This window comes from Nocardia sp. NPDC006044, from assembly GCF_042871115.1.
Lineage (GTDB): Bacteria > Actinomycetota > Actinomycetes > Mycobacteriales > Mycobacteriaceae > Nocardia.
The window spans coordinates 112,600-212,143 of sequence record NZ_JBIAID010000008.1; the positions used below are offsets into that span (position 1 = coordinate 112,600).

The window sequence follows — 99,544 nt, forward strand, 5'->3', positions numbered from 1 at the left end:
GAGGTCGAAGTGCACGCCGTTGTCGAAACGGTTGACCACCACCACGAACGGCGTCTGCTTCTCCTCGAAGTAGTCCAGCACCGGGTAGCAGTCGCCGATCCGGCTGGTGTCCACCATGATCACCGCGCCGAGCGCGCCGTCCACCAGGTCGTCCCAGAGGAAGACGAAGCGGTCCTGGCCGGGCGTGCCGAACAGGTACAGAATCAGCGAGCGGTCCAACGTGATTCGGCCGAAATCGAGCGCGACCGTGGTCTGGGTCTTGTCCGCGCGCCGGCCCGGATCGTCGACGCCGAGCGACACCTCGGTCATCGCCGCCTCGGTGACCAGCGGCTCGATCTCGGAGATCGCCCCGATGAATGTTGTTTTGCCGACACCGAATCCGCCGCTGATCACGATCTTCACCGACGACGGCATCGTCGGCGGTGGCGGCGCAGTGTTCATGTCAGAGTGCCCGTACAAGGTCCCTGATCCTCTCGATGGCAGCGGTGGACAGTTGATCGGCCTCGCGCACGGTCGCGTACCCACCGGCGACGAGATCGCTCACGACGACCTTCGCTACACCGACCGGAACGCGCAGCGCGGTACCGATTTCGGCGATGGAGTGGGGCTGCTGGCACAGCTGCACCACGGTGCGCTGTTCGAATTGCAGCGGTGCGGACAACGCCGAGGGCGGCGCCTGCACCAGGGTCTCGATGCGCAAACCGTCCATCAACGGCGTAGTGCGCCCCGCGGTGACGACAAAGGGACGCACAAACTGTTCATCACTGTCGACAAGTTCTTCGGCCGGTGGTTGTTGCTGGCCTGGGCGGTCCGGATCGAACCACCCGAACATCTGATTCATCGGGATCATCCGCGGGTCCGGCAGCCTCGGCCGGTCAGGATCTCTCATCTTCGCAACGTCTCTCGCAACTCGGATATCAACGCCGGGTCAAGGAGCGACCCGGCGCGTTCGGCCAGCACGGCCATTTCGTAGCCGACAAGGCCGACATCGCAACTGCCGTCGGCGATCACGCCGAGGCAGCTGCCGTCACCCATGGCCGAGACGAGCAGGAAGCCCCGCTTCATCTCGATCATGATCAGTTTGAGTCCGTCGAAGGAGTAACTGCGTGACGCGCTCTTGGCGAGGCTGGCCAGCCCCGAAACCATGGCCGAGAGGCGGTCCGCCGAGGTGCGGTCCAGGCCGTCCGACATTGCGATGAGCAAACCGTCCGAGGAGACCGCGACGGTATCGCGGACACCGTCGGTTTCCCGGACGAAGTTCGCGAGCATCCAGTTGAACGTGTGCGGGTCGGCGCTCGGCAAGTGAGTGGTCACCGGTTCTCCTCTGCGATGGTCTGAGCCTGATCGTCGGCGCGGGTGTCGTGGTCGCGGGCACCGACATACGGACGGGTGGTCGACGGCGGCGGCGGGGCGCCGCGCTCGTGTCCGGCCCGGAACGACGAAAGCATGCTACGGGTTTCCTCCGGCGAACGTTCCGGAATCGGCGCCCGATCCGGACGTTCGGCCGCGCCGTTGGCGTCGCGGCGCGGATCCGTGCCCGGCGCGGTGCCCGCGGTGCGAGACTTCTTGTTGCGCTTGACAAGCCCGTTACGCGTGGTGCGCTGGCCGGGACTGGCGGTAGCCGATCCGTTGCCGCTGTACAGGCTTTCGGCGACACCGTAGTGACCGTCCGGCGAATCGGGCAGTCGCCAGGTTCCGGTATCGGTGAGGTTGCTCGACTGTGCGGGCACCGCCGACGGCGGCGTGGAAACCGATGGCGGAGAAACGAATTGGGAGTACGCGGAGGGCGCGGGGGCGCTCGGCGCGGCATGCTGCGGACCGTTGTACTGATCCTCGCGCGGTACCGCCCGCTGCGCCGCGGTCCACGGACCCTCGGCCCGGCGTTCCGCCCCGTTGTGCTCGTCCGACGAGACGGCCGGTGCCGCGTGGGCGGGACCGCGCGGGGCCGGCGGAATCGGTTCGGGCGCGGTGTTGCCCCGGATCACCGCCGGAGAGGTCATGGCGCCGTTGCCATTCGGCGCCTGCTCCAGCTCGGGCTGGCCGCTCGACTCCGAATCGGCGCCCCAGGAGCGCTCCAAACCGGTGCCGGAGATCTTCGCCTGCACCGCGGCAGGCCGCCGATCTTGTTCCTGCACAAGGATTTCCAGCGGCAGCGACATCCGGGCAACGATGCCGCTGACCGGCGAGACATTGAGCTCGACGTCGATGCCGAGCCGCTCGGCCAGGCGACCGACCACGTAGTGGCCGAGGTAGCGGGTCGGCGCGACGATGAAGTCCTGCTCGCCGCGCAGCCTGGCGTTGGACTGGGCCAGCTGGTCCATCGGCATGCCGACGCCGTGGTCGACCACGGCCAGCAGGTACCCGTGCGGCACCCGGCGGCCGTAGATCTCGACCTCGAGATCCGGTGGGGAGAAGGCGAGTCCGTTCTCGATCAGCTCGGCCAGCATGTGCGCCAGCTCGCTGACCACCGCGCCGGTGATCATCACATCGTCCACCCGGCGCAGCACCACCCGGCGGTAGTCGTCGACCTCGGACAGACCGGCCCGGATGACGTCGCTCAGCGCGATCGGCTGCGCCCAGCGGCGCGGGCTCGCCTCGCCGACGAGCACCAGCAGGCTTTCGGCGTTGCGGCGCATGCGGGTGGCGAGGTGGTCGAGCTCGAACAGGTTGGACAGACCCTTGGGATCGAGTTCCTCGCGTTCGAACTCGCTGATCAGGCCCAGCTGGCGGCGCACCAGGTTCTGGTTGCGCCGGGCCAGGTTGGCCATCGACTCCGTGGTGTTGCGGCGCACCAGCGCCTGCTGCGAGGCCAGCTCGAAGGCGGTGGTCTGCACGCGGTTGAGCGCGCCTGCCAGAGCGGCGATTTCGGTACTCGCACCGGCGGGCGCCAGCACCGGCATCGGCGCCTCCGGCCTGCTGTCGTCGGCCCGCGACCAGGCCTCGATGACCTGGGGTAGCCGGCGCGAGGCCACGTCGTCGGCCTCGCCGGCCAGCGCGGCCAGCGGGCGCACGATGGCCCGCACCGAGGTGATCACCAGCGCGATCATCGCGGCGATGGCGATGGCCGAGGCGACGAGGAAGCCGATCAGCTTGGTGGCCGCGGCGGCGCGCAGGCTGTCCGCGCGAGCCTGCACGTCGTCGCCGACGGCCTGCTGCACGGCGCGCTGCTCGTCGAGAACGCTGGACATCTGCGTCCACCACGTCATCGGGTCGACCTCGCGGACCAGCGGCCCGTCGCTGGAGGCGATCGCGATGCTCTCGGATTGGTCTGCCTTGATGGCGTTCTCGCTCAGCATGGCCGCGTCCAGCTTGGACTGCTGGCCCTTGGTCGCGTAGCGGGAGAACGCGGTGAAGCCCGCGAGCTTGGTCGAGCGGATCTCCATGAACTGCACGTACTCGCCGCCGTTGAACCGGCCCGCGGTGAAGACGCCGTTGAGGAAGCCTCGCTCCTTGTCGACCTCCTCCTTGGCCGCGCCGAGCGCGTACAGCGCCTGCAGACCGCGCTGGATCTGCGGGTCGCGGGCCTGGTCGAGGCCGAGCGCGAGCCGGTTCAGCGCGGTGACGGCGTCGGTGTAGAACTGGAACACCACCTGGCGGCTGACCCGGCGCGAGTCGATCTGCGTGCGCGTGTTCGCCAGCAGATTCAGCTGGCCGAGCGCGGCCCGAACCTGGTCCGCGCCAGGGGCATCCCCGGCCGCGGCGCTGGTGAGCGAGCCGAGCGCGGCGTCGACCTTGCCGCGCTGATCGAGCAGCGGTTGCTGCAGGCGGTTGTCGCCGCCGAGCAGGCCGTTGCTCAGACCGAGCTCACGCTGGATCTGGTTGGTGAGGTCCTGCACGTTCAGCGCCAGCGAGACGGCCTTCACCGTGTCGTTGGACTCGCGGTAGTCCGAGAGTTCGCGGTAGACAGTCACTCCCAGCAACGCGAGCACCAGAATCAGCGCGAGCGCCAGAATTCGGGTCAGCTGACCGCCGATGGTGCGCGGCCGCGCGATGGCCGCAATTCTCCCGCTTGGCAACGCGGAGGGAACCGCAATAGTGAGATCCGGTGTGTCCCCGGGCTTTGGTTGCCGTAGACGTGAACGCACCAACCTGCTACTCCTCCGAAAAGCCGGCCGTGACAGCTCCACGACGAGCGCACGGAAAGTCTCCGAGCAAAATCCCATATGCCCGGTCCGGCGTCAACTCGAGAACCCCGAATAGGGAACTTTGTTCATACTTTTCAACCTGCGCTGCAACCTGTTGCCACCCGCTGTCCAGTCCAGGACAGAAAGGTCGTACAACGTTGAAGCAGAACTTAATAACCCGACCTGGTCGGCCGGGACATCAGGAGATCAGTCGGCATCCGGGCGCCGGCCCGAAATGCCTACGGATCGTAGCCGAGTCGGCGTCGTTCGCGCATCTCGTGCGGCGACCGTGCCCGCGCCGCCGCGCGCAATGACCTGCGCACGGTCGGCAACCACTCAGCTAGCGAAGGGTGGGGGGTTACGCGCCGCCGAGAATGGCGAGTACCTTCTCCGAGGTGTAGAACGGCTCGAGCCGCTCCCGAATCAACGCGGACAGCACGCCGTTTCGCTTGGCGCCCTCGATGACCGCCGGGCCGTAGCGCAAGATTTCGGTGCTGATGTCGGCGGCGGACAGTCCCAGCTCCGGCAACATGGCCGCCAGCGTGTAATCGCCGTACTTCGTGAAGAACACCTCGACGCATTCGTCGACGAGCAGCCCGAAGTATTCCTTCTCCCTAGTGGTGACCGCGATTTCGTAGCAGATCAGCACCAGCTCGTTCAGGTCCTTCTGCGACAGATAATCGCGCAGGCCGCTGACCGGCTCGTCGGCGTGCAGATCCCAGAATTCCATGGCGGCGTCGTGAACCGGTGCGTCCCGCAGCATTTCGCGGATCGCGTTGTTGGTCCGCTTGAGCGCGAACACCGCGCCCTTGCCCGCCATGTCGCCGATGAAGGTGCTCTCCGTGGCCTTCTTCGCGGTCTTGGCCGCGGACTGGCCCATGGAGATCAGCGAGGAGACGCCGGGGATCTTGCCCGCGATCTGCTTGTTCGCCTCCATGAAGTCGGAGATCAGCTTGTCCACGAACTTCGACGCGACGGTGGCGACCAGCGGGCTCTCGGTGAGCCGGTCCAGGATGCGCTCCTGCGCCTGGTGCATGCCGAAGATCTTCTCCAGCAGCGCCTCGACCGGTTCGCGGTCGACCACCTGGCCGAGGGTGTAGTCGTTGTTGGCGGCGATGTTGTCATAGATCGAATCGGCGAAAACCCCGACCATGTCGGCGATCACCGGGCTGCCGCCGATCAGATCGATGATGGTCGCGACGGTCTGCTTGGCCTGATCGACCTCGACGATGTCGCGGAAGACCAGTGTGTCCGCGACGCCGAGCACCGAATCGACGTCGCGAGCAACAACTTCCGCGAAGCGTTCGCCGGTGACCTCGGCAAGCAGGAATTCCACCTGGGCATCGAGTAGCCGTTCGGCGATCTCGCGCGGCTCCGTCATCGTGTTCCACCCATCACAGTCGTAGTACGGTGCGCCAGGTCAGGTTACGGTCCGTGTGTTTCGGTATCGTTGCCGCGCAACGACTTCCGTATCTGATCCAGGCGTTCACGCGCCGCCCGCTCGCGCGCGTCCCATTGTTCGTCGACGCTGCGGCCCGCCGGGGTCTGCTGATCCAGCTCGCCCATGCCCTGCGCGGTGCCGAAGCGCTGCTCGACCTTATCGCGAACTGACCCCCAAGTAGGGACACCGGAGGGCGAATATCCACCTGTCTCAGTCGGTGCCGGGATACCGGTCGGCGGTACCGGTACCGCGGGTACCGCAGAACCGCCTCCGACCTGGCCGGATACGTCGTGCAGCGGCGGCGCGTCATGCACCGACGCGGGCAGCGTGGTAGGAGTCACACTTCCAGCGGTTATCGTATCACCGGTTTCCAGGAGGCCGAGCAGGGCAGCGTGCACGACCTCGAAGCCGGGCCGTTCCGCCGTGGCGACCAGCAGGAGACCGGCCAATTCGCGGTCGGACAACGCGGCCAAACGGGCCGCGATCTCGCTGTTTTCAGTCATGACACCAGGCTACGCAGGCGCGGACCTCACGCCCGGACGATGGCGCCGGCCCAGTCACGCACCAGCTCGAACCAGGCGGAGCCGCCCACCATGAGCAGATCGTTGTGGCCCGCACCGGGAAAGACCTTCAGTTTCTTCGGTTCGCGGGCGGCGGCGTAGAGGCGTTCGGCGTGCCGCAACGGGAGGAGTTCGTCCTGGTCGCCGTGCATGATCAGGACCGGCGCACGCAGCGAGCGGATGCGTTTTTCGTTCGGATACGCGTCGGGGACGAGCGGGCCCGGCAGGAAGGGATAGACGGATCTGGCGGCGTCGCGCAGGCCGGAGAAGGTGGACATCAGCATCAGCCCGGCGGGCGGATGCGCGAGCGCGAGTTCCGTCATGACCCCGCCGCCGAGCGACTTGCCAAGGTAGAGAACGTGATTCGGATCGACGCCGGGTTGTTCGAGCAGCACCCGCCGAGCCGCCCGCGCGTCCAGGTAGGTGCCGTGTTCGGTCGGGCGGCCGGTGCTCTGCCCATAGCCGCGATAGTCGAACGCGAGCACGTCGAATCCCGCCTCGACCAGCAGCGCGAACAGGGCGATCCGATCGCCGACATTGCCCGCGTTGCCGTGCGCGAACAGGATGTGCCCGATCGACTTCGGCGCGGGCACCCACCAGCCGTGCAGCGTCTCGCCGTCGGCCGTGTCGATCGACAGGTCGGTGTACCGAAGGCCGAGGACGGCGGGCGTCTGCACAATCCGCCGATCGGGCAGGTACGTCAGCGCGTTCAGGATCGGACTGGCCGGGTGTCGCATGATGTCGTTCTTACCCCTTTCCGGCCGGATTCGGTCACTCGACCCGCATGGCCTTCGGGTCCTGCGCTCCGGTGGCGTAGCTGGAGCCCGCACCGCCGATGATCCGCAGCAGCGTGCCGCGCAGGCGTGCGACCTCGTCGGCGCCGACGATCGCGTCGAGGTGGCGGTCGAACCGCTCGACCACCGCGACGCCCGCGTCGACCACGGCCCAGCCGCGCTTGGTCAGGCGGACCAGCCGGGCCCGGCGGTCGGCTGGGTCGATGTCGACCTCGACATAGCCGTGCCCCTCGAGGTGGCGGACGAGTTCACCCATCGCCTGTTTGGTCATGCCGGCTCGATCCGCCAGCGAGGTGAGCCGGGTGCCGTCCGGTTCGATCAGCTGGAAGACCGGAGCGTGCGCCGCGCGGACGTGATCGAAACCGGCCGCGGCGATGCCCGCGTCGAGTTCGGCGGCCAGGGTGCGCGCAGCGGCGGAGAGCAGGTTGCCCAGTGGTGCCGCATTGGGTTTTGCCTGCGCCGCACTGGTCACCGAACTGGCCTGGCTGTTGTTCTTCGACGGATCGCTCGGCTGGATCACCGCGACGGCCGTCGCGATCGTCGCGCTTCAAGCCGGGACGCTCGGACGCATTCGCGTGGTGAGCGTCGTCGCGCGGGTGGCGCTCGGGTTGCTGCTGCTCGGCTCGGTGGCCGATCGCTTCGGACTGCTCGGCGCGCCCGGAGACGCCGGCGTTTCCTGGGGGTCGTTCGACTCCTTTGCCGACTACACGCGAACGTTGTTGCCCGGCTTCGCCGGTGGACTGGCCGCCCCGGCCGCCGTCGCGGCGACAATCCTCGAATTCGGGCTCGGGCTCGCGCTGGTCGTCGGACTGCTCCCCCGGATCACCGCGGCCGCTACCGCCGGATTGCTCGCGGTGTTCATGCTGGCCATGTGGACATCGCTGGGATTCGCCGCAATGTCGGCGTACGCGGTCGCGGTCCTCGCCGGCGGCGCCGCGCTGCTTGCCACCGCGAAGAAACCAGTGGTCGAGCGCATTTCGGTCGGCGAGCGGCGGGCAGTGCCCGAGCCGGCCTGACCGATCTGCACGACCGTGCAGCTCTGCGACTCGCCGGAATCGGGCCGCTTCGGACGGCGCCGGAGCGGGTATACAGGGCGGGGATTGTCAACCGACGAAAGGGAACGTCTTTTATGCGGACAACGATTCTCGCGACTGTGACTCTCGTGACGGCGCTCGCCGGCTTCACCGCCGCAGCCGGGCCCGCGGGTGCCGTGAGCGATGCGGACACGTGCGCGTCCGTCAGCGCGACGGCCAACGAGCTGACCACCGGGATCAATGCGTCCAAGGCGAACGGCGGCGGGTCCGCGGCAGAGGTGAAGGCGGCCTTCGGCAGCGCGGCGGGCAAGTTGGACGCGGCCGCGGCCAACGCCGACGAGGGCCCGGTGAAGACCGCCATCGCGGGCGCCGTGCCGTACATGAACAAGGCGGCCACGGTATCGGACGACCAGCTCGGCGCCGTGCTGCAGGACCAGGAATTGCAGAACGCCATGTCGGCGCTCGACCAGGCGTGCCGCACCAGCTGACCCGCGCCGCATGAATCAGGCCCGGAAGCTTCGGCTTCCGGGCCTGATCGCGTATCGGGCTAGCCGCGCAGGACCGCGCCGACGGCATCCGCCGCGGCGGATACTGCGGCGTCGCGGGCCGCGCTTGCTTCGTCCTCCGTCAGCGTGCGGTCGGTGGCGCGGAAGCGGAGCGCGTAGGTGAGGGACTTGCGACCCTCGCCGGCCTGGGTGCCCTCGTAGACGTCGAACAGGGTGATGTCCTCGAGGAGTTCACCGCCGCCGGAGCGCAGGGCCGATTCCACCGACGCCGCGGGCGTGGTCTTCTCGACGCTGACCGAGACGTCCTGCAACACCGCCGGGAACGGGGAAATCGTTGGGGCGGGGCGGGACTCGCGCAGCGGCAGGGCGTCGAGGTCGAGTTCGACGGCGCAGGTGCGCGGCGGCAGGCCGGAGCGTTCCAGCACCGCGGGGTGCAGTTCGCCGGCGTGGCCGACGATCTTTCCGTCGACGACGAGTTCGGCGCACCGCCCCGGATGCCAAGGCAGGTACGCGGCCGGGCGGCGTTCGATCGTGACGCCCGCCGCGTCCGCGACCGCGTCGGCGAGGGCGAACGCGTCGGCGGCCTCCGCCTGGCGACCCGGACCCCACGGCCCCCGCGGTTCGCGACGACCGGTGAGAACGGCCGCGACGTGCACCGGCTGCGCGGGCAGCGAGCCGAGCAGGTCGGCGATCTGATCGTCGGTGGGACGACGGTCGACCGGCAACGCCTCGACCGGATGCACGTTGTCACCGGGCAGCACCACCTGCGCGATGCCGTAGATGGTGAGGTCGCGCGCGCCGCGAGAGATGTTGCGGGAAGCCACGTCCAGCAGCGCGGGCAGCAGGGTGGTGGCCAGCTCGGCGCGCTCGGCGTCGAGCGGGTTCAGCACCCGGGTGGTCGTCCGGCGCGGGTCGTCGGCGTCCAGCCCCCAGGTGTCGAAGACGCTGCCGGACATGAAGATCGACGCGGGCACCTCGACGGCGCCGGCCAGGGCCAGCGCCCGGCCGACCGCGCGGCGACGACGCTGGGTGGCGGTGAGGCCACGCCCGGCGGGCGCGGTGGGCAGCACGGACGGGATCTGCTCGAGCCCCTCCAGCCGCAGCACCTCTTCGACCAGGTCGGCCGGCTGGGCCAGGTCGGGCCGCCAGCTCGGCGGAGTGACCTCGAGCTGACCGTGCCCGGTGGTCTCGTCCACGGCGACCTCGACGGTGCAGCCGATCTGGGCGAGGCGGCGCGCGGAGGTGCCGGTCGGGTAGACGACGCCGGCCACGCGGTCGGCCAGGTCGATGTCCATCCGGATCGGCGGCGCGGACGGCACCGGGACGCGGACGTCGGTGAGCGCGGATTCGACCGTGCCACCGGCGATTTCGGCCAGCAGGGTGGCGGCGCGATCGAGCGCGGCGACATTGATCTCCGGATCGACCACGCGCTCGTAGCGCTTGCCCGCCTCGGACACCAGCTTGTGCCTGCGCGAGGTGCGATAGACCAGCAGCGGGTTCCAGGTGGCGGCTTCGAGCAGGATATCCGTCGTGTCGGCGCCGACCTCGGTGGTCGCCCCGCCCATCACACCGGCCAGCGAGACCACGCCGGAATCGTCGGCGATCACCACGTCCTCGGCGTCGAGGGTGCGCTCGACCTCGTCGAGGGTGCGCAGCGTCTCACCCTTGTTCGCGGTGCGCACGACCAGGCCGCCGGACAGCTTGGCGGCGTCGAACGCGTGCAGCGGCTGGCCGAGTTCGAGCATCACGTAGTTGGTGACGTCGACGGCCGGGGAGATCGGGCGCACCCCGGACAGCAGCAGCCTGCGCTGTAACCACCAGGGGCTCACCGCCTTCGGGTCTATGCCGGTGACCCGGCGGGCGGCGAAGCGGGTGCATTTGGAGTCGGGTTCGAGGGTGATGGACCAGGCGTCTGCCTCGTCGTCCGGCACACGGGGATGGACGGCGGCGGAGCCGACGGGGTGGGTAGGCACAGTGCGCACTGCCGGATCGGCGTAGTCGAGGTCGAAACCGCAGGCGAGTTCGCGGGCCAGGCCGCGCACCGAGAAGCAGTAGCCGCGGTCCGGGGTGATGTTCAGCTCGATGACCGTATCGTCCAGGCCAAGCAGCTCGTTCGCGTCCGCGCCCGGCTCGGCGGTGCCCGGCTCCAGCACCAGGATGCCCGCGTGATCCTTGCCGATACCGAGTTCGGCGACCGAGCAGATCATGCCGTTGGACACGTGGCCGTAGGTCTTGCGCGAGGAGATGGCGAAACCGCCGGGCAGCACGCCGCCGGGCAGCACCACAACGACCAAGTCGCCAACGGCGAAGTTGGTTGCGCCGCAGACGATTTCCTGAAGGTCGGGGTTGCCGACGTCGACCTTGCAGAAGCGGATCGGCTTCTTGAACTCGGTCAGCTCGGTGATCTCGGCGACCCGGCCGACGACCAGCGGCTTGTCGATGTCACCGGAGATCCGCTCCAGCTTGTCGACCTCTTCGACCTCCAGACCCACACGGACGAACCCCGCGTCGAGTTCCTCCGGCGTCACCGACCAGTCGGGGTTGGTGCGCTGGATGATGTCGGTCAGCCAGGATTGCGCTACTCGCACTTGACGTTTCGCTCTCTCGATCGAAGGGTGAGGTCAGGACCGGATGCCGAAGGGCAGGGTGAAACGCACGTCGCCCTCGACGATGTCGCGCATGTCCGGGATGCCGTTGCGGAACTGCAGGGTCCGCTCCAGGCCCATGCCGAACGCGAACCCGCTGTACACCTCGGGATCGATCCCGCTGGCGATCAGCACCTTCGGGTTCACCATGCCGCAGCCGCCCCACTCGACCCAGCCCGCGCCGCCCTTCTTGTCGGCGAACCAGACGTCCACCTCGGCGGACGGTTCGGTGAACGGAAAGTAATTGGGGCGCATGCGGGTTCGCGTCTCCGGGCCGAACAGCGCCCGGGCGAACGCGTCCAGCGTGCCGCGCAGGTGCGCCATGGTCAGGCCCTTGTCCACGGCCAGGCCCTCGACCTGGGAGAACACCGGAGTATGCGTGGCGTCGAGCTCGTCGGTGCGGAAGGTGCGGCCGGGGCACACGACGTAGATCGGCAAGTCGCGTTCCAGCAGCGAGCGCACCTGCACCGGGGAGGTGTGCGTGCGCAGCACCTGGCGCGAGCCCTCGGGGGCGATGTGGAAGGTGTCCTGCATGGTGCGGGCCGGGTGGTCGGGCAGGAAGTTGAGCGCGTCGAAGTTGAAGTGCTCGGTCTCCACCTCGGGGCCCTCGGCCACCTCCCAGCCCATCGCGACGAACACGTCGGCGACCTGCTCGGAGATGGCGGTGATCGGATGCCGGGCGCCGAACGGGTGCCTGCGCGCGGGCAGCGTCACGTCGATCGCCTCGGCGACCAGCACCGCCGCGTCCCGCTCGGCGAGCAGCGCCGCGCGCCGCGCCTCGAACGCCTCCGACACCCGGCCGCGCGCGACATTGACCCGCTTGCCCGCGTCGGCCTTCTCCGTCTTCGGGAGGCTGCCCAGTGCGCGCTGCGCCAGTGCGAGCGGCGCCTTGCCGCCGAGGTGCTCGGTTTTCGCGACCGCGAGCGCATCCAGGTCGGCCGCAGCGGCAAACGCCTTCTCGGCGGCCGCCGCCGCGGCGGCCAGTGCCTCCTCGGTCAGCGTCGCGTTCTGCTCGACTGCGTCGTTGTCGTCGGCCACGATGGTTCGACTCTCCCCTGGGGATCGGTTCGCGGGTACGGCTCGTTCCCTACCCACATTGCTGCTGGTGGAATCCTATTGGATGCGTCATCTCCGATTCACCCGGATTCCCCACTGCCGGGTGCGGCGCTGTTGCGGCGCTGGTCGGCCTTGTCTGCGGCGGGTTGCCGTGCAGACCGCGCCGTGCCGACTCACTGACAGGTCGGGACGCCCTTTGCCGACTGTCGTGGGCGGCCGGGCGGGCTTCGGTCCAACTGGCCGGCTTGGCGCAGACACAACGTGAAGGTGTTACACATTGCACCGATACTGAGTGCCTTCGGGTGCTGCACGAATTACGTGGGGCCGTCCGCGCCTCCCGCTGCACCGGTGCGACATCGATGAGAAATCCTCCGGGCACATTCGCAATGGGTTCCGAGCGCCCGGTTCCAGGCCGCCGAGCTCGCCAGCCCAACGACCTGCGGCCGACACCGCCGAAGCCGACCAACTGCTCGAGTCGGTCAGCCTCGGGACGCATGCCCGGACACATTCGCAGCCTGTTTCCGAACGCCTGGGTCCAGGCCTCCGAACTCGCCAGCCCAGCGACCTGCGGCCGACACGCCGAGGCCGACCGGCTGCTGGAGTCGGTCGGCCTCGGTGCGCACTCCCCCGGTGCGCGTTCGGGACGGGATCAGGCTTGGGTGATCTTGGCGGGAAGCAGGAGGGAGAGGACCGCACCGACGGCGACTATGGCGGCGCCGACCCAGATCGCCGGGACGAGGCCGTCGACGTAGGACTGCGGGTTCAGATATGAACCGTGCGAAGCAAATACCGAGGCGAGCACGGCGATGCCGAGCGCGACGCCGACTTCACGCAGGGTGCTGTTCGTCCCGGACGCCATGGCCCGGTCGTCCGCGGCGGCGCTGCCCATGACGACCGACGCGCTCGGCGGCAGGGTGAGCCCCATGCCGATCCCGGCGAGCAGGAACGGTCCGACGAACGCGCCGTAGCCGATGTCGACGGTGGTGATCGCCGCCATCCAGCCGAGCGCGACCGCCAGCAGCAGCTGACCGGACGCGAGCAGCGTGCGCGCGCCGATCCGGTCGACGAGCAGACCCGAGATCGGTGCGACCACCATCGGCACCAGCGTCCACGGCATGGTCCGGACGCCCGATTCCAGCGGGCTGAAGCCCTGCACCACCTGGAAGTACTGCGCCAGCAAGAAGATCGACCCGAAGACACCCATGGCGAAGGTGAAGCTCGTCGCGTTGCTGATCCGGTAGGCCCGCGAGCGGAACAACCGCAGCGGCAGCATCGGATCGGGTGTCCGCAGCTCCCACGCGATCAATCCGGCCAGCAGCACCGCGCCGCCGACCAGGCTGGCGAGCACGGTGCCCGAGGTCCAGCCGTCCTCGGCGCCGTGGATCACGCCCCACACCACCGCGAGCACACCGCTCGCCGACAACGCCAGGCCGACCAGGTCGAGCCGCCTGGTGCCGCCGTACGACTCGCGCAACGCTCGGGCCGCGAACGGCACGACGGCGAGTCCGATGGGCACATTCAGCCAGAAGATCCACTGCCAGCTCAGCCCGTCGACCACCGCGCCGCCGACCAGCGGCCCGACCGCGACGCCGAGTCCGGCGATGCCACCCCAGATGCCGATGGCGGCGCTGCGCATCCGCTCCGGCACGGCCGCCGACAGCAGGGTCAGCGACAGCGGCATGACCGCGGCGCCGCCGAAGCCCTGCACCACCCTGGCGGCGATCAACATCCACGGCTCGGTGGCCAGCGCGCACGCGGCCGACGCGGCCGTGAACAGCACGATGCCGGCCAGGAAGATCCGGCGGCGGCCGAGCCGATCACCGATCGCCGAGACGGTGAGCAGCAGCGAGGCGAAGGACAGCGTGTAGGCGTTTATGAACCACTGCAGGTCCGACAGCGAGGCGCCCAGTTCGGTGCGAATGACCGGGAGTGCGTTGGTCACCACCAGGTTGTCCAGCGTGACCATGAACATCGGGATGCCGACGGCCGCGAGCACGGCCGCGATCGCGCGACCGCTCATCGGCGTGGTGGGCTCGACGGTCGCCGGCGAGGCGGCGGGTTCGAGAGTTTCGGTCATGACCGGCCCTTAGTTGTAATCGACTGATAACTAGTGATCGAAGAGTATGCATCGACTGATAACATGTCAATGCCGAACGGGGCGGGGCGAACGGAATGGAGCACGATGTCGAGTCCGACCAGAGTCCGGATGACCGCCTCCGAGCGGGGCGAGCAGGTGTTGCGAGCGGCCGTCTCCGCCTTCGCCGAATCCGGCTATGCCGCCACTCGCACCGACGAAATCGCCAGGCGCGCAGGGGTTTCCCAGCCATATGTGATCCGGCTGTTCGGCACCAAGCAGAACCTGTTCATCAGCGCGCTGCATCGGGTGTGCGATCGGATCGAAGAGGTGTTCCGGGAGGCACGCGGCGAGGCGCCCGCCGACGCGGCACCCGAGGTAGCGCTACCCGCCCTCGGCCACGGTTTCAGCACCTTCCTGGCCGACAAGGAACTGCTCCAACTATTCCTGCACGGCTTCGCGGCAAGCGGAGAACCGGCCATCGGCAACGAGGTCCGCACCCGCTTCGGCCAGATCTACCACCTGGTACGCGACCTGACCGGCGCCGAGATCCACGAAACCCGGGAATTCATGGCCACCGGCATGCTCCTCACCGTCCTGAGCGCCATCCAAGTAGCCGGCCCCGACGCCGTCCCACCCCCCTGGGCAATCGAAATGCTGAACGACTGCACCGAAGGGTAAGACCGCAGCGCGGGTGATCACGCCGCGCCCCGCGTGGGCGACATGGCACCAGTAGCCGAGTTCGATTGCTCCGCAAACGATCCGGTCGCGCAGATCAATGCCGCCGGGCACGGTGCTATCGCCGCCGAAGATACCATAGCGGAAGGATCCGCGCTCGGTCGGCCAGCCCAGGGAGTTTTCGCCGTAAGCGCACTGCCCGTCGAGTGATGTCAGACGGGTACTTTCGCTTCGGTCGGGGAGAACAGGACCTGCAAGTCTGATATCACGAGGTAGGCCGGATCGGCATCGACGGGGATGTCGAATACGATCTGGTGCGTAACGGACTCACCGGGGTCCAGGCTCCACCCGTAGTCCGCTGCCGTGCCCGCACCCAGGCGGAAGGTGGCTTCCGAATCCTCCTCGAAGGCATGACCTTGGATGTCCAACAATCGCCTCGAGCCGAAGAGCCCTTGCCGTTTGGCGCCGATGTTGGTGATCGTCACCGTCACCACCTCGAAGGTTCCGTCGGCTCTGCGCCATCCCCGGTCGGTGTCGATGCGCGAGCCGATGTTCTTCGCTTCGGTGACCGTGTATTCGAATTTGCTGTCGCGCACCGGTGTTCCCGCCGTGGCGGTAGCAGGGACGAGAACGACAGTGGCGGCGATCGCCGTGAACAACGCGAATCTCGAAGCGAACGTGATCATCGTTGGAGTGTCCCCTACGCGAGGTGCCGGGTATTGGACAAGGCTCGATAAAGACACCCCCGCTGATGTCCCCATGATCGGATCATGACGTTCGGCGGCGGCAGAATAATCCGCCATTTGCGTACGTTCAGCAGAGCACATCCCGAAGTACGCTGCTGGACAACTGATCACGAGGAACTGGTGTAGGTGACCTCTCGACGGATGCCTACACCAGTTCCTCGTGATCAATCGACCAGCAACCGAGCCGACGGCGGCCGGGCCGAACGCCGCATCGCGGCATGTGCGCGGGTCGTCAAGCCTGAGACGGTCTCCGCACGGTGACCTTCGGGGACGCCTCGCTGCTCATACGAGCACACGCCGAACACGGCAGCAGAGGACTGCTTGACGAGCTTCGGCCACAACCGCACAAGGTTTGACACACGCGCGCGTGTCAGTAGGGCGAGTCGGTGTGCGGGAGATCAGAAGCCATGCGTCTGCCCCTGTCTGGCGCTAGCTCGCACAGAGCGCAGTTGACCGGCACCGCCGCAGCCGCACCACTTCTGACGCACGCGCGCATGCCAGTGCGGCCAGTCGCGGCGCGGAAATCACAAGCCATGCGCTCGTCGGGCACCCGTACGCCCGGCGGGCGATTCCACCACAGCCGCACCACTTTTGACAGACGCACGCGTGTCAGTGCGGCGATTCCTGGTGCGGGAAATCAGAAGTGGTGCGGCTGTATGCCGCGGGCCAGTACAGGCAGCGCACGATTGATCGGATTCCGCTGTGGCCGAGCCACTTCTGACACCCCGCACGCGCGGCTGGGTACGGGGAATCGGGGTGGGCGGGTGGTTAGTTTGCGTAGCGGACGCGGGAGTTCGCGTATAGGCAGATGGCGGCGGCGGTGGCCAGGTTGAGGCTTTCCGCTCGGCCGCGGATGGGGATGCGGATGCGGTGGTCGGCGCGGTGGGTGACGGCGGGGTTCAGTCCGTGCGCCTCGTTGCCGAACAGCCAGGCGACCGGCCTGGTGAAGAGTTCGTCGGCGTCGTCCAGGTCGATTTCGCCGTTCGCGGCGGTCGCCAGGATGGTGATGCCTGCCGCCGCAAGGGAATCCAGCGTTTCACCGATGTCGCGGTGGCGCGCGATCGGGACGTGGAACAGGCTGCCCGCGCTGGCGCGCACGCACTTTCCGTTGTGCGGGTCGACCGAGTCACCGGCCAGCACCACCCCGTCGGCACCGACGGAATCGGCGACCCGGATGAGGGTTCCGGCATTGCCGGGTTCGGCCATCTCGACGGGCACGGCGAGCATCCGCGGTTGCGTCGCGAGCACCTCCGCCAACGGCACGTCGATCAGCGCGCACACCGCGACAAGTCCTGGCGCGGTGACGGTTTCGCCGAGCTGCTGGGCGGCTCGATCGCTGACCAGCGTGGTGCGCACGCCCATCCCCGCGGCGCTGGAGACCAGCTCGTGCTCCCGCGCGGCGGCGCCCGCGGAGTAGAACAGCTCCTGTATCCGCCCCGTATCCAGCGCGGCGGCAACCGAATTGGCGCCCTCGGCGAGAAACAGCCCGGCTTTGCGGCGCTGCGCGCCGCGTTGCAGCTTGACAGCCGAAACGACCCGCGGATTGCGCTCGGAGAGCGCGTCCACGGGTCGTTCGGAAAGGTATTCGCTTGTCACCCGGTGACTTACGCGGCGGGCGCGTTGACGTCCTGGGGCAGGGCGGCCTTGGCGATCGCGACGAGACCGGCGAACGCCTCGGCGTCGGACACCGCGAGCTCGGCGAGGATCTTGCGGTCCACCTCGACACCCGCGGCCTTGAGGCCCTGGATGAAGCGGTTGTAGGTGATGTCGTTCAGGCGCGCCGCGGCGTTGATGCGGGCGATCCAGAGCTTGCGGAAGTCACCCTTGCGCGCCCGGCGGTCCCGGTAGGCGTAGGTGAGCGAGTGCAGCTGCTGTTCCTTGGCCTTGCGGTACAGGCGCGAGCGCTGGCCGCGGTAGCCCTTGGAGGCCTCGAGGATGGAACGACGCTTCTTCTGAGCGTTGACGGCCCTTTTGACGCGTGCCATGGGTCAGTCCTTTGTCGATCTAGGGGGCGCATGCGGCACCCGGAGGTTGGTCAGTTGGTCGGCGTCCGGAATCCGGAACGCGGTTCGCTCGCGGGCTCTTTCGAGCGACCGGCAAGCAGTGCTGCCGGTCTCTCAGAGACCGAGCAGCCTCTTCACGCGCGGGACGTCGACGGACGCGACGGCCTCCGTGCCATCCAGACGACGAGTCCGGCGGGTCGACTTGTGCTCGAGCAGGTGGCGACGGTTCGCCTGCTGGCGAAGCAGCTTGCCTCGGCCCGACACCTTGAATCGCTTCGAGGCGCCGCTGTGGCTCTTCATCTTCGGCATGGATTCCTCTAATCTGTCTCGTCCCGGCGGTCCTTGCGGACCGCCGGCTCTTATCGGTATTACTGCGGCGGGTCGGCCTGCTCGGCCGGAGCCGCGGCGGGCGTCGTGTCTGCGGCGACGGCGTCAGCGGGCGCGGGGCTCGGCTGCGCAGCGGGCTGCTGCTGCCGCGGAGCTGCGGACTCCTGCTGTGCCTTCACTCGCGTCTTCGCACCCTTGTGGGGCGCGAGGACCATGGTCATGTTGCGACCGTCCTGCTTGGCCGAGGTCTCGACGAACCCCAAGTCAGCCACGTCCGCCGCGAGGCGCTGCAGCAGCCGGTAGCCCAGTTCGGGCCTGGACTGCTCACGTCCACGGAACATGATGGTGACCTTGACCTTCGACCCGGCCTCGAGGAAGCGCATGACATGGCCCCTCTTGGTCGCGTAGTCGTGGTCGTCGATCTTCGGGCGGAGCTTCTGCTCCTTGATCACGGTTTGCACCTGGTTCTTCCGAGACTCGCGCGCCTTCTGCGCCGTCTCGTACTTGAACTTGCCGTAGTCCATGATCTTGCAGACCGGCGGACGTGCATCCGGAGCGACCTCGACGAGATCGAGATCTGCCTCCATGGCGACGCGTAGTGCATCTTCAACACGCACGATCCCAACCTGCTCGCCGCTGGGTCCGATGAGCCGGACCTCGGGAACACGGATGCGATCGTTGATGCGGGTCTCAGTGCTGATGGGGCCTCCTAGGTCAAGCGGTGTCGTCAGGACGACCGCGCGCAATAACTGCAACCCCTTTTCAACACAAAAGCCCCGGAGCGGTATTCCGCTACGGGGCCCGAGTCGACCGGTCGGCGCACGCCAAAGCCTGGCATGCGATCTCGTGCGCGGCTCTCGCGAGAGAACCCCGGCACAAGAAACCCGCCTCCGAGAAGGCGGGTGACCGGACCGTTTGACCTGACGATCGCTCGTCGGCAACGGTGGGAGTCGGGCTCCACTTATCAGCCCCGGGCTCGAAATCTTGGAAGAAGACACAACCTGGGGCGGTCGTCAGCGGAAAGTCTAACATTGCCTACGGCTATCGCCGAATCGGCCCGGCGTCCGCGCGTCGAACTCGGCCGATTCCCGAGGCTGCGGGTCGCGTCGCTAGCCTGATGAGCATGACAGAAGAGCTCGACAACTCCGTGCGCGAACTGGCCGACATCCCCGCGGTCGAGGTGATCAGCCGGGCCGCGGTGATGCTGATGAGTTCGGCCGCGGAGAAGCTCGGGCTCGCGGACGAGGATCCGGAGACCAGCTCGCGGCGCGATCTGGACGAGGCGCGCCGGGTGATCACGGCGCTGGCCGGGCTGGTCACCGCGTCGGTGGAGTACCTCGGCCCGCACGCCGGGCCGATCCGCGACGGGTTGCAGTCGCTGCAGCGGGCGTTCCGGGAGGCGTCGGCGCATCCGGACGAGCCGGGCAAGGGACCGGGCGAGAAGTACACCGGGCCGGTCCACTGACCCGCAGAACGCCGCACGACAGCGCTGACCTGGCTTTCGCCGGTCGCGCTGCCGTTATTTTTTCCCGGTAGGAAATTTTGCCCACCGGGCACGTTTTTTCGGTAGGCTGTTGTCATGCCGGAGGAAGAAGTGCTCGGTCTGCGTGAACGCAAGAAGCTCGACACCCGTATGGCGTTGAGTACCGCCGCGCTGGAACTGGCTTTCGAGCGCGGGATGGAGAACGTCACCCGCGAGGACATCGCGGCGCGGGCCGGGGTGTCGGTGCGGACGTTCAACAACTACTTCACCGGTAAGCACGACGCGATCGTCTACCGGCAGACCATGCGAATGCGGCGCAGCCTCACGATATTGCGGGAGCGTCCGGCGGACGAACCGCTCTGGACCGCGATCACCGCCGCGATGCTCGAGCCGCTGGAGGCCGACCGCACCCAGTTCACGCTGCCCAGTCCCGCGCAACTGGCCGAGATCCGGAAGCTGTTCAACGTGCCGGAACTGCGGCACGCCTTGTTCCGGGAGATCTCCGAGGATTGGCTCGAGCTGATCGCCGAACGCACCGGCACCGACCCGCTGCGTGACATCTACCCGCGCCTGGTCGCCGGCACCGTTGCCACCATCGCCGAAGCGGTCATGGTGGCGTACGCCAATGCCGATCCGCCGGTCCACATCACCACGCTGCTCCGTCAGGCCCTCGCCGAGGTGGCTGCCGGACTACCCGAACCTCCGCGCTGACCTGACCGCGCTTACGCCGCACTGACCCACCATCGAACAAGAGGTGTATCTGTCATGCCCGAAAACTCTGTCGACGTAGTCATTTCCGGTGCCGGACCCAACGGGTTGATGCTGGCCGGCGAACTCGCACTGGGCGGAGTGCACGCCATCGTGCTCGACGAACTACCCGAGCCCAGCGACCAGCCGAAGGCGAACGGCCTTGTCGGGCAGGTGGTTCGGCTGCTGGACATGCGTGGGCTCTACCACGAGTTCGGCGGCGCGCCCGGTGCGCCGCAGCCGCTGCCCGCCTATTTCTTCAGCGGGCTGCCGCTGTCCTTCGCCGAGCTGGCGGACAATCCGATGACCCTGCTCGGCATTCCGCAGCCGAAACTCGTTCGGCTGCTGGAGAAGTGGGCAGCCGGGCTGGGTGTGGACATCAGATGGGGAAACCGCCTCGACGAGCTGACCCAGCGCGACGACGGTGTCGACATCACGGTCGCTGGACCCGACGGTGACTATCGCCTCGGGGCTCGATACCTCATCGGCGCCGACGGCGGCAGGAGTTCCGTCCGCAAACAGGTCGGCATCGAATTCCCCGGATACACCGCGACCGACAGCGTGACGCGGATCGGACACGTCTGGCTGCCGGATGAATTGCGGACCAGTGACGGCGGTATCGAAATTCTCGGGTTCGGGCGACTTCCCTTCGGGCACAACCGACTAGAACGCGGCGGGTTCGTCTTCGCGGAGCTGGATCCCGGTCGGCCGCTCATCGCGAGCATGGAATTCGGCGTCGAACCGGTGCCTGAGGGCACGCCGATGACCATTGAGGAACTGCGCGACAGTGTGCGCCGGGTGCTCGGCGTCGACCTCCCGCTGGAAGCCCCGCGCGGGCCGGGCCCACACGCGTTGCGCCGCATCGAGAATCAGAACACCCGGCAGGCCGACCGGTACCGGGAGGGCAATGTGTTCCTGCTCGGCGACGCCGCGCACGTACATTCCGGGATGGGTGGCCCCGGCCTCAACCTCGGCCTGCAAGACGCGGCCAATCTGGGTTGGAAGCTCGCCGCGGAGATCAACGGCTGGGCGCCGGCCGGATTGCTGGACACCTACCATTCCGAGCGGCACCCGGTCGGCGTCCGGGTAATGATGAGCTCTCTGGCCCAAACCGCCCTCTTCGCACCCGGACCCGAAGTCACGGCGCTGCGCACCCTGCTCGGCGAGCTATTGGAGCGACCGGAAAACACCGAATACATCGCCCGATTGATGTCAGGTTCCGACACTCGCTACGAGACCGGAGACCCGCACCCGCTCGCCGGACGCATGGTTCCCGACCTGACCCTCGAAACCCCGGACGGCACAAAACGAGTCGCCGAACTCATGCGCAAGGCACGACCCGTCTTGCTCATGCTCGCCGACGCCTCAACCTTCCCCGATATCACGGAGGCATGGCGCGACCGAGTAGATATCGTCACCGCAACCAGCATCGACGCGCCTGCTACAGCACTACTGATCAGACCGGACGGCTATGTCGCCTGGGCCGCCGACGACACCGACCAGTCCACGTCAGACCGCCTGCACGCAGCACTGACCCACTGGTTCGGCACACCAATGTCTGTCCCCGCCAACGGATAGCGCAATCCCGCCGCGGCGCAGCCGGTCGTGTCCACAGAACAGGCTTCGAGCCGAAGTCGATCACTCCGATCGCCTCGTGCAGCGCTGGCCCACCGACTCGCCCCTGACCACATCACCCCCGCATTGCACCTACCACGCGCATCACGTAGCAGTGCATAAGGCCCATACGCTGAGGCAGACGTAGCTGCCCCGGATGCCCGCAGGATCGAGGCCAAGCGAGTAACCCAGCTCCACAGCGATCAACCTGCCACACGGATCACACATATCGTGCCCACCCACCCGCCGCGCACGAATCAGGCCGCCGCGCACGAAATCACTCGCCACCCATGGAACCACTCGGTGCGAACGGAAGTGCCGACGAATTGTGTGCAGTTGGACGAGGGGGCGCGGCGTTGCGCGGGTTACCGGCCCTACTGCTCGTCGAGGAGGAAATTGGCGACGGTGTCGGTTTGGCCGAGGATTGCGTGACCGACGTCTGGGAGCACGTGCACCGTGGCTTGCGGGACACAGCGGCGGACGCGTTCGGCGGTGGCGGCGGAGTCGAGCATGACGTCGCGGGCACCGACGATGACCAGCGTCGGCATGGCCAGGGTGCGCAAGGCGTCGTCGGGGAATACGGGGAGGCGCTCGGTGCGGGGTTTGAACTCGGTGAAGGTCAGGACCACGTCATCGAGGGCCGCCTGGTACCTCGGGGCGTCCAGGCCGGTGACGATGGCGGCGGTGCGGCGGACGCCGCGATGTCCGAAGAGGCGCAGGAACAACGCTTTCGGCAGCCAGCCCATCGTCTGCGCGCCGATGCCGCCCGGGCAGAGCAGGGCGAGCCGAGTGATCCGGCCCGGCCTGCGGATGGCGTAGTCCAACGCGACCCAACCGCCGAGCGAGGCGGCGACGATCGAGATGTCTTCGAGGCCAAGGCTTTCCAGCACATCGTCGAGCCACAGCGCGAGCCGGTCGGAAGCCAGGGGCGGCCGGGATGGCGCGCTGGCGCCGGGTTCACCGACGATGTCGACGGCGTAGGTGCGGAAATGTGTTGCCCAGGAACCGATGTCACCGCGCCACATCGATGTGTTCGCGCCCGAACCGTGCAGCAGCACCAGCGGCGGCGCGTCTTCCGGGCCGGAGACCAGAACGAAAGTCTCACCCTCGCGGGTCGGCACGCGCCGATGCTCGGCGGGCACCGGCCATTCCGTCAGCAACTCCGCGTAGCGCTGCCGAACCTTGCCGGCACCGCGCTCCGACCTGTAGATCGCGGTCACGTCGCCTCCTCCCCCACGCCCGGAATCCGTCGTGACGATGTCTCGCTCGCTCACGGCGCGAGCACCCCCTCCATGTAGTCGAACAATCGAGCCGTATCCGCGAGACCGCCCAGGACAATGACTTTCAGGCGCGCCCGCTCCGCGTCGTACTGCGTCTCGATCCGCAACGGATCGCCCTCGCCGGAGCGGGTGTTGGCCGCCGCCATCAGCAACGTGGTCACCCGCTCGGCCAGCTCACGACTGATCGCCTCGACCTGAACGATGCTCGTCACCTCGGTATGCCGCCGCCGCCCCACCGTCTCGCGTACCGGCGCGGGCACCGGCAACCCGGTGAACGCCTCGAGGTCGGCCTCCGCGATCCGATACTGCTTCCCGATCCGCACCGCATTGAGCCGCCCGTCCCGCACATAGTTGCGGATCGTGCGCACATGCAGGCCCAGGCGCTCAGCCACCTGCTCCACAGAGTAGACCCTATCAGTCATCAAACTACCTTAAACTTCCCCACTGAGGTGCGCAATAGGGAAGTTTTCAGCACTCAGGAGCCTAGCTGTCATCGCCGAGCCGCTCGACCCGGCCACCTGCCGTTGGGCCGTACACCTGCTGATTTCCAGCACACCGACTCGCCGAGCCGACTCACGCTCGGAAATCAGCAGGTGTGCGGCTGCCGGAATGCCGCAACGTCAGTCCGTGCTCCGCGGTGGGTTCACGGTGACGGTGTCGATGTGGCAGCGGCGGCCGTCGGTGGTGGTGGGTGGGGTGAGGGTGCCGCCGGTGCCGGTGTAGGTGAGTTCGGGGGTGAGGCAGGCCTGCTGGGCCGCGTCACGGAAGGTGATGGTGGTGTCGGTGAAGACGAGGCGGTTGGGGATTCTGGCGTTGTCCCACGGTTCGATGGCGAAGAGAGCCATGTTCTGGGCCTGGGCGCGCAGGTTGATCGAATAGCGGACCGTTCCCGATGCGCCGGTGATGGTTTGGGTCCAAACACCGGTCGACTGGTCGAGCGCGATATCCATGTCGAGGGCCTCGCCCACCTTCACCGACATCGCACGACCGGAGTGACAGTCGGCATAACGCGGGTCCTTCGAGTACACGTTGACGTACTGTCCGGAAATCCACCAGGTCGAATAGGTCGGCGGTTGCTGGACCGGGGCGCACGCATCACCCCAGGTCAGCACTGGTTGCAGAACACCGAGCCCGATCGGATAGTAGTTCCGGCCGCCCTCCCGCGGCTCGAGACCGGGCCAGAGAAACATCGTCCCCACCCGCGCCGGCTTCGCCGGAACAACGAAATGCGTTTGCATCCGCACCATTTCGTTGGCCGCCGGAATCTTGAAATAGATCCGCGACTGCTGATCCGGCTGCAGCGGAACCGGTTCCGTATGCGGCGCCATCGCCCCCGGCGGCGCCGGAACGGTAGGCGGCTCCGCGAACGAACTGGGCAAGACAACGAAACCCACTGCCACCATTGCGATTACGACCGTGACAAGCCGACGAGCCGCAGCTCTACATTTAAAGTTCATACCTACAAATGGAATCACACCCTATTGCCACCGAACCCACCCCCGACTGGGGAAACACAAACCCCCAGGCCCACCCCTCCCCAATTGCCCTACCACGAAATCAATCACCGCCAAACCAAACCGAACTCACCCCAAAGTCCTTCGCGCACTTTATTGATCCTTCGAATACCTCTCGCCATATGTACACACAGCACAAAGAATATGTGCACTTCGAACACACCCAAAGCCAAGCCCCGGTATGGACAGGACCGGCGGTGCACAGCCGAGGCACCCATGGTGACGTATCAGCTCGGGGGAGCGTCTGAACCGCGGACACATATGTCCGACAAACACCGAGATTCCTGGGGGGGGGAATCTTGCGAAAAGTGATCAATCGCCTGTTCTTCGTGCTCGCCGCCGTCGTGGCCGCGTTCATGGTCGCCATCGGTCCGGCCGAAGCGGTCACCATTCAACAGTGCGAAGAAGCAGGCGGGGTGGTCATCCGATGCGCGGAGCAGCCGGTAACCAACAATGACAAGGTGACATGCCCCGCACCTGGCCGGACGACGCGGCTGTGGTGCGTCGGAACGGTGTTTTATGCCATGCCCGACGGCTCTCCGATGGAGGTGTTCGATACGGGTGGCGACAGCAAATATGGACGATAGCGTGGTGACCATGACGAATGAAGTCAGTGCCACGATCCATGGGGCCAGCCCGGCAATCGTCCATCTGCTGCGCCGCGCGGCGGCGGTGGCCGCCGCCAACGGCCGGAATGTGCTCAGCCCCGAAGATGTGCAGAGTGCGCTGCTCGATGGGCAACCGTCGGTGCTGGAGGTGCATTGGCCGCGGGTCGGCGGACAACCGTTGCGGCGCGGTCGGATCAACGATTTCGATCCGACGGCTCCGCAGGAGGCGTTGGCCTATCCGGAATTCGTCGAGTTGGTGCGGTCGATCGTGCCGGGGCCGGTGCACGAGAAGTTCAATTCGGCGCAACCGGTCAGGATCACCTACAGCGTGTCCGGTCCTGATGCCGACGAGTTCCGGGCGGTGATCGATCGGGCTGAATGAACGCAAACGCGCCCCGGGTTTCCCCGGGGCGCGTTTGCTGTCGCTGCGGGTCAGCGCAACGCGGCTGCTTTGCGGGACAGCCGCTTCGCTGCGGTCTTCGCGGCTGCCTGTGCCTCGGTCGGCTTGTCGGCCGGGGTCTTGGCTGCCGCCTTCTTCGCGGGTGCCTTCTTGGCCGGGGCCTTGGTGGCGGTTGTCTTGGCCGCGGTCTTCTTGGCGGGTGTCTTCTTGGCGGAGGGTGCGTCGGCCTGCTCCAGCGCCTCGCGCAGGAACTGGCCCGTGTAGCTTTCCGCCACGGCGGCAACGTCTTCCGGGGTGCCTTCGGCGATCACCATGCCGCCACCGGAGCCGCCTTCGGGGCCCATGTCGATGACCCAGTCGGCCGTCTTGATGACGTCCAGGTTGTGTTCGATGACGATCACCGTGTTGCCCTTGTCGACCAGGCCGTTGATCACCTTGAGCAGCTTGCGGATGTCCTCGAAGTGCAGGCCGGTGGTCGGCTCGTCGAGGATGTAGACGGTGCGGCCGGTGGAACGCTTCTGGAGTTCCGCGGACAGCTTGACGCGCTGAGCCTCACCGCCGGACAGGGTGGGCGCACTCTGGCCGAGGCGGACGTAGCCCAGCCCGACCTCCACCAGCGTCTTGAGGTAGCGGTGAATCGAGCTGATCGGCTCGAAGAACTCGGCCCCCTCCTCGATGGACATGTCGAGGACCTCGGCGATGGTCTTGCCCTTGTAGTGCACCTCGAGGGTTTCCCGGTTGTAGCGCGCACCGTGGCAGACCTCGCACGGGACGTACACGTCAGGCAGGAAGTTCATCTCGATCTTCAGCGTGCCGTCACCGGAGCACGCCTCGCAGCGACCGCCCTTGACGTTGAACGAGAACCGGCCCGGCTGGTAGCCGCGCACCTTCGCCTCGGTGGTCGACGCGAACAGCGTGCGGATCTTGTCGAACACGCCGGTGTAGGTGGCGGGGTTCGAACGCGGGGTGCGGCCGATCGGCGACTGATCCACCTGGACCAGCTTGTCCAGATCGTCGAGTCCCTTGATCCTGGTGTGCCGGCCGGGAACCTGCCGGGCACCGTTCAGCTTGTTCGCCAGCACGGTCGCCAGGATGTCGTTGACCAGCGTCGACTTACCGGAACCGGAGACGCCGGTGACCGCGGTGAGCACGCCGAGCGGGAAGTTGACCTCGATGTCGCGCAGGTTGTGCTCGGTCGCGCCGACCACGGTGAGCTGGCGCTTCTTGTCGATCGGGCGGCGAACCAGCGGCAAATCGATCCGCTCCCGGCCGGAAAGGTAGGCGCCGGTGAGGGATTCGGGTTCGGCGAGCAGTTCCTGGTAGGTGCCGCTGTGCACCACGCGACCACCGTGTTCGCCGGCCAGCGGGCCGATGTCGACCACCCAGTCCGAGGCGCGGATGGTGTCTTCGTCGTGCTCGACCACGATCAGCGTGTTGCCGAGATTGCGCAGCCGGGTGAGGGTTTCGATGAGCCGCCGGTTGTCCCGCTGGTGCAGGCCGATGGACGGTTCGTCCAGCACGTAGAGCACGCCGACCAGGCCGGAACCGATCTGGGTGGCGAGCCGGATGCGCTGCGCCTCACCACCGGACAGCGTCGCCGCCGCCCGGGACAGCGACAGATACTCCAGCCCGACGTCGAGCAGGAACCCGAGCCGCGCCTGCACCTCCTTGAGCACCTGCCCGGCGATCGCGGCCTCCCGCTCCCCCAGCGTGAGCGAGTTCAGGAACTTGGAGCACTCCCCGATGGACAGATCGCTGACCTCGGCGATCGACTTGTGGTCGCCGCCGGCGTCGATGGTGACCGCGAGGATCTCCGGCCGCAGCCGCGCACCGTTGCACACCGGGCATGGCACGTCGCGCATGTACCCGTCGTAGTGCTCCTTCATCTGCTCGGACTCGGTGCTCTCCATCCGCCGCTGCAGGAACGGCATCACGCCCTCGAAATCGGCGTAGTACGAACGCTTCCGCCCGTACCGGTTGGTGTAGGAGATGTGCACCTGATCGGAACTGCCCTCCAGCACGGCCTTACGTGCCTTGAGCGGCAGCCGCTCCCACGGCGTGTCCATGGAGAAGCCGATGGACGACGCGAGCCCCGACAACAGCCGGGTGAAGTACTCCGCGGTCTGCCCGCGCGACCACGGCGCGATCGCCCCGTCGTTCAGGCTGAGCGCCGGATCGGGCACCACCAGATCCGGGTCGACCTCTTTACGGATACCGAGACCGGAGCAATCCGGGCAGGCGCCGTAGGGCGAGTTGAACGAGAACGACCGGGGTTCCAGGTCCTCGATGTCGAGCGGGTGCCCGTTCGGGCAGGCCAGGCGCTCGGAGAAGCGGCGCTCGCGGTCGTGCGCGTGCTCGTCGCGATCGACGAAGTCGAGCACCACGATGCCGTCTGCCAGCCGCAGCGCGGTCTCGATCGAATCGGTGAGGCGCTGTTTGGAATTCGGTTTGACGGCCAGGCGGTCGACCACCACCTCGACGTCGTGCTTCTCCTGCTTCTTCAGCTTCGGCGGGTCGGTCAGCGGATAGACCACGCCGTCGACCCGGACCCTGGAGTAGCCCTGCGTATTCAATTGCTCGAAGAGATCGACGAATTCACCCTTGCGGGTGCGCACCACCGGCGCGAGCACCTGGAACTTGATGCCCTCCTCCATGGCGAGCACCTGGTCGACGATCTGCTGCGGCGTCTGCCGCTCGATCAGCTCGCCGCACACCGGGCAGTGCGGGGTGCCCGCCCGCGCGTAGAGCAGCCGCAGGTAGTCGTAGACCTCGGTGATGGTGCCGACGGTCGAGCGCGGGTTGCGGTTGGTCGACTTCTGATCGATCGACACCGCGGGCGAGAGCCCCTCGATGAAGTCGACGTCCGGCTTGTCCATCTGCCCGAGGAATTGCCGCGCGTAGGCCGAGAGCGACTCCACGTACCGTCGCTGTCCCTCGGCGAAGATCGTGTCGAACGCCAGGCTCGACTTGCCCGAGCCGGAGAGTCCGGTGAACACGATGAGACTGTCGCGAGGCAGGTCCAGGTCGACCCCCTTCAGGTTGTGTTCCCGAGCACCGCGCACAGTCAGGCGTTCCGCCACCAGGTGATTCCCTTCTCATCGTGTTCGAGTGAACCGACTAAACGGCTTCCAGACGTATCCGGCCGTCATGCTAAACGCGCCCACCGACAAGTTTCGCTCGCGCGACACGTACCAGCTGCAACAGCGCAGGCGCCGGCAATATTGCGGAGGTTGCCGACCGAGTGGGTGCTAGCTCCGTCGCAGGTCACCGGACAAGCCGCGGACTTGCCAGCCCTCCGCGTCGACGGTGACCGACAGCACGTCCGAGCCGACCCGCAGCCCGCCGACCCGCAGCGGGAGATAACGAGCGGGGACCACCGGCGCGACCGACAGCACCCCCTCCGGAACGCTCGGTTCCAGTCTCAACAGCGTACGCAAAAACAACAGCGGCGCGGCAGCGGCCCAGGCCTGCGGCGAGCAGGACGTCGGATACGGGACGGGGACATCGAATTCGGCGCGGTCGAAGCCGCTGAAGAGTTCGGGCAGCCGGTGGCCGAAGCGGGTCGAGGCGTCGAGCATGGCGGATACCACCTGGTTCGCGTGCTCGGTGAACCCGTAGCGCATCAGTCCCGCGGCGCAGATCGCGTTGTCGTGCGGCCAGACCGAGCCGTTGTGATAACTGACCGGGTTGTAAGCACCCATTGACGTGGCCAGCGTGCGGATCCCCCAGCCGCTGAACATTTCCGGCGAGAGCAGATGATCGGCGACCCGCTTCGCCTTATCGTCGTCGATGATCCCGGTCCACAGACAGTGCCCGATATTCGAGGTGAGCGCGTCGATCGGCCGCTTGTCCCGGTCGAGGCCGATCGCGTACCACCCGCGATCGGGCAACCAGAACGCCTCGTTGAACGCGGTTTTCAGCTGCGCGGCCTTGGCCCGCCAGCGTTCCGCGGCCGAGTGATCGCCGGCACCGGCGGCCAGCATGGCGCGCGCGAGGTACGCCGCGTACGTGTAGCCCTGCACCTCGGCGAGCGCGATCGGCGCCTCGGGCAGCGTGCCGTCGGCGAAGTTGACCCCGTCCCAGGAGTCCTTCCACCCTTGATTGGCCAGGCCGTGATCGGCGGCACACTGGTATTCGACGAATCCGTCGCCGTCCGCGTCGCCGTATCGTTCGATCCAGTCCAGCGCGCGATCCGCGTGCGGCAGCAGGTCGTCGCGGATCTTCGGGTCCAGTCCCCAGCGGTAGAGCTCGCCGAGCAGCATCACGAACAGCGGGGTGGCGTCGGCGGTGCCGTAATAGGCGGTGCCGCCGCCGAGCAGTAGCGTCGCCGCCCGGCCGAACCGCACCTCGTGCGGGATCCGGCCCGGCTGCTGTTCGGTCGCGGCCTGCACCTCGGTGCCTTGCAGATCGGCCAGGCTCTGCAAGGTGCCGACCGCGAGCCTGCGGTCCAGCGGCAGCACCATCCACGAGGTGAGCAACGAGTCCCGGCCGAACAGCGCCATGAACCAGGGCGCCCCGGCCGCGACCACCGCGCGCTCGGGATGGTCGGGGTCGAAGATGCGCAGCGCGCCGAGATCGGTGAGGGTGCGTTGCAGGACCGCGGCGAGGGTTTCGTCGTCGGTCTGCACGGTCGGTGAGTTCGCGTACCACTCGCGCAGGCGTTGCGCGGGCGTGCTGCGGCTCACGGGTACCCCGCACGGATAACGCGGTGGCGTGTCGCCGGTGCCGAGCGCAGGCAGATACTCGATGCAGGCGGTCCATTCCCCGCGGCCGGGAAGGCTGACCTCCCAGCACAATTCGCGACCCTCCGCCGTGGCTCCGCTGCCGCTGACGGTGACCGCCACGTCCAGCTCCGCCCGGCTGATCCGCACCGTGTTGTCCAGGGCGCGCGCCGCGGTGACCACGTCGTGGCCGGTGCGTCCCTCCTTGACCTCGAAGAGATCGGCGAAGTCGGCGTCCAGCTCCAGCTTGATCGCGCATTCGAGCGGCGCGCCGGACAGGTTGCGCACCACCAGGTCCTCGCGCATCCCGTCGCCGACGTGCCTGCCTATGATCACCAGCGCGGTGCTGTCCGCGGTGCCCGCCCGCGGCGCGGTCCTGGCCAGCAGCGTGGCGCTGTACGGCTCGTCGTAGCGCACGGTCAGCGGCTGCGGTTCCATGCCGTCGACGGTCAGCCGCCAATGCGACAACACCCTGGTGTCCCGGACGAACAAGCCCGCCGGGCGATTCGGCGTGATCGCACCGCTGGTGTCGCTGATGCAGAACGTCGAGCCCTCGACGAGGGTCACCCCGGCGTTGATCGCCGTCGGCGCCTCCGTGTCCGAGCCGTCGCCCCAGGGATGGGTCACGCCGCAGGCCCCGGCAAGCTCACGCCACCGTGCTGGGCATCATGACCCGGGTCGTCCGCTCGGCCAGGATGCGGCGATACAGCCGCTCGTGATCGCGGGCCATGCGCAGGCGGCCGAACCGCTGCTCGGCCGCCGCGCGGCAGTCGCGTCGATCGATGGTGTGCACCCGGTCGAGCGCGTCCACCATCTCGTTCGCGTCGCGGCACAGGAAGCCGGTCTTGCCGTGCTCGACGATCTCCGGTGCGGCGCCGTTGGGGAATGCGAGAACCGGTGTGCCGCAGGCCAACGCCTCGGCCATGACCAGGCCGAACGGCTCGGGCCATTCGATGGGGTTGATCAACGCGTCGGCGTGGCGCACCAGGTCGACCCGGCGCGCGGTGGGTTCCTCGCGCGGTTCGGGATCGTCGGGGCCCATCAGTGGACGCACCCGCTCAGTGTAGTAGCGACGTTCCTCCGGTTCGCGCATCTTGGTGATCATGAGCAGCTTGCGCCGGGCCAGCCGCGCGATCTGCACGGCGCGATGCACACCCTTCGTCTCGTTCATCCGGCCGACGAACACCACGTAACCGCCACCGCCAGGGCCGAATCGGTGCGCGTCGAGGTCGATGCCGTGGTGGATCACCTCGGCGATCGGCACGCTGCCCGCCATCCGGCGTTGCGCCTCGGAGATGGCGACGATGGCGGCATGGCGCGCCATCGACCGGAACAGTTCCTGGCGCATCTCGGAGAACGGTCCGTGGTTGGTGACCACGACCGGCGGTGAGTTCTCCAGCGCGCCGACGAACGGGCCGAGCGAGGTGTGGTCGTGAATGATGTCGACGTCGGCCAGGGTCTCGTAGGCGGCCAGCACGTGCATCAGTTCGGCTTCCCCGACGCCGATCTGCTCGGTCGGATGCTCGTAGAGCGAGTATCGGCGCACCGGGCAGGTGGATTCGCCCACCGTGAACAGGTGCACGTCGTGGCCGAGCTGGTCGAGCCCGACGGCCAGGTTGCCGACCACCGCTTCGGTGCCGCCGTAGGCCGGCGGCGGCACCGGGACCCAGGGCGGGACGATCTGCCCGATTCTCATGGGCGCCTGCGTTCTTCGGCGCCACGCCCTTCCTCGGGCGGGCCCAGACGGGTGCCGCAGCCGGCGCAATGCGTCCCGGCCTCGGGTCGTCGGTCGAAGGTGTCGGCGCCGCAGCCAGGACAGGCGCGCGGTGATCCGAAGATCGCACTGAAATCTAGTGTCGCTGAATATGTCATCGCTCGGGTTCCCACCCTTATATGAGCCTTATGGCTCCGCTGCCGACGGCTCCTCTGGTTGACTTCATCGCAGGCTTACCCGGAACCTCGTTATCTACTCGTGGCATTCGTGGGGGCTGCTTTCGTCCGGTAGGCGACGACAAGGAGGCCGACTTGCTCCAGGTGTTTCTGGTCGACGACCACGAGATCGTCCGGCGCGGTCTGATCGATCTGCTGGAGGGTGATCCCGAGCTGACCGTGATCGGCGAGGCGGGTGACGTGGCCCAGGCGATGGCCCGAATCCCGATGCTGCGTCCCGATGTCGCGGTGCTCGACGTGCGGCTGCCCGACGGCAACGGCATCGAACTGTGCCGCGACCTGCTCGCCGAGGTGGAGGGCCTGCGCTGCCTGATCCTCACCTCCTACACCGACGAGCAGGCGATGCTCGACGCGATCCTGGCCGGGGCCAGCGGCTACGTGGTGAAGAACATCAAGGGGATGGAACTGGCCGCCGCGATCAAGACGGTCGGCGCGGGCCGTTCGCTGCTGGACAACCGGGCCGCGGCGGCGCTGCGGGCTCGGCTGCGCGACGGCGTGCCGGACGACGACGGCCCGCTGGCCGGGCTCACCGACCAGGAACGCAAGCTGCTCGCGCTGCTCGGCGAGGGCTTGACCAACCGGCAGATCGCGGCCCGGATGTTCCTGGCGGAGAAGACGGTCAAGAACTACGTGTCCCGGCTGCTGGCCAAGCTCGGCATGGAGCGGCGCACCCAGGCGGCGGTGCTGGCCAGCAAGCTCGGCGAGCGCTGACTCCGCGCATGACGGACGTGCCGCACAGCGTGTTCGACACGTTGCGCACCATCGTCGACACGGCGACCAGGATCGCCGACGACAACGCGCGGCTCTATGAATGGGCGCGCACCCGGCAGGCCTGGATCGAGGCGAACCGGGACATCGCCACCGAGTTCCTGGCCGGCACCGAGCCGCACCGGGTGCTCGCGCAGGTGGTCGAGCACGCGCGCACGCTGACCAGGTCGGAGCAGGCGATCCTCGCGGTGGTCGAGCCGGGCATCCCGCCCGAGGAGGCCACGGAACTCGTTGTGGCGCAATGGTCCAGAGCGGCGGAGCCGGACGAGGGACAGGTCGTGCGGCTCGTCGGCACCGCCGCGGGCAAGGCCTTCGCCGAGCGCGCGTCCGTCCGGCTGGCCGACGCGCGTGGCGTCGATCTCGGCGCACCGATCGAGGCCACCGGGCCCGCGCTGATCCTGCCGTTGCAGACCGCGGGGGTCGTGCTCGGCGTGCTGATCGTGGTGCGCGCGGTAGCCGCGGAACCGTACTCCGACGAGCTCAGCGCGCTGGCCGCCGCGTTCACCGATCAGGCCGCGCTGGCCATGCAGCTGGCCGAGGCGCAGCGCCGGGCGCGGGAACTCGACGTGCTGGCCGATCGCGACCGGATCGCGCGCGATCTGCACGATCACGTCATCCAGCGGGTGTTCGCGGTCGGGCTCGGCTTGCAGGGCATGGCCGCGCGGGTCGACGATCCACAAGTCCAGCAACGACTTTCGGACGAGATCGATCGGCTGCAGGAGATCGTGCACGAGATCCGCACAACGATCTTCGATCTGCACGGCGGGGCGGGCGCCTCGCTGCGCCGTCGCCTGGAGGACGCGGTCCGGCAGCAGACCGCGGCGGCACCGATCCGGGCGCGGCTGCGGGTCGACGGGCCGCTGTCGGTGGTCGGTCCCGCGCTGGCCGATCACGCGGAAGCCGTTGTGCGCGAATCGGTCAGCAACGCGGTGCGGCACTCCGGGGGCGACGCGGTGACGATCGAGATCACCGTGGCCGACGAGCTCACCATCCTGGTGCAGGACAACGGCTCCGGCCTGCCGGAGGACGTAACCGCCAGCGGCCTGGCCAATCTCGCGCAGCGGGCGGCCGAATCCGAGGGCCGGTGCAGCATCGAGCGGGTCCCGGCCGGCGGCACGCGGGTGCACTGGTCAGTGCCGCTGAGCTGAGGTTCAGGCCGGTTCGACGAGCGAGAGGTCGCCGTCGTAGCGGCGGTACAGCAGCCGGCCGCGACCGCTGTGCGGCTCGGTGAAGAACAGGAACGGCAGTCCGTGATGGCACAGGACCTGCGCGGCCCGGTCCTCGTCGAGAACCGGGGCAGGCTCCGAATCCGCGGTCAGCGGAAGCAGATTCACCGTCGGTGGGATGCGCACCGCCGCGTCCTGGCGGATCAGCCGCACGCCGAGCGGATCGCCCCAGGCCACCACCGCCTCGGTGCCGGACTCGGCGTCGGTGAACAGGTAGGCGTCGTAGTCCATCGCGTCCATCACCGCCGTCGCCTCCGCGGGCGAACCGGTGAGCAGCTCGACCCGCTTGCGGCGCACGATCGGCCGCGGCTCGGTGACCTCGGCCAGCGGTGGGCGCGCGGGATCGGGCCAGTCCCTGGACCGGGTCGTCGCGAGCCGGGCCAGCTGGCGGTCCAGGCGTTCGGCGGCGAAGGTGACCGCGAATCCGCCCGGCCCTGTCACCTGGACGCGCGTGGCGATAGTGCGACAGCGAATGTTGGCCTGCACCACGGTCGCCTCGCCCGCCTCGGCCGGCGCGGTGACCCGCACCCTGGTCGCCGCGTCTAGGTGGTGCCTGCGCAAAACTCTGCCGATCGCCCGGACTGCCCTCGTCACGTCCACGTCCGGCACCGCGCCGGAGGTGGTCACCGCCAAATCGAGATCGCTTGCGGTGAGCCAATGTTGTGCTGACGAAGAACTCAACAGTCCCGACGACTTCATGCGACACGCCCTGCCTTCGATATTCAGATCCCGTAGCCCCATGTCACCATCGCAATGCGGTGGCGAACAGGGCCGAAAGTCCCCGAAGGGCGAACTAGACTGGCGCAAGGCGCAGTTCGCGCGCCCACCACAGGGGGAACCCGATATGACCGAGGACCGCGGCAACGACCCCTACTCCGTCCGCGACACCCTCTCGCAACTGCGGTTGCGCGAATTGCTGAGCGAGGTCAAGGAGCGCGTCGAGCTCATCCTCGACTCCCGCGACCGGATGGACGGTCTGGTCGAGGCGATGCTGGCCGTCACCTCCGGCCTCGACCTGGACGAGACCCTGCGCACCATCGTGCGCACCGCGATCAGCCTGGTCGACGCCGGCTACGGCGCGCTCGCCGTGCGCGGTCACGACCAGCAGGTGGTGCAGTTCATCGACGAGGGGATCGACGACGAAACCCGCAGGGCCATCGGGCGATTGCCGGAGGGGCACGGCGTGCTCGGCGTGGTGTTCAACCAGTCCAAGCCGCTGCGGCTGGAGGAGATCTCGAAACACCCTGACTCTGTGGGCCTTCCACCCAACCATCCGCCGATGCACACCTTCCTGGGGGTGCCGGTGCGGATCCGCGGCGAGGTGTTCGGCAGCCTCTACCTGACCGAAAAGGCGGGCGGGCAACCGTTTACCGACGATGACGACGTCCTGGTCCAGGCGCTCGCGGCCGCGGCGGGCATCGCGGTGGACAACGCGCGACTCTACGAATCGGCCCGCACCCGGCAGGCCTGGATCGCGGCGACCCGCGACATCGCCACCGAGTTCCTGGCCGGCACCGAGTCCGGCCGGGTGCTCGCGCACGTGGTCGAGCACGCGCGCACGCTCACCGGCTCGCATCAGTCCTTCCTGACCGGCCCGGATGACGCGGATGAGCCGGCCGCCCTCTCGGCCGCCCTCTCGGTCACCCAGTGGTGCGGGCCGGGCGAGGGCTACGAGGGCAAGGTGGTGAACACCGAGGGAACCGCGCTGGGCGAGGCGTTCACCCGCCGCACTCCCCTGCGCTTCGACGACGCGGACGCGGTGAGCGTCGGCCTCGCGCTGCCCGACGCGGGACCGCTGCTGATCCTGCCGCTGTGCACGCCGGACAGCACGCTCGGCGTGCTGACCACGGTGCGGCCGGTCGGCGCCGCCCCGTACTCCGATGAACTGGTCGAGCTGACCGCCGCGTTCACCGACCAGGCGGCGCTGGCCATGCAGCTGGCCGACGCGCAGCAGCGGATGCGCGACATCGACATCCTGGCCGATCGCGACCGGATCGCGCGGGACCTGCACGATCACGTCATCCAGCGCCTGTTCGCGGTCGGCATCACGCTCCAGGGCGCGGTCGCGAAGGCCACCGTTCCCGAAGTGCGGCAACGACTTTCGACCGTGGTCAACGACCTGCAAGAGGTGGTGCAGGAGATCCGCACCTCGATCTTCGACCTGCACGGCGGCAACGGCAACCCGCTGCAACAGCGGATCGAGCACGCGATCCGGCAGCAGACCGCCGAAACCACACTGCGGTCGACGTTTTCGGTGGCCGGTCCGCTCTCGGTGCTGGAGGCCGAGCTGGCCGATCACGCGGAGGCCGTGGTGCGCGAGGCGGTCAGCAATGCGGTCCGGCACTCCGGGGCGGATACTGTCGCGGTGGAGATCAGCGTCGACGACGATCTGACCATCGTGGTGACCGACAACGGCTGGGGCATCCCGAATCACGTGGTGCGCAGCGGACTACGCAATCTGGAACAGCGCGCGCAGAAGGCGGACGGGCAGTTCGTCATCGGCGCGGCCGGGAAGCCGGCCGGCGACGGCGCCGCCCTGCCGGGCACCCGGCTGTGCTGGTCGGTGCCGCTGCCGTGAGGACCGAGTCAGCCGGCCGGGCCGAGCAGCACCATGGAGTTGTTGCCGCCCATGCCCAGCGACAACTTCGCGGTGACGCCGCCCTCGAACGGCTGCGGGCCGTCCAGCAGGCGCGGATGCGGCGACGCGACGATCGGTGCGGCGGGAACGATGCCCCGGTCGTAGCCGATCGCGGCCGCGGCGACCTCCACCCCGGCGGCGGCGCCCTGGCAGTGACCGGCCAGCGGCTTGAGCGCGTAGACGTGGGGTTGATCGCCGAACATGTTGGTCAGCAGATCGCGTTCCGCATCGTCGCATTGCCGGGTGCCGGTGCCGTGGGCGTTGAAATAGCGCACATCGTCGGCGACCACCCCGGCGTTGTCGAGCGCGCGACGCGTGCACTCGAAGATCTGCTCGTGTGTCGGGTCGACCGACACCACGTGATACGCGTCGTTGGTCATGCCACCGCCGAGCACCGCCGCGTACGGGCGTTGCACCGAACGGCTCAGCACGAATGCCACCGACGCCTCACCGATGCCGAAGCCGCGGCTGCCCTCCTGGAACGGCCGGCACGCGTCGAGCGGTTCGGTGTCGGCCACCGAGGCGCCGAGCCGGACGAAGTGATCGACCATGTCGGGCGTGGCGGACATATCGGTGGCGACGCACACCACGTCGTCGGCGATGCCCGCGTCCAGCCACAGCTGCGCGGTGATCAACGCGACGTTCGCCGAACTGCACGCCGCGGACACGTTCATCGCGGGACCGTGGAAGCCGAATTCCTGCATGAGCACCGAGACCGGCGTGGACGGGATCAACCGCAGGTAGTCGCGTGGCCTGCGGCGGCCGTGATCGACGAGGTAGAAGTCGCGCCAATTGACCACGTCGCCGAGCACGATCGCGTGCAGCAGGCCGACGGTCCGGCCCGGTTGCCAGCCGCGCCCGAGCGCGTCGGTGATCGCCTCTCTGACCGATTCGTGCATGGCTCGCCCGTAACGGCTGGTGCTGACCGTGTGGTCGCCGCCGTCGGGGACCAGTGCCACCCAGGCATCCTCGTCGCGGCCGGGTCCGTAACCCGGCTGGACAGAAGCGGCGGACTTCCCGCTGAGCAGTCCCTGCCACAGCGCATCGCGTCCCCAGCCGTACGCACTGACGGCGCCGATCCCGGCGAACGTCATATGATCTTGATGCTGTTGTCGGCTGTTCGGGTTGGCGCCCGGCATAGCATCGCTCCTTCACCGATTCCTCGGCCGAACCACCATCGGCCAGATAATAAACAGAAAACCGGTTCTGTAATGATCACCAGACAGTGCCCGATTAAGTGCCCGAACTGTGATCGAAGCAATAGCCTCGACGCTGTGATCTTCTGCACGTCGATACCAGAATAATCCCATGTTCCAATGGCCATAATCGGGTCGACGATCGGGGGTTCGAGTGGGTGAGGACAAGGTAGCCGCTGCGGTCGACGCCGCCGAGCAGCTGGCTGAGCGCTACCGTTCTCTGGTCGAGCACACGCCCGACGGCATCTGTGTGCACGAGCGCGGCATCGTGGTCTACGTCAATCCGGCGACCGTGCGCCTGGTGGCCGCCGAGAGCGCCGACGAGCTGATCGGCAAGCCGCTCACCCAATTCGTCCATCCCAGCTCCATCCCGGGGATGCTGGAGCGCATCAGCCACCTCACCACCAAGGGCGCCGCCTCCGACCCGACCGAGATGCTGTTGATCCGGATGGACGGCGAGGTGGTGCCGGTGACCACCGTGTCGGTGCTCACCGCCTGGCACGACCACCTCGCGTATCAGGTGGTCATCCACGACCTCACCGCCCAGCGGCACGCCGAGGCCGCGCAGCACCTGGCCGAGCAGCACTTCACCACGGTCGTCTCGCAGCTGGAGGAGGGCGTGGTGGTCATCGATCCGAGCGGCCGCATCGAGTCGGCGAACCCGGCGGCGATGCGGATCTTCGGCAACGAGGACGCCGAGGACGCGCTCATCGGCAAGACCATCCAGTCGCTGCCGCTGACCCTGCTCGACGCGAATGCCCAGCCGCTGCCGCCGACCCGGCACCCGATCGCCCGCACCCTCGCGACCGGCGAGACCATCACCGGCTACGTCTTCGGCGTCGACCGCGCCGACGGGCAGCGCCGCTGGCTCTCCGGCAGCAGTCGCCTGCTCAACCCCGGCGACCGGCGCTCGTCGGCGGTCTCCTCGTTCGCCGACATCACCGAGTTCCGGGCCAGCCGACGGCAATTGGAATACCAGGCCACGCACGACTCGCTGACCGGGCTGGCGAATCGTTCGCTGATCCTCTCGCAACTGGCCAGTGCCCTGGCCACCAGCGAGAACCTGCCGGTGTCCACGGTGCTGTTCATCGATCTGGACGGATTCAAGGCGATCAACGACACGCTCGGGCACGCAATCGGCGACACGGTGTTGCAGATCGTCGCGCAACGATTGCAGCGCGCGTTGCGCGGCGACGACATCGTGGGCCGGCTCGGCGGCGACGAATTCCTGGTGCTGCTCTCCGGCGGCACCCGGCGGGTGGACATCGACGCGCTGGTCGCCCGGCTGCGCTCGACCATGGCCGAGCCGATCATCGCGCGCGGGCACCGGATCGAGGTGAACGCCTCGATCGGCGTCACACCGCTCACCGTCGGCGACCGCCGCACCCCCGAGGCCGTGCTGCACGACGCGGACCTGGCCATGTACCGGGCCAAGCCGTCCGGGCACCGGGACGGCTCGGCCGGCTTGGGACGCAGGCCGAACAGCACACACGCGTCCTGACGGCCGGATCCATGATTGTTCGAGGTTTTCCCGGATCATCGGAATACCCGCGGTGCGCCGAACTGTTGCACCACTTCTATGACCTGTTCCCGATGGTCGAGTACTGCACGCCGGTAACCGACGACCACCGGTGGGCGTCACGACACCGGGTACACCTGCGGATACGGCGACCCCGCCGCAATCGCAGTAGACTCGACAACCTTGTTTTCCGAACGTTCGCGCGGCTATTGCCCCGCGTGTGTAGCGTTCGCTCGGCTCATCGCGGTGAAGGAGTTCAGTTTGCCCGACCTCACTCAGGACCGTGCCGCCGATGCCGGTACGCCCGAGCTGACCCGCGAGACCGAACAGGAACAGAAATACCTGTCGGTGCTGTACGACCGGCTCGACGAAATGCGCGACTACGCGCGCAACCGATTGCGCACCGTGCTGCTGGAATCCGGCGGCACCCCGCAGGCGCGCAGCGAACGCGAGTCGTTCAGCCAGCTCTATAACGAGGATCTGGCCAAATACGATGCGGCAGAACACGGTCTGTGTTTCGGCCGGATCGATCTGGCCGACGAATATCGCTATATCGGCAGGCTCGGCATTCTCGACGAGAAGGACGACTACGAGACGCTGCTGCTGGATTGGCGCGCCTCGCTGGCCCGCCCGTTCTACCTGGCCACCACCGCCGCACCGGACGGCGTCACCCGGCGCAGGCACATCCGTTCGCGCAACCGCAAGGTCACCGCGATCAACGACGAATACCTCGATCTGGACGCCGCCCGGCAGGCCGGCGCGGCCGACGGCGACGCGGGCGTCGGCGCCGAGAGCGCGCTGCTGGCCGCGCTGAACGCGGCCCGCACCGGGCACATGAACGACATCGTCGAGACCATTCAGCACGAGCAGGACGCGATCATCCGTTCCGAGCACAAGAGCGTGCTCGTGGTGCAGGGCGGCCCGGGCACCGGCAAGACGGCCGTCGCGCTGCATCGCGCCGCGTATCTGCTCTACACCTACCGTCAGCAGCTGGCCAAGAGCGGCGTGCTGATCATCGGTCCGAACGCCACCTTCCTCGACTACATCGGCCAGGTGCTCCCGTCGCTCGGCGAGACCGGCGTGCTGCTGTCCACCATCGGTGACCTGTACCCGGGGGTGAAGGCGACGCGCGAGGATTCGTTGCGGTCGGGCGAGATCAAGGGCTCCCTGGAGATTCTGGAGGTGCTCAAGCAGGCCGTGCGCGACCGGCAGGAGGTGCCGGCGGAACCGGTCCGGCTCAGCTTCGACGGCTACCAGGTGACCCTCGATCGCAAGATCGCCACCCGGGCGCGCGGCCGGGCCCGGTCCTCGCGGCGTCCACACAACCTGGCCAAGCCGATCTTCACCAGCGCGGTCATCGACGCGCTCACCGAACAGCTGGCCGAGACGATGGGTAAGGATCTCTCCGGTGGGCCGAGCCTGCTGAGCCGCACCGACATCGCCGAGATCCGCGACGAGATGCGGGCCGACCAGGAGATCCAGCAGGCCATCGGCAAGCTGTGGCCGCTGCTGTCCCCGCAGGACGTGCTCGCCGATCTGCTCGCCGACCCCAAGCGCCTCGACCGCGCCGCGGGCACCCTCTCCGCCGAGGATCGCGCCGAACTGGTCCGCCCGGACAACGGCGAGTTCAGCGCGGCCGACGCACCACTGCTCGACGAGCTGGCCGAACTGCTCGGCGTGGACGACTCCGAGGAACGCGAACGCTCCCGGCGGCGCTGGCGGGCCCAGCTGGCCGAGGCGCAGGACGCGCTGGACATCCTGACCGGTTCCGCGCCACAGGATCTCGAAGACGAGCTCGACCCGGAAATCCTGATGGCCTACGACCTGATCGACGCGAGCCAGCTCGCCGAACGCCAGGACGTGCGCACCCGGCAGACCACCGCCGAGCGCGCCGCGGGCGACCGCACCTGGACCTACGGGCACGTCATCGTGGACGAGGCGCAGGAGTTGTCGGAGATGGCCTGGCGAATGGTGATGCGGCGCATCCCGAATCGCTGGATCACCGTGGTCGGCGACGTCGCGCAGACCGGCGACCCCGCGGGCGCCTCGTCCTGGCAGCGGGTGCTGGAACCGTATGTGGCCAAGCGATGGAAGCTCACCGAGCTGACCGTGAACTACCGGACGCCGGCCGAGATCATGGACGTCGCCGCGGACGTGCTCGCCGCGATCGACCCGTCGGCGTCGGCGCCCCGCTCGGTCCGCGACAGCGGGAACCCGCCGCGCGGATACCGCGTCGCCGCGGACGAAGTGCACGATCAGGTCGGGAAACTGGTGGCCGGCGAGACCGGTCCGGGCACCACCGCGGTAATCGCGCCGCACTCCTTGCTCGGCGAACTGGCCGACCTGGCCGGCGAATCGGTGCGAGTGCTGACCGTGCACGACGTGAAGGGCCTGGAGTTCGACGCGGTGTATCTGGTAGAGCCGCAAGCGATCCTGGACGAATCACCGCGCGGTCTGAACGACCTGTACGTCGCGCTGACCCGCGCCACGCAACGCCTCGGGGTCATCCACAGCGAGGACCTTCCCGAGGTATTGAGCGCGCTGGCCTGACCTCGGTCGAAGGCGCTTCCGGCGCTTACATAAGCCAAAGGCGCCCTTCGGTCGAGTACACAACCTCGACCGAAGGGCGCCTCTCGTCTGTTGTGCTGAGAGAGGCCTTTTAGCGGACGGTGTGCACGATCAGGACGTCCGAACCGGACTTGCGCGCGACGTCCGACGGCACCGAGCCGAGCAGGCGGCCGGTGAGGGTGTTCAGGCCGCGGTTGCCGACCACGAGCAGGTCGGCGTCGACATCCTTGATCAGGGTGAGCAGCGACTCGACCGGCTCGCCGACCACGGCGCGCTCGACGATGTCCTTCGCGCCCGCGGCGACGGCCTTGTCCCGTGCGGTGCGCAGGATCTCGTTGGTGGGGGCGGACCCGCGCACCTGGTATGCCTCGTCCTTGAGCACGTCCGCGGCGGCGGCCACGTCGCGATCGTCGGTCGGGTAGTAAGCACACGCGATGACCAGGGTCGCGGCGGACACTCCAGCCAGTGCGGCGGCCTTCTCGACGGCGACGTACGACGAGTCCGAGCCATCGGTACCGACAACAATGGTCCGGTAGGCGGTCATTCTGTCCTCCAACTGTGTCAGGGTGCCTACGCCCGGGTGCACCACCAAGACGTGCCCCGGCGCAGCGACTTGGGTCGACCCTAGCGGCAAACAGACCGGAATTAACAGATATCGCAGCACATCACATTCCCGGTGTCCGGCCATTGGCGCCACACGTTCGCCAGGAATTGCGGGAAGGGCATCGACAAGCTGGGCAGACACAATTGCCGGGCCCGGAAACTGTGATCGAGCACAACCGCGCCGAACGGTCTTGTCCCCCTGGGATATTCGTCACACACCAGGCTGGATCGGACAGACATCAGCCCGCCTCGGCGCGTAAATCACGCACCGTGACGGGCCGCTGGAGCCTGGGACTACCGTGCCATTACGGCCACTGCCGGTAGTTCGCCCAGAATAAGCCCAGAATCGCTCCGATGATGTCCATGCCTTCCTCTCCCTGCAAGTAAAAGAACGCGCAATATTAGCGCGGCGAGCGGGGTCAGAGGTCGAAAAGCGGTCCGGTGATGGTCAATCCGAGGTCGTCGACGTGGGCGAAGAAGGCGAACAGCATCAACGCGGCGCCGGCCAGCGCCAGATTCTTGTTGAAGTTGACCATTTCGCCCTGTTTGGCCTGCGGATCCGTTTCCTTCCAGAACTGATGCATCAGTCCCGCGGTCGCCACCAGCACCACCGCCAGCAGCAGCGAACCGAGATCGGCCCACACGCCGAGCAGCACGCTCAACCCGCCGAGACCGAACAGTGCGCCCGAGCCGAGCACCGATAGCTTCGCCATCGGCACACCCTTGCTCGCGGCGTAACCCGCCATCTGCTCGGTCTGCATGAAGTGCCCGAGCGCGGAACTCAGGAACAGCACCGAGAACAACACCCGTCCGATCAACACCACGACATCCATGTCCAGCTCCTTTTTCGGCTGACAGTAGGTAGTGCAACATTCAACTAGGAACCCGGGAGCTATCCCCCGGGCCGTTGTCGAATGGTCGAATACGATCGGCTCCGCAACTACATCCTGGTCGGGATGACCTTCGCCGTGACCTCGTTGCGCGAGCGTAGCGAATTCTTGGCGTATTCCAGTGGAGCCATTCCGACTTCCGCGGTGAACTCTCGCGAGAAGTGCGCCTGATCGAAGTATCCCAGCTCCGCGGCCAATGTGGCGAGATCTTCGGTGCGGCCGCGGGCGAGCAGCTCGGCGCCGTCTTGCAGGCGATAGCGGCGCAGCACCCATTTCGGGCCGGCCCCGACGTAGCGGCGGAACATCCGTTGCAGTGTGCGGGTCGGGACGCCGAACCGGTCGGTGATCTGATCGACCCTGGTCAGCTCCGGGTCCTGGGCCATCGCGTCGATGATGCGCAGCACCAGGTGGTAGGTCGGATCGTCGGCGGCGGGACGGGCGGCGAGGAAGTCCTCGACGATGGCGCGGCGCTGCTCGTCGGTGGCGACGGCGAGGACGCGGTCGGCCAGGCCGTGCGCGTCCGGCATGACGTCGGTCAAGGCGACCGTGGCGTCCCGGAACGATCCGACGTCGAGCCCGGTGCAGGCGCCGAAGCCGCCCGCGCGGAACCGGACGCCGAACACCTCGCCCTCGCCGCTGAGTTCCCGGATGAACTTCGTGGTGCACACGCCGTTGACGAAACTGCCGGTGCCGGAGGCGGTTCGCTCGAAGGTGACGTTCACGCTCGGGTAGGACAGCACCTCGGCCCGATACGGCGGCCGGCCGCGCAGGTCCCAGCGCACCGACCAGTACCACTCGACGAATCGGTCGACGGCGGGTCCGGCGGGCAGCCGGGCCAGCGTGCGGTACTTGGCCTGCTCGTCCGGGTGCAGGATGCCGGTGGTGTCGGCGGGGGCGGCCGGATTGCGGGCCAGCTCGGAATCAGCGCTGCCGGGCATGGTTTCGCTTCCGCCGGGCACCGTGTCGCTTTCTTACAAGACCGGCGGCACCCGCCCGACCAGGATTGATGACATGACGAACACCGTGAATCCCATTGCCGAGGGCTACCACTCCATCACCTGTTTCCTCGCGGTCGGCGACGGCAACAAGGCCATCGACTTCTACACCGCCGTCCTGGGCGCCGAGGTGATCACCCGCAACGATCTGCCGGACGGTCAGCCGGCGCACGCCGAGCTGAAGATCGGCGACTCGACCTTGCAGCTGGGCATGCCCATGCCGGACAACAATGTGCTCGCCCCGAACGGCGAGTGGGTGCACACCTCGATCGTGCACTACTGCCCCGATGTCGACGGCGTCATCAAACGGGCGCTCGAACACGGGGCGCGCAGTGCCGAGGAGCCACAGACCTTCGTCACCGGTGACCGGTTCGGCGTCATGATCGATCCGTTCGGCCATCGCTGGGCGATCATGACCAAGGTCGAAGACGTCTCCCCGGAAGAGGCGAAGCGCCGTGTCGACGAGTGGATGGCCACCCAGAGCTGACGTGCGACGGACGCTGCCGCTCAACTCAATCCGGCGGCGTCCATGCCGCGCAGCTCCTTCTTGAGATCGGCGATCTCGTCCCGCAACCGGCCGGCGAGCTCGAACTGGAGCTCGCGGGCCGCGTTCATCATCTGCGCGGTGAGTTCCTTGACCAGGTCCGCGAGTTCGGCGCGCGGCATCGACTTGATATCGCGGCCCTCGTAGACGCCGGCGCTGACCGCGCGGCCGGGTTCACCCTGCGCGCGGCGGCCGCGGCTGGAGTTGCGGCCGGAGCCGCCGACCTCGACCTCGGTCTCGTCGGCCTCCCGGTACACCTGATCGAGGATGTCGGCGATCTTCTTGCGCAACGGTTTCGGGTCGATGCCCATCTCCGTGTTGTAGGCGACCTGCTTGGCCCGGCGACGATCGGTCTCGTCGATCGCGTGCCGCATCGAGTCGGTGATCTTGTCCGCGTACATGTGCACCTCGCCGGACACGTTGCGCGCCGCGCGGCCGATGGTCTGGATCAGGCTGGTGCTGCTGCGCAGGAAGCCTTCCTTGTCCGCGTCGAGGATCGCGACCAGCGACACCTCGGGCAGGTCGAGACCCTCACGCAGCAGGTTGATGCCGACCAGGACGTCGTACTCGCCGAGGCGCAGCTGCCGCAGCAGTTCGACGCGGCGCAACGTGTCGATCTCCGAGTGCAGGTAGCGCACCCGCACGCCGAGCCCGAGCAGATAGTCGGTGAGGTCCTCGGCCATCTTCTTGGTCAGCGTGGTGACCAGCACCCGCTCGTCCTTGTCGGTGCGCTGGCGGATCTCGTGCACCAGATCGTCGATCTGGCCCTTGGTCGGCTTCACCACGACCTGCGGGTCGACCAGGCCGGTCGGCCGGATGACCTGCTCGACCACCTCGCCGCCGACCTGGCCCAGTTCGTACGGTCCGGGGGTGGCCGACAGATACACCGCCTGGCCGATCCGCTCGGCGAATTCTTCCCAGGTGAGCGGCCGGTTGTCCACCGCGGACGGCAGCCGGAAGCCGAACTCGACCAGGTTGCGCTTGCGCGACATGTCGCCCTCGTACATACCGCCGATCTGCGGCACGGTCACGTGCGACTCGTCGACGACGAGCAGGAAGTCGTCGGGGAAGTAGTCGAGCAGCGTGGCCGGCGCCGATCCGGCCGGACGGCCGTCGATGTGCCGCGAGTAGTTCTCGATGCCGGAGCAGAACCCGACCTGCCGGATCATCTCCAGGTCGTACTGGGTGCGCATGCGCAGCCGCTGGGCCTCCAGCAGCTTGCCCTGGCGTTCCAGCTCGGCCAGCCGCTGTTCCAGCTCGGCCTCGATGTCGCGCACCGCGCGTTCCATCCGTTCCGGGCCCGCGACGTAGTGGGTGGCCGGGAAGATGCGCAGCATGTCGACCTGCCGGACCACGTCGCCGGTCAGCGGGTGCAGGTAGTACAGCGCCTCGATCTCGTCGCCGAAGAACTCGATGCGGACCGCGAGCTCCTCGTAGGACGGGATGATCTCCACGGTGTCGCCGCGCACCCGGAACGAGCCTCGGGTGAACGCCATGTCGTTGCGGGTGTACTGCACGTCGACCAGCAGCCGCAGCAGCGCGTCGCGGTCGACCTCGGTGCCGACCTCGAGCTGCACCGACCGGTCGAGGTAGGACTGCGGGGTGCCGAGGCCGTAGATGCACGACACCGACGCGACCACCACCACGTCGCGCCGGGACAGCAGGCTCGACGTGGCCGAGTGCCGCAGCCGCTCGACGTCGTCGTTGATCGAGCTGTCCTTCTCGATGTAGGTGTCGGTCTGGGCGATGTACGCCTCGGGTTGGTAGTAGTCGTAGTACGAGACGAAGTACTCGACGGCGTTGTTCGGCAGCATCTCGCGCAGTTCGTTGGCCAGCTGCGCGGCCAGGGTCTTGTTCGGGGCCATCACCAGCGTCGGGCGTTGCAGCCGTTCGATCAGCCAGGCGGTGGTCGCCGACTTGCCGGTGCCGGTGGCACCCAGCAGCACGACGTCGCGCTCCCCCGCCTTGATCCGGCGTTCCAGCTCCTCGATGGCGGCCGGCTGGTCACCCGCGGGGACGTGCTCGCTGACCACCTCGAAGCGCGCGTCGCTGCGCTCGATCTCGCCGACCGGCCGATGCTCGGAGTGGGCGAGCGGGGTCTCGGCCGCGATCCTCTCCGCGTAGCCTTCCGTCGGAATCTCGGTTGCGAATGCCATGCTCACCAGCCTAAGCCCACCCACCGACAAGTTTCTCCGGTCGTGCGGGCGGTGGTCACCGCACCCCGGTCGAGGAGATATCGGGCCGACGTCGACATCGGCGCCCCGAGGTTTAAAACCGCGTACGACCACGCGACATTCCCGGAAGATAATCCGCGCTTTACCGGATCAATACCGTTTCACTCTCAGGCGCCGTTACGTGTCCGAAATGTCCCTTGCGGCAACACATTTCGTATCCAAAAACATATCGCGTCATTCCGCCCAACTACCAATACCCGGGTGTACTCTGACTTGGTTGTTCGGACAACATGTTCGGATGTGGCGAAGGACTAAAGAGCCATGAGAGGTCTGATTCCATTGCTCAATACCGTGCCGACCACCGGCTTCACAGGATCAATAGCCCGACACCTCCGCGCAGCGGTGCCGGGCCTGAACAACAACGCCGCCGCCCCGCCGAACACCGCCTTACCGCCCGGTCACCCGCCGCATCGGCCGCACGTCGAGTTCTTCAACCTCGCCGAACTCACCAGCACCGACAGCAAGGGTTTCGTCCGCCAGGTCGAGCGCTACCAACACGAACCGTGGGGCGTCTATATGGCGCGCATCGTCCCGGTGCCGCACCATCACTACCTGGAGTCCTGGCTGCTGCCCGACCTCTCGCTGCGGGTCACCTGCGCCCGGCGCAACCCGGCCCACCACATCGACCACGACTTCCACCTGGATATCGGCGAGTTCACCGAGGTGGCGCCGAAACGCTGGAAGGCCGTCGACCACTACCTCGACATCGAGGTGCACCGCGGTCACCGGGTCGAACTGCTCGGCGTCGACGACCTGCTGGCCGCGCACGCGGCCGGAATGGTGGACACCGCGCAGGCGCACCGGGCCTTCGAGTGCGCGACCGCGGCCCTGGACGGACTCGCCGCCAACGACCACTGTGTCGAGGACTGGCTGGCCACCCAGGGCATCACGCTCACCTGGATGTAACCGTCAGGCCACTCGACTGCGGCGTCGCGGCGGTAGATTCTGAATGCATGACCCAGGCATCCTCCGTTGACGTGCATCGACCCAAGGTCGAGTACTTCGATCTAGCGGACCTGACGAATACGGATCCGAAGGGATTCGTGCGGCCGGTCGAGCAGTACCACGTCGAACCGTGGGGCCTGTACATGGCGCGTACCTCCGACCATGAACAGTTCCATTACATCGAATCGTGGCTACTGCCCGACCTGGCGCTGCGGGCCACCGTCTTCCACTACCACCCCGAGCACCAGCGGGACCAGGACTTCTACCTCGATCTCGGCGAGTTCGGTCAGGTAGCGCCCGAACGGTGGAAGTCGGTGGACCATTATCTGGACATCATCGTGCGCTCCGGGCGCGGCACCGAACTGCTCGACGTCGACGAGCTGCTGGCCGCGCTCGGCGCCGGGCTGGTCACCGCCGCCCAAGCGCAGGCGGCCATCGAGACCGCTACCGGGGCGATCGACGGCATCGCCGCGCACGACTACGACCTCGGGCGCTGGCTCGACTCGCTCGGCGTCACCCTTACCTGGAGATAGCGCCGCAAAGCGGTTGCGCCGCTAGCGATCCCGCCAGGCGAGCATGCGCGGATAAGCGGCGGCGAACCACGGCTCCTTGACGTCGATATAAACGCTCATCGCCTCCGGGCCGACCAGCCCGGCGGCCTTCGCCTCCGCCGCGCGCTTCACCTCGAGGTATTCGGCCCGCGCCCGCGCGTCCGCGCGCAGCCAATCCCGGAACAGCAGCGCGTACTCCTGGCCCGGCGAACCGGCCACGCGCACATGGATATTGGCGAGCCGGCCGGGATCGGCGTTCTGGTGATAGCGCTTGGTCCACAGCGACACGTCCGTGCCCGCCGGATCCTGCGGCGTCGGCCGCGGGCAGTCCTCGGTGATCTCCGGCCGGACCGGAAAACCCGCCGCGCCCAACGCATCTCGCAGGCCGTCGGCGGCGGCGAGGTCGGCGACGGTGATCTGCAGATCGATCACGTCCTTGGCCGGCAGATCCGGCACCGACGTCGACCCGATGTGATCGATGCGGGACGCGGACGCGCCGCAGGCCACCCACAGCCGGGCGATCAGCCGCTGCGCCTGCGCCGGCCACTCCGGATTCGCGGGCACGACGCGTATTTCCTTGCGGCGCGCGGGAGTTCCGGTGCGCAAGTTCTGTTCGAACGGCACCAGCCGCTCCTGCCACAGTTGCCGCACCGCCTTGTCGACCGCGTCGGGCGCCCCGCGATTGTCGAGCAAGACATCGGCGACGGCCCGGCGCTGTTCATCGGTGGCCTGCGCGGCAATCCGCGCCCGCGCGTCGGCCTCGGCGACGCCGCGCAATTCGACCAGGCGGTGTAACCGAGTTTCGGCGTCGACATCGACGACAACGACCAAATTCATCAATGGCGCCAGACCATTTTCGACCAGCAGCGGAATATCTTGCACCACAATGGCGTCGCCGGGCGCCGCGGAAATGAGTTCGGTGGTGCGCTTACCGACCAGCGGGTGGGTGATCGAATTCAAGGTCGCGCGCGATTCGTCGTCGGCGAACGCCTTCGCCGCCAAGGCGGGCCGGTCCAAGCTGCCGTCCGCCGCGAGGATCTCCGGGCCGAACGCCTCGACGAGCGCCGCGAGGCCCTCGGTACCCGGCGCGACGACCTCCCTGGCGATCACGTCGGAATCGATGATGACCGCGCCGAGGTCGGCCAGGATCCGCGCCACCGTCGACTTGCCCGCTCCCATGCCTCCGGTGAGGCCGATCCGCAACATTCGACAAGTCTCGCATCCCGGCGCCGATGGCGGACCCACCGCCCACTTACCACCGCCGCTGTGCGTCGGTGCCGCCGACATCGCCGTTCGACTACGGCGACACAATCAACCCGATTACCCAACCGGGCCGCGCTTTCCACCTCACGCCGCCGCAATTTCCCGATCCGTGACGAGGCCGAGACCGATTCGCAACAATTCCGGCCGGACCGGGTACGGCGTCGACAACTTTCCGACACGCCGAGGCAATTACTTGCGCAAAATACTCTGCGCGGCACTTTCGTTCGGCTAATCTTCGCCCTGGCGATCGAGGCGCCAGTACCAGCAAGCAAAGGAACACCATTGGGCACCAGAACTAACCAGACGGCTCGCCACCGCCTGGGCATGGCGGGCGGCGTGCACTGCGTCCACATCCCCGCCGTCGCGGCAGCATTGGCCGAACACCGCCGTACCTGGTTCACCGCGTTGATCAGCCCGGCCCGGCACAGCTTCGCGGCGATGCGAAAACGCTCCGTCGTCCCGTCGGTCCGGTGGGTGCCCGCCACCGCAAGCTGACCTCATCCGTTCGAGAAGTGGCCCAGCCCCCGCCAGGGCTGGGCCACTCTCATGCCCGAACCAACCCGCTCGGCTTGCGCCGGCTTCCGGGTTGCTGTGCCGGCATCGAATTCGGCGGCACCGGATAGGGAATCCCGGTGGTCGCCGTACCCAACGCGATATTCGGGCCGCATTGCGCGACCGCGGCATCCATTTTCGGTTTCGGATCCGGCAGCACCGGTTTCGCGATATCCGGGGCCGTGCCGAAATCGAACGTGGAGGTCATGTCGCCGGTGACCCCGCGTCGCCACGCGGTCACGTTCGGCACCTCCACGCCGAACCTGGTTTCCAGCAGTCGCAGCTGTGAGGTGTGGTCGAAGGTCTCAGAGGCGACCAGTCCGCCTCGGGTGTAGGGCGAAATCACCAGCGCGGGAACGCGATAGCCCAAACCTATCGGACCCGCGATGCCCTTCGCGGCGGACACGCGGTCCAGCGGCACGGTGAGGAACTCGCCCGGGGTGCCCGGCGGCGGAGTCGGCGGGGTGACGTGGTCGAAGAAGCCGCCGTTCTCGTCGTAGCTGATGATCAGCGCGGTTTTCTCCCATACCTTCGGGTTCGAGGTGAGGATGTCCAGCAGCTGCACGATCCCGAAGGCGCCGAAAGCCGCTGGCAGCGCCGGATGTTCACAGTTCAGCAGCGACGGGATGACCCAGGAGACCGCGGGCAGCGTGTCGTTGGCGACGTCGGCCTGAAAGTCGTTGGGGTACACCGGGGCCAGGCCGCGGCGCGCCAATTCCGAGTTGGGATCGGCGGATTGGGTGAAGCAGCCGAGCATGCCGTCGAGAATCACCGAGGACAGCGGACCGACGTCCCGGTTGTTGTAGACCTTCCAGCTGACCCCGGCCTCGGACAGGTTCTCCGGGTAGGTGCGCCAGCTGTAGACGTGCTGCGGGATCATCGACGGGGTCTCCACCAGCGGACCGCCGGCCAGTCCATCCGGGTCGATGGTGCCGCTGATCCAGTACAGGCGGTTCGGGTCGGTGGGGCCGAGCACCGAGCAGTGGTAGTTGTCGCAGAGGGTGAAGGCGTCGGCGAGCGCGGTGTGGATCGGAATGTCCTCGGGCAGGTAGTAACCCATCGCGGCGGGGGCGTTCGCCGGGCCGACGCTGGCCACCGACATCGGCATCCACCGGTCGTTGCGGCCGCCGTTCCAGGCGTGGTGCATGCCGGCCCAGGAGTGGTCCGGGTCGTTGATGCATTCGCCGTCGAGGCTGGCGCCGCGGGTGGTGTCGAGCCGGAACGGATTCACGAAACCGTCGGGGCCGGGCCCGGCGCCCGGCGCCCAGCCGTACTGCCGCCAGGCCGGTGACGCCTCGTCGAAGCCGCGGACGCCGGACAGGGTGCCGAAGTAGTGGTCGAAGGAGCGGTTCTCCTGCATCAGCAGGACGAAGTGCTCGATATCGCCCAGCCCGCCCATCCCGGCGGGGTCGGCGGCGTAGGCGCGTTCGATGATCGGGTTGGCCCAGGAGGCCAACGCGCCCACCGCACCGGCCGCTGCCGCCTTCGCTAGGAATTGTCTGCGATTGAGTCCGCTGAACGGCCCCGCTGCGCACATTTCTTCGGCCGACCTTTCCGCCAGGGCTGTCGAGCACCGTTTGACGATCCGCGCCGACCATACCCGACGTGCTGCGACGCCGCAGAGAAAGATCGTTTAGCCGAGTCGCGAAGTGAGCGGAACCACGATATGGGCGGCGATTCCTGAATAGTTGCCAACCGAAATGTCGCGCCGTTCTGAGTGTTTCACCCCTTTTGCCCGCTTTCACCGAATCGATGGCACGGATTCCGTACTGGGCGTGGCGATGCCGGAGACGCCGCGCTGAAACCTGCGCCACACCAGCAACGCCGTGACGCCGAAACCCAGGCACAGGCCGAGCCAGATACCCGGTGCGCCCCAACCCAGTCCGAACCCGAAGCCGGCCATGGCGGGCACGCCGATGGCGAAATAGCCGATCAGCGTGCTCTGCATCCCCGCCTTGGTGTTTCCGATGCCGCGCAGCAGGCCGATGGACAGGTTCTGCGAACCCTTGCAGTACTGCTGAATGATCGCGAACCACAACAGGGTCGAGGCCGCGGCGATGGCGGCGGCGTCGTCGTGATGCGAGCCGAGGAACGGCGCGAGCACCGCCGCCGGGAACAGCACGTAGCCGAGTCCGACCACGGTCATGAAGGCGAAGCCGAGGGTGAACGTGCGGCGGGCGATGCCCGCCACCGCCTTTCGGTCGTCCTGGCCGATGGTGCGGCTCACCAGAATCGAAGAGCCTTGGGAGAGACCGATATTGACCTGATAGACGATGTAGGCGAGCTGGTTGACGATATTGCTCGCGGCCAGCGCGACCGGCCCGAAGCTACCCATGAGTACCGCGGCGACGGAGGTGATCGCCGCCTCGGCTCCGTAGGTCAGCGAGATCGGGGTACCCATCCGGACGATGCGGGCGACCGTCGCCCGGTCGGCCCGCCAGGCCCGCAGGGACAGCAGGTCGCCGAGCAGCGGGTCGCGGGTAACGGTACGCAGGTAGAGGCCGAAGGTCCAGAGCTGAACGAGCGTGGTGGCCAAACCGATTCCGGCCAGGCCGAGTTTCGGCACACCGAGCCAGCCGAAGATGAACAGCGCGTTGAGCAGTGCGTTTATCCCGATCGAGAGCAGCGTCACGCGCAGCAGGGAGCCGGCCCGGCGCAGGCCGACGGCGAACTGCCGCAATACGTTCAGCCAGAGCATGGGGATCAGGCCGGGGGCGAGCGTCCACATGATCGGACGGGCCAGCCGGAGCACCTCGGGGTCCTGGCCGAGCCAGCGCAGCGCGTACCCGAGGGTGATCAGGATGAGCGCACCTGCCGTCGCGGTCACGGTGGCCACGAGCGCGGCGGCGCGGACCAGCCCGCGGATCTCGGCGCGCGCCTGCTCGTCGAAATCGGCACGGCCGGTGCGCTTTTCGCTGCTTCCCACCGCCTGGGCGATCATGTTTCCGACGCCGGTGATCATGCCGACGCACATGGTGCGCAGCTGGTTGTAGAGCAGCAGCGCGAGGCCGCCCGCGGCCACGGCGGCGATGCCGAGCAGGCCCATCATGGCCATGTCGACGGTGGTCAATGCCACCTGTGCGAGCTGGATGCCGGCGATCGGGGCGGCCAGCACGACGATGGTTCGATACTGTCGCAACTCCATCTACGCTCCCGCCCGCTCGACGGCCGCCAGCCGTACCGATTCGTCATAGGCCCGGCAGAGTCGCATGATTCGCTGCTGGGCTGCTTCGTCATAGAGGCCGCGCTCGCGCAGCCAGTCGTCGTCGTACACGGTGTCGAGGTACTTCTCCCCCGCGTCGCACACCAGCACGACGACCGTGCTGCCCGCGGGCAGGTGCACGAGGCGGCGCAGCGCCACCTGGATCGCGGCGCCGCCGGTTCCGCCGACCAGGATGCCGGTCCGGCGCGCGACCACCCGCGCGGTGGCGAACGCGTCGAGGTCACCGACGCGGCAGTCCTCGTCGATGGCGTCGTATTTCACGTTGCCGCCCACCGGGAATCCGGCGGGACTGCCCGCGCCGGTCTGCCAGTAGCTGCCGCTCGCGCCGCCGAAGATGATGGAGCCGGTGGGTTCGACACCCAGCGCGCGCACACGGGAACCGAGCCGGCGCAGCTCTTCGACTGTGCCGCAGAGGGATCCGCCGGTGCCGACGGCACCGACCAGATAGTCGACGTCGGTGTTGAGGTCGGACAGCAGTTCTCCGGCCAGGTCGTGATAGCCCGCGTTGTTGTGCGGGTTGTTGTGCTGGTCCGGGCGATAGGCGCCGGTGCGGGCCGCGATTTCGGCGGCGATGCGCCGCCGTTCGACGGTGCTCGGTCCACCGGTGCCACTGCTGTCGACCGAAACCAGGTGGGCGCCCATCGCTTTCATGGCGCGCAGCTTGTCCTCGGCGGCATGATCGTCGACGACGGCGGTGAACGTGTAGCCACGTTCGAGGGCCATCAGGGCCAGTCCGGTGCCGGTGTTGCCGGAGGTCGGTTCGACGATGTGGCCGCCGGGGCGCAATTCGCCGCTGCGTTCGGCCTGCAGCACCATTTCCCTGGCCATCCGGACCTTCGCGGAGCCGGTCGGGTTGAACTGCTCCAGCTTGAGCAGCAGGCGGGTGCCGCTGCCGGTCCGGATCAGTTCGAGCAGCGGGGTGGAGCCGATCAGCTCGGAGGCCGTGCGGACGACGTTTTCCCGCAGCCGCGGCCGTTGGGTGGGCAGTGTGTGCGCGGTCATTTGTCCAAGCGCCACCGGAACCGGCCCTCCTCGTGGGTGATGACTACCTTCGGCGGTAGCGGGAGCTGGTGGAATTCGCTTTCGTTCTTGTCCATCTGATAGCCGGCGGTATTCGGGTACAGCAGCAGATCGCCGTGCGCCGGGCATTGCGGGAGCGGGACTTTGCGCCAGGTGAGGACGTCGTATTCCATGCAGCTGGCGCCGCCGACGCAGCTGGCGATCGGCGCTGCCGCGGGATTCGGGTTGCGGGGCACCAGGATCGGGTCCGGGAGGAACTCGCTGCCCTTCCACTGCTCGGAGACGCTCATGCTGAGTCCGTGCACGGTGGTGATGCCGTGGTCGGCGTTCTGTTTGTAGCCGAGCACCGGGAAGACGGTGAAGCCGGCGTCGATGAGCAGCGCGCGGCCGGGTTCGAGGAACAGCCGGAGATTGTTGGTGCGCAGATGATCAGCGAGGGTCTTCCGGTCGAAGGTGGTCGTGAGGATCGCGTCGAGCATGTCCGCGCCGGTGGGGCCTTGCGCGTACGGATAGAACTTTTCGAAACGCTTTCCCGCGTGGAACCACTCTTCGTTCTGGTGCGCGAGGAAGTCGTTCCAGTCGCCGTCCCGGAGATACCGGCAGGCGAAGCCGCCGCCGATCGAGATCGTGGTGATCGGTAGTCCTCGCGCTCTGGCCTTGGCGCACAACTGGATCAGGTCGTAGGCGAGTTCGGCACGCGGCGCGACCGCGTAGCCGTCCAGGTGGAACGAGAACCCGATCAACTCGATCTGCGGACGCGATCGCGCGCACAGTTCGATCGCCGTGTCGAGATCCGTTGCCGAGAAACCGAACCGGCTGTGCGGGGCATCCGGAGGTAACCGGCGCAGCAGAATCCGTGCCGGGCCCGCGTCGCGCGCGATCTCGGCGAGCCGCGTCAGCTCGTCGAGGGCGTCGATGGCGATCACGCAGTCGTGCCTGGCGGCAAGCCGCAGCAGCGTATCGGTTTTGGCCGCTCCGGTGACGCCGATGTCGCGACCACGGATGCCGTTGGCCAACGCGTGCACGAGTTCGGGCTCGCTGGCCACATCCACGGCCCCGTCGAGGTCGGCGATCGCCGGCAACCAGCAGCCCGCCTTGTTCGCCTTCTTGCCGTAGTAGATCTGCCCGCTCACCCCGTGTCCGGCAAGCGTGCTCTGGAACGACCGGAGGTTCTCGGCGAACTGTTCCGGATAGACGACGTGGAACGGCCCGCCGACCGCGTGCTGGATGTCGAAGAGCAGCTGCCGGTCCGCGCGCACCCGGCGCTGCCATTCCTGTTCCAGCGCGGGCAGTTCGATCAGTGCGGTGTTCAGGACCACAGTTCCACCCGCTGTCCGCGTCCGGCCGCCACCGCGCGGGTCGCCAGCGCGTGGGCGACCGGGATATCGGTGATGATCATGCCGCTGGCGAACGCGAATACCCGATCACCGGCGCCGGCTCGCCCTGCGGCCGTGCCCGCCACGATGTCCGGCAGTTCGGCGTCGATCACCGGCGAACCGTCCGGTCCCGCCAATCGGGTGCCGGTGACGCCGAGTTGTCCTGCGCTGGTGGCGATCGCGTAGTCGGCCGCGCGCAAGGCTCCGCTCTCGACGCCCTTGCTGGCCACCGAGATCAGCAGTCCGCCCGGCTGGAGCCATTCGGTGCGTACCTTGGGATGCGCGGCCCGGCCGGAGGCGACGACGACGATGTCGGACTCGGCGACCGCGGCCGGCACGTCCTCGACCAACTCGATGTCCCGGTCCGGGAACCAGCGGTGCAGCGCGGCAATGCTTTCCGCGATGCCCCCGGGATGGGTACCGAACAACCTCAGCCGCTCGAGCTGCGGCAGCGCGGTCAGCAAGTACGGCAACGTGTTTCGGCCCTGAATTCCGGTGCCGAGCATGAGCGCGCTCCGCGCACCCTCGCCGGCACAGTGTTTCGCGATGATCGCGGTGGTGGCCGGCGTCCGGGCGGCACCGACCCGCTGGCAATCCATGAACGCGAACGGCAATCCGGTGGTGTCGTCGTACAGGCTGATCGTCGTGTAGTACTTGTCCGCGCTCGCGCTGCCCTGCCGGTAGGACGTCTTGAACCCGAGGTGCTCGAGCGAACTGTCGTAGCCGAGCATCGAATACGACACCGCGTCGCGTTCGGGCTTCGGTATCGGCAGCATCAGCTTCACCGGGCAGCGGGACTCACCGCGCGCGAACGCCAGGTAGCCGTCCTCGACCAGGTCGATCACCTCGGCGGGTGGCAGGTCGATGTCGGCCAGATCGGTGCGGGTGAGGATGTGCAGTGCGTGACTCATAGAACTCCGATGTCGGTTGGCGAATCGTGCGAAGAGTTGTCGCCCAGATGCACGATTCGATCCGTGCACACGGCGAGCAGGGACAGGTCGTGACTGATGAACAGCACGCCGACGCCGGTGGCGGCCAACCGGGTCACGGTGCGGGCGACGGTGGCCGTGGTGGCCGGGTCGAGCATCGAGGTCATCTCGTCACAGAGCAGGTAGTCGGGTTTCGAGGCGAGGACGCGGGCGAGCGCCGCCCGCTGCAACTGCCCCTCGGAGACCTGCGCGGGATAGCGGTCGAGCAGATCCGTTGTCATGCCGACGGATTCGGCGACGGTGTCCCAATCCACCGGTCCGCGCGCCAGTTCGGCGATGGATTGGCGCAGCTTCAGCCGCGGATCGCAGGAACGGCGGGGTGACTGGAACAGCATCGCGACCCGGCCGGTCCGCCGCCGAGGAAGCGGCGCGCCGTCGACGGTGACTCTGCCACGATCTGGCCTGCGCAACCCCGAGAGGACATGGGCCAGGGTCGTTTTGCCGGTGCCCGACGGCCCCGCCAGCCCGACCACCTCGCCGTGACCGATCTCGATGGACACGTCGGTGAGCACTCGGCGTCCGCCGAGCCGGACCGAGACATTCTGTGCGGCAAGTGATCCTTGGTTCATGGCAGGCCATATCGGTAGTCGGCGGGCAGATTCACCAGTTCCGGCGTCCTGAACGGCAGCGGGGACAACCCGTTCTCCGGCAGCGCGGCGAGCAGGTCTTTCGTGTACCGCTCGCTCGGGCTGTCGAGAACCGCTGCGGCGCTGCCGGATTCCACGATCCGGGAGGCATGCATCACCGAGAGGTCGGCGCATACCCCGGACGCCCGCAGCGCGGTGAGGTCGTGGGTGACCAGCAGGACGCTGCCGCCGTCCGCGGCGAAGTCGCCGAGCAGCCGCAGGATCGCCGCCGCCCGCTCGGCGTCGAGCGCCGAGGTCGGTTCGTCGGCGATGATGAACGCGGGATCGCCCGCCAGGGCGAACGCCATCGCCGCGCGCTGCGCCATGCCGCCGGAGAGTTCGTGTGGATACTGCCGCAACGCGGCGGCCGCCAATCCCACGCGGGTGACGAGTTCGACCGGATCGTGCGCGGTGCCGAGATACCGGATCGTCTCGGCCAGCTGCGGTCCGATCCGCCGGACCGGGGTGAAGTAGGTCATCGCCGACGGCGGCACCCAGGCCACGGTGTGGCCGCGCGACCCCCAGATCTCCCGGGTGGTCAGCGTCCGATCGCCGAGTTCCAGCGACACCTCGCCGGTCATGTGCGCCCGCTTCGGCAGCAGGCCGGTGACCGTCGCGGCCAACATCGACTTACCGGAACCGGATTCGCCGATCAGCCCGTGCACCGTACCGCGCCGCACCACCAGATCTGCCGCGGTCACGGCGTGCACCGCACGACCGGGCGCCAGCGGAATGCGCACCGTGACCTGCCGGAGGGTGAGCGTCATGGTGAAACCTCCTGCCGGACAGCGCATACCGGACTCATGCGGCTACCTCCTGGAGCGCTCGCACCTGCTGCTGCCAATGCCGGCCGAGCAGCGACACCGCGAGGGTGACGAGCACCAGCACACCGGCCGGAAAGACCAGCAACCACCAGTCGCCCAGCAGGATCGAGGCCTGCGCGTCGGACAGCAGCGTGCCGAGCGACGCGCGATGCGGCGGCAACCCGACCCCGAGGAAGGACAATGTCGACTCGTGCCAGATGGCATGCGGAATCAGCAGCACCACCCCGATCAGCGCCTGCCCCATCGCCACCGGAACGAAGTGCCGCCGGACGATCCGCCGGCGCGGCAGGCCGCGCAGCTGCGCCGCCTGCACGAATTCGGCGTGCCGCAGCGCGAGCACCTCGCCGCGCACCACCCGGGCGATCGAGGTCCAGTGCGTGAGCACCAGGGAGACCACGATGGCGAGCACCGAGCCGCGATACATGGCCACGATCAGCAGCGTGAGCAACAGGCTCGGCAGCGAGTTCACCGCGTCGACCAGCCGCATCGCGATCCGGTCCCACCAGCCGCCGAAGGCACCGGCGCTCACCCCGATCAGCACGCCGAGGATCGCCGAGCAGAGCGCCGTGGTCGCCGCGATGAGCAGCGAGATCCGCATGCCCTGTGCCACCCGCACGAACACGTCGCGCCCGGCACTGTCGGTCCCGAACGGGAATTCGAGGCTCGGCGGCCGTCTGCTGATGGAGAAGTCCACCAGCACGTCGTCGACCGGCCGCAGCAGCGGTACCACCGTGGCATACAGCACCGCGATCAGCAGCACCCCGGCCGCGAGCGCGAGCACCGGCCGCGCCCTACCCATCGGCGTCGATCCGCGGATCGATGAGCACCGCGGCCGCGTCGGCGGCCAGGTTGCCCAGCAGCACCAGACCCGTGATCAGCACGGTCAGAATGGCCAGCAGCGGAAAGTCCACGCTGCGCGCGGCTTCCACGGTCGCCGAGCCCAATCCCGGCCAGCTGAAGAGGGTTTCGACCACGGTGGCGCCGACCACGAGTTCCGGTAGCCGCGCCCCGCACAGTGCCAGGAACGGCACGACCGCAACCGGCAGGACATGCCGGAAAGCGATGACGCGCCACGGCAATCCGCGTGCCTTCGCGCCCTTGACCGCGTCGCTGTCCAGGGTGCGGGCCACCGTCTCGCGCAAGCCGAGCACCAGCCACGGCAGTTGCGTCACCCCGAGCAGCACCGCGGGCAACACCAGGTGCCGGGCCGTCGAGCCTGCGGTGACGCCACCGCCCGGATCGGTCAACCCGGCGGCCGGGAACCAGCGCAGCGTCGAGGCGAACAGCAGGACCGCGCCGAGCGCCAGCACGAACGGCGGAACCGCTTGCAGCACAACCGCGGCCGCGCTGATCGTCCGATCGATGAACCCGCCGCGCCGCAGCCCCGCCCAGGCGCCGAGGATCGCCGCGAGCACCAGGGCCACGACCCCGCCGAGCACGCCGAGCAGCAGGCTCCACGGCAGCCGCTCGGCCAGCACCTGCGTGACCGGCTGCCGATAGGACCGTGATTCACCCAGCCGACCGTGCACGAGGTCACCGATCCACGACCACCAGGCGTCGAACCAGTTGCGCTGCAACCCCAGTCGGTCCCGCAGCGCTGCCCGCTGCGCCTCGGTGAACCCGTCGCCGTGTGCGCCGAGGTATCCGTCCAGCGGGTCGAACGGGCTGGCCGCGGCGAGCGCGAACACCGCCAGCGACACCAGCCCGGCCAGCGGAACCGCGACGGCGAGCCGGCGAACGATCAACCTGCCTGCCCTGCCGCGCATCACCGGGTCCAGCGGGCGAGCCCGTACCACGGCCCCCACGCGACACCGTGCGAGTGCGGTTCGAGCGCGGTCGGGGTGACCCGCCAGCCGTTGTCCCGCATGACATACACGTGGTTCGTGGTGACCAGCGCGAGCATCGCCGGGTCGCGGTGGTATTCGGCCTGCACCTGCCGGTACAACTCGGTCCGCCGCTGCGGATTCGCCTCTCCACGTGCGGCATCCAGGAGTTGGTCGATCTTCGGGTTCACGTAGTCGGAGGCGTTGTCCCACTTGGAGCCGACGCCCGGCACGGCGTAGCGGGAGTGCAGTTTGGTGTAGAGCTGGCTGTCCACCGTGTACGGCTGGCCGCCGCCACCGAGCAGGAACGCGGTCTGCGCCAAGTACTCCGGGGTCATCCGCTTCTTGTCCACGGCCACCGGCGTGATCTCGAGGCCCACCTTCTTCGCATCGGACACCACCGCCATGGTCAGATCGCGGCGCAGCACTTCCGTGGGGTAGTAGGCGATCTCGAAGCTCGCCCGGCGGCCGTCGCGCTCCCGGATGCCGTCCGCGCCGATCCGCCAGCCCGCCGCGTCGAGCACGCGCGCGGCCTCGGCCCGGTCGTAGCCGAAATCCTGGGCCGGATCATAGATATCGCCATACACCCGGTTGATCAGGGTGGACATGGCCGCGCCGTGACCGCCCAGGATGTGCTCGACCATCCCCTGCCGGTCCACCGCGAGGTTCAACGCCTTGCGGACCGCCGGATCGCCGGCCACCGGGTTCCCGGACGGCAAAGTGATTGCGCGCCAATCGTTCGCCACCGCGGGGACGACCCGATAGCCGTCCTTGGCCGCGGCGTCCGCCAACTCCGGCGGCAGCACGGTCCCGTCGGCGCCGTCGCGCAACTGACTCGCTCGGGCATTGTCGTCATCGCTGCGCCGGATGACGAACTTGCGCACCCGCGCCCGCTCACCCCAGTAGTCGTCGCGCGCGGTGAGCACCACCTGGTCAGGCCGGGATTCGGTGAGCACGTACGGCCCCGTCCCGATCGGATGCCGATTGAGTTCGGCCCGATCGGCGGGGCCCGGCTGCGCGAAGGCCTCCGCGGGCGCGATCGCCAGGAACAACCGATGATCGAAATCGGCGTACGCGCCGGTCAATTCGAACTCGACGGTGTCCGGGCCGGTCTGCTCGGCGCGGCGAAGGAAGTCGTAGTCCGCGGCGATCGGCGCGGCGAATGCCGGGTCGATGAGCGAGTTATAGGTCGCCACAACGTCTTCCGGGCCGAACGCGCTGCCGTCGGAAAAGGTCACGCCGGTCCGGGTATGGACCCGCCAGCGCGACAGATCCCCGTTCACCGGCTCGGGCGCCCCCACCGCGAGCACCGGCACGGCCGCCGGTATCCGGTCGGTTACCCCTTCTTCCACCCGATACAGGCTCTCGAAGATCTTCGATTCCCCGTTCTTCCCCTGCCCGAGCAGCGGACTGAAATCGCCCAGCTCCTCGGTATCGATCACGACGAACTGCTCGGGATCCCCTGATGTCTGCCCCGGCGCCGAGCACGCCGTCAACCCCACTACGAATGCCGTTGCGGCAGCACACATCCCGATCCGAAATAAAGCCATGCTCAGCATCGTAGACTACTGGTAATGATTTTCATTAGCATTATCAGTGAAATCGGACACATGCACCGAGCCGGGCGCGACATACCCATCGATCGGGCGGCTACCGATCTTGCGGCTAACCTCGAGCTAATCTCCTGGCTGTGCCGATCCGGGATGCGGTCTCACGTGTGGTGCCGAGAGGGAAGCTGCTGCTGTGGCTGACCGCCATTGCCGTGTCCCTGCTGCTCGCCGCGGGCACCGTGCACTCCTGGACGCACGCGGGCAGCAGGCACGCGCCGGTCGCGGAGGTCGGCACGACGATCTCCAGCTATGCCGAGGCGGAAACGGTGGTGGCACCGCACCTCCCGAAGGATCAGGCGGTCCCCCGGCTGTCCACCGGCGTGCTGCTGACCTCACTGCAATTCGTCAACGCGCACAACGTCAAGGCCACCGGGCACATCTGGCAGCACATTCCGCGCGACTTCCCGGCCGAGATCGAGATCGGCGTCCAGCTGCTCGAGGCCGAGGATCCGCACTGCCCCAAGCAGGTCTTCGAGTACCCGCTCGGGGATTGGCGGGTGGTCGTCTGGTCGTTCTCGACGGTCATCCGCCAGCAGTTCAACTACGAGGACTATCCGCTCGATCACCAGGACATCTGGCTGCGCATGCGCCCGGTCGACATGATCCATCAGGTCCAGCTGGTGCCGTCGTTCGAGTCCTTCCCGCCGTGGGACGCGCGGGCGCTCAACGGCCTGGACCCCGGTCTGGTGTTCGGCGACTGGGAACCCGATTACACGGTGTGGAGCCTGAATCGCCAGGAATACAGCATGCTGTCCCATCCCGGCCTGGCCAATACCGACGAGCTGTATTTCAATGTCGGCGTCAGCCGCGGCCTGCTCGGACCGCTGCTCGGGCGGATCGTGCCGGTGCTGTTGCTCGCCGTGCTGATGTTCCTGTCGCTGTTCGTGATCACCACCGATCCGGATCGGCGACCGATCTCGGGCTTCACCGCGTTCGCGATCATCACCTTCTCCGTGTCCACCGTGCTCGTAGTCGCGGTCAACGACAACGCGGCCCGCTCGGAGATCGGCGCCTCCGGCATCTCTTACATCGAGTACTGGTATTTCACGCTGTATGTGATGACGCTGCTGGTCGCGCTCAACGCGACGATGCTGCTGCACGGCGCCTTCGGCAAGGCGATCGCGTGGCGGGACAACCTGCTGCCGAAGATTCTGTTCTGGCCGTTCTTCACCGGGATCATGTTCGCGGCGACGGTCGGTTACCTCGGGCTCTGAACTCGGCTAGCGGGCAACCAGCAACCACACAGGCAACAGGACGAGCGCCAGCAGCGAGGTCTTGGCGACGACCGACGCGGCGAGGTCGACATCGGTGTCGTAGCGCTGGGCGAAGATGAACAGGTTCTGCGGCGCGGGCATCGCGGCGATCAGCACCAGATACGTCAGCCAGGTTCCGTGGATATCGAACAGGTACTTGCAGATCAGCAGGGCGAGCAGCGGAAAGGCCAGGCATTTGAACGCGATCAGCGCGTATTCGTCGCGCAGGGCGCCGCGCAGCCGCAGTCCGGTTCCGCCGAGGTGCAGGCCGAGGGCGAACAGCGCCACGGGCGCGGCGGCGTTGCCCGCGAACGACAGCGCGTCCAGCAGCCAGCGCGGCACCGGCACCTTCGCGACGTTCGCGCCGATGCCGAGGTAGCAGGCCACCACGATCGGGGTCGCCAAGGCGGAGAGCACCCCGCGCAGCACCGCACCGCCGGGCGGCTTGTCCGGATCGGCTTGTCCCGCACCGAATTCCATCACCGCGATGACGACGACGGTGAGCACGCAGACCTGCAGCAGAATGATCGGGAAGATCGGCGAGACGTCGCCGAAGAGCAGCACGAACACCGGAATCGCGAAGTAGGTCGTGTTGACCTGCACGCCCGCCATGATTCGCAGCGCGACGCCGCGCGCATCGGCCCCGGTCACCCGGCGCGACCACCACCCGACGGCCACCATGCCGAGCAGCGCGGTGGCGAGATACGCGGCGATGGCGCGCGGATCGAACAGCCGGCCGAGATCGCTCGAATAGAGCGAGCCGACCAGGTAGCACGGGATCGCGAACAGAAAGGCGAACTCGGAGAACGCCTTCGACGCCTCCGCGCCGATGATCTTGCGCCGGGCGAAGACCACGCCGGCGCCGAATACCAGTGCCACCGGCGCCAGTTTCCCGGCGGTGGCGACGAGATCGCTCACCGGCTACAGCCCGAGAGAGCGGACCAGGTCCAGCATCTCGGTGTGGAAAAGCTTTGCGGGGTAACGGGATTGGGGTACCAGGTGGCCGTAGACCTCGAGCGCGATCAAGCCGTGCATGCGGCCCCAGATGCGCAGCGCGAGGCCGAGCGCAGCGGGCGGCAGGTCGGGAAAGTCGCCGCGGATGTGTTCGACGAGACCGGGGTCGAACTCGGACCATGTTGTGTCGCCGATGGTTTGGTGTTCTTTCGCGTGCGGCCAGGCGGCGGCGGTCAGGCCGACCAGTCCGGTGCAGGCGCGCAGTTCGGCGGTGACGGCGGGACCGCCCGGCGGCGCCTGGTAGCCGGGTACCGGGTCGCCGTAGACGAGCCGGAACTCGGCGGGATGGGCGATGGCCCAGTCGCGCACGGCCTCGCCCCAGGCGACGATGCGGCCGGCCGGGTCATCCGCGGGGATCGCGTCGCGGGCCGCCTCGACCTGGTCGATCAGGGCGTTGTAGACGTCGGAGATCAGGGTGCTGATCAGGTCGTCGCGGGTGGCGTAGTAGCCGTAGATCGCGCCGGCGGTCATGCCCATGTCGCGGGCGATGGCGCGCAACGAGATCGCGTCCGGGCCGCCCTCGGCCAGCAATCGCAGCGCAATGTCCTTGATCTCTCCGGACGCCTGCTCACGCATGCGTGCCCTGCGACTCCGCGCCACCTCCACCACGGTTGACACTCTACAGCGTTTGACTACTATCTCCCGTGTTCTTACTGAACGGCGTGTAGTAAATGAACAATGTTTAGGGAGTGGATCGTGGAGATCGGGATTTTCGGGGCGACGGGTGTCATCGGCGGTCGTACCGTCGTGGAGGCGACGCGGCGCGGGCATCGGGTGACGGCGTTCAGCAGGGATGCCTCGCGGTTCCCCGAAGAGCGAGGGGATGCGTCCTGGAAGGTCGCGGACTGGCTCGACGCGGACAGCATCGCGGACGCGATCGGTGGTCTCGATGTGGTGATCAGCGCGGTCAACGCCGGGCACGGCATCGCCGAAACCATCGCCAACGCACACCATTTCGTCGCCGGGGCCGAGGCGATGGTCAGCGCGCTCGAGCGGCATCCGCGGACCCGGGTGATCGCCGTCGGTGGCGCGGGCAGCCTGGAGATCTCCCCCGGACTGCAACTGGTCGACACCGGTGAGGCGTTCATCCGCACTCTCACCGAGGATCTCGGGGTTCCCGCCGAGTATGTCGAGGTGGTGCGCGCACTGCGCTCGGCCTTGAACGTGTATCGGCTGTCCGATCGCCACTGGACCTACCTCAGTCCGTCTTCGGGGCGGATCGAGCCCGGTGAGCGCACGGGTCGATTCCGGGTCGGCGGGGACCAGTTACTCATGGGTGGGGCGGGCGATCTGTCCGCCGAAGATCTGGCCGTCGCGCTGCTCGACGAGGTCGAGCAGCCGCGCTTCATCCAGCGGCGGTTCACCGTCGGCTACTGAAACCTGTCGTACCCCTCTGCCACAATAGATAAAGGTCGGACGTCGATCGAGTTGTTGCCCAACGTAATTGGCAACTCGACCGAGGAGGCGCAATGCCTGACGTTCCAGCTTCGATGCCCGACCCGCGTGACCCGATGCACATCGACGTCGACCGGCTGGTCGAGCTGGCGGCTGAGATCGAGCGGCATCGGCACCTGCTGCGCTCCGCCGCCGGCGACTACCGGCGGCGGGTCGCCGAGCGGGTCGAATACCTGGATCCGCCGGACCGCGACATGCGCCTCGCGCATGCCGAACGGCTGATCGACGCTCTGATGATCGACCCGATCCGGCACATCGACCTGGACCTCGACGCCTACCGCGCGGTCCGCGACGGCGCCCCGATCGAATTCGACCCCGAGCACCGCACCTACGTACTACGCCGACCAGGCCGACCCTCACTCCCGATCCGCCCCGGCCTGCCCGAGCACCGCCTCGGCGTAATCGCCCGCCTCGCCGCCCTAGGCCTTCGCCTGGAACAAATCCAGGTGGTCGCCCTCACCACCGCCCAGGTCAAGGCCCCGAACGAGCAGGCAGACCCACCGACCACCACCCCGGTAGTCCAGCGCGGAACCACCAAACCCTCCCGCACCGGAATCCACCGCCCCCACCGCCGGAGGGCCCAGCGCGGAAGGTAACCCCACCCCGCCCACACCTTCTGACATCAGCCCGCGTGGTCAGCCCGGCAAGCCGGCGTGCGAAGGATCAGAAGGCGTGTGGCCAGCTCTGGTGCCGACGAAGCACATCGGAGCGGTCGGCGGTGATCTTCGGTGGGGTCGGGAGTCCTGGTGTCGTGCTGGGCTGGATGGGTCCGTAAGTGACAGTCTCTTGCTAATTTTCCCTCGGTGTTCGTATGCTGGCCCACGGAACCTGATAGTGACTGTCAGGTAGTGAATTATGGAGGGGCGATGGCGACGATCCTCGAGCGGGAGGAACGGTCGACGGGGCGGTGGGGGGTGGCCGGGCGGTGGGGTGTGGCGATGGCGAGACGTCGCAAGATCGTGCTCGGGGTGTGGTTGTTGCTGGTGGTGGTATGCGGGGCGGCTTATCCGGCGCTGCACTCGCGGCTCGGGACGCCCGATTACTCTGTGCCGGGGTCGGATTCGGTGGCGGTGGATCGGGTTGTCGCGGAGCATTTTTCGCGGTTCGGGATCGAGCAGGATCTGATCGTTTTTCACTCGGACGCGGGCACCGTCGATGGGCCGGAATTCCACGCCGCGATCGATCGGGTTGTCGGTATCGCCCGGCAGACGTCGGGGGTCGCGAGGGCGATCGGGCCGTTCGACGGGAATGCCGCGCAGATATCCGCTGATCGGCGTACGGCTTTCGGCATTGTCGGCGTCGACGGGGACATCGCAGAGCGGGTACGGATCGTGCAAGGTTTGCGATCCACGGTGGAGACCGGGCCGGGGGCCGAGGTGCAGGTCATGCTCACCGGGTATGCGCCGATTCAGGACGAGCTGATGCAGATCGAGACGCGCGATCTCCAGCGCGCCGAAACTCTCGGCATTCCGGTCGCGACGGTGCTGCTGGTGCTGGCGCTCGGTGCGCTGACAGCCGCGCTGCTGCCGATCACGGTGACCGCGGCGGGGATCGCGGTCGCCATCGGCGTGCTCTTCGGACTGACGACCTTCCTCGCCTTCGACTCCCTGGTGCTTTCGGTGGCGACGATGATCGCCACCGGCACCGCGATCGACTACGCGATGTTCATCGTCAGCCGGTTCAACGAGGAACTGACTCGCCGCGGTGTGCGAAACCGCCAGGACCGCAACGCGATCGAGGAATCCGTCGGCGCGGCGATGGACACCACCGGACGCACGGTGCTCGCGTCGGGGCTCATCGTGATGATCTCGCTGTGCTCGCTGGCCGTGGTCGGCCTGCCGATGTTGAACGGGATCGCCGTCGGCGTGGTCACCGCGGTGATCGCGACGATGACCGGCGCGTTCACCCTGCTGCCCGCGTTGCTCGCGACGCTGGGCCCGGCGGTGAATCGCGGTGCGCTGCCCGAACGGCTGCGGCCGGCGGAGGTTCGATCGGCAGCGGCGTCCAGCGCCTGGGCGCGGTGGGCGCGCATCGTGATGGCGCGACCCGTGCTGTTCGGCGCGGTCGGCGTCGCACTCCTGCTGGCCGCGGCGTCCCCGCTCACCGGCCTTCGCTACGGCGTCGACGTCGGAACCGACGCGCTCGCCGACCGTCCCTCAGGGCAGGCGATTGCCCTGGTCGACCAGAACTTCATCCCTGGCCTGCTCGCACCGATCGAGGTGGTCGCGACCGGCGCCGACGCGTCGCCGTTGACCAGCGACGCACGCGCGGAGGCCGATCGGTTCATCGGCGAACTCGCCCACGACGACCGGATAGCCACCGTGCTCCCGCAGTACGCGGACGGCCGGATGTTCGCCGCGGTGGTCCCCCGCGCGGCGTTCGGCTCGACCGCCGCCACCGACCTGGTCACCGATCTCCGTTTCCGCGCAGCATCTCTCGGCGACGCGGAGGTGAAGATCGGCGGCACGACCGCGCTGTTCGTCGATGTGTCCCAACGGATTACCGGCCGATTCCCGTGGGTGATCGCCCTCGTGCTCGCGGTCTCGCTCGCCTTCCTGGTCGTCGCGTTCCGCAGTATCGTGCTGGCGCTCAAGGCAATTCTGCTGAACCTGCTGGCCACCGGTGCGGCCCTCGGCATTACGGTCGCGGTCTTCCAGCACGGCATCGGCGAGTCCGCGCTCGGCTTCCACAGCAGCGGGTTCCTCCAGATCTACCTGCCCATGCTGGTTTTCGCGGTGCTGTTCGGTCTGTCGATGGACTACGAGGTGTTCCTCATCCGCCGGATGAAGGAGCACTGGGATACGCACCACGACAACGCGGCGGCGGTCGCCGACGGTCTGCAACGCACGGCCCGGCCGATCACCGCGGCGGCCGCGATCATGGTGGCCGTCTTCGCCAGCTTCGTGACCGCGAATGTGCTGGAGCTGAAGCAGATCGGCTTCGCCTTGGCCGTCGCCATCGCGATCGACGCGGTGCTGGTGCGCCTGGTGCTGGTGCCGGCCTTCATGCGACTGTTCGGCCGCTGGAACTGGTGGCTACCGAAGCTCCGGACCGACCGGGCACCTACCGGAACATCATCTCGATCTGATCGATGATCGATCCGATCGCCTCGGTATAGACGTCCTTCAGCCGCCCGGCGAAACCCTTTCCGGCCCAATGGTCCAGCGCCGCCACGCAACCCCAGACGGCGGTGGCCGCGGCCATCCGCACGCGTAACTCGTTGGCGTCGAAGCCGGTTCGTTCGGCGAACAGCGTCCGGAACTGGTCCTCGAGCTCGCGCATCTGCTTGGTCTGGCCGACCTTGATCTCCGGGATCGCCGCGGTGTATTGCAGCCGCTGCCGGATCCGGCGCTCCGACTCCTCGGTCAGCAGCGACTCGGTCAGCAGCGGCAGGAGCATGCGGGCGACCGCGATCAGGTCCGCGGGTTCGACGGCGGTGCTCCCGCCCGCGGTGCGGACGGCGTCCAGGATCTTCGGGTCCGCCTCGTCGTAGAGGACGAGCATCTCCTTGGTGCCGAAGTAGCGGTAGACGGAGCTCGGCGATACCGCGGCCTCGGCGGCGACCCGCTCGATCGTCACGTTCCGGTACCCGTGCGCGTCGAAGAGATCCAGCGCGACCCGCTGGATCCGGCTCATCGCCTCGATCTTCCTGCGCTCCCAGGACGTGGACGGAAGCTCAACAGCGGCATCGGACATCATCGTTCAGAATACCGGGAGCCCACTCCGGGAAACGCCAACTCGACTCCGAAACGGGCGAAGGCCCCGGTCCAGGGAACCGGGGCCTTCGTCACACGTGCTATCAGGCGTTGCCGGAGAGCTTCTCCCGCAGAGCCGCCAGCTGCGCGTCGCTGGCCAGCGAACCGCCGGCCGACTCGGACGAGCTGGAGGAGGAGGACGACGAAGCCTGCGAACCGCTCTCGGAGGAGTAGTTCGACGAGCCGCCACCGTTCGCGGCCTCGGCCGCGGCGTCGGCCGCCATCTTCTCCATCTGAGCGGTGTGCATCTTGTGGCGACGCTCGGCCTCGGCGTACCGGCCTTCCCACTCTTCACGCTGCTTGTCGAAGCCTTCGAGCCACTCGTTGGTGTCGGGATCGAAGCCCTCGGGGAAGATGTAGTTCCCCTGGTCGTCGTAGCTGTCGGCCATGCCGTACTTCGACGGGTCGAACTCGGCGTGGTAGTCCTCGTTCGCCTGCTTCAGCGACAGCGAGATCCGGCGACGCTCCAGGTCGATGTCGATGACCTTGACCATCGCGTCGTCGCCGACGGCGACAACCTGGTCCGGGACCTCCACGTGGCGCTCGGCCAGCTCGGAGATGTGGACGAGGCCCTCGATGCCCTCTTCGACGCGCACGAACGCACCGAACGGAACCAGCTTGGTGACCTTGCCGGGCACGATCTGGCCGATCGCGTGAGTCCGGGCGAACTGACGCCACGGGTCTTCCTGAGTCGCCTTGAGCGACAGCGAAACCCGCTCGCGATCCAGATCGACGTCGAGCACCTCGACGGTGACCTCGGTGCCGACCTCGACAACCTCGGACGGGTGGTCGATGTGCTTCCAGGACAGCTCGGAGACGTGCACCAGGCCGTCGACGCCACCCAGGTCCACGAAGGCACCGAAGTTGACGATCGAGGAGACCACACCCTTGCGGACCTGGCCCTTCTGCAGCTGGTGCAGGAACTCGCTGCGGACCTCGGACTGGGTCTGCTCGAGCCACGCACGGCGGGACAGGACCACGTTGTTGCGGTTCTTGTCCAGCTCGATGATCTTGGCCTCGATCTCCTTGCCGACGTACGGCTGGAGGTCGCGGACGCGACGCATCTCGACGAGCGAGGCGGGCAGGAAGCCGCGGAGACCGATGTCGAGGATCAGGCCGCCCTTGACGACCTCGATGACGGTGCCCTTGACGGCCTCGTCCTTCTCCTTGAGCTCCTCGATCGTGCCCCACGCGCGCTCGTACTGAGCCCGCTTCTTCGACAGGATCAGGCGGCCTTCCTTGTCCTCCTTGGTGAGAACAAGAGCCTCGACCTCATCGCCCACGGAAACGACCTCGTTCGGGTCGACATCGTGCTTGATGGAGAGTTCGCGGGAAGGGATGACGCCTTCGGTCTTGTAACCGATGTCGAGCAGGACCTCGTCGCGGTCGACCTTGACGATGGTTCCTTCGACGATGTCGCCGTCATTGAAGTACTTGATCGTGGCGTCGATGGCGGCGAGGAAATCCTCGGCGGAGCCGATGTCGTTGACGGCTACCTGCGGCGAGGTGACGGTGGTGGGCATATGTCGGTTTGCTCCGGACGGATTGTGGTCGGTTGCGGACATTGGAACTTTCGGTACGCTGGCGAATTCACCGCGCTGGTGTGAAGACGGACACTAGGAACGTACCGCACGTGACGCACATGAAACTCAGCGGGTGATTGACTCCGGTACGGCTGTACCTAAGGCACTCGCGCGTTCAGCGTACGCGACCTTGGTCCAGCCGGGCAAACCGGTCCGGTCGCCACACCGGGATACGCTGACGGCGTGTCGGAAGATCGCCATGCATATGCAAACACACTGCTCGGGACCGCGGGAACTTCGCGCGCTCGAATCGGCTCCGCCGCTAGTCAGCAGGCCAGTCGCCGCTGGTGGGATGCCGACGCCGGCCAGTACCACGAGACGCACGCGGATTTCCTGGGTGTCGATTCCCCAGACGGTGAATTCGTCTGGTGCCCGGAGGGTCTGCACGAGGGCGATATGCACTTTCTCGGCGAGCTGGCGGGCAAGCGGATCCTGGAGATCGGCTGCGGCTCGGCGCCGTGCGCACGCTGGCTGGCCGGACAGGGAGCGCATCCGGTCGGGCTCGATCTCTCGATGGGGATGCTGGAGCGGGGCCGGGCGGCGATGGCACGCGGTGGACCGCAGGTACCGCTGATCCAGGCGGGCGCGGAGACGCTGCCGTTCGCCGACGCCTCCTTCGACCTCGCCTGCTCGGCGTTCGGCGCGATCCCGTTCGTCGCCGATTCGGCGCGGGTGATGCGCGAGGTGGCCCGGGTGCTGCGGCCGGGCGGCCGGTGGGTGTTCTCGGTGAACCACCCGATGCGCTGGATCTTCCCCGACGATCCAGGTCCGGCCGGATTGACCGCCGCGATCCCCTACTTCGATCGCACCCCCTACGTGGAGGTCGACGCCGAAGGCGAGCCGACCTACGTCGAACATCACCGCACCGTCGGCGACCGGGTCCGCGAGATCGTCGCAGCCGGGCTGCTGGTGATCGACATCGTGGAACCGGACTGGCCGGAATGGCTCGACCGCGAATGGGGCCAGTGGAGCCCGCTCCGCGGCGAAATCTTCCCCGGCACCGCCATCTTCGTCACCGAGAAGCCCGCATAGCCGCACGGTTTCTGATTTCCCGCACCGAAATTCGCATGCGATTCTCGGTGCGGGAAATCAAAAGGCGTGCGGCCAGGTGGTGCGCAGCGGGCCGGCGAAGGGGGGTAGGGCGGCGAAGGCGGGAGCCAAGCGGGCGGTGGGGACCGTGCGGGTTACCCAGCGGCGGGCTCGGGTGAGCGGGTGGTCGGGGAATTGGTCGTCCCAGCGGATCTCGTCGGCGGCGTTATAGGGCAGCCTGCCGCTGAGGCCCGGCGCGTACGGGTGCGGCGGGAACATGTTTTCGTAGCCGATCTGGGTCATCAGCACGGCCTCGCGGACGCCGGTGGTGCCGGTCTCCGGGCAGAGGATCTGGAAGACCGCGCTGCACCGGTCCTTGGGCACGATGATCGACGCGACGAAGGCCAGCCCGTGCTGCTGGTTGGGTAGCGGGAACTTCTCCATCCGCAGCAATGCGGGCTCTCGGTCGACCCAGATGACGAAAGCCTCGATCAGGCAACCGGATTCGGCGGACCGCTCGGCGAGCCCGCGGCGCAGCACGTCCACGTCGTCCAGCGGCGCGGGCAGATCCGGAACCAGGTCGAAGTAGGTCATCGTGACGATGTCCCCGGTACTCGGATCGCGCCACGAGTTGCCGTCGATCGGCTGTAGCCCGGCGGTATCGAACGAGATTGGCACGCGCTCACGGTAACCGCCCCCTCCGCCCGAGTACGCGCCCCACCTGCATGATCCGCACCCGATCTCGGAATCCGCACCCCTGAGGCCGATAGCTGGAGCGGAAGCCGGCGCGCCGACCCCTACGTGGCGAGCCGTTGTACGCCGCGGGAGCAGGGCACACAAGATCAAGGGGAACTGGTGCAGGCCCGCTCTCGCGCGATGCCCGCACCAGTTCCCCTTGATTTTGTCGGAGCTATTTCGGTTTGCGGCCCGCCTGCTCGAGCGCCAGGCGCAGGGCGTATTCGATCTGGGCGTTGATGCTGCGCAGGTCGTCGGCCGCCCACTTGGCGATGGCCTCGTGGATCGCCGGGTCGAGCCGTAGCAGGAGCTTCTTGCGCTCAGCCATGGCGTCGCCGCTCAGTTGTAGAGGGAGCCGGTGTTCACGACGGGCTGGATGGCTCGATCGCCGCAGAGGACGACCAGGAGGTTGGAGACCATGGTGGCGCGGCGCTCCTCGTCCAGTTCCACCACGCCCTGCTCGGTGAGCTTGTCCAGCGCGAGACCGACCATGCCGACCGCCCCCTCCACGATCTGGGTGCGGGCGGCGACCACCTGCGCGGCCTGCTGCCGGACCAGCATGGCCTGGGCGATCTCCGGCGCGTAGGCGAGGTGGGTGATGCGCGCCTCGAGCACCTCGATGCCGGCGAGCAGGGTGCGCTCGCGCAGTTCGACGGTGAGTTCCTCGGCCACCTCGGCGCCGTCGCGCAGGCTGGTGCGGGTGTTGTCGTGCGAGTCGTAGGGGTGCGAGGTGGCGAGGTGGCGGACCGCGGCCTCGGACTGGGTCTGCACGTACTCCTCGTAATCGTCGACGGCGAACGCGGCCTTGAAGCTGTCGACCACGCGGTAGACCACGACGGCGGCGATCTCGACCGGGTTGCCGTCGGCGTCGTTGACCTTCAGCTTCTGCGTCTCGAAGTTACGCACCCGCAACGAGATTCGCTTTCGGTCGGTCAGCGGCAGCACGGAGAAGAAGCCCGGCTCGCTGATCGAGCCGACGTAACGGCCGAAGAACTGGACGACCTGCGCCTCGTTCGGGTTCACCACGACCAGGCCGGTCGCCGCGAGCAGCAGCACGAGCACCACGAAGCTGGCGGCGATCGCGCCGACCAGCGCGGGCACGTTGTGCTGCTGCGCCATCGCGACGTAACCGAGCGCGGCCGCGCCACCGAACAGCAGGGTGAGCACCAGCCACGCCACCAGCACCAGGAAGCCGTTGACGTGGAATGCGGGCCGAAGCTTCATGACATCCTCCAAGTATCAAAGTGATATCACGAAGATAGCAGAGGATCGGCGGCGACGGCACCACCGAAAAGCCCCGGGAACCTCGTCGGCGAAGCGGCGCCCGGGGCGCGGCGGATCAATGGGTGGCGGGACGGATGTTGCGGTTGAAGCGGAACATGTTGCGCGGGTCGTACTTTGCCTTCAGTTCCGCGAGGCGGGGGTAGGTGTCGGCGGCGTAGCCCGCCCGGGTCTGGGCCTCGTCGGCCTCGGCGCCCGCGCCGTAGAGGAAGTTGAGGCTGTGGCCGATGGTCCACGGGGCGAGCGCGGTGCGGACCTTGTCCCTGGCCGCGGTGTCGTCGTCGGGGTCGGTGATGACGCGGACGATGTAGGCGGCGTCGCGATGGCCGACGACGGTGCCGGTGCGGGTCGGGGTGCTGAGCGCGCCACCGAGATGGCGGATGTCGACGACCGCGCCGGCACCGGAGTTCGGGCCCGCGGCGGACAGCAAGGCGGACAACGTTTCTCCGTTCAGCTCGCTGAGCAGCGCGTTGGTGGCGGCGTAAGCGTGCGGGTGGTCGGGGTCGCTGTGAATGGTGTGCGATTCCGTGTACGGCATCGTCCGCAGGTCGTCCTTCAAGCGCTCGCCCACCGCGCGCAGCGGAGCGACCAGGCGCTCACCTTCCGCGGCGGAACCGTTGAACGCGATGCGGAACGAGGCCACGTAGCGGCCGCGCAGCGGGGCGGGGACCTGCGGGATGTCGGGGAAGGCCAGCATGGCGACGGTGGAGGTCAGTTCGTCGGGAACCGTTGCGGTCCACTGCCGCCAGACCTCCAGGGCCTGCTCGACCAGCGGGGTGTCGAACATCAGCTGACCGCCGTACACCTCGGTGACCGGCAGCAGGCCCAGCTCGATCGCGGTGACCACGCCGAAGTTGCCGCCGCTGCCGAGGACCGCGCCGAACAGTTCGTCGCCGGGGACCAGCCTGCGCACCCGGCCGTCCGCGGTGACCAGTTCGATGGCTCGGACGTGGTCGGCGGCGTAGCCGAATTCCCTTGCCAGCAGACCGGTTCCGCCGCCGAGCAGGTAGCCGATCACGCCGACCGAGGGCGAGGAGCCGTTCAACGGCGCGAGTCCGTGTACCGCGGCCGCCTCGACCAGGGCACCGGCCCGAACACCGGCCCCGACGCGGGCGGTGCGGGCCTCGGGGTCGATCTCCACGGTGGTCATGCGGCGGGTGCTGATCAGCACGCCACCGTCGGCCGCGACGGACAGCCCGTGCCCGGTCGCCTGCACCGCGACGGGAAGACCCTGGCGCGCAGCGTATTCCACCGCGGCGCGCACGTCCTCGGCGTGCACCGCGCCGACGACCAGCGCGGGGCGGTGCGTGTAAGCGGTCTGGAAGCCCGCGACCTCCTCGTCGTATCCGGCCTCGCCAGGGCGGAAGACCGGGCCGGTGAAGGTGTCGGTGAGGTTTTCTGCGTTGTTTGCCATGCCTTCGACGATGCGCTGATTCGATCTAGAAGTACAACAGATAGATCTTCTAGTAGCTAGAATCGATAGTTATGGAACTGCGTCAGCTTCGCTACCTGGTAACCGTGGTGGAGGAAGCCAACTTCACCCGGGCCGCCGCCCGCCTGCACCTGGCTCAGCCCGGGCTGAGCGCGCAGATCCGTCAGCTGGAACGCGAGCTGGGCCAGCAGCTGCTCGACCGGGGCGGCCGCACGGTGACCCCGACCGAGATCGGCGCGGCGGTGGTGAAGCACGCACGGGCCGCGCTCGACGCGACCGAGCGCATCACCGAGACGGTGGACGAGTTCGCCGGGCTGCTGCGCGGCCATGTGCGGGTCGGGTTGATCTCCGGAGCCGCGACCGAGGAACTCGATGTCGCGTCCGTCCTCGCCGACTTCCACGACGACCACCCGCAGGTCGGCATCAGCCTGACCGAAGACACCTCGGAACAGATGCTCGCGGCACTGAGCCGGGGCGACTTGGACGTCGCCCTGATCGGAATGACAGGTGCGCCAATGGATTCCGGTATCGGCGTCGACGTGGTGCTGGAAACCGCGGTGGTGGCCGCGGTCGCCGCCGACGACCGGACGCACGGCGACGACATCCCGTTGATCGAACTCCGCGACCACTCGCTGATCTGCCTGCCGCCCGGCACCGGCCTGCGCGGGGTCTTCGAACGCTCCTGCGCGGCAGCGGGATTCGTCCCGAACGTCGCCTTCGAGGCGGCCGCTCCCCCGCTACTGCTCCAACTGGCCTCCCGCGGGCTCGGCATCGCGGTCGTACCGGGCCTGACACTGGAGGAGGCAAAGGCCTTCGGCGTCCGCACCATCCGCATCGTCCAACCCGAACTGCGCGGCCGACTCGCCCTCGTCTGGCGTACCGACCGCCCGGCCACTCCTGCCGCCAAAGTGCTACTAGGCCAACTACGTATCGCCTTGGGCGGCAAAGCGAATACCCACCGAATCGCCCAGCACCCCACCGCCTGAACGCCGCACACCGGACCACCGCGTGGTCGAGCTCCCCGAGTTCCACGCATCTGGGGATCGGCCCCATTTGCCCCGAAGCCCCCACGGAGCCACCGGAGGCCGCGCCCCCGAACATCGCCCCCTGCGAGACGCACAGAGCGCCCATACGGTTTGCAAGGGCCATTAGACCCCGCGAACCGCATGGACGCTCTGTGAGACGTACAGGACCCCGGAACGACCGCCCTAGAGCAGCCGGGACAGGAACGCCTGGGTGCGTTCGTGTTTCGGGTTGGCCAGCAGCTCGCGCGGCACACCCGCTTCCACGATCACGCCGCCGTCCATGAAGACCAGCTTGTCGGCCACCTCACGGGCGAAACCCATTTCGTGCGTCACCACGACCATGGTCATGCCGGACTGCGCCAGCTCGCGCATGACCTGGAGCACCTCGCCGACGAGTTCCGGGTCGAGCGCCGAGGTAGGCTCGTCGAACAGCATCAGCTTGGGGTCCATGGCCAGCGCGCGGGCGATGGCGACCCGCTGCTGCTGCCCGCCGGACAGCTGCGCCGGATAGGCATTCGCCTTCTCCGCCAAGCCGACTCGGTCGAGCAGCTCCTGCGCCTTCGCCACGGCTTCGGCCTTGGGCACCTTCTTGACCTGGGTCGGCGCCTCGATCACGTTCTCCAGCACCGTGCGATGCGGGAACAGATTGAAATGCTGGAACACCATGCCGATCTCGCGGCGCTGCCGGGCGGCCTCGCGCGGGTGCAGCTCGTAGAGCTTGCCGTTCTTCTCCTGGTAGCCGACGAGCTCGCCGTCCACGTAGAGCCGGCCGGCGTTGACCTCTTCGAGGTGGTTGATGCAGCGCAGGAAGGTGGACTTGCCCGAGCCGGAGGGTCCGATCACGCACAGCACCTCGCCGCGGCCGATCTCCAGCGAGACGCCCTTGAGCACCTGCAGCGCGCCGAAGTTCTTGCACACCCGGTCGGCGAGGATCATGGGTTGAGCGTCTTTGACGCTGTCCGTGCTCATTTCGCCTTCACAATCGTCTGGGCATCGGCGAGGTCCTGCAACTGCTTGCCGGTCAGCTGCCGGGACAGGCCGCGCGAGTAGTAGCGCTCCAGGTAGTACTGCCCGACCATCAGCACGCTGGTGATCGCCAGGTACCAGGTCGCGGTGACCAGCAGCAGCGGGATCGGCTGGAAGTTCACCCCGTAGATCTCGCGGGCGCGGCCGTAGAGGTCGGTGCTCAGCGGAAGCGCGGTGACCAGCGAGGTGGTCTTCAGCATGCCGATGAGCTCGTTGCCGGTCGGCGGGATGATCACCCGCATGGCCTGGGGCAGCACGGTCCTGCGCATGGTCAGGCTCCAGGACATGCCCAGCGCGGTCGACGCCTCGCGCTGCCCCTCCCCGACGGAATTGATTCCGGCGCGGACGATTTCGGCCATGTAGGCGGCTTCGTTGAGGCCGAGGCCGATCACCGCGAAGGTGAACGCCGCCTGCATGCTCTGCACGTCCAGGTCGATCAGGTGCGGGCCCCAGGGGATGCCGAGCACGATGTGCTTGTACAGCGAGGGGAACAGACCCCAGAACACCAACTGCACGAAAACCGGTGTGCCACGGAAGATCCAGAGGTACACCCACGCCGCGGCCCGCAGCACCGGGTTCGGCGACAACCGCATGACCGCGAGCAAGGTGCCCAGCGAGACGGCGATCGCCATGGCGAGCACGGTCAGTTCGAGGGTGACCACCGCACCGTGGACGATCCTGCTGTCGAACAGGTACTTCCGGTAGGTCGACCACTGGTAGGCGTCGTTCGTCGCGGCGCCGTAGAGGAAGAGTCCGACGAGCACCAGGATGACCGCGGCGGCGATCCACCGGCCGGGCCTGCGCAGCGGAACCGCTTTGATCGGTTCCGGCTCCTGGGACAGCTCCGCCGCGCCGGGCCCGGGGTCACCGGGCGCCGGCATGGTTTCGTTCGATGTCATCGATCAGCTCGTTGCGCCGTTGACGACCGACTTGGTGAGTGCGCCTTCCTCGACGCCCCAGTTCTTGGCGATCTCCAGGTACTTGCCGTTGTCGATCAGGCTCTGCACGGCCTTCTGCAACACCGCGGCCAGCGGCGAACCCTTCGGGGTGGCCCAGCCGTAGAGCGCGGCACCGTACGCGGCGCCGGCCTTCTCGATCTTGCCGTCGCTCTTCTGGATCGCGTACACGGTCACCGGCAGGTCGGCGGCCATGCCGTCGACCTGACCGAGCACCAGCGCGTTGGTCGCGGCGCTCTGCTCCTCGAACGACTTGATGTCGATGGCGGGCTTGCCCTCGGCGACGCACTTCTTGCTCTTGTCCGGAAGCTCGTCGGTGTCCTGGATGGTGGTGGCCTGCACCGCCACCCGCTTACCGCAGGCGTTGTCCGGGTCGATCGGCTTGCCCTTTTGCTGCGCCCACTGGGTGCGCACGTTGAAGTAGGTCGCGAAATCGACCTGCTCTTCGCGCTCCTTGGTGTCGGTGATCGAGGACATGCCCACGTCGTAGGTGCCCGCCTGGATCGTCGGGATGATCTTCTCGAAGGCGGACTCGAGGTACTCGGCCTTCACGCCCAGGGTGGCGGCGACGGCGTCCATCAGGTCGACGTCGTAGCCGACGATCTTGCCGCTCGGGTCCTTGTACTCGTTGGGCTGGTACGGAACATTGACGCCGACGACGAGCTTGCCGGACTGCTTGATCTTGTCGGGGAGCTGCGCCGCGATGGAGTCGACCTTGTCGACCTTCACCTTCTCGACCGCTGGTCCGGAGTCTTCGGAATTACTACAGCCCGTCAGGGCGAGTGCGCCTACGGCGAGTACGCACACCGCCTGCAGGGCGCGCCTGCCAAGAACCGATCGAACAGACACAGCAGCCCTCCACATTTCGGATTCAAGAAACCCGGGTGTCACCACCCGTTGGCAATCTAAGCGACCGAGACGCTTCGTGCTGGACAGTAACGGAACTTTCATCCGTTCCTTGCTGAACACTCCGGGCTAGCACACTCCGACTACCGGCGGTGGACCCTAGCACAAACTTGCTCGGTGAACTCGCTGGTCGACGCCAGTCCGCCCAGGTCCGCGGTGGCGATGCCCGCTTCGAACGTGGCCGCGACGGCTCGTTCGACCCGCTCGGCGGCGTGCAGCAGTGTGCTTTCGCTATCGCGAGTCCCCAACCACCGCAACAGCATTGCCGAGGACAGTTGCAGGGCGGCGGGGTTCGCGCGATTGCGCCCCGCGATGGTGGGCGCCGCGCCGTGCACGGCCTGGGCCATGGCGCGGGTGGCCGAGCAGTTGAGCGAGGCGGCCAGGCCCAGTGAACCGCTCAGCTCGCCGGCGAGGTCGGAGAGGATGTCGCCGAAGAGGTTCTCGGTCACCAGGACGTCGTAGTCGGCGGCGGCGCGGACCAGATGGGCGGCCGTCGCGTCGACGTGTTCGTCGGTGACGTCGACGCCCGGATAGGCGTGGGCAATTTCATAGCAGACATCGCGGAACAGACCCATCGTCATCGGCAGTACGTTGGCCTTGTGCACGATGGTCAGCCGTTTGCGCCGCGCGGCGGCGAGGCGAAAAGCTTGGTGGGCGATTCGTTCGCAGGCCTGCCTGGTCACGACGCCGACCATCATGGCGACGTCCTCGGTCGGGCGGAACTCCCCCGACCCGGCGAACATGTTGCGGTCGGCGTAGAAGCCTTCGCTGTTCTCCCGGACGATGACCAGGTCGATCTTCGGCGCGGCCGCCCGGATCCCGGCGAACGCGCGGGCCGGGCGGATGTTGGCGTAGAGCCCGAAGCGTTTGCGAATGGCGCCGCCGGGCGCGACCGCGGTGCGGTGTTCTGCCGGGTAGGAGGCGTTGTCGTGCGGGCCGAGGATCCACGCGTCCACGCTGTCGAGCGCGGTCAGAGTCGCTTCCGGCAGTGGGTCGCCGTGTTCGGCGATGGCCAGGTGCCCCATCGGCAGCGGCACCCATTCGATCGGCGCGGCGCCGGCCGCCGACACCGCCTCGTCGACGACCTGCCGCGCGGCGCGGACGACCTCGGGTCCGATGCCGTCGCCGTCGATGAGGCCGAGCCGCAATGCGGGTCCGGTCACGACTTCGGACCTGTCGTCATGGGTCGCGCGCACTCGTTCACCGGCTCATCTTCGCGCCGCGCCCGGCGGGCCGGCGAACCGACCCGCCGGACCGCTCTTGACCGGAGATCGGCTTACCGGGTGTCAGGCGGCACCTGCCGGGGAAGATCCCTAGTAGGGACGGTCGACGATCGCGGGTGAGTAGTGTCCGCGCGCCGTCGGCCATGGAAGATATAGACAACTGTCGGCGTTGTAGCTGGCACACCGTATACGAGAGGACGTCATGGCCACCCAGACGCTGACCCAGAAGAATTTTGATGAGGTAGTCACCGGAAACGACGTGGTACTCGTCGATTTCTGGGCTGAGTGGTGCGGCCCGTGCAAGAGCTTCGCACCGACCTTCGAGGCTTCTTCGGAGAAGCACGCCGATGTCGTGCACGGCAAGGTCGACACCGAGTCCGAGCAGGGGCTCGCGGCCGCCGCCAACATCCGCTCCATCCCGACCATCATGGCGTTCCGCGAGGGCGTGCTGGTGTTCGCGCAGCCCGGCGCCCTGCCGCCGGCCGCGCTGGAGGACCTGGTCACCCAGGTGAAGGAGCTGGACATGGACGAGGTACGCAAACAGCTCGCCGAGCAGCAGGCCGGCGCCGAGCAGTAACCACGCGGAACCGAAAGGGCCGTCCCGCTCCACCGAGCGGAACGGCCCTTTTCTCGTCCGGTCAGCTACCGAGCTGGTTGACTCCGGCAATCATCGCGCGAACCGTCGATTCGGCGCTGTCGTCGGCCAGGGCCGCGCCCCAGCCGCGCCTGCCGTTGCATTCGCACTGCACGAAGGTCGCGGTGCCCTCGCCGGTGCGACGCTGGTGGAACTGGAGGATTTCGACGTGGTAGCCCTCTTCGTAGAGGGCCGAGGTCATCGCCGCCACGAGGCTGCCGGACGCGACGACCGTGCGCAGGTGATCGGCGAATTCCAGCGTCACCGCGAAATCGGCGCTGCGGCTACCCGCCGGCGACCAGTCGCCGAGCCGGATCGGCCCGGTGTGCTCGCAGTAGCGGTCGTGGAATTGCGCCGGGGTGAGTTCGGCGCTTTCGTGGCGCAGGCCCTTGGGCGCGGCGGCATGGAAGGCATGGGTATCGAGCGTGAGGATTGTCATTTGAAAGTAGGTCTTCCCGAGGAATGTCGTGGCTCAGTTGACAGAGGGGACCAGCACTAACAAGTCGTTCAGCCCGCAGCGAGGGGGCCGGTCCGAATCAGACCCCGCTACGGCGGGTTACTACGAGGAGAAGTCGCCGCTGCGCCACCATCGCGGTAAGCGGAACTAGCACAGCGCCGTCGCGGTCTGCGACATTGAGCGCTGCGCTGAGGCGGGCGGCGGGAATCGACACGCGCTTGAGGATAGGGACATCCGAGCGCAATAGCAACCATATTCGGTGCCCGATTTGTCTACCGGCCGGTAGCGTTCACGCAGCTCAGGGGGCTCTGGGCGGTGGTTCGGCCGATCACGGCGGTGCCGTGCGGCACATGTTCGGCCGCGTGTCATGCGGCCGACATGTCGAGAGCGCGAGTCGAGGCGGCGTGTCGAGTGATGAAGCGACGAGATCCGGGTCCGTGGACCCGGATCTCGTGACGTGCGTACGGATCAGTCGGCGAGCACTTCGTTCAGCTTGCCGGTGGCCACGTCGAAGACGAAGCCGCGGATGGAGTCCTTGTGCGGCACGAACGGGCTGGCGACGATGCGGGCAATCGATTGCCGCACATCGGTTTCCAGGTCGGCGAACGCTTCCGCCGCCCACTCCGGCTTGATCCCGACGTCCTGCTGGATCGAGGACTTGAAGTCGTCGTCGGTGAAGGTCAGCATGCCGCAGTCGGTGTGGTGGATCAGGATGATCTCGCGGGTGCCGAGCAGGCGCTGACTGATCGCCAGCGACCGGATCTCGTCCGCGGTGATCACGCCGCCCGCATTGCGGATGACGTGCGACTCGCCCTCCTTGATGCCGAGCGCGCCATAGACATTCAGTCTGGCGTCCATGCACGCGACCACCGCGACCTGCTTGGCCGGCGGCAAGGGCAGCGGCCCGGTGAAGGTGCTCGCGTAGGTCGCGTTGTTCTGCAGGTACTCGTCGGTCACAGTCATCGGTTGGTCCCCTGCGCTAGTCATGCGTGGCTGCTTATATGTGGCGTGGCCCACGATAGAAGCGCCTCCGGCATTGCGGACCGGTCCTGCTCACCGTGATTCGTTTACTGGCGTGGTGAGAGCGACATAAGCTCACCTCACATTGGCGCTGCCAGGGTCACGTTCGCCGTGGAGCCGCTGGCATGACATCCCGATTGCGTCGAGCCGTATTCGACGCAATCGGGATGGTCGATCCGCCTCAGCAGGGGACTGCCTGCCAGGTCCTATCGATATAGTTCGAGAACAAGGCAACCGTTTCACCGGGCACAATCCAATGGCACGAGGTGTCCATGCCCAGGTCGTACAGATGAACCTTCACATGAATATTGTCGGAGCAGTCGTTCCGCACGAAGTAGGCCCATTGGGATCCGGAATTGGACGGACCTTCGACGGAGACTCCGCATCGACCGGGATCCGCCTGGGCGACAGTCGGTGCGGCGATGCCGAAGATTCCGGCGATTGCCGTTGCCCCGGCGACCGAAGCCGCTACGCGTTTGATGTTGTTCACGTTATTCCTTCTGGGTGAATCGGTTTCAGCAGCTGAGCGGTTGCCAGGTCTGGTCGCCGACCGGGTCCCAGAAGGTCGCCGTGTCGTGGGCGTTGACCCACTGGCAGGTCTGACCGTTGCCGGCCTGTGCGTCCCGGCCGAGCGTGTACTGGTAGACCCGGAAGTTCGCGCCCACCCCGCAGTCGTTGCGCATCAGATAGATGAAACTTGGGACCTGCTTCCCCGTATCGATCCCACTCGTCACGGAAACTCCGCAGCGTCCCGGATCGGCAGTAGCGGTCGCAGTGGGAAAACCCAAGGTAATCGCCGATGCCGCAATGACAATGGCCGACAGCGCGAGCCGCCGAGCTTTGCTTTGCATATAAAACCTCCCGACAGACCGCGGCGACATCGAAATCCCAGCGTCTTCCGCGGCAAATCCGCTGTAACACAACGGACTTTATCCCCGGGTCTTTCGGCGAAAAAGCAGATCGAGAACGTTGGCAGTCATCGCTCTGTTCGTTGGCAGTGTGTCAGGCGTTCAGTGGTGACCGATCTCGAACGATCAGTCGACACGGATCACGATGGCAGACGCGTTGTCGTTTCCGCCCGCCCTGTCGCAGGTGTTCAGCAGATCGGTGATGATCGCTTGCGGTGGCGCGTTGCGGCCGAGGAAGATTCGGAGGTCGTCGTAGCTGACCTGCTCGGATACGCCGTCGCTGCACAGCAGATAGCGGTCGCCGGGTCGTAACGTCACGTCGAGCACGTCCGGTTCGGGTGCGCCGCCACGTCCGACGTATCGGGTCAGGTGGTAGCGCGCCGACGCGGCCTGCTGCGAATCGAACGGATACCAGCCGTGCACGGCGCCGAGCCAGGCCATCGTGTGGTCCGTCGTCAACAGTTCGAGCAGCCCGTCGCGCAGCCGGTACACGCGCGAGTCGCCGATCTGCACGATGCTGTAGCCGTGCGGCGTGGCCACCATGGCAGTCAGCGTGCAGCCCGCCAGATTTCGCAACTCCTGGCCGATTCGGTGCACCCGGACATCGGCGGCGGCCACGGCGGCACGGAACACGTCCGGCCCCGGTTCTTGTGCGCGGGTGACGTAGCCGACGAACATGTCGACAGCAGTCCGTCCCGCGGCCGCGCTGCCCGGCCCATCCCCCATCCCATCGGCCACCACGGCCAGCAGCGGTTGCGCCCGCAAGTAGGTGACGTCGAAATTCGCCGAATAACGCTGGCCGATGTCGCTACCTACGGCGACGTCGATCACGGGACCGCCCATCCGCGAATTCTGACACACCGCGTCCGCGCGTCGATCGGACGATTCCCGCTGCGCACCAATGTCATCGGCCGGCATCGCAACTCACCCGAGACGCCCACGCAAGATGTCGACGCCCGCACCGCCGAGGTCGGCCAACGCGGCGGACCGACCGGCCACGGCCAAGACGATCGCCTCGCCCGGACCTTCGACGGTCGGCCCGCTCCCGCGCCCCCAGTCCACATCGGTTGCGGCGAAACGCAATCCGCGCATGCGCGCCCCGGGACGCAGGAACGGGTCGGGATGGCGCAGCAACATCAGCAGGTGCGGTGCGGGCACCGTCCGGTGCAGCCCCAGCGGCCGCCGGATGTCCTGGTGATGAATCAACGTGTCGGCGAGGGCGATTCGGGGAGCGAATCGAGTCGGGAACCCGCCGCGGCGAGTCGTGTCGAAGGCGGCGAGCAGTTCATCGATAGGTCTGTCCCGCCAGCGCTCGACATAGCGGGCGTTGAGCCGGTCGGAGGATCCACCGGCCCGCAGCGTCTCCAGCGCGTAGGTGAGCGGGGGCGTCACCTCGTAGAGCAGATGCGCGGCGACATCACGAACCCGCCAGCCGACGCACAGCGATTCGGTATTCCACTGCACTTCGGTGAGGGTGCCCAGGAGTTCCGCCAATTCCGCACGCTCCCGCGTCACCATTGCGCGCACGTCTTCTTTCACCGCACCCCTTCCACCTGCGTGATGCCACTCGGAGATCTACAAATGCGATCACTGATCACATAGCGTACAGTGATCACTGTACATGCGTGCAACCATCCGCAGGGAAAGGACGGGCCGTGCCGGAGACCACCGCGGACCAGCCGCCGCCGACCAGACGAGCGCAACGCCGGGTCGCGACGATCGCCGAGATCAAATCCCATGCGCGGCAACAACTCGCGACCGACGGAACGGGCGGATTGTCGCTGCGCGGCATCGCCAGGGAGATGCGCATGTCCCCCGCCGCCCTGTTCCGCTATTTCGACGGCCAGTCGGCCCTGATCACCGCGCTGTGCGTCGACTCGTACGACGCGCTCACGGCGGCGATGACCGACGCGCAAGACCCCGGTGCCACGCCGGCCGAACAGTGGAGCGCCGGCTGCGCGGCCGCCCGGCGCTGGGCGCTGTCCAATCCCGCCGAGTTCGCCCTGATCAACGGAACCCCGATCCCCGGCTACCAAGCCCGACCCGAGGAGACCGGCCCGGCCGCGGGGCGGCTCATGGCCGCGGTCGCGACGCCGTACCTGGCCGCGGTCGCGCAGGGCGCCGCCGATCCGACGGCCACCCTGGTACCGGCGCTGGCGGCGGGCCCGCTGCTGGGCGGCGATTCGATGGCGCCGAGCCCGGTGCCCGGCATCCTGATCAACGCCTGGGCCTGCATCCTGGGCTTCATCGCCGGCGAAACGTTCGGCAGCATCGCCGCGCTGATCTCCGACCCGGACGAACTCTTCCGCGTCCACGTACGAACCGTCATGCACGGCATGGGTTTTCGCGAACCGGCTTGACCATCGAGGGAGACCACCATGGCAGAACTGAGTACCCGCGCCCGGGCGATCCGGCAACGGATCATGGACCAGGTCCGGCGCACCGGAACCGCGCCGACGATCGCCGAGCTGCGTACGCAATTCGCGGTGTCCGGCCAGGAGCTCGACGCGGACCTGCGTGCTCTGGAAGGCGCGATCTGCGTTGCGCGCCAAGACGAAGAGCACGCCTGCAGTCCCGTTTTCCAGGACGAACCGCTGGCCTCTCCGCAGCCGCCCGCAGGCGAACTCGTCTACGCCCGCCCCTTCGCCACCTTCGCGAACCACTACCGGATCACCGTCGACGGCGCCCAGCGCTGGTTCGCCGAATGCGCGGTCGAAGCCTGCGCGATATCCGGCCAATTCCCCGGGTCGGAGGTGATCGTCGACTCGGTATGCCGGCAGACCGGACAACCCGTTCGACTGATCGGACGCGACGGAATACTGCTGGACTACGAACCGAAAACCCTTCGCGTGCATCTCGGATACCCGCTGCGCGACATGCCCCACCGGGTCGTCGGCTGGTGCGATTTCAACAGCTTCTTCGCCTCGGAGGAAGCCGCCGCCCAGTGGCGCGGCGCCCATCCCGAAATCAAGGGCACGACCCGGTCACCCGAGCAAATGTCGCATCTGATCACCGAGCTCCTCGGCCGCAATCGCCTGGAATACGACTACCAACCCGAATTCCCACTGCTGCGGATAGCCCGCAACCTGCGCCGTTTCGGCCTCATCGATACGACCCGGCACGGGTTTCCCCGAGCGGACACCTTCTGGCTTCCGACCCCGGCGATGATCCGCGACTGGCGGCGCAACGGCCTCGGCAACTTCTTCCGCTTCCGCTGGCGCTGACCACGCCTCGCGCGGGAGCCGTTGTCCGCCCGGCAGAATGGTCGCGGTGAGTCTCGATCCGAATCTGCTGCGATGGCTTTCTCAGCATCGGGCACCGACGTTGGTCACGCTGGCCGGCTGGGCGATGGATATCGGGGCGAACGCCGCGGTCATCGCCGCTGTCGGAGTGATCGGGCTGGTCCTCATCATCACGAAACGCTGGTGGTGGCAGGGATTTACCGTCGGAGCCGCGGTCGTGGCGGCGACCGCGCTGGCGACCGTGGCCAAGCAGATCATTCGGCGAGCACGACCGTCGACCGACCTCGCGGTGGTCGAGATCGGCGGGTGGTCGATGCCGTCGACCGTCGCGGCCATGACGGCGGCCGCAGCGGTCGCCACCTATCTGGTCCTGCCTTGGGCGCCGCGGTTCCGGCGCTGGATCGCCGCCGTGCTCACCCTGATCGTCGCGCTGATCGGCAGTGCGATGGTCTATCTCGGCGCGCACTGGCCGACCGATGTCCTCGTCGGATGGATCCTGGGCACCGGCGTCAGTGTCGCAGTCGTGCACCTGGCCCGAATTGCCCTCCGCCAGTATCGGTCCCGCTGATCCTGGACCACCTGGTTCACCCGATGCCCGCGGCCGCAACGAACCACCGCGGCAAGACCTGCGGCTCAGGGTATGCGTGGCAAGTGGAGTGTGGTGATGCCGGCCAGGAGGAGGTCGATGCCGGCGAGGAACTGGGCGCGGTCGTCGTGTTCGCGGGCTTGGCCGGCGACGGCTCGGGTGAACGGGTAGGTGTCGGGGTCCAGGTCCGCCCAGGCGTTCGCGACAGTGGTGAGGAATTCGGCGCGGTCTACGTCGGCGTCGAGGACGCGGGAGTTCGCGGTGTATTGGCCTGCGGCGCCGAAGATGTAGTGCATCACCGCGGTTGCCGTGGTGAACCAGCTGTCCTCGGGGACGCCGAGGTCGCGGACCTGGCGACCGATGCTTTCGAGAATCCGCGGGGTCACCGGACCCGCGGGGCTGCGGGACAGTTGGAGACCGAGTTGGGTTGCCAGCCAAGGATGCTCGTCGATGGCGTCGAACAGTCCGAGAGCGACGGCGCGGATCGCGTCCTGTGGCGAGTCTGGCGACTCGGCGGGCTCGGTGGCCAGCGCGGTGGCGACGACGGCTTCGGTGGCGGCGGCGAGCAACTCGCCCTTGTTCGCGACGTGCCAGTAGATCGCCCCTGGCCCGGTGGCGAGGCGTTCGGTCAGCGCGCGAAAGGTCAGTCCGCCCTCGCCGGTCGCGTCGAGCAGTTCGATACCCGCCTCGACGATCCGCTCCTTCGAGAGCGCGTCGGTGCGTCGTTCGGTGCGCTGTTTGCCGGTGGCCACGAGGTCCATCTTGACACGTCTGGAATGTTGTTCCAACATGGACCTCATGGAACGCCGTTCCATAGTGATTCTCGGAAAGGAACGACCATGACGACACCGGTCACGATCATCGGGGCGGGGCTGGGCGGACTCACGCTGGCCCGCGTCCTGCACGTCCACGGCATTCCGGCGACGGTCTACGAGGCCGAGCCCTCGCCCGCCGCCCGCAGGCAAGGCGGCAGGCTCGACATCCACGACTACAACGGCCAGCTGGCGGTCGAGGCGGCCGAGCTGACGGACGAGTTCCGCGGGATCATCCTGGAGGGCCGCCAAGCGATCCGGATCCTCGATCAGGACGGGACGGTCCTGCTCGACAAGCCCGACGACGGTTCGGGCGGACGTCCCGAGGTGCAGCGCGGCGAGCTACGCCGGCTGCTGCTCGACTCGCTCCCCGCGGGCACCGTCCAGTGGGACCGCAAGGTCAGCGCTATCCGCGCGCTGGGCGAGGGCCGCTATGCGGTGACCTTCGCCGACGGCAGTTCCATCACGACCGAGCTGCTGGTCGGCGCGGACGGCGCGTGGTCGCGAGTCCGGTCGCTGCTCTCCGCTGCCACACCCGACTACACCGGCACGTCCTTCGTCGAGACCTACCTGTTCGAGGCAGACACCCGGCACCCGGCCGCCGCGAAAGCCGTTGGCGGCGGCGGAATGTTCGCGCCCACCCAGGGCACGGAGATCCACGCGCACCGCGAAAAGGGCGACACCGTACACACTTACGCGGTGCTCGCCCGGCCGTTGGAGTGGTTCGCGGCCATCGATTTCACCGACGCGACCGCGGCCACCGCACGGATCGCGCGCGAATTCGACGGCTGGGCACCAGAACTCACCGCGCTGATCACCGACACCGACACGGCACCGGTGCACCGCCCGCACTACGCGCTGCCGCTCGACCACCGCTGGGATCGGCTGCCGGGCGTGACCCTGGTCGGCGACGCCGCGCACCTCGCCGCCCCCAACGGCGAAGGCGCCAACCTGGCCATGCTCGACGGCGCCGAGCTCGGCAAAGCCCTTGCCGCGCATCCCGATAGCGTCGAGACCGCGCTCGCCGAGTACGAGCAGGCCATGTTCGCCCGCAGCACCGAGATCGCCACCGAGGCCGTCGAGTTCTTCGGCGGCCTGTTCGACAACGACGACCCGGCCCAGCGCCTGACCGACTTCTTCAACGATGCCGGAACGGCGAACTCACATGCATGACGTGGCGATCGTGGGCGCCGGGCCGGTCGGCCTGCTCGCCGTACTCGTCCGACCGGACGGCATCGTGGCGGGGGTGGGCGACCACGATCCCGATCGTACGGAGTTCGAGCAGGTTACCGGGCAGTGGTTCGGCAGTCCGGCGGGCGAAAAGCAGCTGGCCTCTTTCGGTTCCGTTGCCGCCGGGCACTTCCTGTCCTCCGCCCGGTTGGGGTTCAACGCTTTCCGCTGAGACCCTGCCGATAGCGACCCGGTGTGGTGCCGATGAGGTCGGTGAAGGCAGTGATGAATCCGCTCGGGTTCGCCCAGCCGCACGCGTGGGCGACCCGGGTCGTGTCGTGACCGTCGGCGAGCAGGATCAGTGCGTGATAGATGCGCAGCTGGGTGCGCCATTCGTAGAAGGTCATGCCGAGCTCGGTGCGCAGGAGCCGGCTGAGCGTGCGCCCGCTGGCCCCGATCGTGTGCCCGAGTTCTGCCAATGGCGTGTTTTCCGAAGGGTTTTCGTATAGCAACCGGGCGACGGCGCGTAAGCGGTCGTCGTGCGGTTCCGGTAGTTGCAGCGGCTGCTCGTCGGCCTCGCGCAGTTCGTCGACGAGCACGCGGCGCAGTCGCGCGCGGGCGGCGCGGTCGTCGTCGCGGTCTTCATTGCGCGGGCCGGTGAGATTCAGCAACAAAGCACGGGCCAGGTCGGACGCAAGGAACACGGCAGGACGGTCCGGTACGAACTTCGCCAGCGAACGGGGCAGGAACTCGATCCGCATGTCGGTATCGCCGTGCGCACGGTGATAGTGCGTGACCCCGGCAGGAGTCCACGCGACGCGATTGGCCGGCACGATCGACGTGCTGCGTTCGGTATGCACGGAGATGACGCCGCGAGCGGCATAAACGAGATGCCCACGCGGATGGGCGTGCACCGAACTGGTTCCGCCCGACGGCCACAGATGCGCCCCACCGGACGGCCACAGCCGTGACGTCCGCGGAGCTTGGCGGCCGATGGGCATAACTTGGCATCCTATCGGTGGCCCGCCGCACCGCCTGGTCGCGAGAGTGAAGGCATGCGCGATAAGACGATGAAAGCCGCGGTATGTGTCGGAGCGGGCGGCCCCGAGGTATTGGAACTCCGCGAATTGCCGGTGCCGGCGGTGCGGCCGGGCTGGAGCTTGGTGCAGGTGAAGGGCACGGGCTTGAATCGCTCGGAGTTGCGGGCCCGGCAGGGACATTCCCCGACCGTGATGTTCCCGCGCGTGCTCGGGATCGAATGCGTGGGCATCATCGCCGCCTCGACCGACCATCGGATGCCGGAAGGGACGACAGTCGCGGCGGTGATGGGCGAGATGGGCCGGGCGTTCGACGGCGGTTATGCCGAGTACGCGTTGCTGCCGAATTCCTTACTGATGCCGGTCGATTCGACCTTGCCCTGGGACGTGCTGGCCGCGCTGCCCGAAACCTACCTGACCGCGCACGGCGCGCTGGAGACGTTGGGCATCGCGAGAGATGACCGGCTCCTGATTCGCGGCGGGACCTCGTCGGTGGGTCTGGCGGCCGCGTCGATCGCGTCCGCGCGCGGTATCGAAACCGCCGCGACGACCCGCCGGCCGGACCGGATCGATGCGCTGACCGGCGTCGACCACCCGCTCGTCGACGACGGCGGATCGCTGGCCGCCGAGCTGCACGCGATCTGGCCGGCGGGCCCCGATCACGTGCTCGATCTGGTCGGAGCGAGCACCGCGGTGGACTCGCTGCGCCTGGTCCGGCCCGGCGGGACGGTCTGCGTGGCGGGCTCGCTCAGCGGATGGTCGATCCAGGATTTCGAACCGATAGCGATGATCCCGTCCGGCACCAAATTCACCGCATTCCACAGCGACAGCCTGAAAGGCAACGCGGCGGTATTGCAGCGAATTGTCGACGAGGTCGAGGCAGGCCGCTATCGACCCAATATCGACCAGGTATTCGGATTGGCCGATATCGTCGCGGCCCACCGATACATGGAGAACAATCAGGCCACCGGCAAGCTCGTCGTGACGCCTTCGGGGCTTCGATCCCGTTGATGGCATCGGATTCGCTCTGCTAACGTGGCATTTTGCTGGGAAATAGCTGGATACGCATCGAACGCGTGATCCGCTCGATCCACTGCTGATCCACCCGAGGACGGGAGTCATGATGCGAGACGTTCTGAAGGTTGCGGCGATATCGTTCCTGCCGATGGTCACGATCGCGCTGTCCGCCGGCCCGGCATCCGCGGACCCGGTGCATTTCGACGCGGCACACGCCGACGTCGGCCCCGGCTGCGCGGGCACGGTCAATGCCGAGGTATCCGCCAGTCAAGGACAGCAAGCGCGTGAGTTCGCTGATTTCATCGACAGCTCGGCCAGGGTGACCGTGAATTTCGCCCCCGATGCCGCCGGCAATCCGCTCGGGTCGTTGTCCGCCGCGCCGGGCGGCGGAAACGACTGCCAGGTTTCCACCACGGTCACCATGCGCAATCTGGATTCCGGCGCCAGCATCACCGAGACCAAGACCACCGTGCACGACGGTCATTACGGCTGGAACGCCGCTTTCTTCACCCTCCCCGGTTCGGGCCGGGTCGCGGTCCAGGTGAGCACGAACCCCAGCCCGTCCGAACTCGTGATCGACGTGCCCGCGCCGTACTGATCCACCCGGTGTCAGTCGCCGTGTCAGGTCAGCGTCAGGTCGGTATCAGCCGGGCCCGCGACAGTACTTCCATGACCAACACAGCGAACACCTCGACCACCTCCACCTGGACCGGAATGGTCGCGGTCGACGACACCGCGCTGTCGGTGACCGACACCCGCGGCCCCGGCCAGGCCGTCATCTACCTCAACGGCTCCTACGCCGACCGGCGCCCGTGGCGGCCGGTGATCGCCGAACTCGGCGGCGACTACCGCCACATCACGTTCGATGAGCGGGCGCGCGGCAAGTCGAAGCAGTCCGCGGACTACTCCTTCGAAGCCTGTCTGCGCGATATCGACGCCGTGCTCGAGGCGACCGGCGTGGACCGCCCGATCGTCGTGGGCTGGTCCTACGGCGCGCTGCTCGCGGCGCACTGGGCCGAGCGCAATCCGGATCGCGTGCTGGGCGTCGTGTCGGTGGACGGCGCGCTGCCCTACGGCCTGACCGGCGAGGAAGGCCGCGAGCGGATCCGGAAGCTGTTCCACAAGATGCGGTTCCTGCTGCCGCTCGCCCGTCCGTTCGGGCTGGCCGCGCGCATGTCCGCCGAGCAGCACGCCGACATCAACATCGAGGCCAACGAGCTGCACGCCGCGCTCGCCCCGGTCCTCGACCACGTGACCTGCCCGATGCGCTACGTCCTGGCCACCGGCGCCAATCTCGGCGGCGGCGCGGAAGAGATGGAAGCGGCGCGTGCCTCGCTCGACCCTGTGCTCGAACGCAACCCGAACATCCAGGTCAGTGCGAAGGTGCCGAGCAACCACTCGCACATTCTGCGCAAGGATTTCCGGGCCGTCGCCGACGCCATCCGGGCGAGCGCGCTGGATCCGTCGAACCGATGACCGAGGCGTGTCGGCCGGGCCCGTAGGGTCGAGCCAGTGGAATTGCGTCAACTCCGGTACTTCGTCTCCGTGGCCGAGGAACTGCATTTCGGGCGGGCCGCCGAGCGGCTGCACATCGTGCAATCGGCGGTCAGCCAGCAGATTCGTCAGCTGGAACGCGAGCTGGGGGTCGAGTTGTTCGATCGGTCGCCGCGCCGGGTCGTGCTCACCGATGCCGGCGCGCAGTTCCTGCCCGGCGCGCGGGAGGCGCTGGCCGCCGCGGCCCGCGCGAAGGCGTCGATCACCGGGTTCGTCGCGGGCGCGACGCTGCGGCTCGGCACCAGCACCGGCCTGGGCGATCATCTCGATCGCATCATGGAACGCCTGGCCCCACAGGTGCGGGTCGAGACGGTGTCCGCGTCCACCCGGATACGCGTCGAACAGGTGCTGGACGGGCGGCTCGACGCCGCGTTCATCCGCGGCCGGATCGATCACCCCGCGCTGCGGCGCATCCCGGTATGGGATGACCCGCTGCTGGTCGCGATCTCGGCGCGGCATCCGCTGGCCGGCGCCGGGGAACTCGCGCTGGCCGATCTCGCGCCATATCCGTTGCGACTCACCGAACGTCGCACCAACGCACCGCTGGTCGATCTCGTCGTGGACGCCTGCCACGAGGCCGGATTCGAGCCGGTGCCCGGCCCGGTCAGCTCCGCGCTGTCGGACACCTTGGCGATGATCGGCTCGGACACCAGCTGGACCGTCGTCTACGCCGCCCACGCGCGGCAACTCCGCAGCACTCGCGTGGTGTTCAGTTCGCTTGCCGCGCCCGGACTTTCGCTGGAAACCGCACTCGTCGTGCGGGCCGCGGCCGCACCGCCCGCGCTGGATATCCTGCTCGCCGCCTGCGAATTCGACGATCACGATCGATGATCGCTGCGTGCGCGAACCGGGTCTTGGACAGGACGACGGCATGCAGCAGATTTGTCGGTAGGCCCGCTCGACACGGTGAGCGGGTACCGAGAAAGGGAGCCGTTATGCCGAATGTCATTGTCCAGCAACTGCCCAAGACCGACGAGGCCAAGCGCGAGCTGGTCCGCCGGATCACCGACGCCTTCGTCGACGCGTACAAGTCGCCTGCCGAATCGGTGCACGTCTGGATCGAGGAGTACCCCGCGGACGGGTACGCGGTCGGCGGAAAGTTCATTGCCGACAAGTAGTTTCGCGTTGACCGGGTCGACCGGACCCTGCCGTGCACGCGGCGGGTCCGGTCACCGGACCGTCAATGGGCGGTCAGGCCGCCGTCCACGACGAGTTCCGCGCCTGTCACGTAAGAGGATTCGGGGCCGGCGAGGAACAGCATGGCGGACGCGATCTCACTGGCGAGGCCGGCGCGGCGCATGGGCGTGCGCACGATATCGGGTTGCCGGTCTCCTTGTTCGTCCAAGATCTCTTGAATCATCGGGGTGGCGATGACGCCGGGGTGCACGGAATTGACCCGGACGCCGCGGGTCGCGTACTCGACGGCGGCGGTCTTGGTCAGCAGCCGGACCGCGCCCTTCGACGCGTGATACGCGGCGGCTCCGCCACTACCGATCAGGCCCAACACCGATGACGTGTTGACGATCGAGGCGGCGCCGGACGCGCGCAGCAGCGGCATGGCTGTCTTCATGCCGAGCCAGGTCCCGGTCTGGTTGACCGCGATCACGCGATCCCAGGACTCCTGCTCGGCGTCCTCGACCCCGGCCCAGTCCACGACGCCGGCGACATTGATCAGAATGTCGAGGCCGCCGAAGCGCAGGCGGGTCGACTCGATCACCCGCGCCCAGTGCTCGGCCGAGGAAACGTCCAGCTCAGCACCTATCACGTCGGCATCGTCGGCCCGAAGCCGCTCGGCGAGCGCCGCGACGGCGTCTCCATCGCGGTCGGTGACGACCAGCTGCGCGTCCTCGCGGGCGAACAGTTCGGCGGTGGCGCGACCGATGCCGCCGGTCGCGCCGGTGATCAGCGCGACCTTGCCGGCTAGCCGTCCGGCCTGCGTGTTCACTGAGCGGTCCAGCCGCCGTCGACGGCAAGCAGCGCGCCGGTGATGAAGCTCGCCGCGTCGGAGCAGAGGAACGCGACGGTCTCGGCGATCTCCTCGGGCTTGCCGATCCGGCCGATCGGGTGCGCCGATCCGAACGAGGCGAGCATCTCGCGGCCGTTGTCGACCACACCCTCCATGATGTCGGTATCGATCACTCCCGGCAGCACGGCATTGGAGCGAATTCCCTTGGGGCCGCCTTCGATTGCGAGCACCCGGGTGATCTGCGCCAGTGCGCCCTTCGATGCGGCGTAGGCGGTTTGGGTCGCGAAGGCGACGACCGAGGAGACCGACGCGATCGACACGATCGACCCGCCACTCCCCTGCTCCATCACTCGGAAGGCCTCGCGCGCCTGCACGAAATTGCCGCGCGCGTTGATCCGGAGGATCGCGTCGAACTCCTCGACGCTGGTCTCGGTGATCGGCTTGTTCAGGGTGCGGCCCGCGTTGTTGACCAGGATATCGAGCCGGCCGAACCGTTCGACCGCCAATCGCATTGTGGCGCGGGCCAATTCCTCGTCGGAGACATCGCCGACCAGGGCGGCCACGTGCTCCGGGTCGTGCTGGGCAAGGTGCTCGACCGCGGCGAGGCGGTCGGTGACGACCAGCCGAGCGCCTCGGGCACGCAACAGGGCGGTCGTGGCCTGGCCGATGCCGCGGGCCGCACCGGTGACAACGGCGACGCGGCCGGTCAGATCCCAGCTGGATGGGATGGTTTCGCTGTGCTTGTTCTCCACGTCGACCAGCGTGTCCGGATCATGGTCGCGGTGGCAGGCAGCCGTTCTCGTGGGAGTAGCGCACCCAGGAACGGCGCCGCGATCCGGCCTACGATGCGCACATGGCACCAACCGAGCTAGGCGACTACCTGCGCGCGCGCCGCGCCCAGGTACGGCCCGACGAGACGAACCTCCCGAGCACGGGACTGCGGCGGGTACCCGGCCTGCGCCGCGAAGAGGTCGCGCTGCTGGCCGGCCTCAGCGTCGACTATTACGTGCGGCTCGAGCAAGGACGCGAACGCGGTCCGTCGGCACAGGTCGTCGACGCGTTGGCCGCCGCGCTGCGCCTGGACGAGGACGGTCGCGGGCACCTGTTCCGGCTGGCCGGGCTCAGTCCCCGCGCCCTCGCGGTCGCCGTGCCCGGCCGCGTCGACCCGAGCCTGCTCCAGCTCATGGATGCCTGGCCGGACAACCCCGCCATCGTCTACAACCGCGCCTACGATGTCCTGGCGTCCAACGAGATCGCCGACGCGCTCTTCCACGACTGGACCCATTCCCGCAACCTGATGCACGTCGTCTTCACCGACCCCGCCGCGAAAACGTTCTACGTCGATTGGCATACCGTCGCCCGCAATTCCGTCGCCGGGTTCCGCCTCGGCTACGGCGAGGCGCCCAGCGATCCGCGAGTCCAGCAGGTGCTCACCGAACTGCTCGACCGGAGTCCGGAATTCGCCGAACTGTGGACCACGCACGACGCTCGCGGAAAAGCTCTGGAAAGCAAACGCTTCGCCCACCATTCCGTCGGCCCGCTCACCCTCACGATGCAAACCTTCGACGTTCGCTCCAGCCCCGGGCAAGCACTCGTCGTCTACCACGCCGACCCGGGTTCCCCCAGCCTCGAAGCCCTGACCCTGCTCGGTTCCCTCGCCGCCACCGCGCGCGACGTTTCCTGACCAATCGCTGCCCTGCCCGCAATACTCGGCGGCCGTTCACGTTGCTCCAGCCGCATGAGCTCAGCATTCCATTGCGGCAGCGGAGATCTCGCGGCGAAGGGCACCGAGAGTGCCGTCTAGGCGGGTGGGGCAGGGCGGCGGTCGTATTCGGCGCGGGCGGCGTCGATGTGGTCCAGGTGGGTGATGCTCCACTCGAGTAGGGGTGCGGTGGCTTCGCGCAGGGTCAGGCCGATGGGGGTGAGTTCGTAGCTGACGTGCGGGGGCATGACGTTGTGGACGGTGCGGGTCAGGATTCCGTCGCGTTCGAGGCCGCGCAGGGTGACGGTGAGCATGCGCTGGCTGATTCCGTCGATCTCGCGTTTGAGTTCGGTGAAGCGGCGCGGGCCGTTTCGGAGATTGCGCACGACCAGCAGCGACCATTTGTCGCCGACGATGCCTAGCACTACCCGTGCCCGGCATGCGTCGTCCGGCTCGGTCATCGGTTACCTCCAAGGAACCCGAGCACAAAAATGTGCCTTATTGCCCGCGACGGGGCGAGCGATCACCATTGGTCATGGTTCCCAAAGGGTACCGAGTTATGGACAGTGACCGCAGTCCGCTGGCGTGCTCGGCGAAGGAGATCGTTCCAACCATGTCAACATTTCTGCTGGTACACGGCGCTTGGCACAGTGGACGCTGCTGGGAGCGGATGGTTCCGCTGCTGGAGTCGGCCGGACACCAGGCGCTAGCGCCGTCGCTGACCGGCTACGGCGACAAGGCGCATCTACTCGGCCCGGAGGTCGGTCTCGACACACACGTCGACGACATCGTCACGCTGATCACCGAGCAGAACCTCGGCAAGGTGATCCTGGTGGGTCACAGCTATGCGGGACTGGTAATTTCGTCTGTGGCGAACCAGGTTCCGGACCGGATCGGCCACCTGGTCTACCTCGATGCGATGGTCCCGGAAGACGGCGAAACCGCCGTAGACGTCCAACCCATCAGCCAAACCCTGATCGACCTCGCGGAAAGCTCCGGCACCGGCTGGCGCATCCCGCCACCCCCCGAACACCCATCCCCCCTCGGCCTGTTCGGCGTCACCGACCCCGCGGACATAGCCTGGCTGCGCACCCTGCTCTCCGACCAACCCGTCCGCTGCCTCCAGCAACCAGCCCGCCTGAACAACCCTGCCACCCAAGCGATCCCCCGCACCCACATCCACTGCGTCGGCGCCACACCCGCAGGCATCACCCGCCGCCCCGTCCCCGCCACCCAGCCCAACGGCTCGCCGGCCCAGATCCACGAACTACCCACCGGCCACGACTGCATGATCACCATGCCTGCCGAACTCAGCAAACTCCTGCTCGACCTCAGCTAGTAGCGGCATTTCGGAAGATGTCCTGAATCTGCCCGGCTTCCGGGGTGAGCAGGACGATGGGGATCGTGCGGTCGGTCTTCTGGGTGTACTCGTCGTAGAGGGGGAAGATTTTGACCATCTGGGGCCAGAGAGTTGCGCGCTCGGACGGGGACGCGACCCGGGCGTGCGCGGTAAAACGGTGGGTGCCGGCTTGGACGCCTACGCTCGGGTCGGTCAGGAGATTCTTGAACCATGCCGGGTTGTCGTCGAGGCCTGCGTTGGAGGCGACGACAACGAGATCATCGCCCGAGCGGCCGTAGATCAGAACGTTGCGGCGCGGCCGGCCGGTCTTGCGTCCCGTCGTGGCGAGCACGAGCATGTGCACACCGTTGTTCTCGTGGCCCTCGGTACCGCCCGAGGCCATGTAGGTGCGGGTCTGCTCGGCAACCCAGCCCCATTGCGAGTCGATAGCGCGGTCGAGGTCTTCGGCGACGGCCATGTCGACGGTTCCTTTCGTGTCGGGTGACGTGCGGCCGCGTCGGCCGCTCTCCCTCTAGGAACGGAGCCGGCCGGCCGTTCTCGACATCCGCAGCCGCACTTCATCGAGAACTTCGGGATCGTTGCTCGAAAGCGTCGACTCACACTACCGGCCGGTCGGTTTCAGGTTGGTTCATCCGCTACTATTCGAACATGGGTTCGAGTGATGAGCCGCAGCGTACCGAGGGCACCGAACCGGAGTTGGCATATCCGAACGCGATGGGCCACTACTACCGGACGGCGGTAGAGCAGCCGAAGCCGGTGTGGGTTCGGTTGGACGCCATTGTGATTCGCGATCCGGGGACACCTAAGCATGTCAATGGATCGGGTGTGATCATGCGTGGTGAGCGCCCGGGATTGCTCACGCATTGGGTGCCGACCGTGGACGGCGATTGGCTGGGCAAGGTGACGTTCACCGTGCAATACGCCGATGGCCGGCCGGATCTCCGCGTGCCGGATCAGTTGGTGCCGGCCTATGCTCTTCGCCCGCGGAGAATCGACTCGTAAACGCAAGAAGACCCCCAACATTGTTGGGGGTCTTCTGCAATGATGTTCCGGCGGTGTCCTACTCTCCCACACCCTGTCGAGTGCAGTACCATCGGCGCTGGCAGGCTTAGCTTCCG

The 99,544-nt window shown here is 67.7% G+C and carries 100 protein-coding genes (1 of these 100 cut by a window edge); 37 read left to right on the forward strand and 63 right to left on the reverse strand.

Translation table 11 applies throughout. The features are described 5' to 3' along the window. From ACFYO1_RS42445 to ACFYO1_RS42480, 8 genes are all read right to left on the reverse strand, one after another. Window positions 1–393: the 5' portion of an ATP/GTP-binding protein gene (locus tag ACFYO1_RS42445; RefSeq protein ID WP_387245229.1), read on the reverse strand. Its footprint begins 150 nt before the window's first position; the window shows 393 of its 543 coding nt (coding positions 1–393); its start codon is at window positions 391–393; its stop codon lies off the left edge, out of view. Window positions 394–442: 49 nt separating this feature from the next. After that, complete coding sequence (locus tag ACFYO1_RS42450) at window positions 443–832, reverse strand: DUF742 domain-containing protein (protein ID WP_364737692.1); 390 nt, start codon at window positions 830–832, stop codon at window positions 443–445. 53 nt (window positions 833–885) lie between these two features. Continuing rightward, on the reverse strand, window positions 886–1,269 hold the full coding sequence (locus ACFYO1_RS42455; protein ID WP_378722643.1) for a roadblock/LC7 domain-containing protein: 384 nt from the start codon (window positions 1,267–1,269) through the stop codon (window positions 886–888). Between the two features lie 41 nt (window positions 1,270–1,310). Further along, on the reverse strand, window positions 1,311–4,016 hold the full coding sequence (locus ACFYO1_RS42460) for a nitrate- and nitrite sensing domain-containing protein (protein WP_387244952.1): 2,706 nt from the start codon (window positions 4,014–4,016) through the stop codon (window positions 1,311–1,313). 466 nt (window positions 4,017–4,482) lie between these two features. After that, window positions 4,483–5,505, reverse strand: a complete 1,023-nt coding sequence (locus tag ACFYO1_RS42465; RefSeq protein WP_387244955.1) for a hypothetical protein — start codon at window positions 5,503–5,505, stop codon at window positions 4,483–4,485. Window positions 5,506–5,549: 44 nt separating this feature from the next. Next, window positions 5,550–6,068: a hypothetical protein gene (locus tag ACFYO1_RS42470; protein WP_387244958.1), complete on the reverse strand. Its 519-nt coding sequence runs from the start codon at window positions 6,066–6,068 to the stop codon at window positions 5,550–5,552. Window positions 6,069–6,094: 26 nt separating this feature from the next. Continuing rightward, a complete protein-coding gene (locus ACFYO1_RS42475) occupies window positions 6,095–6,862 on the reverse strand; it encodes an alpha/beta hydrolase (RefSeq protein WP_387244961.1) in 768 nt (255 codons plus the stop codon). A gap of 34 nt (window positions 6,863–6,896) precedes the next feature. Then, window positions 6,897–7,391 (reverse strand): MarR family winged helix-turn-helix transcriptional regulator, encoded by a 495-nt coding sequence (locus tag ACFYO1_RS42480; RefSeq protein ID WP_387244963.1) that lies wholly within the window; start codon window positions 7,389–7,391, stop codon window positions 6,897–6,899. Between ACFYO1_RS42480 and ACFYO1_RS42485 the strand changes: the two genes are divergently transcribed. Further along, window positions 7,363–7,935, forward strand: coding sequence for a hypothetical protein (locus tag ACFYO1_RS42485; protein WP_387244966.1), 573 nt, complete (start codon window positions 7,363–7,365; stop codon window positions 7,933–7,935). The two genes, ACFYO1_RS42480 and ACFYO1_RS42485, sit on opposite strands and share 29 nt — an antisense overlap. Before the next feature lie 137 nt (window positions 7,936–8,072). Then, window positions 8,073–8,441 (forward strand): hypothetical protein, encoded by a 369-nt coding sequence (locus ACFYO1_RS42490; RefSeq protein WP_387244969.1) that lies wholly within the window; start codon window positions 8,073–8,075, stop codon window positions 8,439–8,441. A 59-nt stretch (window positions 8,442–8,500) separates the two neighbouring features. Here the strand turns inward: ACFYO1_RS42490 and pheT are convergent, their stop codons facing one another. The 3 genes from pheT to ACFYO1_RS42505 all read right to left on the reverse strand — a co-directional run bounded on the left by pheT (window position 8,501) and on the right by ACFYO1_RS42505 (window position 14,237). Next, on the reverse strand, window positions 8,501–11,047 hold the full coding sequence (pheT, locus tag ACFYO1_RS42495; protein ID WP_387244972.1) for a phenylalanine--tRNA ligase subunit beta: 2,547 nt from the start codon (window positions 11,045–11,047) through the stop codon (window positions 8,501–8,503). Window positions 11,048–11,080: 33 nt separating this feature from the next. Next, a complete protein-coding gene (gene pheS, locus ACFYO1_RS42500) occupies window positions 11,081–12,142 on the reverse strand; it encodes a phenylalanine--tRNA ligase subunit alpha (RefSeq protein ID WP_387244975.1) in 1,062 nt (353 codons plus the stop codon). A gap of 667 nt (window positions 12,143–12,809) precedes the next feature. Then, window positions 12,810–14,237, reverse strand: a complete 1,428-nt coding sequence (locus ACFYO1_RS42505) for an MFS transporter (RefSeq protein WP_387244978.1) — start codon at window positions 14,235–14,237, stop codon at window positions 12,810–12,812. Between the two features lie 105 nt (window positions 14,238–14,342). On the opposite strand from ACFYO1_RS42505, the gene ACFYO1_RS42510 reads away from it, so the two are divergent. After that, entirely contained in the window at window positions 14,343–14,915 is a 573-nt protein-coding gene (locus tag ACFYO1_RS42510; protein ID WP_387244981.1) for a TetR/AcrR family transcriptional regulator, read from the forward strand. 209 nt (window positions 14,916–15,124) lie between these two features. On the opposite strand, the gene ACFYO1_RS42515 is transcribed toward ACFYO1_RS42510, so the two are convergent. From ACFYO1_RS42515 to infC, 5 genes are all read right to left on the reverse strand, one after another. Then, window positions 15,125–15,598: a DUF4352 domain-containing protein gene (locus tag ACFYO1_RS42515; RefSeq protein ID WP_387244984.1), complete on the reverse strand. Its 474-nt coding sequence runs from the start codon at window positions 15,596–15,598 to the stop codon at window positions 15,125–15,127. Between the two features lie 828 nt (window positions 15,599–16,426). Then, on the reverse strand, window positions 16,427–17,224 hold the full coding sequence (locus ACFYO1_RS42520; RefSeq protein ID WP_387245233.1) for a TrmH family RNA methyltransferase: 798 nt from the start codon (window positions 17,222–17,224) through the stop codon (window positions 16,427–16,429). Window positions 17,225–17,262: 38 nt separating this feature from the next. Then, the gene (rplT, locus tag ACFYO1_RS42525) at window positions 17,263–17,643 is read right to left on the reverse strand and encodes a 50S ribosomal protein L20 (protein WP_107655317.1); all 381 of its coding nucleotides are present in this window, start codon (window positions 17,641–17,643) and stop codon (window positions 17,263–17,265) included. Window positions 17,644–17,775: 132 nt separating this feature from the next. Then, complete coding sequence (gene rpmI, locus ACFYO1_RS42530) at window positions 17,776–17,970, reverse strand: 50S ribosomal protein L35 (protein ID WP_040689021.1); 195 nt, start codon at window positions 17,968–17,970, stop codon at window positions 17,776–17,778. Window positions 17,971–18,029: 59 nt separating this feature from the next. Beyond that, on the reverse strand, window positions 18,030–18,743 hold the full coding sequence (gene infC, locus ACFYO1_RS42535) for a translation initiation factor IF-3 (protein ID WP_387244988.1): 714 nt from the start codon (window positions 18,741–18,743) through the stop codon (window positions 18,030–18,032). A gap of 368 nt (window positions 18,744–19,111) precedes the next feature. Between infC and ACFYO1_RS42540 the strand changes: the two genes are divergently transcribed. The 3 genes from ACFYO1_RS42540 (at window position 19,112) to ACFYO1_RS42550 (ending at window position 21,796) form a co-directional block, all read left to right on the forward strand. Further along, entirely contained in the window at window positions 19,112–19,453 is a 342-nt protein-coding gene (locus ACFYO1_RS42540) for a DUF1844 domain-containing protein (protein WP_387244990.1), read from the forward strand. Window positions 19,454–19,567: 114 nt separating this feature from the next. Next, complete coding sequence (locus ACFYO1_RS42545; protein WP_387244992.1) at window positions 19,568–20,182, forward strand: TetR/AcrR family transcriptional regulator; 615 nt, start codon at window positions 19,568–19,570, stop codon at window positions 20,180–20,182. A 54-nt stretch (window positions 20,183–20,236) separates the two neighbouring features. Then, window positions 20,237–21,796, forward strand: a complete 1,560-nt coding sequence (locus tag ACFYO1_RS42550) for an FAD-dependent monooxygenase (protein WP_387244996.1) — start codon at window positions 20,237–20,239, stop codon at window positions 21,794–21,796. 410 nt (window positions 21,797–22,206) lie between these two features. On the opposite strand, the gene ACFYO1_RS42555 is transcribed toward ACFYO1_RS42550, so the two are convergent. The 3 genes from ACFYO1_RS42555 to ACFYO1_RS42565 all read right to left on the reverse strand — a co-directional run bounded on the left by ACFYO1_RS42555 (window position 22,207) and on the right by ACFYO1_RS42565 (window position 24,587). Beyond that, window positions 22,207–23,052 carry an alpha/beta fold hydrolase gene (locus ACFYO1_RS42555; RefSeq protein WP_387244999.1) on the reverse strand — a complete coding sequence of 282 codons (846 nt, stop codon included), beginning with the start codon at window positions 23,050–23,052 and terminating at the stop codon, window positions 22,207–22,209. A gap of 50 nt (window positions 23,053–23,102) precedes the next feature. Further along, the gene (locus ACFYO1_RS42560) at window positions 23,103–23,513 is read right to left on the reverse strand and encodes a helix-turn-helix domain-containing protein (RefSeq protein ID WP_387245002.1); all 411 of its coding nucleotides are present in this window, start codon (window positions 23,511–23,513) and stop codon (window positions 23,103–23,105) included. 219 nt (window positions 23,514–23,732) lie between these two features. After that, window positions 23,733–24,587 carry a hypothetical protein gene (locus ACFYO1_RS42565; RefSeq protein WP_387245005.1) on the reverse strand — a complete coding sequence of 285 codons (855 nt, stop codon included), beginning with the start codon at window positions 24,585–24,587 and terminating at the stop codon, window positions 23,733–23,735. Between the two features lie 347 nt (window positions 24,588–24,934). Between ACFYO1_RS42565 and ACFYO1_RS42570 the strand changes: the two genes are divergently transcribed. Both ACFYO1_RS42570 and ACFYO1_RS42575 read left to right on the forward strand, forming a co-directional pair. Further along, window positions 24,935–25,213 (forward strand): hypothetical protein, encoded by a 279-nt coding sequence (locus ACFYO1_RS42570; protein ID WP_387245008.1) that lies wholly within the window; start codon window positions 24,935–24,937, stop codon window positions 25,211–25,213. A 10-nt stretch (window positions 25,214–25,223) separates the two neighbouring features. Continuing rightward, window positions 25,224–25,616, forward strand: a complete 393-nt coding sequence (locus ACFYO1_RS42575; RefSeq protein WP_387245010.1) for a hypothetical protein — start codon at window positions 25,224–25,226, stop codon at window positions 25,614–25,616. Between the two features lie 50 nt (window positions 25,617–25,666). Here the strand turns inward: ACFYO1_RS42575 and uvrA are convergent, their stop codons facing one another. The 3 genes from uvrA to ACFYO1_RS42590 form a co-directional block, all read right to left on the reverse strand. After that, window positions 25,667–28,714, reverse strand: coding sequence for an excinuclease ABC subunit UvrA (gene uvrA / locus ACFYO1_RS42580; RefSeq protein ID WP_387245013.1), 3,048 nt, complete (start codon window positions 28,712–28,714; stop codon window positions 25,667–25,669). Between the two features lie 168 nt (window positions 28,715–28,882). Further along, window positions 28,883–30,982, reverse strand: a complete 2,100-nt coding sequence (locus ACFYO1_RS42585; protein WP_387245016.1) for a glycogen debranching N-terminal domain-containing protein — start codon at window positions 30,980–30,982, stop codon at window positions 28,883–28,885. Window positions 30,983–31,001: 19 nt separating this feature from the next. Further along, the gene (locus ACFYO1_RS42590) at window positions 31,002–32,051 is read right to left on the reverse strand and encodes a glycosyltransferase (protein ID WP_387245020.1); all 1,050 of its coding nucleotides are present in this window, start codon (window positions 32,049–32,051) and stop codon (window positions 31,002–31,004) included. A gap of 329 nt (window positions 32,052–32,380) precedes the next feature. Between ACFYO1_RS42590 and ACFYO1_RS42595 the strand changes: the two genes are divergently transcribed. Next, window positions 32,381–33,016, forward strand: a complete 636-nt coding sequence (locus tag ACFYO1_RS42595; RefSeq protein WP_387245024.1) for a response regulator — start codon at window positions 32,381–32,383, stop codon at window positions 33,014–33,016. Between the two features lie 8 nt (window positions 33,017–33,024). Beyond that, window positions 33,025–34,221: a sensor histidine kinase gene (locus tag ACFYO1_RS42600; RefSeq protein ID WP_387245027.1), complete on the forward strand. Its 1,197-nt coding sequence runs from the start codon at window positions 33,025–33,027 to the stop codon at window positions 34,219–34,221. Between the two features lie 3 nt (window positions 34,222–34,224). Here the strand turns inward: ACFYO1_RS42600 and ACFYO1_RS42605 are convergent, their stop codons facing one another. Then, window positions 34,225–34,998, reverse strand: coding sequence for a sigma 54 modulation/S30EA ribosomal C-terminal domain-containing protein (locus tag ACFYO1_RS42605; protein WP_387245030.1), 774 nt, complete (start codon window positions 34,996–34,998; stop codon window positions 34,225–34,227). A 145-nt stretch (window positions 34,999–35,143) separates the two neighbouring features. Between ACFYO1_RS42605 and ACFYO1_RS42610 the strand changes: the two genes are divergently transcribed. After that, window positions 35,144–36,877: a GAF domain-containing protein gene (locus ACFYO1_RS42610; protein WP_387245033.1), complete on the forward strand. Its 1,734-nt coding sequence runs from the start codon at window positions 35,144–35,146 to the stop codon at window positions 36,875–36,877. A gap of 8 nt (window positions 36,878–36,885) precedes the next feature. Here the strand turns inward: ACFYO1_RS42610 and ACFYO1_RS42615 are convergent, their stop codons facing one another. Beyond that, window positions 36,886–38,031 (reverse strand): beta-ketoacyl synthase N-terminal-like domain-containing protein, encoded by a 1,146-nt coding sequence (locus ACFYO1_RS42615; RefSeq protein WP_387245036.1) that lies wholly within the window; start codon window positions 38,029–38,031, stop codon window positions 36,886–36,888. A gap of 256 nt (window positions 38,032–38,287) precedes the next feature. Between ACFYO1_RS42615 and ACFYO1_RS42620 the strand changes: the two genes are divergently transcribed. Both ACFYO1_RS42620 and ACFYO1_RS42625 read left to right on the forward strand, forming a co-directional pair. Beyond that, window positions 38,288–39,634 (forward strand): diguanylate cyclase domain-containing protein, encoded by a 1,347-nt coding sequence (locus ACFYO1_RS42620; RefSeq protein WP_387245039.1) that lies wholly within the window; start codon window positions 38,288–38,290, stop codon window positions 39,632–39,634. 279 nt (window positions 39,635–39,913) lie between these two features. Next, complete coding sequence (locus tag ACFYO1_RS42625) at window positions 39,914–42,202, forward strand: HelD family protein (RefSeq protein ID WP_387245042.1); 2,289 nt, start codon at window positions 39,914–39,916, stop codon at window positions 42,200–42,202. Between the two features lie 109 nt (window positions 42,203–42,311). Here ACFYO1_RS42625 and ACFYO1_RS42630 read toward each other — a convergent pair whose 3' ends face one another. The 3 genes from ACFYO1_RS42630 to ACFYO1_RS42640 all read right to left on the reverse strand — a co-directional run bounded on the left by ACFYO1_RS42630 (window position 42,312) and on the right by ACFYO1_RS42640 (window position 44,651). After that, window positions 42,312–42,764 carry a universal stress protein gene (locus tag ACFYO1_RS42630; RefSeq protein WP_387245045.1) on the reverse strand — a complete coding sequence of 151 codons (453 nt, stop codon included), beginning with the start codon at window positions 42,762–42,764 and terminating at the stop codon, window positions 42,312–42,314. 478 nt (window positions 42,765–43,242) lie between these two features. Continuing rightward, the gene (locus tag ACFYO1_RS42635) at window positions 43,243–43,656 is read right to left on the reverse strand and encodes a DoxX family protein (protein WP_387245048.1); all 414 of its coding nucleotides are present in this window, start codon (window positions 43,654–43,656) and stop codon (window positions 43,243–43,245) included. 107 nt (window positions 43,657–43,763) lie between these two features. Then, window positions 43,764–44,651 carry a helix-turn-helix domain-containing protein gene (locus ACFYO1_RS42640; RefSeq protein ID WP_387245051.1) on the reverse strand — a complete coding sequence of 296 codons (888 nt, stop codon included), beginning with the start codon at window positions 44,649–44,651 and terminating at the stop codon, window positions 43,764–43,766. Window positions 44,652–44,724: 73 nt separating this feature from the next. Here ACFYO1_RS42640 and ACFYO1_RS42645 point away from each other — a divergent pair, with 73 nt between their 5' ends. Further along, entirely contained in the window at window positions 44,725–45,195 is a 471-nt protein-coding gene (locus tag ACFYO1_RS42645; protein WP_387245054.1) for a VOC family protein, read from the forward strand. A 20-nt stretch (window positions 45,196–45,215) separates the two neighbouring features. On the opposite strand, the gene uvrB is transcribed toward ACFYO1_RS42645, so the two are convergent. Beyond that, a complete protein-coding gene (gene uvrB / locus ACFYO1_RS42650) occupies window positions 45,216–47,408 on the reverse strand; it encodes an excinuclease ABC subunit UvrB (protein WP_387245057.1) in 2,193 nt (730 codons plus the stop codon). Between the two features lie 339 nt (window positions 47,409–47,747). Here uvrB and ACFYO1_RS42655 point away from each other — a divergent pair, with 339 nt between their 5' ends. Together ACFYO1_RS42655 and ACFYO1_RS42660 are read left to right on the forward strand one after the other, a co-directional pair. Continuing rightward, window positions 47,748–48,392, forward strand: a complete 645-nt coding sequence (locus tag ACFYO1_RS42655) for a DUF402 domain-containing protein (RefSeq protein WP_387245060.1) — start codon at window positions 47,748–47,750, stop codon at window positions 48,390–48,392. 47 nt (window positions 48,393–48,439) lie between these two features. Beyond that, window positions 48,440–48,964, forward strand: coding sequence for a DUF402 domain-containing protein (locus ACFYO1_RS42660; protein ID WP_387245062.1), 525 nt, complete (start codon window positions 48,440–48,442; stop codon window positions 48,962–48,964). Between the two features lie 21 nt (window positions 48,965–48,985). Here ACFYO1_RS42660 and coaE read toward each other — a convergent pair whose 3' ends face one another. Further along, a complete protein-coding gene (gene coaE, locus ACFYO1_RS42665; protein WP_387245065.1) occupies window positions 48,986–50,188 on the reverse strand; it encodes a dephospho-CoA kinase in 1,203 nt (400 codons plus the stop codon). Window positions 50,189–50,527: 339 nt separating this feature from the next. Between coaE and ACFYO1_RS42670 the strand changes: the two genes are divergently transcribed. Beyond that, window positions 50,528–50,740 carry a hypothetical protein gene (locus ACFYO1_RS42670; protein WP_378723557.1) on the forward strand — a complete coding sequence of 71 codons (213 nt, stop codon included), beginning with the start codon at window positions 50,528–50,530 and terminating at the stop codon, window positions 50,738–50,740. Window positions 50,741–50,789: 49 nt separating this feature from the next. On the opposite strand, the gene ACFYO1_RS42675 is transcribed toward ACFYO1_RS42670, so the two are convergent. From ACFYO1_RS42675 to ACFYO1_RS42720, 10 genes are all read right to left on the reverse strand, one after another. Further along, on the reverse strand, window positions 50,790–52,334 hold the full coding sequence (locus ACFYO1_RS42675; RefSeq protein ID WP_387245068.1) for a phospholipase C: 1,545 nt from the start codon (window positions 52,332–52,334) through the stop codon (window positions 50,790–50,792). A gap of 204 nt (window positions 52,335–52,538) precedes the next feature. Next, window positions 52,539–53,942: an MATE family efflux transporter gene (locus ACFYO1_RS42680; protein ID WP_387245071.1), complete on the reverse strand. Its 1,404-nt coding sequence runs from the start codon at window positions 53,940–53,942 to the stop codon at window positions 52,539–52,541. After that, window positions 53,943–55,022 carry a PLP-dependent cysteine synthase family protein gene (locus ACFYO1_RS42685; protein ID WP_387245074.1) on the reverse strand — a complete coding sequence of 360 codons (1,080 nt, stop codon included), beginning with the start codon at window positions 55,020–55,022 and terminating at the stop codon, window positions 53,943–53,945. Beyond that, on the reverse strand, window positions 55,019–56,359 hold the full coding sequence (locus ACFYO1_RS42690) for an alanine racemase (protein ID WP_387245077.1): 1,341 nt from the start codon (window positions 56,357–56,359) through the stop codon (window positions 55,019–55,021). Before ACFYO1_RS42690 ends, ACFYO1_RS42685 begins: the two co-directional genes overlap by 4 nt. Continuing rightward, on the reverse strand, window positions 56,350–57,327 hold the full coding sequence (locus tag ACFYO1_RS42695; protein ID WP_387245080.1) for an ornithine cyclodeaminase: 978 nt from the start codon (window positions 57,325–57,327) through the stop codon (window positions 56,350–56,352). Before ACFYO1_RS42695 ends, ACFYO1_RS42690 begins: the two co-directional genes overlap by 10 nt. Next, the gene (locus ACFYO1_RS42700; RefSeq protein ID WP_387245083.1) at window positions 57,324–57,974 is read right to left on the reverse strand and encodes an ABC transporter ATP-binding protein; all 651 of its coding nucleotides are present in this window, start codon (window positions 57,972–57,974) and stop codon (window positions 57,324–57,326) included. The genes ACFYO1_RS42695 and ACFYO1_RS42700 overlap by 4 nt, the downstream gene beginning before the upstream one ends. Then, window positions 57,971–58,798, reverse strand: coding sequence for an ATP-binding cassette domain-containing protein (locus ACFYO1_RS42705; RefSeq protein WP_387245086.1), 828 nt, complete (start codon window positions 58,796–58,798; stop codon window positions 57,971–57,973). Before ACFYO1_RS42705 ends, ACFYO1_RS42700 begins: the two co-directional genes overlap by 4 nt. Window positions 58,799–58,832: 34 nt before the next feature. Further along, window positions 58,833–59,654: an ABC transporter permease gene (locus tag ACFYO1_RS42710; RefSeq protein ID WP_387245089.1), complete on the reverse strand. Its 822-nt coding sequence runs from the start codon at window positions 59,652–59,654 to the stop codon at window positions 58,833–58,835. Beyond that, window positions 59,647–60,660, reverse strand: a complete 1,014-nt coding sequence (locus ACFYO1_RS42715) for an ABC transporter permease (protein ID WP_387245092.1) — start codon at window positions 60,658–60,660, stop codon at window positions 59,647–59,649. The genes ACFYO1_RS42710 and ACFYO1_RS42715 overlap by 8 nt, the downstream gene beginning before the upstream one ends. Beyond that, the gene (locus ACFYO1_RS42720; RefSeq protein ID WP_387245095.1) at window positions 60,621–62,228 is read right to left on the reverse strand and encodes an ABC transporter substrate-binding protein; all 1,608 of its coding nucleotides are present in this window, start codon (window positions 62,226–62,228) and stop codon (window positions 60,621–60,623) included. Before ACFYO1_RS42720 ends, ACFYO1_RS42715 begins: the two co-directional genes overlap by 40 nt. A gap of 140 nt (window positions 62,229–62,368) precedes the next feature. Between ACFYO1_RS42720 and ACFYO1_RS42725 the strand changes: the two genes are divergently transcribed. Then, complete coding sequence (locus tag ACFYO1_RS42725) at window positions 62,369–63,502, forward strand: hypothetical protein (RefSeq protein WP_387245098.1); 1,134 nt, start codon at window positions 62,369–62,371, stop codon at window positions 63,500–63,502. 6 nt (window positions 63,503–63,508) lie between these two features. Here the strand turns inward: ACFYO1_RS42725 and ACFYO1_RS42730 are convergent, their stop codons facing one another. Together ACFYO1_RS42730 and ACFYO1_RS42735 are read right to left on the reverse strand one after the other, a co-directional pair. Then, complete coding sequence (locus tag ACFYO1_RS42730; RefSeq protein WP_387245101.1) at window positions 63,509–64,459, reverse strand: AEC family transporter; 951 nt, start codon at window positions 64,457–64,459, stop codon at window positions 63,509–63,511. Window positions 64,460–64,462: 3 nt separating this feature from the next. Then, entirely contained in the window at window positions 64,463–65,131 is a 669-nt protein-coding gene (locus tag ACFYO1_RS42735; protein ID WP_387245104.1) for a TetR/AcrR family transcriptional regulator, read from the reverse strand. Window positions 65,132–65,251: 120 nt separating this feature from the next. Between ACFYO1_RS42735 and ACFYO1_RS42740 the strand changes: the two genes are divergently transcribed. From ACFYO1_RS42740 to ACFYO1_RS42750, 3 genes are all read left to right on the forward strand, one after another. After that, the gene (locus ACFYO1_RS42740) at window positions 65,252–65,932 is read left to right on the forward strand and encodes an NAD(P)-dependent oxidoreductase (RefSeq protein WP_387245107.1); all 681 of its coding nucleotides are present in this window, start codon (window positions 65,252–65,254) and stop codon (window positions 65,930–65,932) included. Between the two features lie 92 nt (window positions 65,933–66,024). After that, entirely contained in the window at window positions 66,025–66,606 is a 582-nt protein-coding gene (locus ACFYO1_RS42745) for a hypothetical protein (protein WP_387245110.1), read from the forward strand. Window positions 66,607–66,876: 270 nt separating this feature from the next. Then, window positions 66,877–69,105 (forward strand): MMPL family transporter, encoded by a 2,229-nt coding sequence (locus ACFYO1_RS42750; RefSeq protein ID WP_387245113.1) that lies wholly within the window; start codon window positions 66,877–66,879, stop codon window positions 69,103–69,105. Here ACFYO1_RS42750 and ACFYO1_RS42755 read toward each other — a convergent pair. Then, on the reverse strand, window positions 69,074–69,706 hold the full coding sequence (locus ACFYO1_RS42755) for a TetR/AcrR family transcriptional regulator (protein ID WP_387245116.1): 633 nt from the start codon (window positions 69,704–69,706) through the stop codon (window positions 69,074–69,076). The genes ACFYO1_RS42750 and ACFYO1_RS42755 overlap by 32 nt on opposite strands. 103 nt (window positions 69,707–69,809) lie before the next feature. Next, window positions 69,810–71,288, reverse strand: a complete 1,479-nt coding sequence (gene rpsA / locus ACFYO1_RS42760) for a 30S ribosomal protein S1 (RefSeq protein ID WP_150407580.1) — start codon at window positions 71,286–71,288, stop codon at window positions 69,810–69,812. 243 nt (window positions 71,289–71,531) lie between these two features. Between rpsA and ACFYO1_RS42765 the strand changes: the two genes are divergently transcribed. Continuing rightward, window positions 71,532–72,380, forward strand: coding sequence for a class I SAM-dependent methyltransferase (locus ACFYO1_RS42765; protein ID WP_387245119.1), 849 nt, complete (start codon window positions 71,532–71,534; stop codon window positions 72,378–72,380). Between the two features lie 57 nt (window positions 72,381–72,437). Here ACFYO1_RS42765 and ACFYO1_RS42770 read toward each other — a convergent pair whose 3' ends face one another. The 4 genes from ACFYO1_RS42770 to ACFYO1_RS42785 all read right to left on the reverse strand — a co-directional run bounded on the left by ACFYO1_RS42770 (window position 72,438) and on the right by ACFYO1_RS42785 (window position 75,807). Beyond that, entirely contained in the window at window positions 72,438–73,055 is a 618-nt protein-coding gene (locus ACFYO1_RS42770) for a hypothetical protein (protein ID WP_387245122.1), read from the reverse strand. A 232-nt stretch (window positions 73,056–73,287) separates the two neighbouring features. Next, on the reverse strand, window positions 73,288–73,440 hold the full coding sequence (locus ACFYO1_RS42775) for a toxin-antitoxin system HicB family antitoxin (protein ID WP_150407577.1): 153 nt from the start codon (window positions 73,438–73,440) through the stop codon (window positions 73,288–73,290). Window positions 73,441–73,451: 11 nt separating this feature from the next. Beyond that, window positions 73,452–74,336 (reverse strand): SPFH domain-containing protein, encoded by an 885-nt coding sequence (locus ACFYO1_RS42780; protein WP_387245126.1) that lies wholly within the window; start codon window positions 74,334–74,336, stop codon window positions 73,452–73,454. 115 nt (window positions 74,337–74,451) lie between these two features. Continuing rightward, complete coding sequence (locus ACFYO1_RS42785; protein ID WP_387245129.1) at window positions 74,452–75,807, reverse strand: FAD-binding oxidoreductase; 1,356 nt, start codon at window positions 75,805–75,807, stop codon at window positions 74,452–74,454. 71 nt (window positions 75,808–75,878) lie between these two features. On the opposite strand from ACFYO1_RS42785, the gene ACFYO1_RS42790 reads away from it, so the two are divergent. Beyond that, on the forward strand, window positions 75,879–76,811 hold the full coding sequence (locus ACFYO1_RS42790) for a LysR family transcriptional regulator (RefSeq protein ID WP_387245132.1): 933 nt from the start codon (window positions 75,879–75,881) through the stop codon (window positions 76,809–76,811). Window positions 76,812–77,033: 222 nt separating this feature from the next. Here the strand turns inward: ACFYO1_RS42790 and ACFYO1_RS42795 are convergent, their stop codons facing one another. The 4 genes from ACFYO1_RS42795 to ACFYO1_RS42810 all read right to left on the reverse strand — a co-directional run bounded on the left by ACFYO1_RS42795 (window position 77,034) and on the right by ACFYO1_RS42810 (window position 80,901). After that, window positions 77,034–77,786, reverse strand: coding sequence for an amino acid ABC transporter ATP-binding protein (locus tag ACFYO1_RS42795; protein WP_387245236.1), 753 nt, complete (start codon window positions 77,784–77,786; stop codon window positions 77,034–77,036). Window positions 77,787–77,815: 29 nt separating this feature from the next. Then, window positions 77,816–78,775, reverse strand: a complete 960-nt coding sequence (locus tag ACFYO1_RS42800; RefSeq protein ID WP_387245135.1) for an amino acid ABC transporter permease — start codon at window positions 78,773–78,775, stop codon at window positions 77,816–77,818. Between the two features lie 3 nt (window positions 78,776–78,778). Continuing rightward, complete coding sequence (locus ACFYO1_RS42805; protein WP_387245138.1) at window positions 78,779–79,696, reverse strand: ABC transporter substrate-binding protein; 918 nt, start codon at window positions 79,694–79,696, stop codon at window positions 78,779–78,781. A 125-nt stretch (window positions 79,697–79,821) separates the two neighbouring features. Continuing rightward, entirely contained in the window at window positions 79,822–80,901 is a 1,080-nt protein-coding gene (locus tag ACFYO1_RS42810; RefSeq protein WP_387245141.1) for an isocitrate/isopropylmalate dehydrogenase family protein, read from the reverse strand. Between the two features lie 262 nt (window positions 80,902–81,163). Between ACFYO1_RS42810 and trxA the strand changes: the two genes are divergently transcribed. Next, on the forward strand, window positions 81,164–81,538 hold the full coding sequence (gene trxA / locus ACFYO1_RS42815) for a thioredoxin (protein ID WP_387245144.1): 375 nt from the start codon (window positions 81,164–81,166) through the stop codon (window positions 81,536–81,538). Between the two features lie 61 nt (window positions 81,539–81,599). Here trxA and ACFYO1_RS42820 read toward each other — a convergent pair whose 3' ends face one another. The 6 genes from ACFYO1_RS42820 to ACFYO1_RS42845 form a co-directional block, all read right to left on the reverse strand. Next, the gene (locus ACFYO1_RS42820; RefSeq protein ID WP_387245147.1) at window positions 81,600–82,034 is read right to left on the reverse strand and encodes a 2-keto-3-deoxygluconate kinase; all 435 of its coding nucleotides are present in this window, start codon (window positions 82,032–82,034) and stop codon (window positions 81,600–81,602) included. Between the two features lie 486 nt (window positions 82,035–82,520). Further along, complete coding sequence (locus ACFYO1_RS42825; protein WP_387245150.1) at window positions 82,521–83,015, reverse strand: beta-class carbonic anhydrase; 495 nt, start codon at window positions 83,013–83,015, stop codon at window positions 82,521–82,523. A 238-nt stretch (window positions 83,016–83,253) separates the two neighbouring features. Further along, entirely contained in the window at window positions 83,254–83,562 is a 309-nt protein-coding gene (locus ACFYO1_RS42830; protein WP_387245153.1) for a hypothetical protein, read from the reverse strand. Window positions 83,563–83,587: 25 nt separating this feature from the next. Then, the gene (locus tag ACFYO1_RS42835; RefSeq protein ID WP_387245156.1) at window positions 83,588–83,806 is read right to left on the reverse strand and encodes a hypothetical protein; all 219 of its coding nucleotides are present in this window, start codon (window positions 83,804–83,806) and stop codon (window positions 83,588–83,590) included. 300 nt (window positions 83,807–84,106) lie between these two features. Continuing rightward, window positions 84,107–84,823 (reverse strand): PP2C family protein-serine/threonine phosphatase, encoded by a 717-nt coding sequence (locus ACFYO1_RS42840; protein ID WP_387245158.1) that lies wholly within the window; start codon window positions 84,821–84,823, stop codon window positions 84,107–84,109. An 81-nt stretch (window positions 84,824–84,904) separates the two neighbouring features. Next, window positions 84,905–85,498 (reverse strand): maleylpyruvate isomerase family mycothiol-dependent enzyme, encoded by a 594-nt coding sequence (locus ACFYO1_RS42845; RefSeq protein ID WP_387245238.1) that lies wholly within the window; start codon window positions 85,496–85,498, stop codon window positions 84,905–84,907. 137 nt (window positions 85,499–85,635) lie between these two features. On the opposite strand from ACFYO1_RS42845, the gene ACFYO1_RS42850 reads away from it, so the two are divergent. From ACFYO1_RS42850 to ACFYO1_RS42860, 3 genes are read left to right on the forward strand one after another with little or no spacing between them, the layout of a single operon-like run. Then, window positions 85,636–86,340: a TetR/AcrR family transcriptional regulator gene (locus ACFYO1_RS42850; RefSeq protein WP_387245161.1), complete on the forward strand. Its 705-nt coding sequence runs from the start codon at window positions 85,636–85,638 to the stop codon at window positions 86,338–86,340. Between the two features lie 18 nt (window positions 86,341–86,358). After that, window positions 86,359–87,204 carry an organomercurial lyase gene (gene merB / locus ACFYO1_RS42855; RefSeq protein WP_387245163.1) on the forward strand — a complete coding sequence of 282 codons (846 nt, stop codon included), beginning with the start codon at window positions 86,359–86,361 and terminating at the stop codon, window positions 87,202–87,204. A 46-nt stretch (window positions 87,205–87,250) separates the two neighbouring features. Beyond that, the gene (locus tag ACFYO1_RS42860) at window positions 87,251–87,790 is read left to right on the forward strand and encodes a phosphatase PAP2 family protein (protein WP_387245166.1); all 540 of its coding nucleotides are present in this window, start codon (window positions 87,251–87,253) and stop codon (window positions 87,788–87,790) included. 65 nt (window positions 87,791–87,855) lie between these two features. On the opposite strand, the gene ACFYO1_RS42865 is transcribed toward ACFYO1_RS42860, so the two are convergent. Continuing rightward, window positions 87,856–88,569 (reverse strand): TetR/AcrR family transcriptional regulator, encoded by a 714-nt coding sequence (locus ACFYO1_RS42865; RefSeq protein WP_387245169.1) that lies wholly within the window; start codon window positions 88,567–88,569, stop codon window positions 87,856–87,858. 78 nt (window positions 88,570–88,647) lie between these two features. Here ACFYO1_RS42865 and ACFYO1_RS42870 point away from each other — a divergent pair, with 78 nt between their 5' ends. Next, entirely contained in the window at window positions 88,648–89,793 is a 1,146-nt protein-coding gene (locus ACFYO1_RS42870; RefSeq protein WP_387245172.1) for an FAD-dependent oxidoreductase, read from the forward strand. 1 nt (window position 89,794) lies between these two features. Next, on the forward strand, window positions 89,795–90,022 hold the full coding sequence (locus ACFYO1_RS42875) for a hypothetical protein (protein ID WP_387245175.1): 228 nt from the start codon (window positions 89,795–89,797) through the stop codon (window positions 90,020–90,022). Here the strand turns inward: ACFYO1_RS42875 and ACFYO1_RS42880 are convergent. After that, entirely contained in the window at window positions 90,006–90,791 is a 786-nt protein-coding gene (locus ACFYO1_RS42880; RefSeq protein ID WP_387245178.1) for an AraC family transcriptional regulator, read from the reverse strand. The genes ACFYO1_RS42875 and ACFYO1_RS42880 overlap by 17 nt on opposite strands. Window positions 90,792–90,845: 54 nt before the next feature. Here ACFYO1_RS42880 and ACFYO1_RS42885 point away from each other — a divergent pair, with 54 nt between their 5' ends. The 5 genes from ACFYO1_RS42885 to ACFYO1_RS42905 all read left to right on the forward strand — a co-directional run bounded on the left by ACFYO1_RS42885 (window position 90,846) and on the right by ACFYO1_RS42905 (window position 94,516). After that, a complete protein-coding gene (locus ACFYO1_RS42885) occupies window positions 90,846–91,838 on the forward strand; it encodes a zinc-binding dehydrogenase (RefSeq protein WP_387245181.1) in 993 nt (330 codons plus the stop codon). A gap of 109 nt (window positions 91,839–91,947) precedes the next feature. Beyond that, a complete protein-coding gene (locus ACFYO1_RS42890) occupies window positions 91,948–92,442 on the forward strand; it encodes a hypothetical protein (protein ID WP_387245184.1) in 495 nt (164 codons plus the stop codon). A gap of 71 nt (window positions 92,443–92,513) precedes the next feature. Beyond that, window positions 92,514–93,320 carry an alpha/beta fold hydrolase gene (locus tag ACFYO1_RS42895; protein WP_387245187.1) on the forward strand — a complete coding sequence of 269 codons (807 nt, stop codon included), beginning with the start codon at window positions 92,514–92,516 and terminating at the stop codon, window positions 93,318–93,320. Between the two features lie 36 nt (window positions 93,321–93,356). Further along, window positions 93,357–94,229 (forward strand): LysR family transcriptional regulator, encoded by an 873-nt coding sequence (locus ACFYO1_RS42900; RefSeq protein WP_387245190.1) that lies wholly within the window; start codon window positions 93,357–93,359, stop codon window positions 94,227–94,229. A 104-nt stretch (window positions 94,230–94,333) separates the two neighbouring features. Then, window positions 94,334–94,516, forward strand: coding sequence for a 2-hydroxymuconate tautomerase family protein (locus ACFYO1_RS42905; RefSeq protein WP_040738949.1), 183 nt, complete (start codon window positions 94,334–94,336; stop codon window positions 94,514–94,516). A 62-nt stretch (window positions 94,517–94,578) separates the two neighbouring features. Here ACFYO1_RS42905 and ACFYO1_RS42910 read toward each other — a convergent pair whose 3' ends face one another. Both ACFYO1_RS42910 and ACFYO1_RS42915 read right to left on the reverse strand, forming a co-directional pair. After that, a complete protein-coding gene (locus ACFYO1_RS42910; protein ID WP_387245193.1) occupies window positions 94,579–95,343 on the reverse strand; it encodes an SDR family NAD(P)-dependent oxidoreductase in 765 nt (254 codons plus the stop codon). Then, window positions 95,340–96,116, reverse strand: coding sequence for an SDR family NAD(P)-dependent oxidoreductase (locus ACFYO1_RS42915; RefSeq protein WP_387245196.1), 777 nt, complete (start codon window positions 96,114–96,116; stop codon window positions 95,340–95,342). Before ACFYO1_RS42915 ends, ACFYO1_RS42910 begins: the two co-directional genes overlap by 4 nt. A gap of 101 nt (window positions 96,117–96,217) precedes the next feature. Between ACFYO1_RS42915 and ACFYO1_RS42920 the strand changes: the two genes are divergently transcribed. Then, complete coding sequence (locus tag ACFYO1_RS42920) at window positions 96,218–97,048, forward strand: helix-turn-helix transcriptional regulator (protein ID WP_387245199.1); 831 nt, start codon at window positions 96,218–96,220, stop codon at window positions 97,046–97,048. 116 nt (window positions 97,049–97,164) lie between these two features. Here the strand turns inward: ACFYO1_RS42920 and ACFYO1_RS42925 are convergent, their stop codons facing one another. Beyond that, window positions 97,165–97,527: a winged helix-turn-helix transcriptional regulator gene (locus ACFYO1_RS42925; protein ID WP_387245202.1), complete on the reverse strand. Its 363-nt coding sequence runs from the start codon at window positions 97,525–97,527 to the stop codon at window positions 97,165–97,167. A 152-nt stretch (window positions 97,528–97,679) separates the two neighbouring features. Between ACFYO1_RS42925 and ACFYO1_RS42930 the strand changes: the two genes are divergently transcribed. After that, entirely contained in the window at window positions 97,680–98,405 is a 726-nt protein-coding gene (locus ACFYO1_RS42930; RefSeq protein ID WP_387245205.1) for an alpha/beta hydrolase, read from the forward strand. On the opposite strand, the gene ACFYO1_RS42935 is transcribed toward ACFYO1_RS42930, so the two are convergent. Continuing rightward, entirely contained in the window at window positions 98,398–98,883 is a 486-nt protein-coding gene (locus ACFYO1_RS42935; RefSeq protein WP_387245208.1) for a nitroreductase family deazaflavin-dependent oxidoreductase, read from the reverse strand. The two genes, ACFYO1_RS42930 and ACFYO1_RS42935, sit on opposite strands and share 8 nt — an antisense overlap. 191 nt (window positions 98,884–99,074) lie before the next feature. Between ACFYO1_RS42935 and ACFYO1_RS42940 the strand changes: the two genes are divergently transcribed. Continuing rightward, on the forward strand, window positions 99,075–99,428 hold the full coding sequence (locus ACFYO1_RS42940; RefSeq protein ID WP_387245211.1) for a hypothetical protein: 354 nt from the start codon (window positions 99,075–99,077) through the stop codon (window positions 99,426–99,428). The last annotated feature ends 116 nt before the right edge of the window (window positions 99,429–99,544 follow it).

What these genes read in the sequence shown, in the direction of transcription:
- ACFYO1_RS42450 (WP_364737692.1), bottom strand. Translation starts at nt 832, where the DNA reads ATGTTCGGGTGGTTCGATCCGGACCGCCCAGGCCAGCAACAACCACCG.
- ACFYO1_RS42455 (WP_378722643.1), bottom strand. Translation starts at nt 1,269, where the DNA reads ATGCTCGCGAACTTCGTCCGGGAAACCGACGGTGTCCGCGATACCGTC.
- ACFYO1_RS42465 (WP_387244955.1), bottom strand. Translation starts at nt 5,505, where the DNA reads ATGACGGAGCCGCGCGAGATCGCCGAACGGCTACTCGATGCCCAGGTG.
- ACFYO1_RS42470 (WP_387244958.1), bottom strand. Translation starts at nt 6,068, where the DNA reads ATGACTGAAAACAGCGAGATCGCGGCCCGTTTGGCCGCGTTGTCCGAC.
- ACFYO1_RS42475 (WP_387244961.1), bottom strand. Translation starts at nt 6,862, where the DNA reads ATGCGACACCCGGCCAGTCCGATCCTGAACGCGCTGACGTACCTGCCC.
- ACFYO1_RS42505 (WP_387244978.1), bottom strand. Translation starts at nt 14,237, where the DNA reads ATGACCGAAACTCTCGAACCCGCCGCCTCGCCGGCGACCGTCGAGCCC.
- ACFYO1_RS42510 (WP_387244981.1), top strand. Translation starts at nt 14,343, where the DNA reads ATGTCGAGTCCGACCAGAGTCCGGATGACCGCCTCCGAGCGGGGCGAG.
- ACFYO1_RS42515 (WP_387244984.1), bottom strand. Translation starts at nt 15,598, where the DNA reads ATGATCACGTTCGCTTCGAGATTCGCGTTGTTCACGGCGATCGCCGCC.
- rplT (WP_107655317.1), bottom strand. Translation starts at nt 17,643, where the DNA reads ATGGCACGCGTCAAAAGGGCCGTCAACGCTCAGAAGAAGCGTCGTTCC.
- rpmI (WP_040689021.1), bottom strand. Translation starts at nt 17,970, where the DNA reads ATGCCGAAGATGAAGAGCCACAGCGGCGCCTCGAAGCGATTCAAGGTG.
- ACFYO1_RS42540 (WP_387244990.1), top strand. Translation starts at nt 19,112, where the DNA reads ATGACAGAAGAGCTCGACAACTCCGTGCGCGAACTGGCCGACATCCCC.
- ACFYO1_RS42545 (WP_387244992.1), top strand. Translation starts at nt 19,568, where the DNA reads ATGCCGGAGGAAGAAGTGCTCGGTCTGCGTGAACGCAAGAAGCTCGAC.
- ACFYO1_RS42550 (WP_387244996.1), top strand. Translation starts at nt 20,237, where the DNA reads ATGCCCGAAAACTCTGTCGACGTAGTCATTTCCGGTGCCGGACCCAAC.
- ACFYO1_RS42575 (WP_387245010.1), top strand. Translation starts at nt 25,224, where the DNA reads ATGACGAATGAAGTCAGTGCCACGATCCATGGGGCCAGCCCGGCAATC.
- ACFYO1_RS42590 (WP_387245020.1), bottom strand. Translation starts at nt 32,051, where the DNA reads ATGAGAATCGGGCAGATCGTCCCGCCCTGGGTCCCGGTGCCGCCGCCG.
- ACFYO1_RS42600 (WP_387245027.1), top strand. Translation starts at nt 33,025, where the DNA reads ATGACGGACGTGCCGCACAGCGTGTTCGACACGTTGCGCACCATCGTC.
- ACFYO1_RS42605 (WP_387245030.1), bottom strand. Translation starts at nt 34,998, where the DNA reads ATGAAGTCGTCGGGACTGTTGAGTTCTTCGTCAGCACAACATTGGCTC.
- ACFYO1_RS42610 (WP_387245033.1), top strand. Translation starts at nt 35,144, where the DNA reads ATGACCGAGGACCGCGGCAACGACCCCTACTCCGTCCGCGACACCCTC.
- ACFYO1_RS42615 (WP_387245036.1), bottom strand. Translation starts at nt 38,031, where the DNA reads ATGACGTTCGCCGGGATCGGCGCCGTCAGTGCGTACGGCTGGGGACGC.
- ACFYO1_RS42630 (WP_387245045.1), bottom strand. Translation starts at nt 42,764, where the DNA reads ATGACCGCCTACCGGACCATTGTTGTCGGTACCGATGGCTCGGACTCG.
- ACFYO1_RS42635 (WP_387245048.1), bottom strand. Translation starts at nt 43,656, where the DNA reads ATGGATGTCGTGGTGTTGATCGGACGGGTGTTGTTCTCGGTGCTGTTC.
- ACFYO1_RS42640 (WP_387245051.1), bottom strand. Translation starts at nt 44,651, where the DNA reads ATGCCCGGCAGCGCTGATTCCGAGCTGGCCCGCAATCCGGCCGCCCCC.
- ACFYO1_RS42645 (WP_387245054.1), top strand. Translation starts at nt 44,725, where the DNA reads ATGACGAACACCGTGAATCCCATTGCCGAGGGCTACCACTCCATCACC.
- uvrB (WP_387245057.1), bottom strand. Translation starts at nt 47,408, where the DNA reads ATGGCATTCGCAACCGAGATTCCGACGGAAGGCTACGCGGAGAGGATC.
- ACFYO1_RS42655 (WP_387245060.1), top strand. Translation starts at nt 47,748, where the DNA reads ATGAGAGGTCTGATTCCATTGCTCAATACCGTGCCGACCACCGGCTTC.
- ACFYO1_RS42660 (WP_387245062.1), top strand. Translation starts at nt 48,440, where the DNA reads ATGACCCAGGCATCCTCCGTTGACGTGCATCGACCCAAGGTCGAGTAC.
- coaE (WP_387245065.1), bottom strand. Translation starts at nt 50,188, where the DNA reads ATGTTGCGGATCGGCCTCACCGGAGGCATGGGAGCGGGCAAGTCGACG.
- ACFYO1_RS42675 (WP_387245068.1), bottom strand. Translation starts at nt 52,334, where the DNA reads ATGTGCGCAGCGGGGCCGTTCAGCGGACTCAATCGCAGACAATTCCTA.
- ACFYO1_RS42680 (WP_387245071.1), bottom strand. Translation starts at nt 53,942, where the DNA reads ATGGAGTTGCGACAGTATCGAACCATCGTCGTGCTGGCCGCCCCGATC.
- ACFYO1_RS42685 (WP_387245074.1), bottom strand. Translation starts at nt 55,022, where the DNA reads ATGACCGCGCACACACTGCCCACCCAACGGCCGCGGCTGCGGGAAAAC.
- ACFYO1_RS42695 (WP_387245080.1), bottom strand. Translation starts at nt 57,327, where the DNA reads ATGAGTCACGCACTGCACATCCTCACCCGCACCGATCTGGCCGACATC.
- ACFYO1_RS42700 (WP_387245083.1), bottom strand. Translation starts at nt 57,974, where the DNA reads ATGAACCAAGGATCACTTGCCGCACAGAATGTCTCGGTCCGGCTCGGC.
- ACFYO1_RS42705 (WP_387245086.1), bottom strand. Translation starts at nt 58,798, where the DNA reads ATGACGCTCACCCTCCGGCAGGTCACGGTGCGCATTCCGCTGGCGCCC.
- ACFYO1_RS42710 (WP_387245089.1), bottom strand. Translation starts at nt 59,654, where the DNA reads ATGGGTAGGGCGCGGCCGGTGCTCGCGCTCGCGGCCGGGGTGCTGCTG.
- ACFYO1_RS42720 (WP_387245095.1), bottom strand. Translation starts at nt 62,228, where the DNA reads ATGGCTTTATTTCGGATCGGGATGTGTGCTGCCGCAACGGCATTCGTA.
- ACFYO1_RS42735 (WP_387245104.1), bottom strand. Translation starts at nt 65,131, where the DNA reads ATGCGTGAGCAGGCGTCCGGAGAGATCAAGGACATTGCGCTGCGATTG.
- ACFYO1_RS42745 (WP_387245110.1), top strand. Translation starts at nt 66,025, where the DNA reads ATGCCTGACGTTCCAGCTTCGATGCCCGACCCGCGTGACCCGATGCAC.
- ACFYO1_RS42750 (WP_387245113.1), top strand. Translation starts at nt 66,877, where the DNA reads ATGGCGACGATCCTCGAGCGGGAGGAACGGTCGACGGGGCGGTGGGGG.
- ACFYO1_RS42755 (WP_387245116.1), bottom strand. Translation starts at nt 69,706, where the DNA reads ATGTCCGATGCCGCTGTTGAGCTTCCGTCCACGTCCTGGGAGCGCAGG.
- rpsA (WP_150407580.1), bottom strand. Translation starts at nt 71,288, where the DNA reads ATGCCCACCACCGTCACCTCGCCGCAGGTAGCCGTCAACGACATCGGC.
- ACFYO1_RS42775 (WP_150407577.1), bottom strand. Translation starts at nt 73,440, where the DNA reads ATGGCTGAGCGCAAGAAGCTCCTGCTACGGCTCGACCCGGCGATCCAC.
- ACFYO1_RS42780 (WP_387245126.1), bottom strand. Translation starts at nt 74,336, where the DNA reads ATGAAGCTTCGGCCCGCATTCCACGTCAACGGCTTCCTGGTGCTGGTG.
- ACFYO1_RS42785 (WP_387245129.1), bottom strand. Translation starts at nt 75,807, where the DNA reads ATGGCAAACAACGCAGAAAACCTCACCGACACCTTCACCGGCCCGGTC.
- ACFYO1_RS42790 (WP_387245132.1), top strand. Translation starts at nt 75,879, where the DNA reads ATGGAACTGCGTCAGCTTCGCTACCTGGTAACCGTGGTGGAGGAAGCC.
- ACFYO1_RS42795 (WP_387245236.1), bottom strand. Translation starts at nt 77,786, where the DNA reads ATGATCCTCGCCGACCGGGTGTGCAAGAACTTCGGCGCGCTGCAGGTG.
- ACFYO1_RS42800 (WP_387245135.1), bottom strand. Translation starts at nt 78,775, where the DNA reads ATGACATCGAACGAAACCATGCCGGCGCCCGGTGACCCCGGGCCCGGC.
- ACFYO1_RS42805 (WP_387245138.1), bottom strand. Translation starts at nt 79,696, where the DNA reads ATGTGGAGGGCTGCTGTGTCTGTTCGATCGGTTCTTGGCAGGCGCGCC.
- trxA (WP_387245144.1), top strand. Translation starts at nt 81,164, where the DNA reads ATGGCCACCCAGACGCTGACCCAGAAGAATTTTGATGAGGTAGTCACC.
- ACFYO1_RS42820 (WP_387245147.1), bottom strand. Translation starts at nt 82,034, where the DNA reads ATGACAATCCTCACGCTCGATACCCATGCCTTCCATGCCGCCGCGCCC.
- ACFYO1_RS42825 (WP_387245150.1), bottom strand. Translation starts at nt 83,015, where the DNA reads ATGACTGTGACCGACGAGTACCTGCAGAACAACGCGACCTACGCGAGC.
- ACFYO1_RS42840 (WP_387245158.1), bottom strand. Translation starts at nt 84,823, where the DNA reads ATGGGCGGTCCCGTGATCGACGTCGCCGTAGGTAGCGACATCGGCCAG.
- ACFYO1_RS42845 (WP_387245238.1), bottom strand. Translation starts at nt 85,498, where the DNA reads ATGGTGACGCGGGAGCGTGCGGAATTGGCGGAACTCCTGGGCACCCTC.
- merB (WP_387245163.1), top strand. Translation starts at nt 86,359, where the DNA reads ATGGCAGAACTGAGTACCCGCGCCCGGGCGATCCGGCAACGGATCATG.
- ACFYO1_RS42865 (WP_387245169.1), bottom strand. Translation starts at nt 88,569, where the DNA reads ATGGACCTCGTGGCCACCGGCAAACAGCGCACCGAACGACGCACCGAC.
- ACFYO1_RS42870 (WP_387245172.1), top strand. Translation starts at nt 88,648, where the DNA reads ATGACGACACCGGTCACGATCATCGGGGCGGGGCTGGGCGGACTCACG.
- ACFYO1_RS42880 (WP_387245178.1), bottom strand. Translation starts at nt 90,791, where the DNA reads ATGCCCATCGGCCGCCAAGCTCCGCGGACGTCACGGCTGTGGCCGTCC.
- ACFYO1_RS42885 (WP_387245181.1), top strand. Translation starts at nt 90,846, where the DNA reads ATGCGCGATAAGACGATGAAAGCCGCGGTATGTGTCGGAGCGGGCGGC.
- ACFYO1_RS42890 (WP_387245184.1), top strand. Translation starts at nt 91,948, where the DNA reads ATGATGCGAGACGTTCTGAAGGTTGCGGCGATATCGTTCCTGCCGATG.
- ACFYO1_RS42895 (WP_387245187.1), top strand. Translation starts at nt 92,514, where the DNA reads ATGACCAACACAGCGAACACCTCGACCACCTCCACCTGGACCGGAATG.
- ACFYO1_RS42905 (WP_040738949.1), top strand. Translation starts at nt 94,334, where the DNA reads ATGCCGAATGTCATTGTCCAGCAACTGCCCAAGACCGACGAGGCCAAG.
- ACFYO1_RS42920 (WP_387245199.1), top strand. Translation starts at nt 96,218, where the DNA reads ATGGCACCAACCGAGCTAGGCGACTACCTGCGCGCGCGCCGCGCCCAG.
- ACFYO1_RS42925 (WP_387245202.1), bottom strand. Translation starts at nt 97,527, where the DNA reads ATGACCGAGCCGGACGACGCATGCCGGGCACGGGTAGTGCTAGGCATC.
- ACFYO1_RS42930 (WP_387245205.1), top strand. Translation starts at nt 97,680, where the DNA reads ATGTCAACATTTCTGCTGGTACACGGCGCTTGGCACAGTGGACGCTGC.
- ACFYO1_RS42935 (WP_387245208.1), bottom strand. Translation starts at nt 98,883, where the DNA reads ATGGCCGTCGCCGAAGACCTCGACCGCGCTATCGACTCGCAATGGGGC.
- ACFYO1_RS42940 (WP_387245211.1), top strand. Translation starts at nt 99,075, where the DNA reads ATGGGTTCGAGTGATGAGCCGCAGCGTACCGAGGGCACCGAACCGGAG.